This window comes from Enterococcus sp. BWB1-3 (assembly GCF_016745275.1).
Lineage (GTDB): Bacteria > Bacillota > Bacilli > Lactobacillales > Enterococcaceae > Enterococcus_L.
In genome coordinates, this window is record NZ_JADOEP010000010.1 from 1 (window position 1) to 115,343 (window position 115,343).

110 protein-coding genes, 2 pseudogenes and 1 other annotated feature (1 of these 113 running past the window's edge) are annotated in these 115,343 nt (G+C 37.8%); of the genes and pseudogenes, 66 read left to right on the plus strand and 46 right to left on the minus strand.

What is annotated here, in order from left to right:
• A pseudogene (locus IW492_RS08610) lies at positions 1-349 on the plus strand (transposase); the annotation flags it as partial.
• Between the two features lie 349 nt (positions 350-698).
• Here the strand turns inward: IW492_RS08610 and IW492_RS08615 are convergent.
• The 6 genes from IW492_RS08615 to IW492_RS08640 form a co-directional block, all read right to left on the minus strand.
• Complete coding sequence (locus IW492_RS08615) at positions 699-1,898, minus strand: ABC transporter permease (RefSeq protein WP_202067211.1); 1,200 nt, start codon at positions 1,896-1,898, stop codon at positions 699-701.
• Complete coding sequence (locus IW492_RS08620; RefSeq protein ID WP_202067212.1) at positions 1,895-2,578, minus strand: ABC transporter ATP-binding protein; 684 nt, start codon at positions 2,576-2,578, stop codon at positions 1,895-1,897. The genes IW492_RS08615 and IW492_RS08620 overlap by 4 nt, the downstream gene beginning before the upstream one ends.
• Complete coding sequence (locus IW492_RS08625; protein ID WP_202067213.1) at positions 2,575-3,762, minus strand: efflux RND transporter periplasmic adaptor subunit; 1,188 nt, start codon at positions 3,760-3,762, stop codon at positions 2,575-2,577. Before IW492_RS08625 ends, IW492_RS08620 begins: the two co-directional genes overlap by 4 nt.
• 17 nt (positions 3,763-3,779) lie before the next feature.
• On the minus strand, positions 3,780-4,289 hold the full coding sequence (locus IW492_RS08630) for a stage II sporulation protein M (RefSeq protein ID WP_202067214.1): 510 nt from the start codon (positions 4,287-4,289) through the stop codon (positions 3,780-3,782).
• Positions 4,279-4,956 carry an ABC transporter ATP-binding protein gene (locus tag IW492_RS08635; RefSeq protein WP_202067215.1) on the minus strand — a complete coding sequence of 226 codons (678 nt, stop codon included), beginning with the start codon at positions 4,954-4,956 and terminating at the stop codon, positions 4,279-4,281. Before IW492_RS08635 ends, IW492_RS08630 begins: the two co-directional genes overlap by 11 nt.
• Positions 4,957-6,928: 1,972 nt before the next feature.
• Positions 6,929-7,213, minus strand: a complete 285-nt coding sequence (locus IW492_RS08640; RefSeq protein WP_202067216.1) for a hypothetical protein — start codon at positions 7,211-7,213, stop codon at positions 6,929-6,931.
• Positions 7,214-7,501: 288 nt separating this feature from the next.
• Between IW492_RS08640 and IW492_RS08645 the strand changes: the two genes are divergently transcribed.
• The 5 genes from IW492_RS08645 to IW492_RS08665 all read left to right on the plus strand — a co-directional run bounded on the left by IW492_RS08645 (position 7,502) and on the right by IW492_RS08665 (position 10,253).
• Positions 7,502-7,768, plus strand: a complete 267-nt coding sequence (locus IW492_RS08645) for a hypothetical protein (protein WP_202067217.1) — start codon at positions 7,502-7,504, stop codon at positions 7,766-7,768.
• A 165-nt stretch (positions 7,769-7,933) separates the two neighbouring features.
• Positions 7,934-8,347, plus strand: a complete 414-nt coding sequence (locus tag IW492_RS08650; protein ID WP_202067218.1) for a sigma-70 family RNA polymerase sigma factor — start codon at positions 7,934-7,936, stop codon at positions 8,345-8,347.
• A 6-nt stretch (positions 8,348-8,353) separates the two neighbouring features.
• Complete coding sequence (locus tag IW492_RS08655; RefSeq protein ID WP_202067219.1) at positions 8,354-8,560, plus strand: helix-turn-helix domain-containing protein; 207 nt, start codon at positions 8,354-8,356, stop codon at positions 8,558-8,560.
• A 360-nt stretch (positions 8,561-8,920) separates the two neighbouring features.
• On the plus strand, positions 8,921-9,115 hold the full coding sequence (locus tag IW492_RS08660) for a helix-turn-helix domain-containing protein (RefSeq protein ID WP_202067220.1): 195 nt from the start codon (positions 8,921-8,923) through the stop codon (positions 9,113-9,115).
• 91 nt (positions 9,116-9,206) lie between these two features.
• Entirely contained in the window at positions 9,207-10,253 is a 1,047-nt protein-coding gene (locus IW492_RS08665) for a tyrosine-type recombinase/integrase (RefSeq protein WP_202067221.1), read from the plus strand.
• Positions 10,254-10,312: 59 nt separating this feature from the next.
• Here the strand turns inward: IW492_RS08665 and IW492_RS08670 are convergent, their stop codons facing one another.
• The 7 genes from IW492_RS08670 to IW492_RS08700 form a co-directional block, all read right to left on the minus strand.
• Positions 10,313-10,732: a YbaK/EbsC family protein gene (locus tag IW492_RS08670; RefSeq protein ID WP_202067222.1), complete on the minus strand. Its 420-nt coding sequence runs from the start codon at positions 10,730-10,732 to the stop codon at positions 10,313-10,315.
• 180 nt (positions 10,733-10,912) lie between these two features.
• Positions 10,913-11,287 carry a DUF956 family protein gene (locus IW492_RS08675; RefSeq protein WP_202067223.1) on the minus strand — a complete coding sequence of 125 codons (375 nt, stop codon included), beginning with the start codon at positions 11,285-11,287 and terminating at the stop codon, positions 10,913-10,915.
• Between the two features lie 289 nt (positions 11,288-11,576).
• Entirely contained in the window at positions 11,577-12,488 is a 912-nt protein-coding gene (locus IW492_RS08680; protein WP_202067224.1) for a PTS system mannose/fructose/sorbose family transporter subunit IID, read from the minus strand.
• 20 nt (positions 12,489-12,508) lie between these two features.
• Positions 12,509-13,312, minus strand: a complete 804-nt coding sequence (locus IW492_RS08685; protein ID WP_202067225.1) for a PTS mannose/fructose/sorbose transporter subunit IIC — start codon at positions 13,310-13,312, stop codon at positions 12,509-12,511.
• A gap of 40 nt (positions 13,313-13,352) precedes the next feature.
• Positions 13,353-14,342, minus strand: a complete 990-nt coding sequence (locus IW492_RS08690; protein ID WP_202067226.1) for a mannose/fructose/sorbose PTS transporter subunit IIA — start codon at positions 14,340-14,342, stop codon at positions 13,353-13,355.
• A 249-nt stretch (positions 14,343-14,591) separates the two neighbouring features.
• Positions 14,592-15,083: a mannose/fructose/sorbose PTS transporter subunit IIB gene (locus tag IW492_RS08695; protein ID WP_202067316.1), complete on the minus strand. Its 492-nt coding sequence runs from the start codon at positions 15,081-15,083 to the stop codon at positions 14,592-14,594.
• A 270-nt stretch (positions 15,084-15,353) separates the two neighbouring features.
• Positions 15,354-18,221 carry a sigma-54-dependent transcriptional regulator gene (locus IW492_RS08700; protein ID WP_202067227.1) on the minus strand — a complete coding sequence of 956 codons (2,868 nt, stop codon included), beginning with the start codon at positions 18,219-18,221 and terminating at the stop codon, positions 15,354-15,356.
• A 300-nt stretch (positions 18,222-18,521) separates the two neighbouring features.
• Between IW492_RS08700 and IW492_RS08705 the strand changes: the two genes are divergently transcribed.
• Both IW492_RS08705 and IW492_RS08710 read left to right on the plus strand, forming a co-directional pair.
• Positions 18,522-20,153 (plus strand): ABC-F family ATP-binding cassette domain-containing protein, encoded by a 1,632-nt coding sequence (locus IW492_RS08705; RefSeq protein WP_202067228.1) that lies wholly within the window; start codon positions 18,522-18,524, stop codon positions 20,151-20,153.
• Positions 20,154-20,836: 683 nt separating this feature from the next.
• Positions 20,837-21,073 (plus strand): annotated as a pseudogene (locus IW492_RS08710) (transposase); the annotation flags it as partial.
• Here the strand turns inward: IW492_RS08710 and IW492_RS08715 are convergent.
• The 14 genes from IW492_RS08715 to yaaA all read right to left on the minus strand — a co-directional run bounded on the left by IW492_RS08715 (position 21,073) and on the right by yaaA (position 38,100).
• On the minus strand, positions 21,073-21,942 hold the full coding sequence (locus tag IW492_RS08715; protein WP_202067229.1) for a DegV family protein: 870 nt from the start codon (positions 21,940-21,942) through the stop codon (positions 21,073-21,075). The pseudogene IW492_RS08710 and the gene IW492_RS08715 sit on opposite strands and share 1 nt — an antisense overlap.
• A gap of 604 nt (positions 21,943-22,546) precedes the next feature.
• Positions 22,547-23,839 (minus strand): adenylosuccinate synthase, encoded by a 1,293-nt coding sequence (locus IW492_RS08720; RefSeq protein WP_202067230.1) that lies wholly within the window; start codon positions 23,837-23,839, stop codon positions 22,547-22,549.
• Positions 23,840-24,585: 746 nt separating this feature from the next.
• A complete protein-coding gene (gene dnaB / locus IW492_RS08725; RefSeq protein ID WP_202067231.1) occupies positions 24,586-25,953 on the minus strand; it encodes a replicative DNA helicase in 1,368 nt (455 codons plus the stop codon).
• Between the two features lie 335 nt (positions 25,954-26,288).
• A complete protein-coding gene (gene rplI / locus IW492_RS08730; protein WP_202067232.1) occupies positions 26,289-26,744 on the minus strand; it encodes a 50S ribosomal protein L9 in 456 nt (151 codons plus the stop codon).
• A gap of 6 nt (positions 26,745-26,750) precedes the next feature.
• Positions 26,751-28,733, minus strand: a complete 1,983-nt coding sequence (locus IW492_RS08735) for a DHH family phosphoesterase (RefSeq protein ID WP_202067233.1) — start codon at positions 28,731-28,733, stop codon at positions 26,751-26,753.
• Positions 28,734-29,769: 1,036 nt separating this feature from the next.
• Complete coding sequence (locus IW492_RS08740) at positions 29,770-29,919, minus strand: hypothetical protein (RefSeq protein ID WP_202067234.1); 150 nt, start codon at positions 29,917-29,919, stop codon at positions 29,770-29,772.
• A 335-nt stretch (positions 29,920-30,254) separates the two neighbouring features.
• Positions 30,255-30,494: a 30S ribosomal protein S18 gene (gene rpsR, locus IW492_RS08745; protein ID WP_202067235.1), complete on the minus strand. Its 240-nt coding sequence runs from the start codon at positions 30,492-30,494 to the stop codon at positions 30,255-30,257.
• A 26-nt stretch (positions 30,495-30,520) separates the two neighbouring features.
• Complete coding sequence (gene ssb / locus IW492_RS08750) at positions 30,521-31,072, minus strand: single-stranded DNA-binding protein (protein WP_202067236.1); 552 nt, start codon at positions 31,070-31,072, stop codon at positions 30,521-30,523.
• Between the two features lie 45 nt (positions 31,073-31,117).
• Complete coding sequence (rpsF, locus tag IW492_RS08755) at positions 31,118-31,420, minus strand: 30S ribosomal protein S6 (RefSeq protein ID WP_202067237.1); 303 nt, start codon at positions 31,418-31,420, stop codon at positions 31,118-31,120.
• 588 nt (positions 31,421-32,008) lie between these two features.
• Complete coding sequence (locus tag IW492_RS18370) at positions 32,009-32,134, minus strand: hypothetical protein (protein WP_269160927.1); 126 nt, start codon at positions 32,132-32,134, stop codon at positions 32,009-32,011.
• A 75-nt stretch (positions 32,135-32,209) separates the two neighbouring features.
• Positions 32,210-34,723, minus strand: a complete 2,514-nt coding sequence (gene gyrA, locus IW492_RS08760) for a DNA gyrase subunit A (RefSeq protein ID WP_202067238.1) — start codon at positions 34,721-34,723, stop codon at positions 32,210-32,212.
• A 75-nt stretch (positions 34,724-34,798) separates the two neighbouring features.
• A complete protein-coding gene (gyrB, locus tag IW492_RS08765) occupies positions 34,799-36,748 on the minus strand; it encodes a DNA topoisomerase (ATP-hydrolyzing) subunit B (protein WP_202067239.1) in 1,950 nt (649 codons plus the stop codon).
• Positions 36,741-37,868, minus strand: a complete 1,128-nt coding sequence (gene recF / locus IW492_RS08770) for a DNA replication/repair protein RecF (RefSeq protein WP_202067240.1) — start codon at positions 37,866-37,868, stop codon at positions 36,741-36,743. Before recF ends, gyrB begins: the two co-directional genes overlap by 8 nt.
• Positions 37,855-38,100 carry a S4 domain-containing protein YaaA gene (yaaA, locus tag IW492_RS08775; protein ID WP_202067241.1) on the minus strand — a complete coding sequence of 82 codons (246 nt, stop codon included), beginning with the start codon at positions 38,098-38,100 and terminating at the stop codon, positions 37,855-37,857. Before yaaA ends, recF begins: the two co-directional genes overlap by 14 nt.
• Positions 38,101-39,456: 1,356 nt before the next feature.
• Here yaaA and IW492_RS08780 point away from each other — a divergent pair.
• Positions 39,457-39,921: an MFS transporter gene (locus IW492_RS08780; protein ID WP_202067242.1), complete on the plus strand. Its 465-nt coding sequence runs from the start codon at positions 39,457-39,459 to the stop codon at positions 39,919-39,921.
• A 33-nt stretch (positions 39,922-39,954) separates the two neighbouring features.
• Here the strand turns inward: IW492_RS08780 and dnaN are convergent, their stop codons facing one another.
• Together dnaN and dnaA are read right to left on the minus strand one after the other, a co-directional pair.
• Positions 39,955-41,085, minus strand: a complete 1,131-nt coding sequence (gene dnaN / locus IW492_RS08785; RefSeq protein ID WP_202067243.1) for a DNA polymerase III subunit beta — start codon at positions 41,083-41,085, stop codon at positions 39,955-39,957.
• 411 nt (positions 41,086-41,496) lie between these two features.
• A complete protein-coding gene (gene dnaA / locus IW492_RS08790; RefSeq protein ID WP_202067244.1) occupies positions 41,497-42,837 on the minus strand; it encodes a chromosomal replication initiator protein DnaA in 1,341 nt (446 codons plus the stop codon).
• Positions 42,838-43,345: 508 nt separating this feature from the next.
• On the opposite strand from dnaA, the gene rpmH reads away from it, so the two are divergent.
• The 6 genes from rpmH (at position 43,346) to IW492_RS18645 (ending at position 47,725) form a co-directional block, all read left to right on the plus strand.
• Complete coding sequence (rpmH, locus tag IW492_RS08795) at positions 43,346-43,480, plus strand: 50S ribosomal protein L34 (protein ID WP_002356012.1); 135 nt, start codon at positions 43,346-43,348, stop codon at positions 43,478-43,480.
• Positions 43,481-43,869: 389 nt separating this feature from the next.
• Positions 43,870-44,205, plus strand: a complete 336-nt coding sequence (rnpA, locus tag IW492_RS08800) for a ribonuclease P protein component (RefSeq protein ID WP_202067317.1) — start codon at positions 43,870-43,872, stop codon at positions 44,203-44,205.
• A 15-nt stretch (positions 44,206-44,220) separates the two neighbouring features.
• On the plus strand, positions 44,221-45,051 hold the full coding sequence (locus IW492_RS08805) for a YidC/Oxa1 family membrane protein insertase (protein WP_202067245.1): 831 nt from the start codon (positions 44,221-44,223) through the stop codon (positions 45,049-45,051).
• 16 nt (positions 45,052-45,067) lie between these two features.
• The gene (gene jag / locus IW492_RS08810; protein ID WP_202067246.1) at positions 45,068-45,838 is read left to right on the plus strand and encodes an RNA-binding cell elongation regulator Jag/EloR; all 771 of its coding nucleotides are present in this window, start codon (positions 45,068-45,070) and stop codon (positions 45,836-45,838) included.
• 593 nt (positions 45,839-46,431) lie between these two features.
• Positions 46,432-47,217 carry a winged helix-turn-helix domain-containing protein gene (locus IW492_RS08815; RefSeq protein WP_229441371.1) on the plus strand — a complete coding sequence of 262 codons (786 nt, stop codon included), beginning with the start codon at positions 46,432-46,434 and terminating at the stop codon, positions 47,215-47,217.
• A 460-nt stretch (positions 47,218-47,677) separates the two neighbouring features.
• Positions 47,678-47,725 carry a hypothetical protein gene (locus IW492_RS18645; RefSeq protein ID WP_420705913.1) on the plus strand — a complete coding sequence of 16 codons (48 nt, stop codon included), beginning with the start codon at positions 47,678-47,680 and terminating at the stop codon, positions 47,723-47,725.
• 291 nt (positions 47,726-48,016) lie between these two features.
• Here IW492_RS18645 and IW492_RS08820 read toward each other — a convergent pair whose 3' ends face one another.
• From IW492_RS08820 to IW492_RS08830, 3 genes are all read right to left on the minus strand, one after another.
• Entirely contained in the window at positions 48,017-48,997 is a 981-nt protein-coding gene (locus IW492_RS08820; protein WP_202067248.1) for a dipeptidase, read from the minus strand.
• Positions 48,998-49,447: 450 nt separating this feature from the next.
• The gene (locus IW492_RS08825; RefSeq protein WP_202067249.1) at positions 49,448-50,065 is read right to left on the minus strand and encodes a YitT family protein; all 618 of its coding nucleotides are present in this window, start codon (positions 50,063-50,065) and stop codon (positions 49,448-49,450) included.
• Between the two features lie 171 nt (positions 50,066-50,236).
• Positions 50,237-50,566, minus strand: a complete 330-nt coding sequence (locus IW492_RS08830; RefSeq protein ID WP_202067250.1) for a hypothetical protein — start codon at positions 50,564-50,566, stop codon at positions 50,237-50,239.
• Positions 50,567-50,848: 282 nt separating this feature from the next.
• On the opposite strand from IW492_RS08830, the gene mnmE reads away from it, so the two are divergent.
• Positions 50,849-52,246, plus strand: coding sequence for a tRNA uridine-5-carboxymethylaminomethyl(34) synthesis GTPase MnmE (gene mnmE / locus IW492_RS08835; protein WP_202067251.1), 1,398 nt, complete (start codon positions 50,849-50,851; stop codon positions 52,244-52,246).
• A 913-nt stretch (positions 52,247-53,159) separates the two neighbouring features.
• Complete coding sequence (gene mnmG / locus IW492_RS08840; RefSeq protein ID WP_202067252.1) at positions 53,160-55,058, plus strand: tRNA uridine-5-carboxymethylaminomethyl(34) synthesis enzyme MnmG; 1,899 nt, start codon at positions 53,160-53,162, stop codon at positions 55,056-55,058.
• A gap of 76 nt (positions 55,059-55,134) precedes the next feature.
• On the opposite strand, the gene IW492_RS08845 is transcribed toward mnmG, so the two are convergent.
• Positions 55,135-56,301, minus strand: a complete 1,167-nt coding sequence (locus tag IW492_RS08845; RefSeq protein WP_202067253.1) for a site-specific integrase — start codon at positions 56,299-56,301, stop codon at positions 55,135-55,137.
• Between the two features lie 180 nt (positions 56,302-56,481).
• On the minus strand, positions 56,482-57,210 hold the full coding sequence (locus IW492_RS08850; protein ID WP_202067254.1) for a helix-turn-helix transcriptional regulator: 729 nt from the start codon (positions 57,208-57,210) through the stop codon (positions 56,482-56,484).
• Between the two features lie 256 nt (positions 57,211-57,466).
• Here IW492_RS08850 and IW492_RS08855 point away from each other — a divergent pair, with 256 nt between their 5' ends.
• The 3 genes from IW492_RS08855 to IW492_RS08865 all read left to right on the plus strand — a co-directional run bounded on the left by IW492_RS08855 (position 57,467) and on the right by IW492_RS08865 (position 60,917).
• Positions 57,467-57,745, plus strand: a complete 279-nt coding sequence (locus IW492_RS08855) for a helix-turn-helix domain-containing protein (RefSeq protein ID WP_202067255.1) — start codon at positions 57,467-57,469, stop codon at positions 57,743-57,745.
• A gap of 99 nt (positions 57,746-57,844) precedes the next feature.
• Complete coding sequence (locus IW492_RS08860; protein WP_202067256.1) at positions 57,845-59,854, plus strand: hypothetical protein; 2,010 nt, start codon at positions 57,845-57,847, stop codon at positions 59,852-59,854.
• 34 nt (positions 59,855-59,888) lie between these two features.
• On the plus strand, positions 59,889-60,917 hold the full coding sequence (locus IW492_RS08865; protein WP_202067257.1) for a hypothetical protein: 1,029 nt from the start codon (positions 59,889-59,891) through the stop codon (positions 60,915-60,917).
• A 41-nt stretch (positions 60,918-60,958) separates the two neighbouring features.
• Here IW492_RS08865 and IW492_RS08870 read toward each other — a convergent pair whose 3' ends face one another.
• Positions 60,959-61,294, minus strand: a complete 336-nt coding sequence (locus tag IW492_RS08870) for a helix-turn-helix domain-containing protein (RefSeq protein ID WP_202067258.1) — start codon at positions 61,292-61,294, stop codon at positions 60,959-60,961.
• Positions 61,295-61,423: 129 nt separating this feature from the next.
• On the opposite strand from IW492_RS08870, the gene IW492_RS08875 reads away from it, so the two are divergent.
• The 5 genes from IW492_RS08875 (at position 61,424) to IW492_RS08895 (ending at position 63,873) form a co-directional block, all read left to right on the plus strand.
• On the plus strand, positions 61,424-61,633 hold the full coding sequence (locus IW492_RS08875; protein ID WP_202067259.1) for a helix-turn-helix transcriptional regulator: 210 nt from the start codon (positions 61,424-61,426) through the stop codon (positions 61,631-61,633).
• Between the two features lie 319 nt (positions 61,634-61,952).
• The gene (locus IW492_RS08880; protein WP_202067260.1) at positions 61,953-62,498 is read left to right on the plus strand and encodes a hypothetical protein; all 546 of its coding nucleotides are present in this window, start codon (positions 61,953-61,955) and stop codon (positions 62,496-62,498) included.
• Positions 62,476-62,847 carry a hypothetical protein gene (locus tag IW492_RS08885; RefSeq protein WP_202067261.1) on the plus strand — a complete coding sequence of 124 codons (372 nt, stop codon included), beginning with the start codon at positions 62,476-62,478 and terminating at the stop codon, positions 62,845-62,847. Before IW492_RS08880 ends, IW492_RS08885 begins: the two co-directional genes overlap by 23 nt.
• Positions 62,848-62,950: 103 nt before the next feature.
• Positions 62,951-63,178 (plus strand): hypothetical protein, encoded by a 228-nt coding sequence (locus IW492_RS08890; RefSeq protein ID WP_202067262.1) that lies wholly within the window; start codon positions 62,951-62,953, stop codon positions 63,176-63,178.
• 164 nt (positions 63,179-63,342) lie between these two features.
• Positions 63,343-63,873, plus strand: coding sequence for a GIY-YIG nuclease family protein (locus tag IW492_RS08895; RefSeq protein ID WP_202067263.1), 531 nt, complete (start codon positions 63,343-63,345; stop codon positions 63,871-63,873).
• Between the two features lie 348 nt (positions 63,874-64,221).
• On the opposite strand, the gene IW492_RS18060 is transcribed toward IW492_RS08895, so the two are convergent.
• Positions 64,222-64,569 carry a tyrosine-type recombinase/integrase gene (locus IW492_RS18060; RefSeq protein ID WP_330927740.1) on the minus strand — a complete coding sequence of 116 codons (348 nt, stop codon included), beginning with the start codon at positions 64,567-64,569 and terminating at the stop codon, positions 64,222-64,224.
• A 241-nt stretch (positions 64,570-64,810) separates the two neighbouring features.
• On the opposite strand from IW492_RS18060, the gene IW492_RS18650 reads away from it, so the two are divergent.
• Positions 64,811-65,008, plus strand: coding sequence for a hypothetical protein (locus IW492_RS18650; protein WP_202067321.1), 198 nt, complete (start codon positions 64,811-64,813; stop codon positions 65,006-65,008).
• 191 nt (positions 65,009-65,199) lie between these two features.
• Here IW492_RS18650 and IW492_RS08910 read toward each other — a convergent pair whose 3' ends face one another.
• A complete protein-coding gene (locus tag IW492_RS08910) occupies positions 65,200-66,375 on the minus strand; it encodes a C47 family peptidase (RefSeq protein WP_202067264.1) in 1,176 nt (391 codons plus the stop codon).
• Positions 66,376-66,413: 38 nt separating this feature from the next.
• Positions 66,414-66,857 carry a hypothetical protein gene (locus IW492_RS08915; RefSeq protein WP_202067265.1) on the minus strand — a complete coding sequence of 148 codons (444 nt, stop codon included), beginning with the start codon at positions 66,855-66,857 and terminating at the stop codon, positions 66,414-66,416.
• Between the two features lie 500 nt (positions 66,858-67,357).
• Here IW492_RS08915 and IW492_RS08920 point away from each other — a divergent pair, with 500 nt between their 5' ends.
• The gene (locus tag IW492_RS08920; protein ID WP_236671857.1) at positions 67,358-68,065 is read left to right on the plus strand and encodes a hypothetical protein; all 708 of its coding nucleotides are present in this window, start codon (positions 67,358-67,360) and stop codon (positions 68,063-68,065) included.
• 734 nt (positions 68,066-68,799) lie between these two features.
• Here the strand turns inward: IW492_RS08920 and srlE are convergent.
• From srlE to IW492_RS08935, 3 genes are read right to left on the minus strand one after another with little or no spacing between them, the layout of a single operon-like run.
• Positions 68,800-69,813, minus strand: a complete 1,014-nt coding sequence (gene srlE, locus IW492_RS08925) for a PTS glucitol/sorbitol transporter subunit IIB (RefSeq protein WP_202067267.1) — start codon at positions 69,811-69,813, stop codon at positions 68,800-68,802.
• Between the two features lie 21 nt (positions 69,814-69,834).
• Complete coding sequence (gene srlA / locus IW492_RS08930; protein WP_202067268.1) at positions 69,835-70,359, minus strand: PTS glucitol/sorbitol transporter subunit IIC; 525 nt, start codon at positions 70,357-70,359, stop codon at positions 69,835-69,837.
• Entirely contained in the window at positions 70,343-70,753 is a 411-nt protein-coding gene (locus IW492_RS08935) for a transcriptional regulator GutM (RefSeq protein ID WP_202067269.1), read from the minus strand. The genes srlA and IW492_RS08935 overlap by 17 nt, the downstream gene beginning before the upstream one ends.
• 277 nt (positions 70,754-71,030) lie before the next feature.
• Here IW492_RS08935 and IW492_RS08940 point away from each other — a divergent pair, with 277 nt between their 5' ends.
• From IW492_RS08940 to glmU, 27 genes are all read left to right on the plus strand, one after another.
• Positions 71,031-72,278, plus strand: coding sequence for an NAD(P)H-dependent oxidoreductase (locus IW492_RS08940; RefSeq protein ID WP_202067270.1), 1,248 nt, complete (start codon positions 71,031-71,033; stop codon positions 72,276-72,278).
• 28 nt (positions 72,279-72,306) lie between these two features.
• Positions 72,307-72,663 carry a PTS glucitol/sorbitol transporter subunit IIA gene (locus tag IW492_RS08945; protein WP_202067271.1) on the plus strand — a complete coding sequence of 119 codons (357 nt, stop codon included), beginning with the start codon at positions 72,307-72,309 and terminating at the stop codon, positions 72,661-72,663.
• A gap of 24 nt (positions 72,664-72,687) precedes the next feature.
• On the plus strand, positions 72,688-73,641 hold the full coding sequence (locus tag IW492_RS08950; RefSeq protein WP_202067272.1) for a sugar-binding transcriptional regulator: 954 nt from the start codon (positions 72,688-72,690) through the stop codon (positions 73,639-73,641).
• 100 nt (positions 73,642-73,741) lie between these two features.
• Positions 73,742-74,743: a thiamine pyrophosphate-dependent dehydrogenase E1 component subunit alpha gene (locus IW492_RS08955; protein ID WP_202067318.1), complete on the plus strand. Its 1,002-nt coding sequence runs from the start codon at positions 73,742-73,744 to the stop codon at positions 74,741-74,743.
• A 12-nt stretch (positions 74,744-74,755) separates the two neighbouring features.
• The gene (locus IW492_RS08960) at positions 74,756-75,739 is read left to right on the plus strand and encodes an alpha-ketoacid dehydrogenase subunit beta (protein ID WP_202067273.1); all 984 of its coding nucleotides are present in this window, start codon (positions 74,756-74,758) and stop codon (positions 75,737-75,739) included.
• Between the two features lie 16 nt (positions 75,740-75,755).
• Positions 75,756-77,009, plus strand: a complete 1,254-nt coding sequence (locus tag IW492_RS08965; RefSeq protein WP_202067274.1) for a dihydrolipoamide acetyltransferase family protein — start codon at positions 75,756-75,758, stop codon at positions 77,007-77,009.
• Between the two features lie 24 nt (positions 77,010-77,033).
• Positions 77,034-78,428 carry a dihydrolipoyl dehydrogenase gene (gene lpdA, locus IW492_RS08970; protein WP_202067275.1) on the plus strand — a complete coding sequence of 465 codons (1,395 nt, stop codon included), beginning with the start codon at positions 77,034-77,036 and terminating at the stop codon, positions 78,426-78,428.
• A 1,698-nt stretch (positions 78,429-80,126) separates the two neighbouring features.
• The gene (locus IW492_RS08975) at positions 80,127-81,506 is read left to right on the plus strand and encodes a hypothetical protein (protein ID WP_202067276.1); all 1,380 of its coding nucleotides are present in this window, start codon (positions 80,127-80,129) and stop codon (positions 81,504-81,506) included.
• A gap of 160 nt (positions 81,507-81,666) precedes the next feature.
• Positions 81,667-82,143: a dUTP diphosphatase gene (locus IW492_RS08980; protein ID WP_202067277.1), complete on the plus strand. Its 477-nt coding sequence runs from the start codon at positions 81,667-81,669 to the stop codon at positions 82,141-82,143.
• A gap of 127 nt (positions 82,144-82,270) precedes the next feature.
• Positions 82,271-83,641: a DNA repair protein RadA gene (radA, locus tag IW492_RS08985; protein ID WP_202067278.1), complete on the plus strand. Its 1,371-nt coding sequence runs from the start codon at positions 82,271-82,273 to the stop codon at positions 83,639-83,641.
• 273 nt (positions 83,642-83,914) lie between these two features.
• Complete coding sequence (locus IW492_RS08990; protein ID WP_202067279.1) at positions 83,915-85,057, plus strand: PIN/TRAM domain-containing protein; 1,143 nt, start codon at positions 83,915-83,917, stop codon at positions 85,055-85,057.
• 3 nt (positions 85,058-85,060) lie between these two features.
• Positions 85,061-85,756, plus strand: a complete 696-nt coding sequence (ispD, locus tag IW492_RS08995; RefSeq protein ID WP_202067280.1) for a 2-C-methyl-D-erythritol 4-phosphate cytidylyltransferase — start codon at positions 85,061-85,063, stop codon at positions 85,754-85,756.
• A 6-nt stretch (positions 85,757-85,762) separates the two neighbouring features.
• On the plus strand, positions 85,763-86,236 hold the full coding sequence (gene ispF / locus IW492_RS09000) for a 2-C-methyl-D-erythritol 2,4-cyclodiphosphate synthase (protein WP_202067281.1): 474 nt from the start codon (positions 85,763-85,765) through the stop codon (positions 86,234-86,236).
• Between the two features lie 16 nt (positions 86,237-86,252).
• Complete coding sequence (gene gltX, locus IW492_RS09005; protein ID WP_202067282.1) at positions 86,253-87,713, plus strand: glutamate--tRNA ligase; 1,461 nt, start codon at positions 86,253-86,255, stop codon at positions 87,711-87,713.
• 2 nt (positions 87,714-87,715) lie between these two features.
• Positions 87,716-87,929: a binding site (T-box leader), on the plus strand.
• A gap of 134 nt (positions 87,930-88,063) precedes the next feature.
• Positions 88,064-88,612, plus strand: a complete 549-nt coding sequence (gene epsC, locus IW492_RS09010; RefSeq protein WP_202067283.1) for a serine O-acetyltransferase EpsC — start codon at positions 88,064-88,066, stop codon at positions 88,610-88,612.
• Positions 88,596-90,008 (plus strand): cysteine--tRNA ligase, encoded by a 1,413-nt coding sequence (gene cysS, locus IW492_RS09015; protein ID WP_202067284.1) that lies wholly within the window; start codon positions 88,596-88,598, stop codon positions 90,006-90,008. The genes epsC and cysS overlap by 17 nt, the downstream gene beginning before the upstream one ends.
• Positions 90,005-90,412, plus strand: coding sequence for a Mini-ribonuclease 3 (locus IW492_RS09020; RefSeq protein WP_202067285.1), 408 nt, complete (start codon positions 90,005-90,007; stop codon positions 90,410-90,412). Before cysS ends, IW492_RS09020 begins: the two co-directional genes overlap by 4 nt.
• On the plus strand, positions 90,393-91,214 hold the full coding sequence (gene rlmB, locus IW492_RS09025) for a 23S rRNA (guanosine(2251)-2'-O)-methyltransferase RlmB (protein WP_202067286.1): 822 nt from the start codon (positions 90,393-90,395) through the stop codon (positions 91,212-91,214). Before IW492_RS09020 ends, rlmB begins: the two co-directional genes overlap by 20 nt.
• A gap of 13 nt (positions 91,215-91,227) precedes the next feature.
• A complete protein-coding gene (locus IW492_RS09030) occupies positions 91,228-91,758 on the plus strand; it encodes an NYN domain-containing protein (RefSeq protein WP_202067287.1) in 531 nt (176 codons plus the stop codon).
• A 197-nt stretch (positions 91,759-91,955) separates the two neighbouring features.
• A complete protein-coding gene (locus IW492_RS09035; RefSeq protein WP_202067288.1) occupies positions 91,956-92,516 on the plus strand; it encodes a sigma-70 family RNA polymerase sigma factor in 561 nt (186 codons plus the stop codon).
• A gap of 123 nt (positions 92,517-92,639) precedes the next feature.
• A complete protein-coding gene (locus tag IW492_RS09040; protein ID WP_202067289.1) occupies positions 92,640-92,885 on the plus strand; it encodes a Veg family protein in 246 nt (81 codons plus the stop codon).
• A gap of 164 nt (positions 92,886-93,049) precedes the next feature.
• Positions 93,050-93,901, plus strand: coding sequence for a 4-(cytidine 5'-diphospho)-2-C-methyl-D-erythritol kinase (gene ispE / locus IW492_RS09045; protein ID WP_202067290.1), 852 nt, complete (start codon positions 93,050-93,052; stop codon positions 93,899-93,901).
• Between the two features lie 274 nt (positions 93,902-94,175).
• Positions 94,176-95,129, plus strand: coding sequence for a metal ABC transporter substrate-binding protein (locus IW492_RS09050; protein WP_202067291.1), 954 nt, complete (start codon positions 94,176-94,178; stop codon positions 95,127-95,129).
• A 155-nt stretch (positions 95,130-95,284) separates the two neighbouring features.
• Complete coding sequence (locus IW492_RS09055) at positions 95,285-95,986, plus strand: metal ABC transporter ATP-binding protein (protein WP_202067292.1); 702 nt, start codon at positions 95,285-95,287, stop codon at positions 95,984-95,986.
• Positions 95,987-96,019: 33 nt separating this feature from the next.
• Positions 96,020-96,856 (plus strand): metal ABC transporter permease, encoded by an 837-nt coding sequence (locus tag IW492_RS09060; RefSeq protein WP_202067293.1) that lies wholly within the window; start codon positions 96,020-96,022, stop codon positions 96,854-96,856.
• Positions 96,857-96,998: 142 nt separating this feature from the next.
• The gene (purR, locus tag IW492_RS09065; RefSeq protein ID WP_202067294.1) at positions 96,999-97,814 is read left to right on the plus strand and encodes a pur operon repressor; all 816 of its coding nucleotides are present in this window, start codon (positions 96,999-97,001) and stop codon (positions 97,812-97,814) included.
• Positions 97,815-98,127: 313 nt separating this feature from the next.
• Positions 98,128-99,513, plus strand: a complete 1,386-nt coding sequence (gene glmU / locus IW492_RS09070; protein ID WP_269160928.1) for a bifunctional UDP-N-acetylglucosamine diphosphorylase/glucosamine-1-phosphate N-acetyltransferase GlmU — start codon at positions 98,128-98,130, stop codon at positions 99,511-99,513.
• A gap of 529 nt (positions 99,514-100,042) precedes the next feature.
• On the opposite strand, the gene IW492_RS09075 is transcribed toward glmU, so the two are convergent.
• Entirely contained in the window at positions 100,043-103,639 is a 3,597-nt protein-coding gene (locus IW492_RS09075) for a 5'-nucleotidase C-terminal domain-containing protein (protein ID WP_442896320.1), read from the minus strand.
• Positions 103,640-104,214: 575 nt separating this feature from the next.
• Between IW492_RS09075 and IW492_RS09080 the strand changes: the two genes are divergently transcribed.
• Positions 104,215-105,186, plus strand: coding sequence for a ribose-phosphate diphosphokinase (locus IW492_RS09080; RefSeq protein WP_202067296.1), 972 nt, complete (start codon positions 104,215-104,217; stop codon positions 105,184-105,186).
• A 62-nt stretch (positions 105,187-105,248) separates the two neighbouring features.
• Here IW492_RS09080 and IW492_RS09085 read toward each other — a convergent pair whose 3' ends face one another.
• Positions 105,249-105,812 carry a DUF1700 domain-containing protein gene (locus IW492_RS09085; protein ID WP_202067297.1) on the minus strand — a complete coding sequence of 188 codons (564 nt, stop codon included), beginning with the start codon at positions 105,810-105,812 and terminating at the stop codon, positions 105,249-105,251.
• Positions 105,812-106,153, minus strand: coding sequence for a PadR family transcriptional regulator (locus IW492_RS09090; RefSeq protein WP_202067298.1), 342 nt, complete (start codon positions 106,151-106,153; stop codon positions 105,812-105,814). The genes IW492_RS09085 and IW492_RS09090 overlap by 1 nt, the downstream gene beginning before the upstream one ends.
• Positions 106,154-106,311: 158 nt before the next feature.
• On the opposite strand from IW492_RS09090, the gene IW492_RS09095 reads away from it, so the two are divergent.
• Both IW492_RS09095 and IW492_RS09100 read left to right on the plus strand, forming a co-directional pair.
• Positions 106,312-106,881 carry a hypothetical protein gene (locus IW492_RS09095; RefSeq protein ID WP_202067299.1) on the plus strand — a complete coding sequence of 190 codons (570 nt, stop codon included), beginning with the start codon at positions 106,312-106,314 and terminating at the stop codon, positions 106,879-106,881.
• Between the two features lie 19 nt (positions 106,882-106,900).
• Positions 106,901-107,335 carry a GNAT family N-acetyltransferase gene (locus tag IW492_RS09100; protein ID WP_202067300.1) on the plus strand — a complete coding sequence of 145 codons (435 nt, stop codon included), beginning with the start codon at positions 106,901-106,903 and terminating at the stop codon, positions 107,333-107,335.
• Between the two features lie 76 nt (positions 107,336-107,411).
• On the opposite strand, the gene IW492_RS09105 is transcribed toward IW492_RS09100, so the two are convergent.
• Entirely contained in the window at positions 107,412-107,984 is a 573-nt protein-coding gene (locus IW492_RS09105; protein ID WP_202067301.1) for a DUF805 domain-containing protein, read from the minus strand.
• Positions 107,985-108,390: 406 nt separating this feature from the next.
• Here IW492_RS09105 and rsmG point away from each other — a divergent pair, with 406 nt between their 5' ends.
• Genes rsmG through IW492_RS09120 form a run of 3 tightly spaced genes read left to right on the plus strand, consistent with a single transcriptional unit; the run spans position 108,391 to position 110,776 of the window.
• Positions 108,391-109,107, plus strand: coding sequence for a 16S rRNA (guanine(527)-N(7))-methyltransferase RsmG (gene rsmG, locus IW492_RS09110; RefSeq protein ID WP_202067302.1), 717 nt, complete (start codon positions 108,391-108,393; stop codon positions 109,105-109,107).
• Positions 109,108-109,125: 18 nt separating this feature from the next.
• Positions 109,126-109,890: a ParA family protein gene (locus tag IW492_RS09115; RefSeq protein ID WP_202067303.1), complete on the plus strand. Its 765-nt coding sequence runs from the start codon at positions 109,126-109,128 to the stop codon at positions 109,888-109,890.
• The gene (locus IW492_RS09120; RefSeq protein WP_202067304.1) at positions 109,883-110,776 is read left to right on the plus strand and encodes a ParB/RepB/Spo0J family partition protein; all 894 of its coding nucleotides are present in this window, start codon (positions 109,883-109,885) and stop codon (positions 110,774-110,776) included. The genes IW492_RS09115 and IW492_RS09120 overlap by 8 nt, the downstream gene beginning before the upstream one ends.
• Before the next feature lie 433 nt (positions 110,777-111,209).
• Here the strand turns inward: IW492_RS09120 and IW492_RS09125 are convergent, their stop codons facing one another.
• Positions 111,210-111,440 carry a hypothetical protein gene (locus tag IW492_RS09125; RefSeq protein WP_202067305.1) on the minus strand — a complete coding sequence of 77 codons (231 nt, stop codon included), beginning with the start codon at positions 111,438-111,440 and terminating at the stop codon, positions 111,210-111,212.
• 357 nt (positions 111,441-111,797) lie between these two features.
• Here IW492_RS09125 and IW492_RS09130 point away from each other — a divergent pair, with 357 nt between their 5' ends.
• The 6 genes from IW492_RS09130 to IW492_RS09155 all read left to right on the plus strand — a co-directional run.
• Complete coding sequence (locus IW492_RS09130) at positions 111,798-112,193, plus strand: helix-turn-helix transcriptional regulator (protein WP_202067306.1); 396 nt, start codon at positions 111,798-111,800, stop codon at positions 112,191-112,193.
• 12 nt (positions 112,194-112,205) lie between these two features.
• Positions 112,206-112,514, plus strand: a complete 309-nt coding sequence (locus tag IW492_RS09135) for a hypothetical protein (protein ID WP_202067307.1) — start codon at positions 112,206-112,208, stop codon at positions 112,512-112,514.
• A gap of 257 nt (positions 112,515-112,771) precedes the next feature.
• Positions 112,772-113,311 (plus strand): hypothetical protein, encoded by a 540-nt coding sequence (locus IW492_RS18065; RefSeq protein ID WP_229444762.1) that lies wholly within the window; start codon positions 112,772-112,774, stop codon positions 113,309-113,311.
• A gap of 152 nt (positions 113,312-113,463) precedes the next feature.
• Complete coding sequence (locus IW492_RS09145) at positions 113,464-113,649, plus strand: DUF951 domain-containing protein (RefSeq protein WP_202067308.1); 186 nt, start codon at positions 113,464-113,466, stop codon at positions 113,647-113,649.
• A gap of 274 nt (positions 113,650-113,923) precedes the next feature.
• Entirely contained in the window at positions 113,924-115,024 is a 1,101-nt protein-coding gene (gene ychF / locus IW492_RS09150; RefSeq protein WP_202067309.1) for a redox-regulated ATPase YchF, read from the plus strand.
• 103 nt (positions 115,025-115,127) lie between these two features.
• Positions 115,128-115,343, plus strand: the start of a protein-coding gene (locus tag IW492_RS09155; protein ID WP_202067310.1) for a DUF1129 domain-containing protein. Its footprint extends 468 nt past the window's final position; the window shows 216 of its 684 coding nt (coding positions 1-216); it begins with the start codon at positions 115,128-115,130; its stop codon lies beyond the right edge, outside the window.

The following is a 115,343-nucleotide window of genomic DNA, read 5'->3' on the forward strand; positions in this document are numbered from 1 at the left end:
AGATTATCTGCCAAGAAAACAAAAATACGAAACCTATAACCGTCTCTTTCAAGAACGGAATAGCTTTTCTAAAACCGATACAGACGCTACCTTTATGCGGATGAAAGACGATTACATGCGTAATGGACAGTTGAAGCCAGGCTACAACTTACAAATCGCAACAGAAAATCAGTATGTACTGGCGTATGATCTTTTTCCAAATCCAACCGATACAAAAACCCTAAATCCATTTCTTGACAACTTTTTAGAGCAGCACAAAGAACTCCCTGAATATATTGTGGCAGATGCAGGTTATGGTAGTGAAGAAAATTATATGTATATCCATGATGTTTTACATAAAACGCCTTTGAATAAGATAACCAACTAGATTAGTATGTGATTTTGGCAATATTTTTAAAATCAAAGCAATCAAGAATAACACGATGGTCAATAAGATATAGTAATGATTCATAGTTTTTTCCTACCTTTACGTTATAAATCTTTTCTTGCAAATATAAAGTTTCCTATAAATAGAGATAATGCTGTGACCACCACAAAGAATATAATGTTAGTCCATAAATCTTCTGTTACTTTTCTTTGGGCAAATCAATTATTCCTGTTGGATCAAAGTGATAAGTAGGTAGCATAGATTCAAAAGTGAATTTATAATGTATTAGTAACCAACTTGAATTTTAACATCTTTCAGAATTTTTTGTATTTTAGCGTAAAATGTCTATCAATTCTTTTCGAGAAGCCTCAGATGCAGGAACCACAGAAAATATCAATCCAATACTACTTGATATCCCCACCGCTAATAGTATGATAGAAAAATCAATAGATACAGGTAATCCTAAGGTTATTCCTAACAAATTAGCTAGTACTATGCCAATAATGTAACCTATAAATCCCCCTATCATTGTTAAAGTTAATCCTTCCAATAAAAATTGAAGGCGTATCATATTTTTTGTAGCACCTAAACTACGTCGAATACCTATTTCTTTTGTTCGCTCTGATACAGAAATATACATCATATTCATTACACCAATCCCTGCAATAAATAAGGAAATTCCTGCTATTGCAGAAATAAAATATGTGATAGATGTAAGTACGTTACCTATTCCGTCTGTCAAAACACTAGAATCTAATGTTTTATATTCTCCTTTGCTATGCATTGTCCCATTGCTAGATAGTGATTTTATAACATCACTTACTACCGCATTAGGACTCATATTTTTTTCTACAGTTATGTCAACGGTTGATGTATCTTTATCAGAAAAAGCATAAGTTAGATATGTCTTTTGAGGAATTGCAATTTGGTAAGCATCTGTAGAGAAAAGTGATTCTGATTTTACAGCTTTAAAAATACCTACAATGGTAAAAATACAAGAATCAATTCTCAGACCTCTCCCGAGAGAATTATCAACGGACGAAAATAATTCTTTAGCTAGTTCAGAATCAATTACTGCAACTTTATTTAGTATCTCACCATCATTTTTTATCAATCCTCGTCCTTTGAGTATTTCTAAATCGAAATTTTCACCAAGAGAAATTTGTTTACTTTTTTCTTGCCCTCTAATATCTAAACTTACTGGAAACTGATCTAATTTATTATCTGTAAAATTACTGGAAACAATACCTTCAACTTTATTTATCAGCATTAAATCTTGTTCATGAAAAAAAGAAATATTTGTCTGATACATTTCTTCATTGCTAGGTTCAAAATAGATTGAAATAGTAGCATTACCAGACTTACTATTTGTAAGATCATTTAGTGTCTTTTTTTCAAAGCTTTTTCCTAGAGATAAAATCATAATAACTGATGATACACCGATAATTATTCCAACCATAGTTAAAAAACTTCTTCTTCCATTGTTTCTAATAGATCTCAAAGATGTTCTCCAAATAACATATATTTTCATGGCTTAATCTCTTTATCACTAGTTATTTTTCCATCTTCTATTTTAATTAATCTTGAACAATAAGAAACTACATCAGGATCATGAGTAACTAAAATACAAGTTATGTTATCTAAACGATTCAAGTTTTGGATTAATTTCAATATTTCTTTTGAAGTGTGTGTATCGAGTGCACCCGTAGGTTCATCTGCCATTAAGAATCTTGGCTTATTTACTAATGCACGTGCAATAGCTACACGTTGCTGTTGTCCACCTGATAAATGTTTAGGATATTTCTGTGCTTTATTATCAAGTCCAACACGTATCAACGCATTTTGAACAAGTTCTTTTGTTTTGTGTATTCCATAATCGTTATAGAGTAAAGGCAATTCGACGTTTTCAAAAACTGTGTTATTTTCAATCAATGAAAAGTTCTGGAACACAAAGCCTACTACGGTATTCCGTATTTTAGAAAGTGCTACATCTGAAAAGTTAATAAAATTAGATTCTTCAAATATATATTCCCCATCAAATGAAGTATCTAAAAAACCTAAAATATTAATTAATGTTGATTTACCTGAACCTGAAGGTCCCATAATTGCAACCATTTCTCCATCAGAAATATGAAGGTCAACATTTTTTAAAGCATGAAAGTGTTCTAAGTGAGATTTATAATATTTATTTACATTCGTTAAAGTTATCATTTTTTCACCTCAACAACTAATCCATCTTTTATGTGTTCATCCGGATTTGTTATAATATTGTCTCCGACAGATACTCCATCAAGAACAATATATACTCCATTTTCCTCTTTTAAAGATATACTTGTTTTTACTGCTTTACTATCTTTATATAAAAAAACAAATTTTTCTTTTTCAGATTCAATAACTGCTGTTTTTGATATTCTAATTTCTTCGATATTTACTAAAACATCAACACTTAATCCAAACTGTAACTGCTTATCAGGTTTGATAATAAAGTTATAATTAGAAATTTGGTTAGAAGATGTAGCATTACTTGATTCAAAATTATTTTTTGGTAATTTTTCAATGAGCTTTATATTTCCACTTATTTGTTCGTTTGAAGTGATGGGCTTAACGATTACTTTCTGCTCCTTGAATAATCTATGATAATCATACTCAGATACAGTAGCATCAATTACTGTTTGAGGACTAACTAATGTAATAAATGGTTGAGAGGGGTCTGTCTTTCCTTTCATATTTATGTATGCTATACCACTCATGTCACTTGTAACTGTAGTTGTAATTTTTTCTTTGGTTTTTGCTACTGTAGTGTTTGCATTTGATAATTCAAGATTGGCAGAATCTAAGTTTTGTTGATTCTGAATAATAACTCCTTTTTGAGTTTCTATAGAATCTTCAAGCTGATCTACTATAGATTTTAACTCGCTTTTTTTCGCTTCATCCTCAGGCGTATCAGTTTTTTGATTGTTGTACTTATTTATCGCTTCTGTCAACTCAGAATTCAATGAATCTTGTTTTTCAATAGCAAGACTTAGGTTTTGTTGTGCAATATCTACTGCCAAAACTAACTTACTAAGAGATTGCTCTTCTCCATCTGCCTGATCCTTAACGGTATCATTCTGATAAGTAAACAAGAGTGTTCCTTCTGAAATTTCCTGACCATCTGTAATAGAAATAGAGCATACATTACCAAGGGATTCATTAATGAAAATTTCTTTGATATTTTCTGCCTGTACAATTCCACTAAAAATTAGAGGATCAATGTATTCAATAGTAGCAATCTCATATATAGGTTTGATACTATTTTCTTTCTTAGTAAAAGCATAAAAGAGTAAGCTACCTATTACGGCAATAATTATCAGTGAGATAATTATAACGTGAAGTTTATTTTTTAGATATACCATTGGTCAACTCCTTTTAATCATATATGGACAAAAAGTGGGGCTACATAACACTCTAATAATGCTGCTAAAAATACTAATGAGAAATTTACAAATATTAGTATAGAGATAAATTTGAAAAATGTTGATAAGTTAGTTAGCTTTGATGGATGTTTGACAATCAGTAAAAAGAGATTTATATATACATATGGAATAATACTAGCTACTATAATTGCTGCTAACAATTCAATTACTCCATGTATCCAAAAAAAAGATAAAGCAGAGTATATTCCTACTGTTTGACTAGCTCCTCCTACTAAAATTCCTACTATAAAAAATTGATAACAAATAAATAGAATAGAGCCTATTCCTAAGCTAATAATAGAATTTATAAGCAAATCAATGTGTATTTTAGAATTTGTCAAAAAAATTTGAGAAAAATCTAGGTTCAAATCCGGGTTCGTATCTACTGGATTAGAAAGTAATAATCCTAGTATTAAAGACCCTATCCCTATGGCTAGTGACAGGCTAAAAACATAGCTAAATTTCATCTGATATACTCCAATCAAGTGATGCTCCAATAACATCATCAGAATAGCCCAATATGGCTTTATGGGTAGCCAAGTTTTCTATCATTTTTTCTTTTGAGTGAGTAGTGTAGATAACAATAGAATTATATTCCTTTACAAAAGACTGTAATGCTTTAGTTAATGCTGTTTTAGATAAATCATCTAAATTTACAAATGGCTCATCTAGTAGTAAAATATGTGGCTTACAAATCATAGCTAAAACAATACTCAATTTTTGCTTAGTGCCTAAAGACATATCCTTGGTTAATGTTGAAATATATTTGTATAATCCAGATTCTTGTATAAATATTTCGACAATCTGATTGCTTTCGAAATCAGAAATAAGCTTTCTTACAAAGCTAATCATTTCTTGCCCTGTCAGAAAATCGTAAAGAAATAACTCATTTCCTATCAGATATACTAATTCTAAGTATTTTTTATAATTTAATTTACATGAAATACTTTTATTTATAACATCTCCTTCAAAAGAAGTAACTCCTGCAAGTATATTTAATAGTGTAGTTTTTCCTATACCATTCTCTCCACATATTTTAACTAGAGAAGTGTTTGGAATACTGAAATTTGAAATATTAATGATTACTCTATCTGAATCGTCATACGTTTTTTGTACATTTTCTATCTTTAGCATATATAAAGCAACTCCTTAGAATAGTGTAGATGATTAAAAATAGTCCATATCCAATGAGAAATATGTTTAAATATACGAATGTAGAATATTTTATATATAAAGCTATAACAATATTCCCAATATAAATTCCTGATCCTATGACAAAAAAATCTTCTATGGATTCATAAAATCCTGAATATCCAGAACTAATTATTTCAATAGGAATGTCCAAATTACCTGTTTTTTGCCAAATATTAAGAATATTAATACATAGTAGCGATACCGTATATACTATAATAATTACCAAAGGATTAAATGAACCTCTAATAAAAATAACAGGTAATGTAAGGATCACAATTAAAATGGATATTTCTTTATTTAGCATCTGTACAAATTTAATTGCTAATAAGAATCTAGCAGAAAATTTTTTCATAAAATAATAATTGACCAGCTCAGACTGTTCGAAAAAGTGCGATTTAAATAAAAGATGTTTTAAGAAAATATTATAAGTAGTAGGCAGCAAAGCATAATAGTATACCAATATGATGTTAGGAGAGATAGAGAATTTATTTGTCACAATTCTTGATATAAATAGTGCTGTAATACATAAACCTGACATGAAAATTATTTTTAGTCTAATTCTGTAGAAATCAAAAAAGGTACGAAAAGGTGCCGATAAAATTGTCAAGACAGTGTGTTCATGATAAATTTTTCTGCTTTTTATAAAACTGAATAGCAATAATTTGTTTTTATTTAATAACAGAATATTATGTTTATAGCAATAAAAAATAATCTGGATAAAGAAATTGAATAGTAAGACAATTAGACCTATCCAACCTATTTGTAAATCTCTTATGATAATACAGCTAGCAAAAAAAATTAGATATATTATATAGTGTAACGACATTGAACTCATGATTATTGGAAAAACGAGCTTCCAAATTCTTTCTTTAAAACTTAATCTAGAAGAGATAGTAGGGAGAAGAAAGCTAACTTCATATAACTTTGTTTCGTAACTTATAGTTTCAATATTAGTAGTCACTAAAATGATAAAGTATATAGAAGCCGTAATAAGTATAGGTAAATTTGTTTTTATGGCAACAAAAATTAATAGGCAAATAAAAGTTGGTGATAAAACTCTTAAATATTTATTGACCCATAATATTATACGAATCACAAAACTTATGTCTTCATCCTTCAAAACTTTCTTTAAAAAAGAGAATCTTGTTCGAAGATTATATGCCAGTTCCCTATTATTCTGAATTTTTTTAACATTCCAATAATTCATATCAATTTAACCACTTGCAAAATTGCGGAGACTATTCCAAATAATAGAATAAGTATACAAAAGACAAAAATCAACCACAAACCCCATTTTCTTTTTTTATAGTTTTTCATTTTTACTTTCCTCCTATAGTTAAAATATTACTAATAGTCATTAACGATCCTAGGCAAATTATCAAAAATAATCCTAAAATAAGACGCCGAGTATTTACAACTATTTTTTTAGTTTTCAAATAGTAAAAATAGTAAAGGCATAAAACAATCCAAGTGGATGGGAAAAGACTTAGTTTAATAAAGTCATATATATTATTAAAATCAATAAAAATTAAGAAAAGAAGATTGAGTACTACTCCTATAATATTCGCGAATACTACTATAGTGAATGATTGTCTAAACCCCATTCTAATTTTTACGACCCAGCCACTTATTATTGAAAGTATGAGAGTCCCAATAATTGTCGAAATATACGCAAATAAAAGTTGAATCGCATAGATTACAAATGGGACAGTTTTAACGTTAATTACATTAACAAACTCTTCGATCTCTTTAAACTTATTAATAATCTCAAATTTTTGCATTGCTATATATGTACTAGAATATAAAACAATGGCTAAAAGAAAAAATAATCCAATATTTTTGATTCGTGACATCTTACACACCCTTTTAAAAAGAGCCTAAACGCTTTGTTTAAGCTCTTAACTAAATTTGTTTATAAAGCCATTGCTGCATATCTCCCTGCTCTTCTTGCAGTAGCAGCTATTGTAGCACGATAAGCCCAAACTGCTGCACTAGCAGATGCACCAATACCGCAAAGAGTAAGTAGTAGAGATGCCCATGCAATCCAATCTAATGCAGCCAGGATCGAACCTGCTGCTGATAGAGAACATCCAATAAGACCTCTGATAAGTAAAGCATTTTTACCATTAAACATGATTTCACCTCTTTTCTTCTTCAAAATCATCAGAAAAATCCAGTTACTAATTAAATGATTCACAAAAAATCATCCTAAAAGATGTTTTTTTAGGTGAGGGTATAGCTTCATCTATACCCTATTCTTACTATAAAAATAGCTTTTCGGATTTCTTAAAGCAAATCGAATAAAAAGAATTTTTTGATAACTTATTATATCAAATTGTGATTTTTATAACAAGCATCCTTTGTGAGTCGTGGTTTATTTAGTTTGCAATTTACATCAATGAAAATAACAAATTTTTAAAAATTTTGTTTCAGGAGTTTCATATCAGTAATTTTTACTCATTCTTTATTACGAGGAGGTGAAAATATGTCTGAAAACTTTAAGGAAAAAGAAACTATATACAAACTTATGCGGGAAATCATTCAAGAAAGAAGGGAATTAAGTAAGCAATATTATGAATTAAAAGAGCGATTAGAGAAATTAGATCAATCATCAGTGCATCCTATTGCCTATGACCATCAACCTACAGAAAACGGAACTGGTTTATCAATTTTAGACAAAGAAAGAATCAAGCAACAAGATTACTACATCAAAAACAACAAAAGCTCACACTATGTTTCCTATGAGCAATAAGCAACTCTTCAAGAAATTGCAAGATGAATTTAAACTAAGGATTACTTACTCCAATTTTATATGTAATGTATTGCCTAGAATAAATGGTGATAAGAAGATTCCTGTAGAGAGAGCCTATCGTGGCTACTGGCAGTACCGTTTGAAAAGCTAAAGGGGGGTGGGTTTATGTCACAAACAGAGGAAGAAATTACTGGTATGTTCATTACGTATATACACAAATCACTTGTATGGAGAAAAATTGATTTTTATTCAAAAGAGCAGAACCGTATCAACACCCACATTTTCGAATCTTTTGATGATTTTGAAGAAGACAGGCTGTACATTCAGAAAAATAAGTTTGTTTCGATTGATAAACTATTTGACCAAAGTCTAGAAATTCAGCTTGCTCTAAATCAATTGACAGACAAAGAACACTACATCCTCCAAAGAAAATATTATGGAGATCTAACTAATCTGGAAATAGCAAATAAACTTGGTATCAGCAGTCAACGAGTGTCAAAACTAAAAAGACGGGCTTTAGTAAAATTACGGATTTTTCTATCTTCTAAAGACTCAAAAGAATCGTTCTATAGAAAGTGAGGATGCATGAAAAAGAAGAAAGAGAATCTCGTTCCTTTAATTTTATTAGCACAAAAAGGAGATAAAGAAGCGTTATTTACGCTGTTTTTAAGATTTGAATCCATGATCGAGGCAATATCGGAACCTCGTCGTGAGCATATTAGTGAGGATTGCCAACAAGAATTAGCCCTCGAATTCTTAAAACTAATACACAAGTTCAAAATAGCTCCCTGATTAAATTTTTTTTGCATCTAGGGGTTTCAAAATGTGTATGAAGATACGTTATTACTAGTGTAGGGACTTGTTTAAAGATTCCCAAAGAAAATAAATGAATTGACCTTTGAAAACTAAATATTATTCTGTTAAGTACAAAAACCTTGATTGGAGCATCAGCATCTATCGCCAAGACTCATTTTAACTGACGAGCGAAAAAATAGAAAAACTGAGACTTATTTTAAGCCAAAAATAAGTGCAAAGATAATTAAGGGGATAATGATACTTCTGTATAGCTCGGCGTAACTGGCAGAGAGGTGAAATTCCTATGTGCTTTAGCAAGCAGCTTAACAGATATACTAAATTAATAGGGAGATTGAAATGATTCTAGAACAACAGTATCCTTTTTTATTAACACGTGAGCAAGCATCTGAATTTCTTGGCGTTGATCCTAAATCCTTTGATAAATATATTCGAAAACATCCCAATCTAAAACGTTTTATGATTGGCAGGCAAGAACGTTTTCTAAAAGATGAGCTGATTTTATTCATACAAGATCATCTGTCAGATAATTAAAGTTGATAGATGAATAGAAACTCTGTATGATATAAAGGTATTCATTCTGTCAACCTATCAGTCTTTATTTTATAGTAAAGGATGAGGGTCAATGGCAACTATAACAAAACGAGGAACTTCTTGGAGAGCCGTTATTTCTCTATATAAACATGGAGAATATAAACGCCTATCAAGAACATTTAAAACAAAAAAAGATGCAAAGCGATGGGCACTTGAAAATGAATTGTTAAAAGGAAATGGTACAGACTTAGCACAACATGAAACAACTTTTGCCGATTTCTTTGAACAATGGGTGCATATCGTCAAGAAAAAGGATGTGAGAGAAACTACTTTTCAAAATCATCTCATTACAACTGGTATTGTAAAACAGCTTTTTGGAGATATTCAAATTAAGCATTTGAATGATCTTGTAGTCCAATTGAAAATCGATAGATATGGAGAAACTCACTCTAGAAAAACTACCACTGAGGTATTGTTAAAAATCCGAACCTCTTTACGCTACGCTTATGCACGAGGACTCCTTGATAATGACTTTGCGAATCTTGTAAAAACACATGGAAAAGAACTTCCTAAAAGAAATAAAGCACTCTTAATTACGGAGCTGAAACTCCTTAGAAAATACCTCCTTGAACATTCAGAAAACGAATTTCATGTTTTGATTCTACTTGCAATAGAGACTGGTGCACGTCGTGGGGAACTTCTTGGGTTAAAAAAGGAAGATATTTTTGAATATGGTGTAAAGATACAACGTTCAGTTAGTCCTACCTCTGATGATGTCGGACTAAAAACAAAAAACTCCTTGCGAGATATCTCTATCAACAAAGATGTATTTCATCTATTACAACAGATTTCTCCCAAAGGAAACGGCTACCTGTTTGATCGGGATGGTTTCCGTCAATCAGCCAGATTACAAAAACTATTATCGAAATTGGGAATCAGCAAAACTACCTTTCACGGTCTACGTGATACACATGCTTCTTTCCTTTTCTCTGAAAATATTAGCTTAGATTATGTATCAAGAAGATTAGGACACAATAGTATCCTAACAACTCAAAATTACTATCTTGAATTAATGCCAGAAAAAAAGCACCAGCACGATGCTGATGCTTTAAATCTCTTAAATTCGTTGTCAGATTAAGGATTAACACCAACTGACACAAAAAAACCGCTCGAAACATTGATATAACAAGGATATTCTTAACGTTTTGAGAACTGTGAAACTTTACAGGCTTTTTTAATACCTGGTTTTCCCAGAAAGACTTCATCAATAAAAAATTGTACTTTACGTTCTCTATCATTTAACATACCAAAAGGCGTTACCATCCCCGGAACTGTCCCCATGACCTCCATTAAATCACGTTCTGATGCAAAAGATAATGGGCGAGTGCTATTATCCTTCCTAAACTTTTTTAGGTCAACTCTTTTATCCCCCTTTACTGTGATCAGATAATAATTTCTTTTTTTATCGTCACGTACAAAAAGGTTTTTAGCATCTGCTTCTGGATGTGGAAGATTAACATCACTAACTTCAGCCATGTTGTATACAGCTTTGTGTTCTGTAATTTCATACCAAATTTTACGATCACTTAAATAATCAAGAATCGCCTCTTTATTCACAGTAGTCCTCCTTTGACAGCTATTGTTGAATTGACTAAATTATATATCATACAAAAATAAAAAAACAGGCTTGAATATTTATAAAAACATATTCAAGCCTGCTGAAATCCAGAAAATTTACATTTACAGTAAATTAGTTAAATCACTGAGCAAACCAATTCAATTTTGTTTATAGCTTTACTATCCTTTTTTGCCAATTGACTGAATCGCACGCTTCATAACATCAAAAAAGCTTAGTGACTGAACCATCTGGTCAGATGGAATGTATTTTTGTATCTCTCGCAATACCTTTTTAGGATCTTTGGAGGCAAAAGTAAATGTCCCGTTTTTCTTTGTCTCAATTGCATATCGAGGAATCCATTTTCCTTTAAAGATTACGGAAGCAATTACATAGTTCACTTCTTCCCACGGTATCTGAACATACTTACGAGAATCACGTGAGTTGTAAAATTCAAATCCCTTATTCCCAACCATGATCTGCCCATAATCTGTAAGTCCTGTATAAGCAGTGCCATCCACTACTAAATCTACTTTTGTATTCAATGATTGAACCATCCTATCCATTCCTTCCCCACTATTTTGGATTCATCAATTAGACAATTAGCTGTGTAAGCAGGCTATTCAAAATGAACTACCCACGAGATCAATAAACTGCATTTTATAAAACAATAAGAGGCTGGGACAAAACAATTGTCCAGCCCCTAAAAACCTAAATAAACGGTATTCCAGTCTTTGCATACTCCTACGATTACTCATCACATAGAGGAGCTTTGGCACAACCGCTTTACAATAATGACGCTTGTTAAAAGCTTACCCATTTGATACGGTTTCTCAGCTAAATGATTTATAAAAGTCCTACTACATGACCAAGTACACCGACCACAAACAGACCAAGAATAATAACAATTGGTGAAACTTTTTTCTTAAGCAGCCACATACACAATAGTGTAAGCAATAACGCAGCAAGCCCAGGGATCAGCTGATCCAAGTTATTTTGCAATGTTGTCACTTTGTCTGAAGAAAGAGCCAAACCGGAATTGACTTGCTCAAACGCCTGTCTTATCCCTTCTCCACCAGATGGAAGCTTATCCCATTCAATATAAGCACCTTCATCCAGTTTAACTGTAGAAACAACCGGCAGGAATCTGATGGATACCCAACGCTGAACCAACGCTGCTAATACGAACATCCCTAGAATAGAAGCTCCTTTTGTTACATCCTGCAATAAACCACCTGATAGGTCTTCTGTGATTTTAGAACCAGCTTTATAACCAAATTCCTGTGTATACCACATAAATGACCAACGAATAATATTCCATGCAACAAAGAAAATGATTGGTCCAAGAATATTTCCGCCCATAGCCAGTGATGCACCTAATGCACCTAGCATAGGTCGTACTGTAAACCAGAATACCGGATCACCAACACCGGCCAAAGGACCCATCATACCAACTTTTACCCCTTGAATTGCTACATCATCAACAGGTGCACCATTGGCACGTTCTTCTTCCAGTGCCAGTGTTACCCCAAGAATCGGTGAAGCAATATATGGATGCGTATTGAAGAATTCCAAGTGACGCTGTAAGGCCGCTATGCGGTCCTCTTTTGATTTGTATAATTTCTTGATTGCAGGAATCATTGAGAATGCCCAGCCGCCATTTTGCATACGTTCATAGTTCCATGAACCTTGAATGAAGGTAGAACGCCACGCAACAGCTAAACGATCTCTTTTCGTTAATTCAATTTTTTCTGCCATTTTTTTCTCCTCCTTCAAGATTAATAGTCATTTAGGATATCGTCCAGCGGGTCACCGTGACCTCCGCTATTACCGCCGTTTGAAGAACCGCCCATTTTAGAAAGGTTCAAGTAAATCAGTGCCAGTGCTACACCTAACGCACCAAGTGCGATCAGTGTCAATTGAGAAATCGCCGCTACAACAAAACCAATCACAAAGAACGGCCATACTTCTTTTGTTGCCATCATATTGATTACCAGTGCATAACCAACAGCTACGACCATACCACCACCGATAGCCATACCGTCAGTCAACCATGCTGGCATAGATTCCAGAACAGATTGAACTGTTTGAGCCGGAATAAATAGCAATGCACCTGCTGGAATTGCAATACGAAGACCTTGCATGACCACAGCGACAATATGCCAAATTTCCACCCCTCGGATATTTCCTTCAGATGCAGCTTTATCCATTAAATGTACAATCGGTACAGCTAATGTACGAACAACCATTGTCAAAAACAAACCTGCTACTGCCAACGGTACAGCGATTGCAATCGCTGATGCCACACCTCTGTCACCTTGTCCACCTAAAACTAAAATAATTGCTGATGCGACTGATGCCAAAGCTGCATCTGGTGCCACGGCTGCTCCAATGTTTGCCCATCCAAGAGCGATCATTTGCAAGGTACCACCAAGGATAATACATGCTTCTAAATTACCGGTTACTAAACCGATCAATGTACAAGCTACCAGTGGTTGGTGGAATTGGAATTCATCCAAGATCCCTTCCATACCAGCTAGAAAGGCAACTAATACTACTAAAATTATTGAAATAATAGACATGATAGACCTCCTATTAATTTATGAATTTTGTTCTTTTTGATTACGTATTTGCCAATTCTGTCTTCGCTTTTTTCAGGATTTCATCCATGTTTGCTTTAGAGTCATTTGGTACTTTACGTACATCAAACTTAATGCCTTTACTTTCCAATGTCTCAAATGCTTTAACATCTTCAGGTCCCATAGATAATACTTTGCTTACTACTACTTTACCTACAGAGTGTGCCATTGAGCCGACATTTACTTCTTTGATATCCACGCCGCCTTCAACTGCTGTCAAAACATCTTCCGGATTTTCAAATAGCAACAAAGCCTTAGTATTGCCAAAACGTGGATCTTTTGCGATTTCGATCATTTTTTTAATCGGAATAACATTGGCCTTAACTCCTGGAGGAGCAGCTTGTTCGATCAATTTTTTACGAAGATCATCTTTTGATACTGCGTCTGAAACAACGATAATCCGATTTGGCTGTACTGACTTCGCCCAAGCTGTAGCCACCTGACCATGAAGTAGACGAGAGTCCACACGAGCAAGTACATACTCGATTTTTCCATCTCCAACTACTGTTCCTTCCGGTAAAGCCCCTTTCGGTTGACCACCCTTAACAGCTGCTTTTGGCGTTTCTACCACATCTAGTTCTTCTGGTTTGATTTTTACGCCTTCTCTAGCAATACCTAAAATATGTGCTGCAATCTCCTGTGCGGAATTCATTGAGAAACGAGAAGAATATGCTTCAATCAACATTGGCAAGTTCAATCCGCTGACGATCGCCCACTTGTCTTTGTGTTCTTCAAAAAGGCTACTTGCCTGATTAAACGGCGTACCGCCCCACAAATCAACTAAAAACAATACTTCTTCATCATTATCAAATGTAGTGATTGCCTCAGTTAATTTTGCTTTTAAATCGTCTGGTCCTTCACTGGGCATTAATGTCACAGCTTGTACATTTTCCTGTTCACCAAAAATCATTGAACCAGATTGTAGAATTCCTTCAGCAAATTTTCCGTGACTTGCAAGAATAATTCCTACCATAATTTGTATACCTCCTATGCTTATTTACTTTCTTTTTATTATCTGATGCGTTCCAAAATGCCTCATTCCCGATACATAAAAAATAAAAAATTCAGTTTAGCTAATGGAAAATCAAAACCTTTGGAAACCATGCAATAATAAACAGAGCTCATCAATTTTTCTCTAAAGAACCACATCCTTTCAATTTTCAGAAAGACCAAAACAAACATCACTTTTTTCATCTGCTGTTTTGCAGCAACATGAGTGCATCTATAGCTGCTCTTTCTTCAACAAATCCATTAAGTATACCTTACTGTCAGCAACAACTTTACGAATCTCAAGTATGATACCAAGTGAAGCCAGATATCTAAATGCTTCAATATCCTCTATATCAACTGCAACTGCATTCGTAATCATTTTTTTCCCTTGAGAGAAGCTCATACCGCCTATATTGACAGAATCCAGCTGAACACCTCTTTTAACAACGCGTACAACATCTTCAGGATTTGTAAACAACAACATTACTCTAAAACTATCATCGAAACGTTCATCCGGAAAAATCTGGATCATTTTCTCTACCGTAATGACGTTTACCTTGACACCTGGAGGAGCCGCCTGGATCAATAATTTTTTTCTTAATATATCCTGTGCTACTACATCACTAACCACCAAAATACGATTAATATTCATACTCTTGGTCCATACTGTAGCAACTTGACCATGGATCAGTCGATCATCAATTCTAGCCAGCCGAATATCCATCCAACTTTGCACTCCTTTTCTTCCAATCATCTATTTTCTTGGGGAAGAAGGCATTATTTAGCAGGTTGACTTTCATTCTATACTTAAAATACTATGTTCTGAAAGATAATACCAAAATAAAGCCTTTTGACTCTTGGAATCTTGATCTATTTTATTATTAGCAATTACCATGCCAACTTAGTGTATTGTTATAAACCTCAATAAAATCACTAATTTAATTATAAAAAAAGATACACTGTATTGTTTAAACAGTGTATCTTTTTTGTGTATTCAATCGAATACATCATCTGTATTTGTTATTATATCTTTTTGTGCATTATGAACGATATGAACAATATAGTAGATTTCCGATTCAACAATTTTCAGTTTAAACGATTCATTCAAAAATAGCGTTGCCTTCAAAATCTCTGAATAGATTAGGTCACTTTTCAGCTCTTCCAACAATTCGTCTTCAACATTAAGGGGCTCCTGCCTCAACGCCCTTTCCACTACACCTGCCATGTGCATGATCATATTGATGTAAAAGGTGTAGGACTCATCCAGATTTAATTTTGTCTGAATCGTATCGACAAACTGCCACAACAGCGGCAAAACCTTCTGTGCATTAATAAAGGTGTAGCTCTGCTCCATATACTCTATACAAACTCTTCTAGCTGTCTCTTCATCAAGAGTCATACCATGGACTTCCAACTCATCATCATAAATCAGATGTTCGATCACTTCAGCTGCTTCACCGGAAAAAAAAGTTTCCATTGGTATAAACGGAACATTGATTCTTGGATCTGTAATGCCTGTCGCTGCTATGATATGATACTGCTGATAAAGCTCATTCAGCTGTTTCTTCACATCCAGTATCGAACAAGGAACGACGAATAGATGCTGCTCAGTCTGTGGTGTCAGATAGCCTTCGATCAGTTCTTTCATACGTTGTGCAGTTCCTTCCCCTGATGCACAGATAGCCAAGATCACCTTTTTCTTAATCGATGGCAGCCTCAATTCTTCCCTGCTTTTCAAAACATTCATCCCTGCATATCCGCGAAAACGCTTCAAAGTATCATATAAATCATTTAAATGTGTATCCAGCAAAGTTGTTTTTCTCGCTGCCTCCAACACAACCGGAGTTGTTACCATATCAACTGTTCGGACATCAATCCCTGTCTGTCGGATAATCTCATCTGAAAATGTCCCCAGAGAACCCATATCTACCAGCAGGATTACACCACTGCCTTCATTGACTGCTTCTACTGCCTGGACGATTTCAATCAGCGCTTCTTGCGGCTTCATCTCCAAGGGCATATCTACAGCCTTCAAATTATCAACATTCAATAATTTTTCCACGACTTCAACCATACTGGTAGCTGTGCTCTTTCCATGCGCCGCCACAACAATACCAATCCTGCCGGCATTTTTATTTTCACGCAATGAAATCAATAAAACAGCAATATAATAAACTTCTGATTCTGGAATGGACAGTTGATACGCACCCTCAATAATTTTCTTGATTTCGTGTGCTGCTTCAAATTCCTTAGGATAATCTAAAACCATAGCTCTCAGATTTTCATTCAATTCATGCTGCCTTTTATCGCCAAGCTGAATTCGCTTTAGAAAAGAACTGATATGCAGGCTCATTGCATAAATAAAATTTGATTGAAAATCATGACCCAGCTTAGCTTTAGACAAATTGAAAATTTTTCTGGTAATATCAATAATCTGCTGATCCATAATTTCTGCCAGCTTTTTTTCTGTATCAAAAGTAAACCCATGGTTTTTATAGAAAGATTTTAAATGAACATTGATATCTGTTGTAATAAAATTATTAATCACTTCCTGATCCAATCCATCCGCTTTGAGCAAAGCAGCTTTGTCACCAATAATTTCATATAAATTATAAGGAAGCTCATAAGAATCTGACTGAACAGTAACTAATGATTCGTTAGGTAAAACAATCATCTGGGGTTCTAAGCATTGAGACAACTCTGCTAAAACAGCACGATTATTTGCAAGCTGCATCAAGCCGTCTTTAATACTGTCGGTCAGCTCATCCATTGTAATAATCAGTTCCGGCTTATCCATGTGACTGAGGAATCCTCTGGCCGCCACCAGTTGAACATTCGACTTTAATTGTCCAACATTCCCATAAGTTACGCTTCCTATCAGCGCTTTAACTACATCTTCCGAAAGGGAAATTTTTCGTTGAATTCGATTGGCTTCAATTGCAACCATGATTTTGACTAAATCCACTTTTTCCTTCGCCGGACGGTCATTAAAATTAGGCAGTTGAATGATAATCGGTATTCTCCGCACAAAGGTATTTAATAGAGAGGATGCCGGATTCTCTGTCGTTGCACAAATAATACGTACATCTGCCTGATTATTTTTTGTTGTTTCGCCTAATCGGGAATATGTGCCATGATCCATGAAATAAAAAATCATTTCCTGACCTTCCGGAGGCAGCCGATGTACCTCATCAAGAAACAGAATCCCTCCATCGGCTTCATGGATGATCCCTTCCTTGGTATTCTTCGCACCAGTAAATGCTCCTTCAACATATCCAAACAGATGAGACATCAACAATTCCGGATTATGAGCATAATCCGCACAATTGAAAACAATCAGCTCTTTTTTTCCATCTACGACATCATTTCCCTTGGCAAACTGAAACATGGTATGGGCGAAATGGGTCTTCCCCGATCCTGTAGGTCCGATAATCAGGCAGTTCAACCCTTTAGGAGGATATAAAATAGCTGCTTTCGCCTGTTCTACAGGTGTTTTCATACTACCGGCAACACCAATCATCTGCTGAAAGATATTGTCCATCGCAAAAGCGGACTGCTCTGAACGTTCCTCCGACCAAACGGTATTATTCGACACGTTCTCTTCCCGATAGCTTTTCACATGTTTTCTTAGCGGTTGATAAACAGCACTCTTGTCAACATATTTTACGGGACGCCCATCAAGCTTTTCCAGCAAGCCTTTTCGTACAAGCTGATTCAGATCTTTACTGGCATTCGTCCGCTGAATAGCCAATGCCTCAGAGATTTCCGATGTCGTAACTCCCAACTTCATCGGCAAATCTGAAGAAGCACTTTCAGCAGATTTCTCTTTCACATAAAGATAGATCTTTTCAATCCTTTTCATAGGTCTTCTCCTCAAATAGATACACTATATTTTAAATGTATCATACAGTGTATTCCTCAAAAAGTACACAAAAACCTTTATATACCGCACCATTAACAGAAATTTGAAAGAAAATTATTAAGATACACTACATACTAAATAAAACGGACAAAGGAATCTCTTTAATACAGGCTTTCCATTAAATTCCGAACATTTTCCAATTGTTTATTCATTCGTTCGCTTGAAACTGCTTGAAAATTAAAGGGTTCCCCGCTATAATTCAGAGAGGTTCAAGTAATAATAGAAAAGTGAGGAAAAAGATTGATTACTGTAAATGACGTAAGTTTGGTATTTCCCGACCGTAAACTTTTTGATGATGTAAATATTAAATTCACACCCGGAAACTGTTATGGATTAATTGGAGCCAATGGTGCGGGAAAATCAACATTTTTAAAAATTTTATCTGGAGATATTCAGCCAACAACAGGAACTATTTCATTAGGACCTGATGAACGTTTGGCCACATTGAAGCAGAACCATTTTGATTATGAAGAATACACTGTTTTGGAAACAGTTATTATGGGACACAAAAGATTGTATGAAGTAATGAAGGAAAAAGATGCTATTTATATGAAAGAAAATTTTTCAGAGGAAGACGGCATTCGAGCTGCTGAGTTAGAAGGAGAGTTTGCTGAACTGGATGGTTGGGAAGCTGAACCTGAAGCTGCTGTGCTTCTGCAGGGACTGAATATTCCGGAAACTCTTCATGATCAAAAGATGAGTGAGCTGACAGCCGGACAAAAAATTAAAGTGTTGCTTGCCCAATCTCTATTCGGCAAACCAGATGTTTTACTTCTGGACGAACCTACCAACGGACTGGATACCCGTTCCATTAATTGGTTGGAAGAATTCCTGATTAATTTTGAAAATACCGTAATTGTTGTTTCCCATGACCGTCACTTTTTAAATAAAGTGTGTACACACATGGCTGATCTGGATTTTGGAAAGATCAAATTATATGTAGGAAACTACGATTTCTGGTTAGAATCCAGTCAGCTGGCTGCGAAACTTCAATCAGATTCAAATGCAAAAAAAGAGGAGCAAATTAAAGAGCTTCAAGACTTTATCGCTCGATTCAGTGCGAATGCTTCCAAATCAAAACAGGCAACTTCCCGGAAAAAAATGCTGGATAAAATCACATTGGATGACATTCGGCCATCTTCCCGCCGTTATCCTTTCGTTGGCTTCAAGCCTGAAAGAGAGATCGGAAATGATTTGCTGCAACTGGACAATGTCTCGGTAACCATCGATGGGAAAAAGATACTTGACAAGATTTCCTTTACCTTAAACAAAGACGATAAAGTTGCTTTTATTGCTGACAATGATATTGTTACGACCACCTTGTTCAAAGTGATTATGGGTGAAATCACTCCAGATTCCGGAACTATTCGCTGGGGAGTAACAACGTCTCAGGCATATCTGCCAAAAGACAACAGTAAAGATTTTGATACTGATATCACAATTCTGGACTGGCTTCGCCAGTTTGCAAGTAAAGAAGAAGATGATAATACATTTTTACGCAGCTTCTTGGGAAGAATGCTGTTTTCCGGTGAAGAAGTACTGAAACCTGTAAACGTTCTTTCCGGAGGCGAAAAAGTCCGTGTTATGCTTTCAAAACTAATGCTTTCAAAATCAAATGTGCTGGTTTTAGATGATCCTACAAACCACCTGGACTTGGAATCTATTACTGCATTGAATGATGGATTGATTGCTTTTATGGGTGCCATCCTGTTCGCTTCACATGACCATCAATTTATTCAAACACTGGCAAATCGAATTATCGCAGTCTCTGATAAAGGGGTTGTTGATCGCGCAGATACTACCTATGATGAATTTCTGGAAAATAAAGATGTCCAGAAACAGTTGGATGAATTATTCACCGGCATCTATTAAAAAAATGAATAAGTTACTAATTTTCAAGAGAGTGGGATACACTCATGAGGGTTATCGCCCTCACCAAACAGAATGAAAATAAAAAACGATCGACCTGCACGCTATTTCCTGTCATACTAAAGAGGACAGAAAAGCGTGCAGGTCGATCACTTATTGAGGTTCTTTTCCAAGTTGACCTTGAGGGACAAACTAGATCGTTCTACTTATTTTGTACCAATCATCAGGTCACAGAACCTGCGTATAAAAATAAATTGTTTCTATAAGTAGAAAAACTCCTTCTGTATATTTTTTCAAAGGAAAACTAATCGAATACAGGCATTTTTATTTCGGATAAGAAGGAATACTGGACACAAAAAGGCGGTTATTGCGACCGTTCATTTATTACTCCGAATAATCTATCGGATGTTTTCTAATCAGTCCCGTTACCAAGAACTTGGAGGAAATTATTTACAAAATAGAAAGAACACCTTAACAAACAACTGCTAAAGTGTTCTAGATCAAATTTGACTAACCACACATTAAGCAGCAGGTAGTCTTTTTTTTCATTTTTTGAGTTTTAGTTTTCGTATAAAATAGTCAAAAAAACTGATTGTTGTCCTATTTTTTTGATTTAAGGGTACATAAAAAGCACACTGCCTTGTAAGATTAAAGTGACGAAACTCAACTCAAAAGGAGTGTGCCTTATGTTTAAAAATTATACTACCAATCAAACCACTTTACCATTAGATGTAGAACAATATATTCCAGAAACAGATGTTGCTTTTGCGGTGAATACTTTAGTTAAAGCTATTCCTCAAGCGCTCTTCAATCAACTGGAGCAACCGCTTGGTCGTCCTGCCTATCATCCTAAAATAATGTTGAAAGTTATTCTTTATGCCTATACTCAACGTGTTTTTTCTGGTAAAAAAATAGAGATGATTTATTTTCTTTCTGCTCCTAGAGAGAACATTGCAATACAGCCATAACCTGTATGACTGGCAATGGTTGGTCCCAACGGATAAAGCAGAATCTCCTTTGTCTGAATTTCATCATTCAAAAGTTCTTTGGCTTTTTCTGCACCCTCTTTATCTCCAGCATAAGCAATAAACAGCGTTTGATCAACAGGATTTTTAATCTGCTGAACTGTTTCTTCGACAATTTTTTTGATGGACTTGCTGCGGCCGCGAACCTTCCCAACATTTTGAAGCTTTCCATCTGCATCGACAGTAATAATTGGCTTGATGTTCATTAAGCCTCCGATAGCTGCTGTTGTTTTGGAAATTCGTCCGCCTCGTTCAAGATGCTTCAAGTCATCAACTGTGACCCAAGACTGGACATTCATTTTATTGTCTTCCAGCCAAAACAAAACTTCTTCCAATGAATGCCCGGCTTTTTTCAATTCAATTGCTTTATAAACCAGCAAACCTTGACCCAAACTGGCTGCTTTTGTATCTACAATATAGATATCAACCTCGTTATACTCTTCCTTCAGCATTTCCACCGCTTGAACTGCACTTTGATAAGATCCGCTTAAACCGGACGAGAAAGCCAAATAGAGGACTGGTTCTTTTTTTTCTACAAAAGTTCTAAAAAATTCTAAATATCTTCCGGAATTTACCTGAGATGTCGTAGGCAGAGCCCCTTCTCTGACACTTTGTAAAAAGACATCATAATCAAACGTTTCTCCAAGATCATCTATTAATTCATTGTCATTAATGGTTATCGTCATACTGATAAAATCAACATTGTTTTCTTCCAATAATTTATAAGGTAAATCACAACATGAATCTGTTACTATTTTAAACGTCATTTTACTTTCCCTCCCAACTCATTACATTCTATCATAAAAATACTTTTCAGCCCTCTTTATTAGTATATTGTAAGAAATAAAAAGAAAGCTGATAGTCTTCATCTGTTATTCGTGTCACTATTAAAATTCATTATGAGGTTGTGCCAAAGCTTCTCCATGCGACAAGTAAGTTCTAAACTGTGACGAGTGCTTGCACGAGAAAACAAAACATTACGCAGTATCCGTTTTTCTGTGTCTACGATTCTACTACACTACACTTTATTTCGATCTCATCAATTTCTAAACGGCAGAGCCGCTAAGAATTGAAGGACTTCGTTTCGATCCTCGAAGCAGGGAGGTGCTTTGTTCCTACGCTTCTACGAATGCTCGTCACATGTCTGAAGGGCAAGTAAGAATGTGCTCCTACACTTCTTACAAATGCTCGGATCATACAAAGACTGGAACACCGTTTATTCGGCTTTAGGGGTATCGGACATACTTATGTCACAGTCCTCCTTATTTTGCCCGTTGTTAGAGTGCCAACGAAAAAGAGAACCAGAACAGGCTTACCTGTCTCAGCTCCTCTTTCCAGTTCTATTCAACTGATTATAATTTTCTCATATTTTTAAATCTGTGCCCAAACACTTTCCAGCACATTAGTTTGATTGCGATCCGGTCCCACTGAAAAAGTAGAGATACGCACACCGACAAGCTCAGATATACGATGTACATAGTTGCGTGCATTTACCGGCAACTCAGATAATGTTTTGCAGGCTGTGATATCTTCATCCCAACCCGGCAGTTCTTCATATACAGGCTTACAGCGACTTAGCTCTTTCAAGCTTGCAGGATAGTGATAAATTAACTTTCCATCCAGTTCATAAGCCGTACAGATCTTCACTGTTTTAAGTCCGCTCAAAACGTCAATTGAGTTCAGTGAAAGATTTGTAATACCTGAAACTCTTCTGGAATGTCTCATTACAACGGTATCAAACCAGCCCACACGTCTTGGTCTGCCAGTTGTCGTTCCATACTCTTTACCAACCTCTCTGATTCTGTCGCCTGTTTCATCGAATAATTCAGTTGGAAATGGTCCATCACCTACACGGGAAGTATACGCTTTACAGACGCCTACAACTTTATTGATTTTTGAAGGTCCTACACCGCTTCCGATTGTTACACCACCGGCAACTGGATTTGAAGAAGTAACAAAAGGATACGTTCCCTGATCAATATCCAGCATAACCCCTTGGGCTCCTTCAAACAGGACACGTCTTCCTTCATCCAGTGCATCATTTAGAATAACTGATGTATCCGTCACATATTTTTTAATTTCCTGTCCATACGCATAGTATTCTTCAAAAATATCTTCAAATGCAATTGGTTCACTGTCAAACATTTTTACAAATGAACGATTTTTTTCTTCCAGATTAACTTTCAAGCGTTCTTCGAAAATTTCTCTATCCAACAAATCCGCAATACGAATTCCTACACGTGCTGCCTTGTCCATATAAGCAGGACCAATCCCTTTAATTGTCGTACCGATTTTATTTTCGCCTTTTGCATCCTCCTGAAGCTGATCCAATTTAATATGATACGGCAATATCACATGTGCCCGATCAGAAATTCTCAGGTTATCTGTTACAACATTATTTTCTTTTAAATAGTTCAATTCTTTTACAAGTGATTTTGGATTGACCACAACGCCGTTTCCAATCACACTGATCTTATCTTTATAGAAAATGCCTGATGGGATAAGGTGCAGCTTATACGTTGTTCCATCAAATTTAATGGTATGACCAGCATTGTCTCCGCCTTGATAACGTGCAATTACTTCTGCATTCTCACTTAAAAAGTCAGTAATTTTTCCTTTTCCTTCGTCGCCCCATTGTGTTCCAACAACTACTACAGATGACATTAAAGCACCTCATTCTATATTATTTAGTCCGTGTCCATTGTATCAACAATAGCCAAGCATTTCAACGAAAAATCGAATGTTATTAATTAAAAAAAAGATTTTATAGTTAAAACACGAACATTATTTTTTATGCTGATACGAATCTATGAAGAATACGAAATTTCCTATTCACCTATCCATTCATTAAATCCTACAGTTTTATTAAGTGTAACGACTGATAAAATTTTTTAAAAAGACTGCTGGCTCTATTCCCAAGAGAGTGTCTATACTCTAATTACAGTTAGTGAAGAAATCATTTTTAAATGAGAAAAAAAGTATTAGGCAGAGCTGTATAATGAGCTGCAAAAACAACAGATTAAAATGTGTACTCCTCCATTAGACATTTCGATCTATCATGACCCAGAATATAAGGAAACCAATCAGATGTTGAAATACAAAATAAAATCATCGGTGACTATCAGGATACTGAACAGATACCTTCTATGAAGCACAGGGAATACAGATTGCTTCTGCCATTTTTCAGAGCAGCTTTGAACAGACACTGCAAGTAGCAAAGGTCTTATGACAACAGATTAAAATGACCGGCTATCATGTTGCTGATTCTATGATTAATATTTCCCATGTATCACCGGTTTAAAATCCTAATCCGGAAAATTAAATAACAAAAGATTCCTTCATTGCAGCCAAATGAAAAGATGAGTGTTTGTCCCGATCTCATTTTCTATTTTTATAATTATGATAAGGAATTAAAACTCTTCTCGTGGCGATAATGAAGAGAATTTATTGTATTCCTTAATAAACAGCAGTTCTACAGTTCCCCGTGCACCACTCCGATTTTTTTCTATAATGACTTCAATCACATTATCTACTTCCGGTGCTTCCCGATCATCATCTTCTTCTCCGCCCCGTTCATAATAATCGTCACGATAAAGAAATGCCACAATATCCGCATCCTGCTCAATCGAACCAGATTCACGAATATCACTCAAAACAGGTCGTTTATCCTGCCTTTGTTCCACTCCACGCGACAGCTGGGATAATGCGATAACCGGTACTTTCAATTCTTTCGCCAGCTTTTTCAGCTGACGGGAAATATCGGATACTTCCTGCTGACGGTTCTCTTTTCCTGAACCTTCAATCAACTGAAGATAGTCAATCAGTATAAGTCCCAGATTTTCTTTTTCCTGAGCCAGCTTCCGGCATTTAGCTCGAATTTCCGATATCTTAATCCCAGGAGTATCATCAACGTATATATTTGCCCTTGAGAGGCTTCCCATGGCAATAATCAGGTTCTGCCACTCTTCTTCCGATAATTGTCCTGTACGCAAGTGACCAGCCTCTATGGAGCCCTCAGCACACAGCATTCTGTTTACTAAAGATTCGGCACCCATTTCCAGACTAAAAATCGCTACAGCCTTATCTGTTTTTGTTCCGACATTCTGAGCGATATTCAAAGCAAAAGCTGTTTTACCAACCGCAGGACGAGCAGCTAAAATAATCAGCTCTTCCGGTTGCAGCCCCGCTGTCATTTTATCCAGTGCCTGATAGCCTGTGGGCAAGCCTGTAATATCTTCATTCTGCTGGTAAAGCTGATCGATGTTGGCAATCGTTGAATTTAAGATATCTGAAATGGACAGAAAGCCGCTTCGATTTCTTTTTTCTGATACTTCCAGAATACTTCGTTCCGCATCATCTAAAATGGTTTCAACATCTTCTCCCTGCTCAAACCCTTTGGTAACAATTTCTGTTGCTGTATGAATTAGATTTCTCAATAAGGACTTCTGCTCAACTATTTTGGCATAATGAGCAATATTTGCTGCTGTCGGTACTGACAACGCAAGCTCTGATAGATAACTCAGCCCACCAACATCTTCAAGAACATTGTCTTCTTCAAGCTTATTCTTAACTGTGACAACATCGACTGCTTCATTTCGTTCATTCAGCGTAATCATTGCCTGAAAGATCAACTGATGATTACGGCGATAAAAGTCTTTTGGTTCTATGTATTCCATTGCATCAATAACTACCTCAGCATCTAAAAAGACAGAGCCTAAAACTGCTTGTTCTGCTTCTATATTTTGAGGAGGTACTCGATCCTGCCATGCTTCGTTCATCTATTTCTCTCTCCTACAGCTTAATTTGTCTAAGTCTTTCTATTTTAACAAGAAACGGGGGAAATGTATATGTTAACCTCCTTTACTGTCGGGATAAGCCTATGAAAAAATGTGGATTTTTAGAAGAGCAGCAGCTTGTGACAACCCATTTTTCCTTTATACTGTTTCGCTGTATAAATAGAACTTCTGCACGTTCCCTGAAACTCCCCTCTTGCTATAAAAGCTATCTATTTTTTTCCATTAAATAAAAAACGCTTTCTTTATTTGTTGTAATCAAAAAAATAAGCCCGGAATGATCCTGGCTCATTTCTTTTTTCTGATTTACATTAAAAAACCTATTTTTCATCCACTACATGAACCTTTAAGACTGCGGTTACCTCATGATGAAGCTTTACCGGAACCTTTGTATATCCCAGTGAACGAATCGGCTGTGCCAATTCCAGTTTTCTTTTATCCAACTTCACCTTATACTGCTTGTTTAAGGCTTCCGTAATTTGCTTGGAAGGAATTGAACCAAATAGTCGGTTGTCCTCTCCCGCTTTTGCCTTGATTTCAATCACTGTTTCTTCTTTTTCCAAAAATCCTTTCATCTTTTCAGCTTCCGCCAAGACTTCTGCATCATGCTTCTGCTGCGCCTTCTTCTGACCAGCCAATGCACTGATACTGCTTTTATTTGCTTCCTGCGCCAAACCATTCTTAATCAAAAAGTTTTGTGCATAACCTGTAGGGACTTCCTTAACATCCCCTTTTTTTCCTTTACCTTTTACATCTTGTAAAAAGATTACTTTCATTTACATTCACTCCTTATCATACATTTCTTTTGTATTCTTATTAATTACTTCCAGCAGTTTTTCCTTCGCTTCAGTGATGGTCCTGTCAGACAACTGAGTTGCAGCATTGGTAAAATGACCGCCGCCACCCATACTTTCCATGATCAACTGTACATTGATTGAGCCATTACTTCTGGCACTGATTCCAATCTTTTTATCCATTCGCCTTGTAATGACAAATGCTGCATTGATTCCTGCCATAGACAACAATGTATCCGCAGTTTTAGCTGCTATAACACTGTCATATTCTTTATCTTCTTCTCCTACAGCAATAACAGTATCTTCAGTAATATATTCATTCTTGGCAATCAGCTGACTCATTTCCAGATAACTGGTCAAATCAGAACTTAATAAATATTGTACTAGAGATGAATCTGCTCCACAAGTTCTTAAATAACTGGCCACATCAAAAGTCCTGGCAGTTGTTCGAACACTAAAACTTTTTGTATCTACAACAATCCCTGCAAGCAGCAACGTTGCATCAAATTTATCCAGTCTCTTATTAAACGTATTGCTTTGATATTCCAACAGCTCTGTAACCAATTCAGAAGCAGAGGATGCTGATGATTCAATGTAGGACAGTAACGTTTTATCTGGAAATTCATCCCCTCTTCTGTGGTGATCGATAATAACAACCTTGCTGAACTGATCATAAAGTTCCTTGGAAATTGACATAGACGGTTTATGATAATCAACCATAATCAGAAGACTATTATTTTGCATTTTTTTCATTGCCTCTGCCGGAGATAATATTTGATTGTATAGCTCTGAATCCTTTTTTAGTTCTTCCATTACCCGATAGACATCAGGGATATTTTCATCGGTATTTAAAATGACCCATGCGTCTTTTTCATAAATTTTAGCCAGTCTGGCAACACCAAAAGCAGATCCTATTGCATCCATATCCGGTAATCGATGACCCATAATATAAATATCCGAAGATTCTTTCATCAACCCTTGTATAGCGGTACTCATTGCCCTTGATCGAACGCGCGTTCTTTTTGCAACTGAAGCTGATTTCCCACCGAAGAAGATGGGTTTGCTATTCCCATTGGCTTCTTTTACAACTACCTGGTCTCCTCCTCTTACCAGAGCCATATCTAAATTCGTCTGGGCGACCGTTCCTGTCTCATTTAAACTGGTCCCGCCATAGGCAATCCCCATACTTAGTGTAATTGCAATATCTCTTTCATCTGTCCCTTTTCTGACATTATCCAAGATTTGAAATTTACTGTCCATCATCTTTTCAATTACGTCCAGTTGACCTACAAAGACATATCTTTCTGCATTTAACTGTTTATAGAAAACTTTATATTCTTCCAGCCAATCTGAAATCATTGTTGTCAAAAAACTATTTAGATAAGAAATCTGCTTAACATCCATATTGTCTGTCACATCGTCATAGTTATCAATCGATACAATGCCTATAGCTGTTTGCATTGCTTTCTTTTCCTGATACAAAGTATTTTCCTGTGTAATATTCTCAAAAGTAATCGTCTTTTGCTCAATATTAATTTTAAAACGAAATACTTCATCTTCCACTACAAATATATCTTTCCCTTTTTCGAATAAAGAAATGTAACTTAATACATCTTCTGAGGTAAGTAATAGCCTTTTCTGCTCATTCGAATAAAAAACTTCTTCTGCATATGGATTTAACCAGATTGGCTGTTTCGTTTTTTCATCATATGTAATGATCCCCACAGGCACTTCATTAATAGCAAAGTCTATTGAATCTTCAGCCTTAATTGTTGCTTCTCTAATTTTCTCAATATTTGACAGTTCCAAGCGTTTAATCAATTTCAACATTCTATTGATTAAGTACAGATTTATTACTGCTAAAATAGAAGTAATAATGACTTTATTTGATATAAAGTAGACAGCTCCCATTTCAAATACAAAGAGAAATACAAAGAATAAAAAGACTTTTTTTAGCCTCATCTGTTTCATTTCATTATTAGCCCCCCTATGAACAAAAAGCTTGCGGCACATATATTATTTTATCATATCTGTGAAAATTCAGCGAATACCACCAAAACTTTCAAAATGTTTCACGTGAAACATTCTGAAATCCAAAATTATCTTCAACTTAATTTTAAATTTCATCGAATTAAAGTTTAGAACCAACAGAAAGTATCTATCTCTAACTAATTCCATTTCACTTAATGATAACACTGCTCCTTCTGAAGATATAGAATCAATAATTCTAAATAAATATTCTCTGAAAGAAACAACTTTCAACTATTTTAATTAAGTTAAACTTTAGAGTGATAATGGAAGGTAGTTTCCATGCAGCATGCACGGGTAATTAGCATATCTATCATTCTATTTTTTAGTAATCATCTAAGAGATAAGACCAAGAAGTTAACATGTACTCTCCCATTCATTTCCCTATTAATGCTTACTTATCTATTTCAAATTAGTCAAAACTTATTCATAAAATACAAACCATGCTGCAGTTCATATTTTATCTGACAGCAGTCAGTATAGGAAATCTGCAGATTACCTGATTTATAAAAATAAAATTAGACGATAAAACATATTTTAAGTGAATCTAGTGGTATTGACCGAATTATAACTTGTATTAGAAGATTATCTATAAATGATGTTCAATGATAGAAAATTTTCAACTCATATGCTTCAATGATAAGAACAAGCAGCTTCAAAAACAGCTGAAATGAAACCATGTATTCCATAATTTTAGTATCTATTAATTTATATCAGCGCATGTCTAATGTATTTTGCATAACTTACTCCTACGAATGCTCAGTGCCTATCCAGTGATCTCATATGTAATACTACTGGATAGGCTTCACGTTTCTTAGATTAAAGCTATGGATAATTTTTAATATTATCAACCTATTAAAAAAGTAGTCATATTACTCTATTGCTATTAAATAAGAGAAAGCTTTTCTATCAAGAAATGATAGAAGTTATATTTGAGTTAGTGAACAACAAAAAGATCAGACGAGACGGTCAAGAATTTTTATTGTGTCAAAGCCAACTCAAGAATCAGCAGCTGGTTTACAAAGATAGTTACGGTTGATTTGACTCGATTCAGCAATGGAATTGGGCAGCCGCTTCTCACTGACAAATCGCTTGCGACCCCATTTACTGCCTGAATAGACTTGCCCATGACATGATTCTTGCATCTGCATTTTATGGAAGAATAATCTCCAGATATAAGCTGCTCTTATTTATGATGATACTTATTAATATCAGCTCTATTTACACAAACTATTCTACATATTCAATTTCTCCTATAACCCCAAAATATTCAGATTTAAAGAGAGCAGTCACAATCTTCCATATATCATTAAAAGATGTTGAATATTTTATTTTAAAATTTCAAGAAGCATTCTTAAGCTATTTTATCTATGTGTAGCTATATCCTAATAAAAAACAAAAAAATGACCGAAAACAGAAGATATTTCACTTCATTTCCAGTCATTTTAATAGTTACGTTATATTTTATTGCTCTTCGCTTACGAATGGAAGTAATCCCATAATACGAGCGCGTTTGATAGCAATTGTTAATTTACGTTGATTTTTAGCACCAGTACCTGTCACACGACGTGGCAAGATTTTTCCGCGTTCAGAAATGAATTTTTTAAGTAATTCAACATCTTTATAGTCAATGTGTTCAATATGGTTTGCTGCAAAATAATCTACTTTACGACGTTTACGTCCGCCTCTTCTTTGTTGTGCCATTCTTTTTCCCTCCCTATCAAAAATTGTTAGAATGGTAAATCATCATCTGAAATGTCAATAGTTGAACCAGAACCACTAAACGGATCTGAGTCTCTATTAAAATCAGGCATACCACTACTATTATCGTTGCTAGACTGAGATGGTTGATTAAAGTTGCTTTGGCCTCCGAAATTACTGTTCTGTGATTGAGTGGGTTGATTAAATCCTCCCCCTGAATTATAAGAAGAACTATCCTGAGTTTGTCTTTGTTCAGAAGTTGAACGAGATTCCAATAATTGAAAATTCTCACACACAACTTCAGTCACATATACTCTTTGACCTTGCTGATTGTCATAAGATCTTGTTTGAATACGACCTGTAACACCTAACAAAGTGCCTTTACGAGCATAGTTTGCTAAAGTTTCAGCTGGTTTACGCCAAATCACACAATTTATGAAGTCTGCTTCACGATTTCCACTCGCATTCGTAAAATTACGATTGACAGCCAGTGTAAAACTAGCCACTGCAGAACCACTTGAAGTATATCGTAAATCGGGATCTTTGGTAAGTCTTCCAACTAATACAACATTGTTAATCATCTTGACATCTCCTTTCGTCCATTAAATGTTTCACGTGAAACATTCTTAAGCTTCTTCTTTGATGATCATGTGACGGATAATCCCATCATTGATCTTAGCAAGACGATCAAATTCATTGATTGCGCCTGCATCTGATGGAGAAGATACTTTAACGATATGGTAGATGCCTTCTAGGAATCCATCCATTTCATATGCTAAGCGGCGTTTTTCCCAATCTTTTGATTCGATAACTTCTGCTCCGTTATCTTTCAAAATTGTGTCGAAACGTTCTACTAAAGCAGTTTTTGCTTCTTCATCAATGTTCGGACGAATAATGTACATGATTTCATAATTCGTAACTTGACTCATTGATTTTCACCTCCCTGTGGACTTTAGGCTCTTAGTTTGCTAAGAGCAAGGAGAGCTGCCTAAAAAATTAGACTACTCACAATTTTCCATTATACATGGAAACCCTTATAAAATCAAGTATTAGCTTAGGATTTTCAATGTTTCTTCTGGAGCAATTCTGTACTGGACTATCTGATTTTCAGAGCTGAAATCATACAGTCATTTCTAAAAATTTTCTCCTTTGAATTTAATTCCCTCAATATATTTACTTCTATCATCCTCTATCTTCTTCCAGATAAAAAAGAAAAAGGGTCTGGGACAAAATAAAATCCCAGACCTTTTCCTCATCTTAAATCCGAATAAACGGTGGGAGCAGAAGCAACTCCTTCGGAAATAAGCTGGCATTCCCCGAAATTTGAAGAGCAATTTCCGTGAATCTCTTCTTATTTCTCGGAGTTAGACACTTCTGTCCCATCCTCCCCCTAAAGCCGAATAAACAGTGTTCCAGTCTTTGTATGATTCGAGCCTTCGTAAAAAGCGTAGGAGCAAAAGTCCCTCTCTCTTATTGTCATAAATCACTACGATTGACTTGTCAGAGTAGATGATGCGTCATATACCTACTTGGTTCTTGAGGAGGAACACCTCTGCTCCTGCGATTACTCGTCGCATGAAGTACTTTGCTCCTGCGATTACTCGTCGCATGAAGTACTTTGCTCCTGCGATTACTCGTCGCATAAAGTACTTTGCTCCTGCGGTTACTCATCGTATAGAGAAGCTTTGGCACAACCTCTATTTCTTTATAGTTTCAACTTATTCTTCTGTTTGGTTTTCAGCATTTTCAGTTACTTCAGTTTCAACTATTTCTACTTCTGCTTCTGTATCTACTGTTTCAGGTTCGGGTTCAATGACTGCCATCGTCACTACCTTTGCTTCATCTTCCATTCTCATCAGTCGAACACCTAATGTTGCTCTCCCTGTTTGAGAAACAGTTGAAACATTAAATCGAATAATGACCCCTTTATCAGTAATCAGCAGAATATCTTCTTCACCGGTTACAGTTGTTAAACCAGCCAAAGGACCATTTTTTGGAGTAATATTCGCTGTTTTTATTCCTTTACCGCCTCGTCCTTTGACAGGATACTCAGAAGCTTTTGTTCGCTTGCCATAACCCTGTTCTGTGATAACAAGGACTTCATCATCTTCTCCCAAAACAGCTGAGCCGACAACATAATCTTCCTCTCTCAATCGAATACCACGAACACCAGAAGCACTTCGACCCATATCACGAACCGTCGTTTCATCAAACGTAACAGAATACCCATTATGAGTACCAATAATCATATTTTGCTTGCCGTCAGTCAGAGAAACATTTACCAGTTCATCCTCTTCTTTCAAACCAATGGCAATCAAACCATTACTTCTAATATTTGAGAAAGCAGTAACACTGGTTCTCTTCACTGTTCCCTTTCGGGTTGTAAAGAACAGGTAATGACCCTCTTCTGCCTGTCCTGTAACTGAAATAATTGCCTGTATATTTTCACTTGAATCAATCCCAAGCAGATTGATGACTGGGATTCCCTTAGCCGTTCTTCCATATTCAGGAATTTCATAGCCTTTTGCACGATATACTTTTCCTGTATTGGTAAATATCAGCAATGTATCATGTGTTGAACAGGAAACTAATGTTTTCACGAAATCATCATCATGAACCCCCATTCCCTGAACACCTCGACCGCCTCGACGCTGCGCACGAAACTCACTGTTTGCCACACGCTTGATATAGCCGTTATTTGTCAATGTAATTACGATTTCTTCCTCTTCGATTAAATCTTCATCTTCAAGACTCAATACTTCTCCGACCAAAAGCTCAGTTCGGCGGTTATCACTAAATTTATCACAGAGCTCATTCAGCTCTTCCTTGATAATAGTATCAATTCTTTCAGGTTTAGATAAAATATCTGTTAAATCAGCAATTAATTTCAACAATTCCTGGTATTCATTCTCAATCTTTTCACGTTCCAAACCAGTCAGTTTACGAAGTCGCATGTCAAGAATTGCCTGAGCCTGACGATCAGAAAATTCAAAGCGTTCAATCAATGCTGTTTTTGCTTCATCATCTGAACTGGACCCGCGAATAATGGAGATAATTTCATCAATGTGGTCCAAAGCAATACGCAGACCTTCCAAAATGTGTGCGCGTGCTTCTGCTTTGCTCTTTTCAAATTCTGTCCGGCGACGAATAACTTCCTGTTGATGCTCTATATAATTTTCAAGGATTCGTTTGAGGCTGAGAATCTTGGGAACGCCTTTTTCAATTGCCAGCATATTAAAGCCAAATGAACTTTGCAAGGCTGTCATCTTATATAAGTTGTTTAATACAACAGACGCACTAACATCCCGGCGTATATCAATAACAATACGCATTCCTTCACGAGAAGATTCATCACGCAAATCTGTAATTCCCTCAATACGTTTATCTCTGTGAAGTTCAGAAATACGCTCAATCAAACGTGCTTTGTTAACCATATAAGGCAGCTCGGTTACCAGAATACGTTCTTTTCCGTTCGGCATATCAACCAATTCAACCCTTGCCCGAACAGTAATTGACCCTTTCCCAGTTTCATAAGCCCGACGAATACCTGATTTCCCCATTACCAGTCCGCCGGTAGGAAAGTCCGGTCCGGGAAGTACCTCCATTAATTCATTAGTAGTCACCTCAGGATTTTCCATCAGTAAGTCAATAGCTGAAACAACTTCTCTTAAATTATGCGGTGGAATGTTCGTTGCCATCCCAACTGCGATACCAGTTGTTCCGTTTACTAGCAAGTTAGGAAAGCGTGCCGGCAAAACATCCGGTTCCTGCTCTGAATCATCGTAGTTTCCATGATAGTTAACAGTATTTTTGTTGATGTCACGCAGCATTTCCAAAGCCAGTTTACTCATTCTTGCTTCGGTATAACGCATTGCCGCTGCCCCATCTCCATCGACAGAACCAAAGTTTCCATGACCGTCAACAAGCATATAACGATAACTGAAAGGCTGTGCCATACGGACCATTGATTCATAAATCGCACTATCTCCATGGGGGTGATACTTACCCATAACATCTCCGACAATACGTGCGGATTTCTTATGCGGCTTATCCGGTGTGACCCCTAACTCATTCATTCCGTATAAAATACGGCGGTGCACAGGTTTCAATCCATCCCGTACATCAGGTAATGCCCGAGCAACAATAACACTCATCGCATAGTCAATGAAGGATTCTTTCATTTCACTGGCCAGATTGACGTCGTGAATATTTTCTTTCAACTCTTCATCCATGAAATTTTCTCCTTACTTTTATTATGTTCCATCTCTCTTTATTTAGTGAATAATTAAAAATGAATATTTATTCATTTAGATATCGAGATTTTTTACATAATGTGCGTTTTCTTCTATGAATGCTCTTCTAGGTTCTACTTTATCCCCCATCAGCATTTCGAAAATTTGGTCTGCTTCGATTGCATCATCCACACTTACCCGGGCCATTAAACGGTTTTCCGGATCCATTGTTGTTTCCCACAGCTGATGATCATCCATCTCGCCCAACCCTTTGTAACGCTGCACTGTTGGTTTTGGAGAAGCAGGCAACGAAGCAATCACATTTGCCAGCTCTTCCTCTGCATGTTTGCCAGGCTGAACATACGTAATTTTCTTCCCTTGTTTTACTCCATATAAAGGTGGTTGTGCGATATAAACATATCCTGCTTCAACAACCGGACGCATAAAGCGATAGAACAATGTAAGAAGCAATGTTCGAATGTGCGCTCCATCAACATCGGCATCAGTCATGATAACCAGTTTATGATAACGTGCTTTTCCTACATCAAAATCCTCTCCAAAACCAGTACCCATTGCAGTAAATAATGAACGGATTTCTTCATTGGCCAAAATTTTATCCATACTGGCTTTTTCAACATTCAGAATCTTTCCTCGAATTGGCAAAATAGCCTGAAACTCACGGCTTCGTCCCTGTTTCGCTGAACCGCCGGCAGAGTCTCCTTCGACAATGAACAATTCGCATTTTTTAGGATCCTTACTGGAACAGTCCGCCAATTTTCCAGGCAGATTGCTGATTTCCAGGGCTCCTTTTCGTCGTGTTACTTCTCGGGCTCTTTTAGCTGCCAAACGTGCTCTTGATGCTAAAATTCCTTTTTCGACAATTTGTTTTCCTACTGTCGGATTTTCCATCAAAAATTTATTAAAATATTCAGAGAAAAGCCGGTCTGTAACTGTCCGAACTTCTGAATTCCCCAGCTTTGTTTTTGTCTGTCCTTCAAACTGCGGTTCCGGATGTTTAATGGAAATAACGGCTGTCAATCCTTCACGGACATCTTCTCCAGTCAGATTTTCATCATTATCCTTCATTACTTTTTGTTTACGGGCATAATCATTAATTACTCTGGTCAACGCTGTTTTAAAACCAGATTCATGAGTTCCGCCCTCATATGTGTGAATGTTATTGGCAAAACTTAGAATATTTGAGTGGTAACCGTCTGTATACTGCATAGATACTTCAACAGTAATTCCCTGTTGTTCTCCTTCAATAAAGATAGGTTCCGGGAACAGCACTTCCTTGTTGCCGTTTAAATGCTCTACGTAGCTCTTAATACCGCCTTCATAATAGTATTCCTTTAATGTTGGCTTTTCTTCTCTTTTATCCTCTATAGAAATCTTCAGACCGCGATTTAAAAAGGCAAGCTCACGAACACGAGTCGCCAGCTTATCAAAATTGAATACGACTGTTTCAGTAAATATCTCTGCATCCGGAATAAAATGGACAGTAGTACCATGGCGATCTGTCTCATCAATAACTTTAAGATCAGCGACAACTGCGCCTCGCTGAAACTCCTGGAAATAGACTTTTCCATCTTTATAGACTTTTACATCCAATGATTCTGAAAGAGCATTAACAACTGATGAACCTACACCGTGGAGTCCACCGGAAACTTTATATCCGCCGCCGCCAAACTTACCGCCGGCATGAAGAATCGTGAAAACTGTTTCCACTGCCGGACGTCCTGTCTTTTTCTGAATATCAACAGGTATCCCCCGTCCGTCATCGATAACAGTGATACTATTATCCTCTTCAATAATTACCTGGATCGTTGTGGCAAAACCAGCTAAAGCCTCGTCAATAGAATTATCTACAATCTCCCATACTAAATGGTGCAGTCCTTCCGAACTGGTAGAACCAATGTACATCCCAGGACGTTTTCTTACAGCCTCAAGCCCTTCAAGCACCTGAATCTGGCTGGCATCATATTCCTTGGCACGCTCATTCATGCTTTTTTCTTCTTCAGTCATTTGATTCCCTCGCTATCTCTCCCTGTTGAACATAGAATATATCCGGCTCAACAGTAATTTTATTGGTTAAATGGTTTAAGGTTGTAGTCGTTATAAAGGTTTGAACTTTCCCCTCAATCGTTTCCAGCAAATGAAGCTGGCGTTCATCATCCAGTTCACTCATTACATCATCCAGAAGCAACACCGGATATTCTCCGGTTTCCGCATACATTAAGTCAACTTCTGCCAATTTGACACTTAATGCAGTTGTCCTTTGCTGACCTTGAGAGCCGTACGTTTGAACATTCTGCTGATTGACCTTAAAGATCAGGTCATCCCTGTGAGGTCCGATAAATGCAGCTGCTTTATACAGCTCTCTTTTCCTGCCAGCCATCAGCTGCTGAAGCATCAGTTGCTGAAGTTCCCGCAATGAATGCTGCCCTTCACCTAAGACAACACTCGAAGCATACTCAATTGCTAATTCTTCTCGTCCATGACTGATTCGCTGATGGAGTTTATTCGCCCATTTTTCAAGTTTCCTAATGAATTCTAAACGAGCAAATAAAACCTTTCCACCAAATTCCGCCAGCTGTTCAGTCAATATATCCAAGTAAACAGTGTCTGTCTGACTCTTTTCTGCTAGTTGCTTTAAATACTGATTCCTTTGTTTCAGCACAGACTGATACTGAACCAGATCATACAAATAAATAGGATTGACCTGGCCTAATTCCATATCAATGAACTTCCGTCTGATTTGAGGGGAACCCTTGACCAGGGAAAGATCTTCGGGTGCAAATAAAATGACATTAAGCTGTCCGATATAGGAGCTCAGACGTTTTTGCTCAATGTGATTTACTTTTGTTTTGCGACCTTTATTTGAAATGAAAATCTCAAGAGGAACTGTTCCAGTTTTTTTTTCCACTGATCCTTCGATCTTTGCAGAATTTTGACCAAATGTAATCAACTCTTTTTCATTACTGGTTCGATGACTTCGCGTCATTGCCAAAACATAAATACTTTCAAGCATATTTGTTTTGCCTTGCGCATTTTCTCCTAAAAAAATCGTCAACGGTTTAGGAAATTCCAAAGCGATATCATCATAATTTCGATAGTGCTTCAGTGTGATATTATTCAGCCTCATCAGATGTGCCTGTTTCTTTTTTTTCCATAAAAAAAGTGCCTTCATCAGGGATTTCGATCATCATACCAGGATATAATTTTCTTCCCCGACGATTCTCCAGCTCCCCGTCTACAAAAACACTGGTTTCAGCCAGATACCATTTTGCCTGACCACCGCTGCTGATCACATTAATTTCTTTTAAAAACTGACCAAGTGTCATGTAATCAGTTTCTAAAGTGAGTGTCTTTTTCAAATTTCATCCCTCGTTTAAAATTCACTTTTACTTCTAATATTATACTCTTTTTTTAGTAATAAAACAAATTTATCCGTCTAATTTTCGCTCTAAGCAATTTTAATTAAAAATGATAGAATCTATTCTTTCAGAAAAAAATCTCTTAAAAAGCATTTTATACTGTTTTTTCAAAAAAAATAGTTTTGAACTATTTTCACAGATTTTCAATAATATTGAAAACCTGTGTTCTGATACGCAAACTTTTGTCATTTATTTTGATAGAATGATTCATTATATTCAATTTTTTTCGAAAATGACCTATAGATTCTGGAACCAGTCAAATACTGAAATATAATCAATAAATCTTTTGGTCTATTAGGGTGTGTCTGAAAACTCGAGCGGCGAATAGTTTGATGATTTTTATCGAACTCCTCGTCATAAATACTCGCTTATAAACCACATAAGCTGTATTTTCTTCCTTGATTTCAACAAAAATCACTGGCCACTAACTTTTCAAACACGCCCTAGTTTCTTCACCCCAGCATATCTTAATTAAAATAGTTTTTCAGTGCATTAACAGTACTGCTGTCTCTACGAGTCTAACGATTCTTGGGACAAAACATTACGCTGTATGCGTTTTTCTGCGTCTATAGTTCTTATGAATATTCGAATCATACAAAGACTGGAACACCGTTTATTCAGTTTTAGGGATCTCAGACATACTTATGTTACAGTCCCCTATTATTGTCTCTTCGGAAATGTTCATATTTTTCAAAATCCTTCATTGCCCGATTATACAAAAATACAGCTTCTTCTATTGAAAAAATCCTCAGAAAATTATTTAACCGTCTGAAATCAGTAAACAATCAGTTTTCTATATTAAAAATAACCGGTCTTATGTAGATAGAAATATCTTCAATTGTCTCTTCCACTGCAAGATCATTTTTGATCTTCGTCAGCTGAGAAAGAAAATACAATTCTTTAAAATGCCTGCTGCTTTTTTTATGAGACGCAATCTCTTCGCCAGTTTTAACTAATTCCGTCTTGTTGCGCCTGTTTTCTGCATAAATCAACTGCTTATAGAGAATATCATAGACAGATATCTGATAATTATTATTTATGTATAAAAATTCATCTAATTCGACTATACAAAATCGTAAAATTATTTTTAATTTGAGATATGTCTGTATTTCCGATGGAGCATTATTGGACCTTTGCTTTAGCTTATTTTCGGAAATCTTTCTTTTACTACTGCATATATTTTTTTGTTACAAAAAAATTGTCAGAACCTCAGAGAATCAAGAAAGAAAAGAGGAAAAACTCAGAATACTTAATTTCAATCGACAAGTTTCCTTATTTTTTACTTCAAGCAATTTGATGAGCTTAGGAAAAGATCGCTATAGTTTAATGCTCTCAGTAAATTTTCTTTTAATTCTGCTATTTCAGTTTCCTGCTCTTTACTTTCTGAAAAAACAATCTGCCTTGAAACTTATTGCACTGAGCAATTGTCTGTTTGCGGTCAGTCCTCTATTTGTTGCTCAAAGTGCAGATTGGTTCTTCTGTAGCTTAATGGTTATAAGCTACAGTCTCGCAGAAGTCCTGCTGGGAAGTAATTTTGATTATCTGATTGATTCTTTTGCTGACGAAAAAAACAAAGGATTCTTTTTTGGCTTGTTGGAAATTGTCAAAGCAGGAACTACTATAGGGCCTGTTATAGGAGGGGTACTGATAGAAAAATTTTCAAAAAACTCCTTTTCTGCTGTTTTTTTGTTTCTCAGTATTATCACCTTAACCGAGCAGATTTTTCTATGGATTTATTCAAAAAAAGAAGCCATTCAATAATGTTTATTGAGCAGCTTCTTTCAATTATTCAAATTAATTTGTACGAACTGGTGTTATCAGCTGGATAAAATTCATATCTGCTTCTGTCGGCTCCAAAGTAAACGGACGGATTGGCGAAATGAATTTCATAGTGATTGTTGTATCACCAAAAGCTCTTAAAGCAGCCTTCATGTAGTCTGGATTGAAGGAAATTTCCAATGGATCTCCAGATACCTTCTCGTAATTTAATGATTCTTCAACTTTCCCTACTTCAGGGGAATTGCCATAAAGGAAAACAGATTCAGAGGTTATAGCCAACCGAACAATGTTGTTACGACCTTCATGTGAAAGCAGGGATGCACGTTCGATCGCTGATAAAAACTCAGGAACCTCAATCTCCACTTCTGTATTGAAACTTGTCGGAATCAGGCGGTTGGTGTCAGGATAATTTCCTTCCAGTAACCTGGAGTAGAAATACATTGTTTTAGTTTTGAAAAGGACTTGGTTTTCCATAATACTGATCTCAACCATTTCTTCTTCATTTGTGAAGGAGCGAGAAAGTTCCAGTAAACTTTTCCCGGGAATAACAATATTGAAATTTTCCGCTGTCTGTTCAATTGGAATAATCCGCTGACTCAGACGGTGTGAATCTGTTGCTACTGCTAAAAGCTTTTGATTTTCCAAGACAAAGTGAACCCCTGTTAAAATAGGACGGCTTTCATGAAGAGAAACCGCAAAGCTTGTTTCATTAATAATTTTTGTCAGCAAGTGTACTGGAAGCTTGATTTGATTTTTTGCATCGATTACCGGTAAATGAGGATAATTGTCTGCGTCTAAACCATTTACTGTAAAATCAGCTTTTCCTGAAGTTATGGCTACCTGATTATTTTCCAATACTTCCAAAGTAACTGTTTCTTCCGGGAGCTTTCTGATGATTTCACCGAAGAAACGAGCTTGTAAAACGATGCTGCCTGTTTTTTCAATCGTCATTTGTGCTTTTTCATCTTCAACACTTAAAAAGCTTTCTATAGAAATATCTGCGTTGCTCCCAGTTAAAGACAGTCCTTCATCAGTTAGAACAATTTTGACCCCTGTTAAAATTGGGATGGTTGTTTTTGACGAAATTGCTCTTTGAACAGTTTGCAGCTCCTGCAGAAAAATACTGCGCTTAATTGTTAGTTTCATCATTCGACGCTCCTTTTAGTTTTGCATGACAATTTTTTCTACAAAAGAATTATTGTCTGCTGTTTATATGGTGTTCCAGAATCATTTTCAGACTTTTGATACTGTCTATTTATTTTCTAAAATATCAAACTCTTTTTTTATCATACCATATTCATTGTAATTCTTCAGATACTTTCTGTGTTACCTGTTCTCTTTTTTCTATGTTTGAGATCGTCAGTCTTGATATTTATCTGACTCAAAAACAGATTGAAAATCTGTGGATTGCTTAGTTTTATTTATATATAAAAGAATAATAAAAGTAGTAGGTCCTGTTAATTCTGTGGAAAAGTTAAATTTTGTAAGAAAAGACTATGGTTTTGCCTGTGGATAACCTGTGGATAACTTTTGTGCTTTTTGAAAACTTATCCACAATTACGGATTCAGCAGATTTTTAATTTCACTTATTTCTTTCTGAATAATCGGATCATTTTCGATCAGCTGCTGAATTTTTTCATGTGCATGAATAACAGTAGTATGATCTTTTCCGCCAAATTCAGCCCCGATCTTTGGTAGAGAGCTGTCCGTCATTTCTCTTGAAAGATACATAGAAATTTGTCGGGGAACGACGATTGATTTTACTCGCTTTTTCCCTTTTAAATCTTTTAAATGAATATGATAGTATTTGGCTACTTCTTCCTGAATCTGCAGGATGGAAAGATCATTTCGGCTGCCAATTGATTTTAGGGATTTTAAAGCATCCGCTGCCAGACTGGTATTGATGTCTTGCCCGTTGATGGTTGCGTATGCCTGTACACGAACCAATGCTCCTTCGAGTTCCCGGATATTAGAATCAATTTGACCAGCAATGTAACTGAGTGTATCATCAGGAATTTCAAGACGTTCTGCATCGGCCTTTTTCCTTAAAATCGCAATTCTGGTTTCCAGATCAGGAGGTGTGATGTCAACAGAAAGTCCCCATGCAAAGCGAGAAACCAGTCGTTCCGGCAGCTTTGGAATATCATTTGGCGGTCGGTCACTGGTAAGAACGATCTGTTTATTTTCATTGTAAAGATCATTAAAGGTATGGAAGAATTCTTCCAGGGTTGCTTCTTTTTCTGCTAAAAACTGAATATCATCAACTAGCAGAAGATCCACATTTCGATATTCATTCCTGAATTCTTCTGACTTTTTTGTTTGAATGGAGTTAATGAATTCATTAGTGAATGTTTCACTGCTGACATATTTTACTTTAGCATTTGGTTGATTTTGCAGCATTTGATGACCAATGGCATGCATTAAATGGGTTTTTCCAAGTCCAACTCCCCCATAGAAAAATAAAGGGTTGTAGATAGAGCCGGGATCTTCTGCAACAACTAAAGCCGCAGCATGGGCCATTTGGTTTCCTTTTCCTATTACAAATGTATCGAAAGAGTATTTGGGATTAAGCATAGCTTTTTTCCCATACTCATCAATTTCTTTTGTTTCCGTCGATGTCTCCTTTAATTCTGGAGCCATCATTGCCTGATCTCCGCTGACGACAAAATGCGGAATGATTTCGCTGCCGGTTAATTGAAAACCAACCTCTACAATTTTGGCTGCCAGATTTTTTTCCCAGTAATCTCTGTGAACAGCAGAGGGGACTTCCAGCCATAACTGGCTGTTCTCCAGTTTCAGCGGATGAGTGGTTTTTATCCATGCATCAAAGCTGGGGGCAGATAAAACAGATTGGTAAGCTGCTTCTAAATTTCTCCAGACACTTTCCACGTCGGGCATTATGGAACCTCCTTATAATTAAGTATAATTCTCTCTTGTCGATTATTGATTCGCAAATAAGATTTTAGCATTTTTCCTGAACTTTTTCCACAGGCAAATGAATATTGTGGAAAATAAATCAACAAAACGGGAAAAAGTTATCCACACATGCAAAATAGGATGTGGGTAACTCTCCTTTTTTCTAGTTATCCACATATAAAAGTGGAAAATTTCCATTGATAATAAAGTGTTTTTAAGACTTATCCACAACCCTGTCGATGGATGTGCATATCTTTTGCACAGGCTGTTTTTTTGTGTAAAAGTAGCTGGAAAACCGGTGGGTAAAAGAAAGACAAAAATAAGATATCCACAAATTATCCACTTAAAATAAAAAGATGTGGATAACTTTTAGCTTGAAAAGAAAGTTATTTATTGGATTTCTTATTGACAAATCAGGCAATCATTCGTTATACTGTCAAAGTATGTCTATATATTTGATGAATAGATAGCAGTTCAGGAGGTGGAATTAATGAAAAGAACATATCAACCAAATAAACGTAAGCGTCAGAAAGTTCACGGATTTCGTAAACGTATGAGCACTAAAAACGGCCGCCGTGTATTAGCAAGCAGACGTCGTAAAGGTAGAAAAGTAATTTCAGCGTAAACAATGCAAATCAACTTTTATATCACTTATAAATAAAGAGCCCTTTATTATCTATACAACACAGTTGATGTAAAGATAATAAAGGGTTCTTTTTTCAGAATTAAGTGTCTGACAGAGTCGGAGCAATCTGAACGCTTCTGTTTTATTGTTAACGAATTGCGGATAAAAAGCGTATCAAAATAACCTTGCTGCTTTTGAGAATTTGTTTGATTAGGTACTCAGAAATACCCAAATAATAGTTACGCTGTAAAAACATGATTAAATGAGGCTGAATAAAATTAAAATATTAGAATTCTTTGACTAATTTTTAACAGGAATAAGATGAAAATAATACCAGTAATATGCTATCATTGTATGGTAAGTAAAAAGAATGGAAACAAGGGATGACAATGAAAAAATCCTACAGAGTGAAGAAAGAAAAAGAATTTCAGCGAGTATTTTTAAGTAAGGACTCCTATGCGAATCGGAGATTTGTTGTGTATATCTTGAAAAGGGAACAAAAACATTTTCGTGTGGGGATTTCTGTTGGGAAAAAAATTGGGAACGCAGTGACCAGAAACGCTGTGAAACGAAAAATACGTGCATCGATCTACACATTGAAAGATCAGATTGATGAATCGTATGATTTTATTATTATAGCCAGACAAGGGGTTCAGGATCTGACTTCAGAAGAAGTTATGACAAATTTGAAGCACGTGTTAAACCTTGCAAAAATTTTAAAATGAGAGAGGAAAAGATTTGTGAAAAAGTATAAGCGCCTATTGTTAATGGCTGGTTTAGTCATGTTAGTATTTGTATTATCAGCCTGCGGAACGGAACCAATCAGTCAGGACAGTACAGGGATCTGGGATCGTTATATCGTTTATTATTTTGCTGAAGCTATTAAGTTCCTGTCACTTGCAGGAAACTCAGGAGTCGGGATTATCCTGTTTACATTAGTTATTCGTGTTATTTTACTTCCATTAATGCATTTCCAGACAAAGAGTATGCGGAAGACACAGGAAATACAGCCTCAGATGAAAGCACTGCAGGAAAAATATGCGTCCAAAGATCCGGAAACACAACGACTATTCCGTGAAGAACAGCAGAGGTTATATTCGGAAAATGGTGTAAATCCATATGCCGGCTGTTTGCCTTTAGTGGTTCAAATGCCGATCATGATGGCCTTATATCAGTCAATTTCTCGTGTCCCTGAATTAAAAGAAGGAAGCTTTCTGTGGTTGAATCTGGCTTCCCCTGATCCTTACCTGATTTTACCGATCCTGGCGGCAGCCTTTACTTTTGCCAGCAGTTATTTGACAAGCATGAGTCAGCTGGAATCAAATACATCAATGAAAATCATGAATTATGTAATGCCGGTAATGATCTTTATGATGGGTCTGAATCTGGCCAGCGGACTATCGCTTTACTGGGTAATCTCCAATGCCTTTTCAGTAGTGCAGACACTGATGATTAACAATCCGTTTAAAATCAAAGCAGAACGCGAAGAAAAAGTTCGTCAGCAGAAAGAGCTTGAAAGAGCCCTTCAAAAAGCTAAAAATCCTAAGAAAAAAAGAAATAAAAAACGCTAATTAAGGGGGTTTTGACATGCCGATTTATGAAGGCAATACGGTTGAAGAAGCAATTTTAAAAGGGCTGAGTGCCCTGCAGCTAACGAAAGAGGCTGTAGAAATTACTGTTTTATCTGAAGGAAAGAAAGGTTTTCTGGGAATTGGAAAAAAGGCAGCACAAGTTTCCGTTGAACCTACAGTTAGTGAAGACATCTCTGAAGCAGTAGAAGATGTCGTGGAGGATATCGTTGCAATTCATGAAGCATCAGGGATGGAACAGGCAGTAAAAGAAATGGAAAGTACAGAAGTTTCTTCTGTATCGGCAGAATCATTGGAAAATTTGGAAGATGAAGCGGCTATTACTGAGTTGGCTTTATATCTGACCAATATTTCCAAGGAGTTAAATGCTCCGGCGATGGTTCGTGTGGAACGCGAAACAGATCATGTGATTTTCCATTTAGATTCCAATAAGCAGGGGATTCTGATTGGGAAACATGGAAAAGTTCTCAATGCTATGCAGTATTTGGCACAGGTCTTTATCCATAGAGCAGCGGCGAATAAATTGTCAGTAGTTGTTAATGCAGGTGACTATCGTGAGAAGCGTCAGGCGGTGTTGAAACGTTTGGCAGATCGGACAGCTGAAAAAGTGAAACGTACCGGTCAACCGGTCTTTCTGGAGCCTATGCCAGCCTTTGAACGAAAACAGATTCACTTTGCTTTAAGTAAAGATGAGCATATTAAAACACATTCTGAAGGTGATGAACCTTACCGCTATTTGGTTGTAGAACCGTCGAAAAAATACTACTAAATAGTTGGAATAAATGAGGGATACTGTCTAATAATAGTTTGTTAAAATTAAAGCGAGTCATTATTTAGGATTAAGATCAGGTAAAAATGAACTAGAAGCAAAATAGGGATCAATCTTTTTTAGAAGAGATTGATTCCTATTTTTTATATACTTCTATTTCAACAGGTATTAGAGTCACATAAAAGGATAGTTTTGCCGGCTTGTAGTTTGGATTTTAAGCTCTTAGAGTTATGCAGTCTAAAATAAGATACAAGACATATTTAAAAAGAGCGAGTAAGCATCTCTTTTTTTAAAAATAATTTTAGTTCGTTATCCACAAATATATTGAATTTATTTGTTTTTGATGAACGATATAAATCATTTTTATTTTAGATAAAATAAAAATCTATCTGTTGGTTTTCGAAACAAATAGTTAAATGTGTTATATATAATTAATTTAATCATGTTTTTATTTTAAAAAAATATAAGAAATAGTATGGACTTATAAAATAGATTGTTCTAAAATGAAGTGTGTAAAAATACTAATTTTATTAAAAATTATTTCATTATTATGTTTGGAAAAGAAATTATTTTTTAATTAAATTGGATAGAAATTGAAATTTAGAAAAAAAGAAAAGGAGACTCCTGTCATGAACATAGGTGTTATTAATCTATCAATTAAATTTGAAGAATCCTATTCAGAAATTCTGGAAAAAAATGATATTAATGTAGTTCAGTTAACTGCAGATAATTTTGAAGAAAGAGAGTCTGAATGTGATGGAATGATTATTTGTGAAGATGCTGTACAGGATACAGCTTGTACATGTAGTATCCTGTTGAAACTTAAAGAGAAGCCAAATGTATATGTATGGGTTATGTCCTCCAACCTACAAAAAATTATGAGAAGTGTTTATCTGCAATTAGGTGCATTAGGTATTATACCGGAGGATTTGGAACCCAATGAACTTCAATTATTTATTTCAAATAATTTAAACAAATGTAAAAAAGCATTTTTTTATGAAGGAAAGCACTTAAAAAAGTTAGAACCGGAAGAAGAAGTAATGTCAGGTACAAAATCACTGGAACTTATTCCTAGAAATCATAGTGTGAAGATTAATGGGAAAAAAGAAATTCCTTTGACTCGTCTAGAATACAAAACTATGGAAATTCTCTATAAGAATAAAAACAATACTGTCATATACAAAGAATTATTTGAATTAATATGGGATAAAGAATTTAATAATCAAAACTATCGAGTGGCAAATTTAATTTTTCATTTGCGGGAAAAAATTGAATCTGATGCGGTAGATCCGATGATTATACGTACTGTTCGCTCCAAAGGCTACATGCTGTGTTTAAAAGAATATGATAGGGAGATAGGACGGGAAATACATAATTGACTTTTAGCAAGTAGGCAAGGTAAATGAAATCAATAGAATCAAAAAAATGAAACCGCTTTGGATCAACCTACTGATGGCTGCTGTTCTCTGTGGGGCAGTATTTGTACGGCTATATAGTAACATATGAAACATACAAGCAGACATTTTCTATCATTGAACACCATTTATAGACTATCTTTTAATGTAATCTATAGTTTGGTCAAGAGCACTAGTCATCATTTTTAATTACAAAAGTTGATAAAGCTGAGATCAAAGAAAATTAAGAGTTTATCTTGGGATTATCAGATGAATAAGAAATTAAGCAACTTGGGAAGGTGTTAGGAAACCGCTCACAGGAAATTGTAACCGTAGATAGTTCTTCAGCAGCAGATATAGTGCTGAACTTCCTACTTTTAACTGAAATGAAGAAGAACGAATACTGTAAAATCGGCTGCAGTTGCGGCTAAGGATAAACTATTGAATCGAGAAAATCAACCAGCTATTACGAGGCTGGTTGAACTATTTTTGAAAAGGTTATTGGCAATCAAATGATTCTGAAGCTTTTATTTTTTGTTATTTTGATGTCGTTTGGAACTGCGAGTGAGCAAAATCAAAAGTAGATTTTTTATGTTGAAGTATTTGTTAGACAGTCTGACATACGGTGGTGTGAGAGGTCGGCTAGTCAACTAATAATTAACCTCTTGCCCGATTCATTTGTAGCATAGATTATGAGGACCTAGTCGGGAAAGTTTTTTTCGCTCCATAGTTATAGAATTGGATCGTCTAAAAGCATTATTTTTATTATAAATAAGATCGGCTGCTATAAACACTCTTTATAAAGACGAAGAACATTTCCGGTGAAAATCTTTTCTACTTCCCCGGAAGAGTAGCCGGCTTGGTCCAGTGCCTGATACAGTTTAGTGACAGAAGAAGCATCAGGCAGTTCAGATGAGACAGGAATGCCGTCAAAATCTGATCCTAGACCAATACAATCAATCCCTCCGATAGTGTGAAAATGATTCACGTGAGCAATAAATGCATCAGTTAGCGACACAAACCTATTTTCCTCTTTTAGAAACAGGTCAAAGTAGTTTATACCGATTACACCGCCTCTTTCGGCAATTTTTTTAATCAGAGGATCGGGCAGATTTCGAAAATGAGAGCAAACAGCACGGGCATTTGAATGACTGGCAACAAATGGTTTTTTAGTGTGAGTCAGAACATCTTCAACCAGCTGATCTGAGCCGTGAGAGACATCAATGATCATTCCCAGCTGCTCCATACGCTGGACGATGGCTGTTCCCTGTTCTGTTAAGCCTTGCTGAGCAGTCGTCAAAGTCTGTGTTTCTTCATTAAAAAATGCTGCGTTTGGAAACCCGATTTCATTCAGATAATTCCAGGTAAGAGTCATCATCCGAACTCCCTCCTGATAAAACTCCTCCAGCTTTTTCAAATCTCCGCAAACAGGTGCTCCCTCTTCCATCGTCAGCAGCGCACTCATGAGGTTGTCATTTTGATTGGCTTGTATGTCTGCATAACTTTTAACAGGTTTAATCCAATCCTGATTTTTTTCCATTTCCTCATAGAAGCAAGCAATCATTTCTTTGCAGGTTTTGTAGGGATCAGCAGTTTCTTTTTTATCCATGAATAGGGCAAAATTTTGAAGCAGATATTCTCCCTTCTTCAGTTTTTTCCGGTCAATTTGAAACGTGTTGCTTCTTAGGTATTCTGCTGATCCATTTTGCTTGCTTTGATAAATTTTCATTATTGTATCACAATGCATATCTATTGTATTTAGCATAATTATTCTCCTCGTTTTTATTTATCGTACCTCTTTGAAAGACTTTCGTCCATTGTTTTCAGAAAGGCCTTGGTAGAACTGTCAAAATAAAAATAGTCCTATGTATTTTTCAAAAAACTTTTCAGAAATATGAATGTAAAATGATTATTTAATAGGAATCTTTCAAAATTCATTGACAAAAGAGTGCAAACAAAGTATATTTACTACGAAATCATTCTTATCAACGTAGGCAATACGGAGATAAAGTAGTTGAAGCGAATACGCTTCTCCCAGGCCTGATTCCCATAATCAGGTTTTTTTATTTGTCATAAATAAATGGTCTTATAAACTTAGTATTAAAACAATCCTTATAATCAATACAAGCGTTTCAGTTGTAATAGACTCTATAGCGTTCTTGTTTAATAGTTGTTAATAGTGAGTATGTTACTGTTATTTTTAATGTTTACTTAATTAGTTAGATAAATCTCTTATCGCATCTTTTTTTCTTTCGGCGGCTGTTTCTTTTATCTGCATCATTTTTTTCATAAAAATGGCAATGAGATAGATCGAAATAGCTGAGACAACAGCTTCTCGAACACCAAAAACAATAAAATTTAATAAAATGATCACGAGATTCGTTAAAAAAACACCAGTTGCACGATCCATGCCAAAATGACGATTAAAAATCAGCGGCGGAACAGTCACTCCGCCATTAGAAGCCCCAATCTGATAGAGGATGAATATACCCAGGCTGAACATGAAGCTGCCGATAATCAAAGCAACTGGGAAAAATCTGGTTACAGAAACAACTGGAACATAGCTCAAAATGACTGGAAACATCAGGCTGCCTAGAAGTGTTTTTAGAAATACATCTCGATTCAGAAATAAAAAAGCCAGACAAAGCATCAGCAGATTTACACTCCAAACGATAACTGTGCGGTCAATGAGCAAGAGTATTTCAAGAAGATAGCCAATGGAGCCTACACCAGCGGAAGCTATGCCATGAGGAAGCAGGAAAAAATTCAATCCTATGGAAATAATAATAATCCCTGCAAGAATACCGGGGATTTTTTTCAGTTCATCTTTCATTTGAACCCTTCTTTCTCAAAGTAATCATTCCTTTCCATACTTTATCAAAAGAGTCTCCCTAATTGCAGGCAATTATTTCATAGGTCTGCGAAAAAAATGACCCGCTTTACAGGTCATTTATCTTGAAAAAGCAAAAGACCGAGGATTTTGTTTCCCGGTCTTCTGTTTCAATTATCCTATTGTGGTCGGTGTATACTGAACAACGGTTCCATACGCAAAGATTTCGATAAATTTCTCATCCTCTTTTACAACTAGTTTTTCTTCAAAATGGCAGTTGATTACTGCATCTGCATGATATTCAAACGCCATTTGCTTCAGCTTCAGGCAGACATTTGCAAAGATAGCGTTCGGATCTGCTTCTGGAGCAAACAAGTCCTCCTCTACTCGGTCAGCTGCAAAAATAATATCCCGCAAAATATATTTCTTATTAATATTTCCTGTAGACAGGGTAATGCTGCTGATCTGATCTTCCAAACTTTGAATATTATTATTTCGACTCATAATGTTTACCTCCTAAAGTTATGTCCTTTTTATTGTAATGATTAATAGAAGGAAAAGCAAAGCTAATATCTGTTAAAGTTTAAGCAATTTGAAAGAGTCTGTATTGCGTAATCATTAAATTTGTGCTATTCTATTTCCAGTAAAAAACAGACGGAATAAAGCAGTCAAAGTGCTAAATCCAACCTTTTAAGGACAAAGGGTGGAGTGGGCGCTTTTTTTGTAGCTTAAATATAGAATATTGTTTTTATTTATACATAGGTATACAGAGAAAGGAAGAGAATGATGCAGCAAGTGACTTTGGAGTTTGATACAATTGCCGCTATTTCCACACCTCCTGGAGAGGGAGCAATCAGCATTGTTCGTTTGAGCGGAGATGAGGCTGTTGCGATTGCAGACAGCGTTTATCGTTTCGGCAGCAAGAAGTTAGAAGAGGTACCATCCCATACCATTCATTATGGTCATATTTTTGACCCGAAAACAAATGAACTGCTTGATGAGGTGATGATTTCAGTAATGAGAGCACCAAAAACATTTACCCGAGAAGATGTCGTGGAAATCAATTGTCATGGTGGTATTGTGGTTGTTAATCAGCTGCTGCAGCTGCTATTGAGGGAAGGTGCACGTCTGGCAGAACCGGGAGAATTCACTAAACGAGCTTTTTTAAATGGACGAATGGATTTATCTCAGGCAGAAGCAGTAATGGATTTGATTCGGGCAAAAACAGACAAAGCCATGCAAGTAGCGCTGCATCAGCTGGATGGAAATTTATCTGTATTAATCCGGTCATTGCGACAGGAAATTTTAGAAACATTGGCTCAGGTTGAAGTGAATATTGATTATCCTGAATATGACGATGTGGAAGAGCTGACAACTAGACTTCTGTTGGAAAAAGCTGTTTTTGTTAAAGCTCAAATTAAGGGGTTGCTGACAACAGCCAAGCAGGGGAAAATCCTAAGAGAGGGACTGAGTACAGCAATTATTGGTCGTCCAAATGTTGGGAAGTCAAGCTTGCTGAATCATCTGCTGCAGGAAGAAAAAGCGATTGTCACAGATATTGCCGGAACAACCAGAGATGTAATTGAAGAATATGTCAATGTTCGCGGAGTGCCTCTGAAGCTGATCGATACAGCAGGGATTCGTGAAACGGAAGACCTTGTGGAGCAGATTGGTGTGGAACGCAGCCGTAAAGCACTGGCAGAGTCTGATCTGATTTTACTGGTATTAAATCAGAATGAAGAATTGACACTTGAAGACAGGCAGCTTTTGGAAGCAACAAAAGGACTGAAGCGAATTATTTTACTAAATAAAATGGATTTACCCTCTGTGTTAGATAAAGAAGAGCTGACTCAGCTGGCAGAAGTAGAAGAAATTCTTCCGGTTTCTGTTTTATCCAATACAGGAATGAAACAGTTGGAATTAAAAATTGCTGAGTTGTTTTTTGGTGGTAAAACAGGTGAGAAAGATGCGACCTATGTTTCCAATACTCGTCATATCGCTTTACTGGATCAGGCAGTGTTATCATTGGAAGAAGTAATTCGAGGGATTGAAGTAGGCATGCCTGTAGATCTGGTTCAAATAGATATGACCCGCTGTTGGGATTATCTGGGAGAGATTGTCGGAGACAGTGTGCAGGATGAGTTGATTACACAGTTGTTCAGCCAGTTTTGTTTAGGAAAATAAGTGGTATAGCAATAGAAAAATTCAGTTGTATAAATATAAAGAAAAAGGGTTGTGCCAAAGCTTCTCCATGCAACGAGTAATAGCAGGAGCACGTACACGAACGTAACTGCGAGGAGTAATAGCAGGAGCACATGCACGAATATAACTGCAAGGAGTAACCGCAGGAGCACATGCACGAATAAACTGCGAGGAGTAATAGCAGGAGCATGTACACGAACGTAACTGCGAGGAGTAATAGCAGGAGCACGTATACGAACGTAACTGCGAGGAGTAATAGCAGGAGCACGTATACGAACGTAACTGCGAGGAGTAACCGCAGGAGCACGTATACGAACGTAACTGCGACGAGTAACCGCAGGAGCAGAAGTGTTCCCCCTCAAGAACCAAATAGGTAACATGCATCATCTACTCTGACAAGTCAATCGTAGTGATTTATGTCAATAAGTCGGAATATCCGAAAATTGTCAAGGAACACTAGTCATAAAATGAATAGCTGTGAATGGATACCTTCCTGGAGCTGCTTATATTTCAGTATCGTTCGACTTATTTCCGAGATGTTGCCTGCGATTACTCGGCGCAGTTTAGGACCGACCAGTGCTAGTTCTACTTTGCCATTTCTGCTTATATTCGTACTTTAGCAGAATGGTATGTGTAGTTTCGATAAGTATTCCTTGAATGAAACTAGCTCACTTGATGTAGTAGAACTGTATGCGTAGCGTAGAAGAACTGCTGTCTCTACGAGTCTAATGATTCTTGAGACAAAACATTACACTGTATCCATTTTTCTGCGTCTATAGTTCTTACGAATGTTCGAATCATACAAAGACTGGAACGCCGTTTATTCGGTTTTAGGGGACTCAGACATACTTATGTCACAGTCCCTATTAGTAAAAATTAAAGGAGCCTAACATTAATGAATCAATTTAGTGCAGAAACATATGATGTTATTGTTGTCGGAGCCGGACATGCAGGGTCAGAAGCAGCATTGGCTGCAGCTCGTATGGGAAGTAAAACGCTGCTGTTGACAATTAACTTGGATATGGTCGCATTTATGCCTTGTAATCCATCTGTTGGCGGACCGGCTAAAGGTGTTGTTGTCCGTGAAATCGATGCATTGGGTGGAGAAATGGGCAAAAATATCGATAAAACATATATTCAAATGCGGATGCTGAATACAGGAAAAGGTCCTGCTGTTCGTGCGTTGCGGGCACAGGCAGACAAGCATGCTTATGCATCAGAGATGAAGCATACGATCGAACAAACGGAGAATCTAACGCTGCGTCAAGGAATTGTAGAAAACCTGATTGTTGAAGATGGTACCTGTAAAGGAGTCGTTACGACAACAGGAGCTGCCTATCAAAGTAAAGCAGTGATTATCACTGCAGGAACTGCCTTGCGTGGAGAAATCATTATCGGAGAATTAAAGTATTCTTCCGGTCCCAATAACTCACTGCCGTCTATTGGTCTGGCAGACCATTTAAAAGAGCTGGGTCTTGAAATGGATCGTTTTAAAACAGGGACACCGCCACGGGTGAAATCCAGCAGCATTGATTACTCGGTTACCGAAGAACAGCCAGGGGATGAGCGGCCAAATCACTTCAGCTTTAGTACGCCGGATAGTGCTTATAATCTTGATCAGCGTTCCTGCTGGCTGACTTATACAAACGAAGGAACACACGAAATTATTCAAGCGAATCTGCATCGAGCGCCAATGTTTACAGGAATTGTCGAAGGAGTGGGTGCTCGCTACTGCCCGTCTATAGAGGATAAAATTGTCCGTTTTTCAGACAAACCGAGACATCAGCTGTTCCTGGAACCGGAAGGTCTGAATACAGAAGAAGTATATGTACAAGGGCTCTCCACATCTCTTCCAGAAGATGTACAGACCGATGTTCTTCACTCCATTGCCGGGTTGGAGAAAGCGGAAATGATGCGTACAGGCTATGCAATTGAATACGATGTCGTTGTTCCTCATCAGCTGCGTCCAACGCTGGAAACAAAGATCATTGAAAATCTGTTTACTGCCGGACAGACAAATGGTACGAGCGGCTATGAAGAAGCAGCTGGACAAGGATTGATCGCTGGAATTAATGCGGCGCTGAAAGTTCAGGAGAAAGATCCGTTTGTAATGAAGCGCAGTGATGGCTATATTGGCGTGATGATTGATGATTTAGTGACGAAAGGAACCAATGAGCCATATCGTCTGTTGACTTCAAGAGCAGAATATCGACTAATTCTGCGACATGACAATGCTGATTTACGTTTAACTGAAAAAGGACATGAGATTGGTCTTGTACAGGAAGAACAATATGAGAGCTATCTGGTGAAAAAAGAGGCAGTTGAAAAGGAAATTGTACGTTTAAATTCGGTTAGAATAAAGCCGACAGCGGGTGTACAGGCATTTTTAGAAGAAAAAGGCTCAGTACCATTAAAAGATGGAGTCCTTGCTGCTGATTTCCTGAAACGACCTGAAATGACCTATCATGAAGTTCTTCAGTTTATTCCGGCAGAGGAAGAAGCGTTAGACGATAAAGTTATTGAACAGGTAGAAATCCAAATCAAATACGAAGGCTACATCAAAAAAGCACTGGAAAAAGTTGATAAGCTGAAACGCATGGAAGCTAAACGTATCCCTGAAAATATCGATTACGAAGCGATCAATGGACTGGCAACAGAAGCAAAACAAAAGCTGCAGAAAATCCAGCCTGAAACCATTGCGCAGGCAAGCAGAATCAGCGGAGTGAACCCGGCTGATTTGAGTATACTGATGGTGTATATTGAACAGGGTAAGATTGCGAAGGTACAGCGGTAATTCCTTGATACCAAAGGATTTATAGTGATGACTGAACACTCATACTATCAATTGACCTCGGTTTTGACTCCGTCGGTCACCCGTTCATGAAGGAAGAGAACATTTCTACAGTCTCCTCTTGTCGATTTTGAGATACTTGAATGTAGATATCCATTGTCGTTTTAGAAGAAGAGTGACCTAAACGATCTTGAACGTCTTTTATCTGTGCTCCGGCTTCAAATAGCAAACTAGCGTGAGTCTTTCTAAAGCCGTGTACTTTAATAATTTTCATATCAGGGAACTTCCTAGCCACCTTATCCATTACATGATTCGGATAGGCTTTATATAGGAAGTCCCTTTTTTTATTAGCTTTAATGGTACTAATTACCGGAACATCTTCCATATTATCTATTCGGATACCACGAGATAGATTTTTTTTAATTACAGACCGTTTCCATTTCTTTAAAATAACTATTGTGCCGTCATCAATAGTTATTACTCGATTAGATTTATCAGTTTTAGTGGGATTCAAATGCAAAGAGCCATCTGATAGTTCAATAAGTGTTTTATTAAAGGAAATAGTCTTTGCTTCGAAATCTATATCCTTCCATGTTAAACCAAGTATTTCACCTTTTCTAGCACCGGTGTAGGAAGCTAGTCTAAAAAATGCAATTGCACGTTCGTCTCTTAGTTCTTCGAGATAATTGAAAAATTGTTGAAGCTCTTTTTTAGTGTAAACTTCATCTATTGATTTAGAAGACTTTGTTTTTGATTTAGGTGTAACCGTGCGTTCCATCGGATTATCTTTAATGACACCAATTAATATACCGTACTTGAATACTTGGGAAGTATAGCTTTTCACTTTTTGAAAAGCATTGTATTTCTTTGCCCACTCAGAAAGTATCTTTTGGCACATTGTCGGTGTAATCGCATCTAATTTAAGCTTACCGAAGTATGGAAGAATTTGATTTTTAAAGTAATTTCTAATACGTTGTTCTGTCGTATTTCGAATGTTTTCTTTATGCTGACCCATCCATAGTTCATAAAGGTCTTGATAAGTTTTTATAGTATTCTGAGTGCCAAGACCGTTGGTTTCAATTTCTAACTGTAACCGTGCATAATCCAATGATGCTTCTTTTTTTGTTTTGAAGTCTCTGCGTGTAGTTCGCTTTTCTTTACCGGTTATAGGGTCTTTACCTAAATAGGCTTTATAGAGCCATCTAGTTGTTCCATCTTTCTTTTCGTATTGTTTATATGTTGCCATTGTTTTTCCTCCTCGGAGAAGCCTAAAATACCCGCTGAGAGCATTTATAGGCTATCCTTCATCGCATTCCACCTTTCGAAGTGCTTCTAAATTTTCAGGGCTTGTCTTCAATATGCTTCATTACAGCACATGTTAGTGTTTGGGATATCTCCTTGTTTTTTATTTATAAAGGAGAGTCTATTATTCTGTAACTCCTCCTTTATTTTTTTTGTATTTTTGACCAATTGTTGATATAGACTGTCTAAAACCACTGATACTTTCAAATATTTCATCTAGAGCTTCTTTAGGATAAGCAGTATCTTCCAATTGACTCGGTAACCACTCACTCAGCATTACATCAAGATTCTCTTCAATTTTATTGGTAAGAAGAAGAATATCATCATTAAACTCTTGTACAATACTTTGGATAAAGGCTTTTTTTATTTCAGTAATATTTGAAATAGAAATATCATTACTTTTAATAAAATCGAAAGTGTTCCTTGCTATGTTTTCCTGTGAGATTAAATCTAACTTAAAATATCTGTTTAGCCAATCGGTGTAATCCGGTCTTGGGGGCGGAAACTTAGTATTAAGATGTTGAGCTAAATCTATGTCAGAAAAATTTAGTTCTTCTTGAATAACACTATCTCTGTAAAGGATAATTCCGTAAATATATTCTTTCGAATCCCCATAAACTAATTCTTGAATAGTTATATTTCCTAAATTTGCAATCTCTGACAGACGTTCTAATTTGGGAAGATGTATTCCTTTCTCCCATTCGTAGACAGTCTTCTTATCTATTGGCTTGTTGTCGTTAACTAGAAGACCAAATTCAGGTTGCGTCAACTTTAACTGTTTTCTTATTGATTTTATTTTTGCTCCGACCCTTTTTTTACGTTCTATGCTATTTACCGGTGGACGTTGTTTCATACATATACACCCCCTAAGAATAGTATACACTTTAAAAGGGGGGTTGTAAACATTTTAATAAAACATTGACACACCCCTTTTTATGAAGTATTATAAGCGTGTAACATTAATAACGAACCTAACAGCATGATTTTAGTAGTTGGACTACTCGGTTCGTGGTAACCAGATATTTTTTCAAAGCGGAAGGAGAGGTTCTTTTCTCACCTCTTATTTCTGATGTAGAAATATTTAAGTTATCACGAAAGGAGGAGGGACTATGACTGTACAAAGTATTGATAAGTTTATTTCTGATCAAGTCGAAGGACAAGTGAAAGAAATAATTGGTACTGAGTTAAAATCTGCTATTGAAGGGTTCGTTTTTTGTGTTTATCCGGAGTATATGACATATAAGCAAGCCAGTGAATATCTTGGCATCTCAATAGGAACACTTAGAAAGTATGTTTCTCAGTATGGACTACCAGTCATAAAAATTGAGAATGTAACTAGACTAAAAAAGTCTGATATTGATGAATTCATGGAAATGAATCGGGTGTAAATATTGAAACTAAGACTAAAACATATAGTGATAAAGAGTTTTTTACTACCTTTCTATATGTTTTAGTCGCAGTTTAGAATTAAAAGGAGGAAATAAGTGATGATAAATATTCCGGTGCAGTTAGATACGGAAAAATTGATAAAAAAACCAGAAACAAAAAGAGAAACAATGGATATACGTAAAAGATGTCTATTAATTGATAATTACAAAGAAGTTACTCGTGATGGTTTAATAGAGGTTCTTGCTTCATCGCGGTCTTTTATCCCATGCAAAACAGATAACCAAGGTAACAGTGAGAGTGATTTCATCGAGACCGGACTAATTATTCTGGATGTTGATAACACATATAAAGATGAGAATGGCAATATAGTAGGTTTAAATAAAGAAGACCCCGGATATTTAAGTATAGAAAAGGCTTTGACTGTTCAGTTAGTTCGTAATTATGCTTTTGCTATTCAAAAGAGTATTCGGTATTCTGATGAATTGGAAAAATTCAAAATAGTTTTTGTTCTCAAGGAAGCTATTACTGATTATAAAAAAATGCAATCTGTATACTTGTATTTAAAAGAGCAGATACCCTATTGTGATGATGCTGTAAGTTCTTCAACGAGGCTATTTTATGGTGGGTATAGAGAAGGTGCAGTAATTGAAATCAACAAAGACAATACCCTGGATATTACTAAGTTACCAATAAATTATGAGGTAGCAAAAAAGACAGGTAGTTCTAATGATCTTTTATCAAGAAGCTCCGGAGTTGCCAATGAATCTGATTTCTCTGCTATGATTTTACGTGGAAATAAATTAGAGATGCAGCAATGGTTTGAAGGTTGCTTATTCAATCCAGATGGAATGTCTTTTAATGAAATATATGAAAATTTACTGAAACTAGACATGGCTAGTTTACTGAAAACTGACAGTAGTTTAAAATGTATTTTTCATGATGATGATAATCCCTCCGCTAATATTTTTTTAAGTAAAGATGGGCATTCTATATTTAAATGTCACTCTAGTAATTGTGGTGTATGCACTGATTTTATTGGAGTTGTCCGACTGATATTAAGGAAAAATAGCCGGGTAGAGACGTTTAATTGGTTATTAGAAAAATTAGAGTTGTATCCCAGTCATTTTCAAAAGCTACGAAGAAAGTATATACGTCTTTTTGATACATTAGATTCAAAAGGAGATGAGCTTTTTAAGACAATTAATGACAAATTAGAAGAAATGAGATATATCTACGAAGTTCTACTGTCCAATGTGCATTTTCTAGATGATAGAAAGGGCGGTGTAATTTGTATTCTATCTGGTGCGTTACTAGCTAAAAAAATGGAGTTTTACTATGGAAAAACGGGTACTTATGCAACGGATAAATGGAATAAATTGCTGTCGTTTATGACATTTTTAGGGATAATTACAAAACTGGATGATGACGAAATTCCTGAACAAATGTTAGATTACTTAAATGAGCAAAAGAAAGAAAAACAGTTTGGAGAAAGAGTTGGTAATTTTGATTATAAAAGAAGTAATGTTTATCAGCTAGAAATATCTGATTACGAGACAGTATTCGACAAGTTAACCGGTGAAATTATTCCAAATTTAGAAAGGTTTTATTTTACCTATGAATACTTTTCTTATGCATGGGTTGAACTATGTTTTAATGAGGATGTAGCGAAAAGTGTATTTCCACAAAATTCACGGCTACAGCTTAGCCCTGAAAAACAACTGATTATAAAAGAAGCAATGGAAGTTTTGAACGAGTTATCACTACAACACAATTATATTATTACTGAAAGCCTTCTTATTAATAAGGTCTTGAAGCGTTTGCCGGATTTTAAGTACAATAGTGTAAAAAACACTCTTAAAGAGAATAGGGGCTACTTTGTTAAAGAAGGTTTTTATCTTTTTAAGGCAACTAAGAATGCCAAAAAAGTGTATAATTTGGAAGCAAATCACAGTTGTCTAGTTTATGGGCTAGCTTTACCAAAAGTTGACGAAACAATTGCTGAATTAATTCAAAATGGGTGTAATCTGATACCCTTACATGAAGTACGAATTGTACAAGTAAATGGGCAGAGAATGAGTGCACGAAAAGCGCCTATAAAATTAAACTGATTAATAAATTATTTACTTGAAAGGAAGTGTTATTTTGGCATATTCAGAATTTAAAAGTAAGTTTATCAACGACTTATCCCGATTTGAAAATGTACGGGGGAAAATCCCGGTATTAAAGAGAGCTTTGGACGAAGCGGTTATTAATGAGCTTCCTAAGAGGGACAAGCAGCTATCTTTTCAAGTTAGAGATTATACAAACACTGATTCATTGAGAATAAGTCATAATTCTCCATATTTGATGTGTAAATATTCAAATGAAGAAAATTGCCTTTTGGTTGGAACGCTAGCACCTTCATGGGCATCTGGCTGGAGGAACATATCAAAAGATGTTTTTGTTTCGGAACAAATAGATAGTTTTTTTCATTTGGCAAATCAGTATGTGTACCGTGGGTATCAAATCAATCTTATTGGAGCTATTGCGTTAACGTATGGACGGCATTGTGATTTCAGAGGTCATATGTTAAAACAGTTTAAATTACCATACTGCATTTCTGAATATACTTCGTTTATTGAAGATATTCCAACCACCAGAACTAAAAAAAATCATATATTGGAAAGATATTTGGAAATAATTAATTCATTTGATCCCGGTGTAAATAAAGTATTGTATTATTATATTCGAGCGCTGTCACTTCTTGAATCTGGATACGGAGAAGAAGCAATAACAAATGCTGATAACGCCATAGATGCTATATTTCAAGCTGTTAAGAAACATAAAAGTCTTCCAACAATGTCTAGAAAACAAATGTATCCTATTGTACATGAGGAAATACGGTTTTCCCAAGGTATTGTTAACCAACTTGAAAATTTATACCAATTGCGGTGTAGTTTTTCTGCACATCCTGCGCATTCAAAATGGTGGGACTTCTCTGAGATATATGAAGAAGAGATTGAGATGATAATGGATGCAGTAAAATCAACAATAATTAAATTTTTGATGTTCGAATCAAATAACCGGAAAATAGAAAAAGTACCATCCAGTTGGTCTGAATGGTTTTTAGATAATTGTGAAATTATTTATGATGCTGTCTGGTTCAATAAGTTACCATATTTAAATAGATAAGTCTGCCCACCGTACATGAAACGGTGGGTATTTTAAAATAGTTAATTATTTCGTAGTTGCTTTCTTTCCATTTCTTGTTTTTTGAGTAGCTTCATATAGTCAATTGTCCGTTGGGTGTCTTCCACAGTAAGAGACCGGTAAAGAGTGAGAAACTCTTCTTCTGATTCAACTGTATCCACGTCCAGAAAATGGCTTACAGGGGTTCCTAAAGCCTTTGAGAGCGCTGTGAGACTTTCCAAGCTGGGTTCAGTTACAGAGGTCTCCCACCTTGTAACAGCTTGCTGAGTTGAATGAATTCTCTTAGCTAGTTGTTTTTGTGTCCAGCCTAGAGCACGTCTTCTTTCTTTGATAGTTTTAGCATACTGTTTTTGTTTCATTCGATACACCTCTCTTTTGTTATATTACAACAACTTGTTGTATTTGTATTGATAATAAACAATAAAAAACTATATAACGAGTTGAAATACATCAAGTTGTTGTTTATAATGATGCTGAGGAGTGAGCGGATGAAGAAGACTAGCGGGCTTAGTCAGTATAGAGAAGCAAAAGGAATTTCTCAAATTGAATTAGCTGAAAAGATGGGTGTAACACAACAGTGTATCAGTTCATGGCAGACAGGACGTACATTTCCAAAGCCATACCAGATGAAACAATTGTCAGAGATTTTGGAAGTTTCAATAGAAGAACTTTTTTACGAAGAGTTTAACAAAGTATAGTAATTGGATGTGAAAATGCAACCTTACCCCGTTGTTTTTTGACCGTACTTGTACACCTGTGGCAATAGCAGACAAGTTACTTGGGGTGTATTTTTTTCGGCTTTTGGAATCCGACTATATTTTTTCGTATCTGAAATTAATTAGAAATACCCCCTGTAAGTGCTGATATAACAATGTTTTGACTGTTTCAGATAGTAACAGCCAATAAAGGAGTTTTCTGGCATTTTTGACCGTTTTATATCACTAAATAGTACTGTTTTTTTAAGAAATAGCTATATGCAATGTTTCATTTATAGTTGAAATCAGGAGGAAAAGAAGAATGAAATTTGTTTTGAAGAATAAAAAGAAAATAGGGGTAATTGCCATTATCATTTTTGCGGTTCTTGCTATCTTTGGCAGTTGTAATAAAAAGGGTTTTGCAGGTTATTACAATGGAACAGATGAAAAAGGGAACAATTATTCTATTGAAATTACCAAAGACAAACTAAAACTATTACAAGGGAATCAGCTAACCGAACATGATTATAAAGTAGAAGATATTAGAACAGATGAAGGAAAGTATATAAATACTGCTTTATATGTTACCGAGCAAGACACTACAGGCACCTTTATAAGCTTTGGGGAAGCCAAAGAAGAGAAAGGCGTTTACGCTATGGTGATATCACGTGACGGGGCTAACACTTTAAACCTTGCTACTATGCACAAGGTAGACAAGAAATCTAGTCCGATAGTTGAACAAGAAAAAGGTGTTTTAAGCTTCTTAAAAGTATGTATATTCGCTTTAATCGGTGTAGGTGTAATAGCCTATGTACAACATAAGAAACAGCTAAGGGGGACGTACAATGACAAAGAAGGAAGTGCATAAAAGAATACCACTTTTTGGAATAGTCATCATCTTTATAATGCTATTAAGCGGGTGTAGTAAAAGTGAATTTGATGGATTTTATAGAGAGTTTGGCGTAAGTGCTACAGATAATCCCATTGAGTTACGTATTAAGGGAACAAAAGTAACTTATTTCTATGAAGGGACACCAACAACAAAGGACGGAGCTATCATAGACTATAAGGGAGTAAAAGCGATCAGCACAACCTCAGCACATGCTAACGGCGAGGTTATTATTACCAAAGATAAAAATAATGATAAATTATTGTATGTATCCTTTTTAGATACAGGTTTCTATACTAAGTTCATTGTAAGTAAAGATACGAGATGAAAAGTTATATGGAAGACTATAAGTTAAGGTGCTATCACACGGGGGAGAGGGAACACTTTACAGCTTGTTGCTGACAGGAAATACATGAAAGAGGTCAAGACTAATGAATGAAGACAATAGAATTACTGAAGGACAACTTGCCTATCATATGAAACGCTATAGAACTATAAGCATTCAAGCGGTTGCCGGATTTTCTGTTATGCTTGTTTTCTTTATGGGACTATGGACAACTATACCTTTTATCATATTTATGCTAGTAGGAAGAGCATGGTTCTTGAAGCAGTATGAAAGGAATATCAGAGATACCCGTGAGATTGTAAAAGATGAATGAGACTATAAGAAGTAATAGAGATAAGTGATAAATACGTGTAAAGGCTTTGTGATAACAGCTAATAATTACTATTAGATCAGTTGAAGGTGAGTGCTTTCAACTGATTTTTGCTATAATTAGAGTTAAGTAAAACTATGCATATAATAAGAAAATGAGGTAGTAGAATGGGTCAAAATCTATTTAATAAATTTAATGAATTAGCAAAAAATATTAATGTTTCTACTTTTTCAAAAGCAAAAAAATATTTGAACAAACAAGGGTTTGAATACAAGAAGATTTCCGGTACAGATGCTGATGAACTAAAGGAACTAAAAGGAATAGGAATATATATTTTTGTTTTTACCTCTATACCAAAAAACTTTAGTGAACTATGGAATCAACATAAATTAGTAGCAAATAAAATGGATGCAAGCGTTTCTCCAATAAATCCCAATAGAAAATCAAAAATAATGTATATAGGGAAAACCACAAAACAAAGTCTATCAGTCCGGGTAAAGAAACATTTTTTGGACATACATAACAACAAGAGAACTGGTTCCATGAAATTAGGAGCAGATATAATAATTAATAGTGGACTTAAGTATGAGTGTCACGTTTTTGAGATAGAAAAAGGAACAGCTATGAGTGAACCTATTGTTACTTTTCTAGAACAGATACTTCATGAACAACTCCAACCTAGAATAGGAAGAGCATAGCTATATGGGTTCGTTGTAATATGAGAATCTAAGACACAGAAAACAAGAGTTGACAGACTGATTTCTATCAACTCTTATTCTATTCCTCAGCGGGTATTTTTTGACTCCGTTTCTGACTCCGTCTTATTGGTTTTAGTTGAACTCGGGTGAGTATCTAAACTAGTTATTTCTTAATTTCTGTTCCCATATGACTTGCGTTGAACCCTATTGATATTGACTTTTCAGACTATATTGAACAAGGGAAGATAGCGAAAGTGAATACGGAAAAGGCTTAACATAAGCATTCTTCCCTTGTTAATGAAATATCAAATCAGTAATGACTACATTTTGACTACACAAAGTTGTAAATTAAAATGCCATGTATTTGGCAAAGTTTTCAGCAGTCTCATTTTGTTTGGCTTTAGTTACCTTAATGTAGATATCAGTTGTAACTTTTGTAGACTTATGACCGAATCTTTGTGAAACATCTTTAATACTTGCACCACTTTCAAAAAGCAATGAAGCATTTGTTTTTCTAAAGTCATGAACTTTTATTATTTTCATATCTGGAAAGTGTTTCTGTACTTTTGCCATTACATGATTGGGGTAAGATTTTCCAAGATATTGTTTTTCTCTATAAAGTACCGATTGGCTAAAGACTACATTGTCTTCAAAATTATTATTTCTAATACCCAGAGAGAGTTTACGTTGGAGGATGTTGTTTTTCTATTCTTTTAAGATAGATGCTGTATGATTGTCTATTCTAATTGTTCGATTAGATGAATCAGTCTTTGTAGACTGTACAAGTAGTTTGCCGTTCTGTAACTCCATAAGCGTTTTATCAATAGAGATTATTTGATTTTTGAAATCAATGTCTTTCTATTGTAAAGTCATAGCTTCAACTTTTTTTTAGCCTAAGAATGCTAATACTCTAACGATCAAATGACCCACTGTAATTATGGATATAATGGTAAATGACCACGATACAATTTGGGCAAATAACGGGAAGCCGGCTGTGACAATTTATAGGTATTCAGGATCTGGCAATGCTTCAGTTATTCCGGATGGCTCAACTAATACTTTATCAAACACGAGTAACAGCAATAAAAATAAAGTTTATCAAGTTGATGAATTGGTGTTTGTCAATGGCATTTGATAGGTTCGTTGTGACTATCTATGTCCGGTCGAATTTGATTGGACCCAGAACGGCAGTGGGAACTATTACTGGGTATCTGTTCAATTCCGGAACGGCGGTCAAGTTTGACTGAGCACTTGGGATAAGAAACATTTGATTAAAGGGTAAAGAGGAACCCCTATCTCGATTCATAGTTGAGATGGGGGTTGGAATTACCAATTATAGATTGTGCTATCCCATACGTAACTACCCCCAGGAACAGGTATAACAAACGGATAGGTATCTCCTAAAACAGTCATAGGATAATTCCACCATGGATTCCAGAGATAATAAACTCTATGTGCTCCTATACCATGATCTACCCAACCAAAGAGCGCAAATGCATGTCTTGACTTATTAATTGAAGTTGAGCCGCTATATCCTTGCGTGCCTAAATATATTGCATTGCCTTTTCTCAAGTCGGTTAAGATTTGATCGTGATAAATAACACTGCCAACTCTTATGGGAGCTGTGGATCTTGAACGACCATATTGTACTAATTGATCTTGATTAACTCCTTTAGTTTGCCGTTCAGCGGGCGTTAAGGAAGGAAAAGTATAGTTTAGTATATCTATTGCACGCGTTGGACGAGCATCTTGCTTATTGCTCAAAATACCTGCTACAGCATAAGCAGCGCACCATGGTAAGTCAGTTTGAATTTCGTTTATGGCAAAGCTGATCATTGTATGGGTAGGACTAACAGATAGGCTGGATCTTGCTTTTGATGGATCAGAATTTGATTGCACATCTACTTGCGTTTCAACTGAAACATCTTTCACTTCAACATCTTCAGTAGGAACTGCGATATTTACCGCAGGATCGGGTTGTGCTACCCATGGAATTTGATTTTCTTTCGGAGCTTCATAAATTTTTTCTAGCCCATCATTGACTTTAAAATAAATATCATTGTTTGATACAAAAAATGATACAATTTGTCCTTCATTTGTTGATAAGATGCTATTGATTTCATCGACTAAGAACCGGGTAAGAGATGAGGTAAATCCATATTCACCGTTGTCTCTAACTAAGTATAGATACTCTACTTTATCATTAAAAAAAACAGGATAATAAATTGTGCTTTTTTCAGCATCTTCGCCATCAAACATAGAAAATGACGATCCTAACACAAAATCGTTTATAGATTTTGTGTTTTCTTCAAGTATTAATATAGAGGAGAGGGAGAGACTGAAATCTTTTTTAGCAAATTCCTCAATATCATTTGACACAACAGTAGTTTCAACTTTCAGACCCTCACCGGCAACTTGAGTCTCTGCATTTACCTTATCAACATTTACCCATAGTGAACCAAATAGTACCAATAAATAGATTACCCAAAACTTCTTTTTCATACACAACCCCCTAAATTTTTATAAACAAACATTTATTATTAAATGTCTAGTTTCTTAAATTGAATAGGTCTTCCTGTTCCTTCTGTGGACTCAGCATAAATACCATTAAGGAAAGTTAACTCATTGTTATCTAGTAGTAAATTAATGAAGTGATCCTCTTGCTCATTTACTAAATTTAAGGAACTATCTTTGATTTCCAAAATTTTATATTCAAAGAAGTCCCTTTTACTTTCACCTTCAGAAAGAGTAATATTAAATAGTCTACTTTCACTTGTTTGTATGACTAAAGAGTAATCTTTATCTGTATTAATACCTTTCCAAGTACCTATGAATTGTTTTAATGTTGGTTCAGAATTATTGCTACTATCAAAAGATGGCTCAATGTTTTGCTTATTAAAAACTTCACTAGTATTGTTAGGAGAATAACAAGATGTGACAATTAGACCTGAAATTATTAAAATAAATAAAGTTATATATTTCATAAATTGAATTCACCTTCTTTTTTTAACAATAATAGCATTCTTTTAGTTGTTTTTAAAGATCTTTTTTCTGAAAAAATAAACAAAAAGACAATTATTTTTGCAACATCATAGGGCTTGTGAAGTATTTGTAATTAATAGGATAAGATTTTAGCGATTTCAAACCAGCAAAATCTAATATCAATATTTTCTATTTAGAGATGATGTCGGATTTAGCGACTCCATTTTATTTATGAAAACGCAGATTTGCGTTCTGATGATTTAACAGACTCGAAATTTTCTACTCTGTCATTCTCGTAAGTGAAGAAAGGACCTGTCCAAATCTGGACAGACTTCAAAGAACTAACTGACTATTTGTCGGATGATAGGCTGCTAGTTTTTGATTTGCAAGTGGATATGAATTTTCTGAAAATCGTTTATTCAGATTCTAATTCTTGAATTATTGTATTTTATTTGCATCTATTTAATTATTATAATAATCTTTAAGGTTGATGAATGGAGAGATGTTTATTATACGAAAAACAATTAGATTTGTTCTAAAGATTAGGAATGTTTTTCTGGAAGTGAAAGAAAAGTTAGGAGAGAGCTTACCTCTCTATAAACTGGCACTTCAAATATTATTAGCTCAAATAGCAGTTGTGCTGATTAAGCGTTTGAGCCCACAAATATATAAACAATATTTTATATTATTCCAGTGGTGTGGGATAGCCATTGCATTATATGCATTAGTTCAGATGATTATATTCACTTGTAAATTGTACACAAAAGATTGGAGAGAGTTAGATGATCTGTTACAAGAATACGAGGGGGATACTTCAAAATTTGATTTTTCTTTCCCAAATGAGTTTATTAGAGGTATTTATCATGCTGAAGGGTTGAAAGGAGGGAATACGGATTTTATCAAGAAATTAGATAAGGGTGTAGAAGGATTGGATTCTAACCAACGCCGAATTGCCTTGATACAAATCAAGAATTACAATAGCCATTCTTTTAACTTTTTTTCAGGATATTATATTTTGGGTATATTGACCATATTCGCAACCATGATTCCAGTTTTTAATTTTGAAACTCTAAAATCTAGTATACCGTTCTTTGCGCTCGTTACGATATATGCAATTTTTGTGGGTGGATACATATATAGAATTAATAAGAAAAAAATATATATCTGTAAGATAGTAGAGGATATTTTGAGCTATTCAATTAATCAATAGTATGTTATATTTAGCGCCCCACACTAATGAAAATTTTAGTGAATGCCAATAAGAAAATAGTTTATGAAATCGTATGAGATAATACTTATATTTTGTTACTAACTAAACGAGGAATAGTGCCTGCTGAAAAGCTATGAAACTTAAATATTAGACTATGTCGAACAAGGCAAGATAGCGAAGGTGCAGATAAAATAATTAAATAGTTGAGAACCTCCAGGCCATTTCATCAGGTACATACATGAAGGACCCTGGAGGTTCTTTTTTTGAGTTCATAATCACTTGGATTTGCACCACTAGATTGACCTAGTCAGCTACTTGAATGACTGGACAAAAACATATAACAAAACAAATGCTCAACGTGTTTCATGATACTCGTCTGGCGCTGTCTCTAAGCAGAGAAGTGCTGTTTCTTAAAAGCGGGAAAATCGTTCAAAAAGGAGATTTTTTATAGATAGCCTCAAAAATACTGCTGGAAGAGGTTTTTGAAATTGATATGGTTGCTTATTTTCAAGAGCAGGATACTATCTGGTCCAGCATTGTAGAAAATTAAAGGTATGAAATTGATAATGGGGTAATTAAAAATAGCTTATTTAAAAAAATATAAAATGCCCCCTCTGAGTATTGTCTGTTTAAACAAATATCAGAGAGGGCACTATTTTTTATAGAATTCAGATGTGACTGATACTTTTAAATGTTTGGATTCTCAGCGGCAGCTTAGTCACAGTAACTGCTTTTTAATACATTCCAAAGCTGGCAAGCCATGCTAGAAGTACTGCGAGCGGTCCTGTCAGCAGCCGAGAGAACAGAACGGCAGGAACTCCGACTTCAACTGTATAAGGCTCTGCTTCTGCAAGGGTCAGCCCTACTGGAACAAAGTCTGCACCTGCCTGAGAGTTAATTGCAAACAACGCCGGCAAAGTCATTGCAGGAGAAATGGTTCCTTTACCTACCTCAACCCCTAACAGCACACCAACAACCTGGGCAATAACAGCTCCCGGTCCAAGAACCGGTGACAGTACTGGAATTGAACAGATCAGAGATAGAATAAGCAATCCCGGAAGGTTTCCAGATAACGGCTTAACTGCTGTGGCAATCACATTTCCGATACCGGTATAGTTGATTAAACCTACCAGCATACTTACAAACGCCATGAACGGTAAGATATTTTTAATCACCATATCAATGGTGTCGCGTCCGGCCTGATAAAAAACGCCGACGACATTTCCGACAACCCGTCCCATTTTATTAATAAGAGCCATAATGCCGGTTTGCTGCTTGGCATTTTCTTCTTTGGCAGTTCTCACTTTCTCTTTTGCTTCCTGATACGCAGATTTATCAGCAGTTGCCGATTGTTTCTTGACTTTTTCCTGAACAGGACCTTCAGCTGCTGCTGTGATAGTATCAAGTGTAACACCTGAAACAAAATTTTGTTCATTGATAAATTTCATCAGTGGTCCTGAAGGCGTTGTAGAATGAAGATTTACAGTTAGTACATTTAATTTTGGATAAACGCCGCATCGGGCAGTTCCACCGCAATCAACAACTGCACAGACCATTTCCTCCGGTGCCACTTTTTCTTTAAAGCCATCTCGTGCTTCTGCGCCGATCATATCTGCAATTTTCTGAGCCACTGGGTGAATACCTCCGCCAGTGATAGAAGCTACAATTGTTTTTCCTTCACTTACCTGCAGCGTCAGAGGTCCTCCCCATCCGCTTGGTCCTTTATGAGCGATTACTGCTTTTACCATTTATATTCATCTGCCTTTCTTTTAAGCGTCTGTTGTTTCTTTCCACATAATTTTAGTCAACATTTCTGTAATGATTCCCCGAATTAATATTACTACCAGTCCCACCAGAAAATAGCGGACAGCTAACGGCATAACGGACAAGCCCAGTGTTGTTAGACCAGAAGAAATTCCTGTCCAGACAAAAAGCTCTCCTGCATTGGCATGTGGAAACAGACCGGTGATTGGATGGACAAAAGAAACGGCTGCATCATAGAATGCCGGCTTTTGTTTCTCTGTCAAAAAGCGTCCAAACGAATAACACATTGGATTCGTTAAGAAAAAGACGGCTAACAGCGGGAATACACTGTAACGTAGAATAATATTTTTGGTACAGAACTGGGCAAATGCTGTTACACGTTCTTCGCCAATCAATGCAATTAGGGCGTTAACAAAGGTCAGAAGAACGATCAGTGTTGGGAGGATACCGGTAATTAAGCCAACCAGATTTTCTCCCCCTGCATTAAAAATACCGATAAAATTTTCTGCCAAACTAACTAACATATCCATGTACTTGTTCCTCCATTTTCATTATTTCTTTTTTAATTAATCCCAATGCCTGTTCATAAGCTCTAAGACGCTGCTTATTTGTTATTTCATTTAGAAGTCCTTCAGCATTTTTACCGATATAGGTTTCTTTCTTTTTAAATCGGGAAAATACTGTAAAACCGGACATTTCCTGGAAATCTAAAATGGTTCCTGCATCGTCAGTTACCAAAATCAGAATAGAACCTTTCCCCAAGTTGAACTTCGTTTTCGCGATACCGACCCCTAAATAGCCAGACTGCCTATACTTGTTTTCATTGATGACCTTCTGATAATTCTTGTGCTGTATATAGGAAAAAAATAACTGCAGCAGCCAACATGATACTAGCAGAACAATCAGGTTCAGATACTCTCCCAAAATAATCATCCTCCAATTCTTTTTTATTTGAAAGCGCTTCATGATATAAGACCATGGTAATTATATTTATTTTGTTTGTCAATCTGATTTACAAGAATTTCTGCATTGGAACATATGTCACGTTTGTGAAAGAACGGTGTCGAATTATAAACATTGCAATATTTTCGATGATTTTCAAAAAACTAACTTAATCCCGTTGACAAAGAAAAAATTTAAATATACTATTTGTTTGTATCGTATGTTACTACAAAGAACATTTGTTAAAGGAGTGGTAAAATTGACAATCTATCAACAACTTTTAGAACGTGAGCATGAAGGAAATCCAATCAAAGTAGGTGTCATCGGTGCTGGTCAAATGGGTTTCGGGATGGTCGCTCAAATTGCTACAATTCCTGGAATGACAGTCACAGGGATCAGTGATATTCGAATTGAATTTGCTGAAAAAGCAGCTGAAGCTTATCACGCTTCTTCGAAACAAAAGAACAAAACTTTGGTAACGACAGATTTTAAAGAGGTCATTTATTCAGAAGATGTGGAAGTCGTTGTCGATGCAACAGGTGTTCCCGAGGTGGGAGCAAAAATTGCTCTTGAGACATTAATTGCGAAGAAACAGCTTGTACTTTTAAATGTAGAAATCGACATCACAGTCGGCCCATTAATGCACAAACTTTACAGGTCAGCAGGATTGATCTACACAGGATCAGATGGAGATGAGCCGGCAGCAACGACTGAACTGTTTGAATTTGCGAAATCAATGGGAATGGAAGTGTTGGTTGCAGGGAAAGGGAAAAATAATAAGCTGAAAATCGGTGCGAATCCGGATACCTGTCAGGAAGAGGCAGACAGCAAAGCGATGGCTTCTCACATGCTGGCAGCGTTCCAGGATGGCACTAAAACAATGGCGGAAATGAATTTGCTGTCTAATGCAATCGGCTTCATTCCAGATAAAGTGGGGATGCATGGAATTTCCGGAGATGTCGATTCAGTTGTTAAAGATCTTGATCTGAAAGAAAATGGTGGTGTCCTTTCTCAGTATGGAGTCGTTGAATATGTGGACGGACTGGCACCAGGTGTATTCGTTATCGTAAAAGGACAGAATGAAGGAGTTCGACATGAGTTAAGCTACCTGATGAAAAAAGGAGACAGAGACCATCATATCTTGTTCCGCCCGTTCCATTTGGCCAGTCTGGAAACACCGATTACCATTGCTAAAGCCGTGTTAAGAAATGATCATGCCATTGTTCCAATGGGTGCACCTGTTTCTGAAACCGTTGCCGTGACCAAAAAAGATATTGCTGAGGGCGAACGGCTGGATGGCATTGGCGGATACTGTGTACGCGGGGTTCTTGAAACACATGCAGATATGAAGAAAGAAGGGCATATTCCAATTGGGTTAATCTCAGGAAAGGTGGTAGCACGCCGTCCGATCAAGGCAGGAACATTTATCACTGAAGAAGATGTTGTTCTAGATGAAACAACGACTGTCTGGCAGTTGAGAAAACTTCAGGACAGTACATTTGATTAGTCACAGTCGTATTAAAGGAGCCTAAAACATGGTAAAATCAACTGTAAAAGAAATTGGAGAATTTGCTTTTTTTGAGGATATCCCTGTTCTGATTTTATTCAATTCAACTGCACCGGAAGGTCTTCGTGAAGTCTGTGTAATTCATGATTTCGAAGATGACCCAAATGAAAATATGTTAAAAATCGGAAGTCAGATTGTTTTTGGCAGTCAGGTATATGCTGTTGAAGATATTGGACATTTGGCAAATGGGTCCCTATTTGAACTTGGGCACATCTCTCTCTATTTTGACTTGGGAGAGGAAGAGCTGCTGCCGGGTTCCGTACTGCTGTCACCGAATAAGGTGCCGGAAGTGGAGGCTGGGGATATAATACAATTCAATTATTGATAATTATGTTTGGAGGAGAAGAGAATGAGTTATTCAGATGATACAAGATTATTGGTGGAGATTGCTTCCATGTACTACGATGAAGGAGCAAAACAAGCAGACATAGCCCAAAAATTCAGTATCAGCCGTTCTCTTGTCTCCAAATATTTAGCAAAAGCAAGAGATTTGGGATTGGTGGAAATTATTATTCATGATGACCTGCTGCATCCGTATCGCTATCTTGAAGATAAATTAAAGCGTAAATATAATCTGGAAGAAGTCATCTGTACGTCTACTTCCGGAGAAGAAACGCTGATTAAAAGACTGGGTGTAACTGCAGCGAAGTATCTGGCAAGAGTTATTCAGCCTCATCATACCGTAAGTGTCTCAGCAGGTACAGCTGTACAAGAGGTTGCTCTGAATTTTTCTTCTAAAAATCAGCTGCCGGATGTAAAGTTTGTTCCAATGGTCGGCGGCTTAGGTCAGCAGCATATGAACCTACAGGCGAATGTTGTGTGTGAAATTTTTGCCAAGCACAGTGGTGCAACCGCAATTGAAATGCATGCACCGATTACAGTGGATTCAGCAGAGGCCAAGAAGGTTTTTATGGAGCAGTCCTTTATAAAGAGCGTTTTTAATCAGGCAAAACAGGCAGATATTGCTTTGGTGGGGATTGGCGGCAAGCCCGTCTACTCAACAATGACAAAAGCGTATCTGCTGGCGAATACGGAGGAAATTACAACAGAATTATCCAACGGCGTCGTTGTCGGTGATATTTGCTACAACTTTATCAACAGCGAAGGAGAGCTTTCAGACTGTACGTGGAATAAACGTGTGATGGCACTGAACCTTGAGGATCTGAAACAAATCCCAAGAGTTGTCGGAGTAGCTGGAGGTAAAGATAAAATTGACGGAATTCATGCAGCGTTGACCGGTCATCTGGTCAATGTCCTGATAACAGATGAAATCACTGCAAAAGCATTATTGGATATAGTTTAAGCAAGTCCCTTACTCTTGTTAAAAATACAGCCTATATGGAGAAAGTATCAGTTGATTGTCAAGATTGACTGATGTGAATAAACAAGAGGAGATCAAAAAAATGACAGAAGCAAGCACAATATCGTTGCCCAATCGTGCCGGTTTGTCAGACGGTGAGCTGAAAGCGATTTATGAAACCATGTGGGAGATCCGTTTCTTTGATGAAAAAGTCGATCAGCTCTTTGCCAAAGGACTGATTCACGGCACGACCCACTTGGCTGTCGGGCAGGAAGCCACTGCAGCCGGCAGCGGTGCAGTACTTAGAAAAACTGACTGGATTACCGCAACACATAGAGGGCATGGTCAGACCATTGCCAAAGGAACCAATATCAATGAAATGATGGCCGAACTGTTTGGTCGAACCACCGGAACCAATAATGGCAAAGGCGGCTCCATGCACATTGCCGATCTGGATACCGGAAATCTGGGAGCCAATGGAATTGTCGGCGGGGGCTTCCCCATCGCAACCGGGGCTGCCCTGACTGCAAAAATGAAGAAGCTGGATCGGGTGGCGCTGGCCTATGCCGGAGACGGTTCTACCAATGAAGGCAGCTTCCATGAAGCTGTGAATCTGGCAGCAATCTGGGATCTGCCGGTGGTCTTCTTCATTGAGAACAACCAGTATGGCATGAGCGGTTCGGTGAAAAAAATGACCCGGGTGGCCCACTTGTCTGAACGGGCACAGGCTTATGGGATTGAGGGCATCACCATTGACGGCAATGATTTGCTGGAGGTCATCAACACCACCCATGATGCCGTGGAAAAAGCCCGCAGAGGTGAAGGTCCTACCTTGATTGAGGCCCTAACCTATCGCTGGAAAGGGCATTCGAAATCAGACGCAAAAAAATATCGTACAAAAGAAGAGGAGGAAGACTGGCGGAAAAATCGTGATCCAATCAAACGAGCCAAAGAAGTCTTTATGGAAGCTGGAATCTTCACAGAAGAAGAGGCAGAAGCCATTCGATTGGCTGCCAAGCAAACGATTGAAGATGCAGTTTCTTTCGCGGAAGAGAGCCCGATGCCGGTGCTGGCTTCTATGTACGAAGATGTGTATGCAGAGTAGGAGGGGTATGAGATGAGAGAAATAACCTATTCCGAAGCAATAAGGGAAGCGCTTACGGAGTCAATGAGAGAAAATGAAGATGTATTTATGCTTGGCGAAGATATTGGTGTCTATGGGGGTGCCTTTGGGGTCAGTCGAGGGATGGTGGAAGAATTTGGTGAAGAACGGGTTCGTTCCACACCCATTGCGGAATCAGTGATTGCCGGTGCTTCGGTGGGGGCAGCCATGACTGGGATGCGCCCGGTCTTTGAAATCCAGTTTTCTGACTTTGTCACGATTGCACTGGATCAGATCGTCAATCAGGCGGCGAAGATCCGCTACATGTATGGCGGGAAAGCCAAAATTCCACTGGTAATGCGCACACCGGGCGGCTCCGGGACCGGGGCCGCAGCCCAGCACTCCCAGAGTTTGGAAAACTGGACAGCCCATGTACCGGGATTGAAGGTCATTCAGCCGGCTACTGCCTATGATGCCAAAGGGCTGCTGCATGCGGCGATTGAAGATGACAATCCGGTAATGTTTTATGAACATAAACTATGCTACCGAACCACTAGTGATGTCCCGGAAGGAAAATATACGATTCCTATTGGTGCGGCAGATATTAAACGGGCAGGCACGGATATTTCGGTGGTTGCTACCGGCATCATGGTGCATAAAGCATTGGAAGCCGCCGAGCTGCTGGCAGAGGAAGGGATTCAGATTGAAGTGGTGGACCCGCGTACGCTGGTGCCGCTGGACAAGCAGACGATTGTGGAGTCCGTGATGAAGACCGGCAAGGCAGTCGTGGTGACTGAAGCAGTGAAGCGCAGCGGCTTCAGTGCCGAGCTGGCCAGTGTGATTGCGGAAAATGACTCCTTTGATTTTTTGGATGCACCGATTATTCGTCTGGCCGGAGAAGAAATTCCCATGCCTTATCATCCGGAGCTGGAGAAAAAGGCCGTTCCCCAGATGGAGGACATTGTCGAAGCCTGCCGGAATCTGATGGCGGACCGATAGGGGGAGGAGAAAAGAAATGGCTTATGAAGTCTTAATGCCGAAGCTGAGCTCCACCATGACTGATGGAACAATTACTGTCTGGCTGAAAAATGAAGGAGACACTGTAGAAGTCGGCGAAGCAATCTTTGAAGTAATGACGGATAAAATAGCGATTGAAGTGGAGGCCTATGAAGAAGGCATCCTGTTAAAACGATACATTGGTGACGGAGAAAGTGCACCGGTTAATTCGGTGATTGCCTATATTGGCGAAGCCGGAGAAAGCGTACCGGAGGAGATGCCGAGAGTGAGCGGAGGCGAAAGATCGGCTGAAGAGGAAGAACCTTCTGCAGAGACACCAAAAATTGATAGTGAAGCAATGAAATCAGAAACGAGCCAGCCAACTGAAGGCAAAATCCGTGCCACTCCGGCAGCCCGCAGAGCGGCCAGAGAAAAAGGGGTGGATCTTAAAAATGTGATAGGCTCCGGACCGAAAGGACGAATTCAGGCAGCAGATATCTCAGCGTATACGAAATTATCTTGTGAAACGAGTGCAAAAGTTGTTGGCGGACAACCAGTCTCAAGCACAGAAACCAGCCGCCTGATTCCATGGTGCGGCATGCGCAAGGTGATTGCGGAAAATATGCACCAAAGCACCTCCACGATTCCTCATGTCACCATGAGCGCTGAAGTCAATATGTCTGCCATGGTCAAGCTGAGAGAACAGCTGCTGCCGATGATTGAGGAACAGATAGACCAACGATTGTCCTATCTGGAGCTGATTATCAAAGCAACAACGATTGCCTTAAAGGCGTATCCGATGTTCAATGCCCATGGCACAGAAGAAGGCATTCGCCAGTTTGACGACGTGAATATGGGGGTGGCTGTGGCTCTTCCGGAGGGGCTGATTGTACCTGTGGTGAAGCAGGTAAACAGAATGGGGCTCAGCGAGCTGACCGCTTCTGTCAAAGATCTGACCGGTAAAGCCAGAGCCAGCCGACTGGCACCGGATGAACTGATCGGCGGTACATTTACCATCAGTTCACTGGGACGAAGCAGAGTCAAAGAATTTACTCCGATTATCAATGCGCCGGAAGCAGCGATTTTAGGCGTTGGCGGACTGTTTGAGAAGCTGTCCATAGATATGTACAATGACATGGAAAAAATTGAGCATGTCCCTACCTTGAACCTGTGTCTGTCCTTTGACCACCGGGTGGCCGACGGTGCTCCGGCAGCTGCGTTTCTCAGCATGATTGCGGAGATTCTGGAGAACCCAATGCGCCTGTTGTTGTAGGCGGAACGGAAGGAGGAGCAGAAGATGGCAAACAAGTTTGATACAGTGGTGATTGGAGCAGGACCGGGCGGCTATGTGGCCGCGATTCGTGCGGCACAGCTGGGTCAGTCAGTAACCATTATTGAAGCGGAACAGATCGGCGGTGTCTGTCTCAATGTCGGATGTATTCCGTCAAAGGCGCTGATTACAGCCGGTCACCGTTATCAGGAAGCACAGCAGTCTGATTTTTTAGGGGTTAGAACCAAAGAGGTCGAACTGGATTTTGCAAAGATGCAGCAGTGGAAAGACCAAAAAGTGGTTAAACCTCTGACTTCCGGTATCGCCATGTTATTGAAAAAGAACAGAGTAAAAATTATTGAAGGACGGGCACAGTTTACATCCCCGACAACGCTGGATATCCAAACAGCAAAAGGCTCAGAAACCATGACTTTTACACAGGCCATTATCGCCACTGGAAGCTCGCCGATTGAAATTAATGGATTTCCGTTTAGGAATCGGGTAGTTGACTCTACCGGCGGTTTGAACCTGAAGGAGCTGCCGAAGAAGCTGATTGTGGTGGGCGGCGGCTATATCGGCTGTGAACTGGCTGGTGCCTATGCCAATTTGGGAACAGAAGTCACCATAGTGGAAGGCAGCAGCAGTATCCTGCCGAATTTTGAAGCGGACATTCAGGAGCTGGTCTTGAAGCAGTTCAAGAAGAAAGGGGTGAAAGTCTACGTCAATGCCAAGGCGAAACAGGCAACGGCAGGCAAGGACCGGGTGACGGCTGAAATTGAGCTGTCTGACAACAAAATCAGGAAGCTGGCTGCCGATTACATCATGGTCACTGTCGGACGCAGACCGAACACTTCAGCACTTGGACTGGAAAAAGCCGGTATAAAAACGGATCAGAGGGGCTTAATCCCAGTGGATGCTCAATACCGTACCGTTCAGAAACAGATTTTTGCGATTGGGGATGTGGTGGAAGGTCCGGCATTGGCACATAAAGCCAGTTATGAAGGGAAAGTGGCGGCAGAAGTAATTGCCGGCAAGAATGTGGTGAAGGATTATCAAGTGATTCCGGCTATCTGTTTTACCGATCCGGAAGTGGCAGCGGTAGGCTATACTGTAAAAGAGGCAGAGGCAGCCGGGAAACAGGCGAAGACCGCCATGTTCCCGATGCAGGCCAATGGTCGGGCGCTTTCGCTGAATGCCACAGGAGGGTTTGTCCGTATTGTGTATGAAGAAGGCAGCGAGCTGATTCTGGGTGCCCAGATTGTAGGGGTGAATGCCAGTGATCTGATTGCAGAGCTTACCCTGGCGATTGAATCCTACCTGACACTGGAGGATATCGCATTGACCATTCATGGTCATCCAACCTTATCAGAAACGATCATGGATGCCTGTGAAGTTGGGCTGGGGTTGCCGATCCATATGTAGCAGGAGATAATAGAAGAAACAGATTATTCATTGAATCATTAAGTAGTGGAGACAAAAGGCAGACTGTCGTTGACTATTTCACAAAATAAGAACGAATAAGCAGTTTACTGTTGCTTTGATGATGTTATGGATAAACTCTGTGCAAAAACTGAACAATATAAATATATGACGATAATTTTGCTTGAAACGGCAAGATTATCGTTTTTTATAGTGAATACAAGCAGCTGAGTTGTAACTGAGCTTTTTCAGCATAAATACTCTTGAAAAATATGAAAAGTATTTTCCAATACTTTATATCAGAATCTGTCTATCAAAAATATTTTTATTGTATGACAGTTATAATCGGGCAATCATACATATACATAGGGTGAGTAAATAGAGATAATTCAGTAATATTCTGACCAAATTATAAATTACATTTCTTTCTGATATTTTTCTTTCCGAGTTTCCATACTCCTTATTAAAGGAATAAACTCAGATCAAGATCACTCAGACGATAGTCTGTTTTAGGCGGAACCGCAGTATAAATGGTACGAGTACTCTGTTGATCTTCCTGCAGCTGTTCATGTTGTGCAGTCAGCTAGCGATATAAATAGGAATAGCTGAATGATTGCGCTTTTGGCTGCCGGTGAGCTGTCCACTTTTAAATTTTCTGAGCAGCCTGTAAGTACTGCTGAGAAAATGATTAATGCAAACTTTTTTAATTAGATTCCATCTCTTCTGTTAAAATAAGGTTCTTTTGACAGCGTAACAAAAGGAATTTCAAATTACCATAAAGCTTTTTTTGAATTAATTTTCGTTTTTAAGGTTAGTTTAAGCTAGAAGGATTATTCTATAGTCAACCCAATAACCAAGCTTTTTCATTTAATACTTTCCTATCCCTGTCTTATTAATGAGGCAGGGTGTTTTTTTGTCCAGGAACAAAGAGCAGCGATACTCTATCCAGTTTTACAGATTAAATAAAATTGGTGAAAGGTCAAAATATACAAGTATTTCCCGCCTGCTGATTAACTGTTTTTAAATCAATAGAAAGTAATGGATTTCATTTTTTTAAATAAATTTCCCTTCTGTATATCCCGTAAAAAAGCAAGATTATAAATGAAGTCGATCAGGAAGTTACTCAGAAACCGTATTGACCCAATCAACGAACGTACGAACAGCTAAGGTAATCTGATAATACTTTGACTTTGAAAAGAAAACATTGCTGATACATGATTCTGTTAAACACTTCCAAAGCACCTCATTTTTGGTTAATTGCAGGGTGTAAGACGACAGAAACAGCAGCCGAATTGAGAATTAGCCAGAAGAAAGGGGGGGATAATTGTCATGGTGTACTCGGGTATTATCCAGTACCTTGACAATTTTTTCTTCTGGCTGGATAGTTAGGACTATTTCCAAAAAAGTCAGAAAAACAGTGATACTACCTCATTTTTCTTCAAGTGTATCATGAATAGCAAATCGATAAATTTTTAACTAATACTTCACTTAATATATATAATTGGTTCTCTGCTGATTTTTCCATAAAAATATCTCTAACAGTTCCAATTCATTTTCATTTGTTTTTCTTGAATAATTACAAACTTATCTATTTGTTGAAAAATTCAGGGAAATGGCTGAAAAAACGAGGTTTATCTTCGATTTTGTTTTGTGACAATGATAGACTGTAAGTATATGAAATTGTTTGAAGGAGTTGAAATGATGGGCGCTGTCAAATCAGTATTTACAAAACTTTATCCGGGGATTCCTTTTGTTCTTGTTAATACGGTTTCCTTTATTCCCTATTTGGTGTTTTTAAATATGCACACTGGAGCAGGGTGGGAAGGTATTCTCCCCTTTGTACTGTTTTACACTGTTAGAATAGCGGGTATTTTTTTATTAAAAAGCTTTCGATTAGCTCTGACAACACTCCACATTTTTATTCTTTCTTTGATTGTCGGTGCTCTGGGAGGCATCTTTGGTATTTTGGGAGAGTGGTGGTATCCTTGCTATCTTCTTTCTGCAGTACTGATTGGTTTGAGTGCAGCCTGGCTTCCTCCAACCAATACCACTATTAAATATCAGCGGAAAGAACTGAAGGTAAAAAAGGAAAAGACCAGCTTGATGACGCTTGTTTTTATGATTGTGCTTATCGGTATCTTTATCGGTTCTCTGACTGCGAATTTTCCTGCCAGGAATCTGGTTATTTTTACAGAGTACACGCTGCTGTATCTTGCAGCTTTATTTAAAATGAACAGCTATCCGGTTCAAGACAGACGCATGGATAAAATGGATGAGCAGACTTTTTTTATGAAGGAATTTCTATTGTTTCTGGTTTATTTTATTCTGCTGATTATTGTCCGTTTGGCACGTGCTCTATTTGATTCGCATTATCTGTCTATTGCAGTCATTGGCTTTTCTGCCTGTCTGATTGTTGCATCCTGGTATATCAGTACAGTTCACCGAAACTGGAAGCTGCCTATATGGCTCAACCTGCTGGTTTTTATTAATGGAATGAGCGTTAATTTTATTTTACTTTTCGGAACATTTTATACAGCATTTTATTTTGGAAACAATAAAATTGCCTTGTATTTGTATACGCCATATATTCTGGGAATTTTAGCATCTAAATTACTGATGAAATATATTTATCATTTATTTTTAAAATTAGACAGAGAGCTTATTCATATTTTTGGACTGATTTTTTCTTTAATATTACTGATGTTCCGTGCAATTTTTCCGATAGGTGTCTTTATTTTCAGTATGTTTATAAGCGCTGCCAGCACGTATTTAAATCAGGTATATGCTGAAAGCAGCGAACTCCCTAAGGACCAGCGGATTATTATCCGTTATGCTGCTCAGTCAAAAGGAAGTATTGTTCACCAGTTTCTAATTATGGGTGGACTGTGGATCATGGCAAAAGGATCAGGTATTTCAATTAATACGATACTGCAGATTACCGGATATAGGGAAGGTAATCCTCAGATATTACACATTATTGATGCAATTCATTATCTCAGTATCGGCATTTTGCTGTATCTCCTGTTTTTTATCCTATATGAACGTTTGTTTAAAAATAGAAAGCTGACTATTGAAAAATAATTATCAGGTATTTTTATGTAAGTATTTGACAACACCGCACTGAAATTTTTCTCTAAGAGGAAAGAATGAATTAACATACACAAATCATCCAAAAAATAACGTATTATAAAGCAAGTATGTTAAAATAAACATAGGTTATAAAAAACAGAGGAGAGCTTAGATGAAACAACGAGGTTTTGAAATTATTTCAGATTATGAAGATCAGCAAATTACTCTTCCCCAAAGGGCAACAAGCGGTGCAGCAGGCTATGATTTTGAAGCGGCTGAAACTATCGTAATACCCAGTATTTGGGCGCAAAAAGAAAAAGGGGAGACTCCAAAGCCAACTTTGATAAAGACAGGGATCAAGGTGTATATGGCGAAGAATGAATATCTGGAGTTAGTCAGCCGCTCCTCAAATCCGCTGAAGCGATTTCTGATGCTTGCAAACGGTGTGGGTGTGATTGACAGTGATTATTATAACAACGAAGGAAATGAAGGACATATTATGTTCCAGTTCCTGAATTTTGGCTATGAAGAAGTAACGATAGAAAAAGGGGAAAGAATCGGTCAGGGAATTTTTAAAGCGTTTCTTTTATCAGATACAGATGATGTGGAGGCGGAAAGAACCGGAGGATTTGGTTCTTCAGGCCAATGATTGCTTAAAATCTGATTAAACTTCTTTATTGATAATAAGAAGTCTTAGTGTAAACAGACCAGAGTGTGATAAAATACTAACAGTTAATACAACAACAAATTATAAGATTTGAGTAGGGAGCTGCAGCATGGCAAAAAAAGCAAAAGTTCAATTTGAATGTCAGACTTGCGGCTACATTTCTCCCAAATATCTAGGACGCTGTCCAAATTGCGGGCAATGGAATTCAATGGTGGAAGTGACTCTTCAGGATACAACAGACCGGCGTGTCAGAGTCAGTTTGACTGGAAAGAAAACTCAGCCTCAACTGCTGACAGAAGTCATTCCCAGAAAAGAACCCAGAGTAGCAACAAAGCTGGCAGAATTGAACCGGGTGCTGGGCGGCGGTGTCGTTCCGGGATCGCTGGTACTGATCGGTGGAGATCCGGGCATCGGAAAATCCACATTGCTTCTTCAAGTTTCTCAGCAGCTGACAGAAGTCGGCGGAAAAGTGCTGTATGTTTCCGGAGAAGAGAGTGCAGAACAGATCAAGCTGCGCGCGGAGCGTCTGGGTACGTCCAATCTTGATTTCTATTTATATGCTGAAACAGATATGCAGGAAATTTCCCGTGCGATCGAAAAACTTGAACCGGATTATGTCATTATTGATTCTATTCAGACGATGACTCAGCCGGATGTTACAAGTGTTGCAGGCAGCGTCAGTCAGGTGCGCGAAACAACAGCTGAACTGCTGAAACTCGCAAAGACTAACGGAATTGCTATTTTTATTGTCGGTCATGTGACGAAGGAGGGTTCGATTGCAGGACCTCGTATGCTGGAGCACATGGTTGATACTGTATTGTATTTTGAAGGAGATAAGCATCATACCTTCAGAATTTTACGTGCAGTCAAAAACCGGTTTGGTTCAACCAATGAAATCGGTATTTTTGAAATGCGGGAACATGGACTGGAAGAGGTGGCAAATCCTTCACAGGTATTTTTAGAAGAACGACTTGATGGCGCAACAGGATCTGCCATAGTCGTAGCCATGGAAGGCAGCCGTCCGATTCTGGTAGAGGTTCAGGCACTGGTTACTCCGACAGTTTTTGGGAATGCCAAGCGAACGACAACCGGTCTTGATTTTAACCGTGTATCGCTGATTATGGCGGTACTTGAGAAAAGAGCTGGTCTGCTGCTTCAGAATCAAGATGCTTATCTGAAAGCAGCCGGAGGTGTGAAGCTGAATGAACCAGCCATTGATTTGGCAGTAGCTGTCAGTATTTCCTCCAGCTATAAAGAAAAGGGAACGAAGCCGACAGAGTGCTTTATCGGAGAAATTGGTTTGACAGGTGAAGTTCGGCGGGTGAACAGCATTGAACAACGAGTAAGAGAAGCAGCCAAGCTTGGCTTCACGCGAATCTATCTCCCCAAGAATAATCTGGGGGGCTGGGAACCACCTAAAGAAATTGAAGTAATCGGTGTTTCAACGCTTGGAGAAACACTGAAAAAAGTTTTTCAGTAAACTAAAAAGTATGGCAGGACTGATTTATTGTAAGTTCACAATAGCTGCTCAGATGTCTTATCAAAATGAAAACTGACAGTCCGCCGCCATACTTTTTAATAGATAGTAACAGCGGCAGGATGTCGAATCTTTTTAATCTATTTTTATGTTTAAGAAAAAATAACGAGACAAGGTGTTCGGCTGTCAGTGATGGTATATTATTTTGACTGGACCATTGTATCCAGTCGTTTTTAACAAATAATCAAAAATAAAATTTGAGAATAGGAGAGTACTATGCAAAAACGTGTAATCTCTGTCTTGATGGTTGTTGTTGGAGCCAGCTTGGGAATATCATTATTTCCTATAGCTTGGAAGATGACAAATCAAGCGGATAATAAATGGCTGAACAATAATTTTACTAACAGTCTGATCGGTGCAATTATTTTCTTTATTTTATCTTTACTGTTAACAAAATACATTATTTCAGCAGTTAAAAGAATTGAAAAATCTTTAAATGAGGTAAGTCTGACCTTTCTTCTATTTGGAAGTGTCGGAGCGATTTTAGGCTTAACGCTCGGTGTGATTATTTCCATCCCAATGTACAACTTGGATATTCCTGTAGTGAACAGTCTGGTCCCTATTTTAGTTATGATTATGCTGGGTTATCTGGGCTTTCGAATGGGAACTACCAGAATTGAGGAGTGGAAAAAAATCTTTACCAGCAGACAAAAGAAACCGTTGCCGGAAAATGAAGGACAGATGCTGGAGCGTAAGGTGGAGGATCATTTTCACAAATATAAAATTTTGGATACAAGCGTAATTATTGATGGTCGAATTTATGATATCACCAAAACCGGATTCCTGGAAGGCGTTATTTTAATTCCTAACTTTGTTTTATATGAGCTTCAATATATTGCTGATTCTGGCGACAGCTTGAAGCGGGTACGCGGACGACGCGGGCTGGATATTCTGAATGCCCTTCAAAAAGAAGAAGGAATTTCTGTGGAAATGTACGATGGAGATTTTGAGGATATTGCAGAAGTAGACAGTAAACTGATTAAGCTGGCAAAGCTTTTAGATGGTGTCGTTGTAACTAATGACTATAATTTAAATAAAGTCTCTGAATTTCAAAATGTTCCGGTTCTGAATATCAATGAGCTGGCAAATGCTGTGAAGCCGGTAGTGATTCCAGGAGAAACAATGAACGTAATGGTTGTCAAAGCCGGAACAGAGCGGCAGCAGGGGGTGGCTTATCTTGACGATGGCACCATGGTTGTTGTTGAGGACGGGCAGCATTATATGAATGAGCATATTCAGGTCGTTGTGACCAGCGCTCTTCAGACAGCTGCTGGACGGATGATTTTTGCCAAACCTGCACATTCAGGCAGAGGAATTGATGAAAATAAGGGTTCCTATCAGGCAAATGAAAAGAAGTAGATTATGAAAGAATATGAAGTTATTTTACTGGCAGCAGGTCAGGGAAAAAGAATGGGTGCTTCCCGAAATAAAATTTTGCTGCATCTTATGGGGAAACCGGTTATCCTGTATTCGCTGAAAACGTTTCTGAAAGATCCGCTGTGCAGGCATATTATTTTAGTAACTCAATCAGATGAACAGGATTTGCTTAAAGAAACGATTCGAAAAGTTCGAAGCAAAAACTGTACGATTACTATTGTTCCCGGCGGCTGTGAACGCCAGTACAGTGTGTATAATGGTTTGCAGAAGCTGAAACATCCAGAAAATATTGTGATGGTTCATGATGGTGCTCGGCCATTTGTTACTCGTTTGCAGTTAAAGGAGCTTCATGCGGCAGCACTTGAAACACGTACCGCTATTTTGGGTGTACCGGTTAAAGATACGATTAAACGAGTAATCAATGGAACAGTTCAGGAAACCATTCCCAGAGATACATTGTGGCAGATTCAGACACCACAGGTTTTTTACGGAAATGACCTGATAAATGCACATGAAAAAGCCCGTGAAGAGGATTTTCTGGGAACGGACGAATCTTCGTTGATGGAAAAATATAGTAATCTTCCTGTGACAATGGTTCTTGGAAGCTACGAAAACATTAAATTGACAACACCGGATGATATGTTGATAGGTGAAGCAATTGTTAAACGAAAAAGGAGCTAGACAAATATGTTTAGAATTGGTCAGGGATTTGATGTTCACCAGCTGGCAGAAGACCGCAAGCTGATTGTCGGCGGTGTGGAAATTCCCTTTTCTAAGGGATTGTTGGGACATTCGGATGCTGATATTCTGCTTCATGCCATTACCGATGCAATTCTGGGCGGTGCGGGCTTAGGTGATATCGGTCATCTGTTTCCAGATACAGATCCTGCATTTAAAAACGCAGATTCGATGGAACTGCTGTATCAGGCAAATAAAAAAGTCATGGATGCAGGCTTTACTATTAACAATATTGATTGTACAATTTTAGCAGAGCAGCCGAAAATGAAGCCGTATTTGGAAAAGATGAAAGAAAATATTGCCGAGACCTGTAAAATAACCGCAGAACAGGTGAATATAAAGGCGACAACGATGGAAAAAATGGGTTTTATCGGTCGTGAAGAAGGAATGGGAGCGATGGCGGTCGCTTTACTCGAAAATTAAGAAAGAGGAAAAGATAATGACAAAAGTTCGTGTACGTTACGCACCAAGTCCAACAGGACACCTGCATATTGGAAATGCAAGAACAGCTTTATTTAATTACTTGTTCGCCCGTCATAATGATGGTGAATTCATTATCCGTATAGAAGATACAGATCAAAAGAGAAATATTGAAGACGGTGAAAAAAGTCAGCTTGAAAATCTGGCGTGGCTTGGAATTAATTGGGATGAATCTCCAGAAAATCCGGGTGAGTATGGTCCGTATCGCCAGTCTGAACGAAAAGAGATTTATCAGCCGCTGATTGATCAGCTGCTAAGCAGCAATCGTGCGTATAAATGTTATTGTACAGAAGAAGAGCTGGAAACAGAAAGAGAAGCACAGAGAGCGAGAGGTGAAATGCCTCATTACTCTGGAAAGTGTGCAGATCTGTCGCCTTCAGAACAGGCAGAAAAAGAAGCACAGGGATTGAAACCGGTCATCCGTTTCCGCGTTCCAAGAAATACTACCTATACATTTGATGATATGGTTAAAGGGGAAATCGTATTTGAATCTGATAATACCGGCGGCGATTTTGTTATTCAAAAACGTGACGGTATGCCTACCTATAACTTTGCGGTGGCTGTAGATGACCACATGATGAAAATTACTCACGTGCTCCGCGGTGATGATCATATTGCCAATACACCAAAACAGCTGATGATTTATGAAGCATTTGGCTGGACACCGCCAAGCTTTGGGCATATGACTCTAATTATTAATTCAGAAACAGGGAAAAAATTAAGTAAACGTGATGAAACTATCCTGCAGTTTATTGAACAATATCGTGAGCTGGGCTATTTGCCTGAAGCAATGTTCAACTTTATCGCATTACTGGGCTGGTCTCCAGTTGGGGAAGAAGAAATCTTTTCTCAGGAAGAGCTGATCAATATTTTTGATCCTGAACGCTTAAGCAAATCACCAGCTGCTTTCGACAGCAAAAAGCTTGAGTGGGTAAACAACCAGTACATGAAGCAGATTGATTTGGATGTATTGGCAGATATGTGTATCCCTTACTTGATTGCTGACAGTCGCGTAGAAAAAGATCCAACACCGGAACGAATTGAATGGTTGAAGAAACTTGTCAGTCTTTATCAGGCGCAAATGAGTTACGCTGCTGAAATAGTGGGACTTTCTGACCTGTTCTTTAATGAACATCCGGTTCTGGATAATGCAGCAAAAGAAGTTCTGGCAGGAGAAACAGTTCCTGAAGTGCTGAATGTGTTTAAAGCACAGCTGGAAGAAGCCGCTGTAGTGGATGTTCCAACAATTAAAGCGGCAATCAAAGCTGTTCAAAAGGAAACAGGAGTAAAAGGGAAGAACCTGTTCATGCCGATTCGTGTAGCTGTTTCCGGATTGACACATGGACCTGAGCTGGCAGAAACTATTGAGCTTTTAGGAAAAGAAAAAGCACTAGCTCATTTAACGAATGTTTTAAAATAGAAAGAAACACACAGAAAAGAAGAAGTAAAAGGCTGTTTATTTTCAGAGAGACTGCGGCAGGTGTAAGCAGTCAGTAAATACCCTTTGAAATGCCCCTTTGAGTGGTCTTGGTGAAAAGCAAGTAGCTGAGAACGGCTGACAGACGTTACCTGTTTTGAGGCAAAGCAGCAGTCTGTTTTGTGAAAAAAAGTGGAACCACGTGAAAGCGTCTTTTAAGCGGAATTATTTCGTTTGAAAGGCGTTTTTTATCATTAATTAAGGAAAATAAAGGGGAAAAAGAGTCTGTCTGCTGATGGTAAAATGAACTGAAGGAGTTGTTTTGAAAGAAGATAATGAAAGGAAGGAAGCTTATGAGTTGGTTGAAGAGGAGCATTGCTGCGGTTAGAAAAAATGATCCGGCAGCCCGTTCCACTGCAGAAATTCTGTTTACCTACCCAGGGGTATATGCGCTGTTCTGGCATCGGCTGTCGCATTTTTTATACAATCATCATCTCTATCTGCTGGCAAAAATTCATGCTCAATTTTGGCGATTTTTGACAGGTATTGAAATTCATCCGGGAGCAACAATCGCACCTGGCGTTTTTATTGATCATGGGATGGGTGTGGTTATTGGTCAGACAGCTGAGATCGAGGAAGATGTGGTGCTATTTCATGGTGTGACGTTAGGCGGTACAGGTAAAGACAGCGGGAAACGACATCCTACTGTTAAAAAAGGTGCAATCATTTCTGCACATGCACAAATTTTAGGACCGGTTACCATAGGAGAACAGGCAAAAGTAGGTGCTTCAGCAGTTGTGCTGATCGATGTACCGGATCGAGCGACAGCAGTGGGAATTCCGGCAAAAATAGTCCGAATCAACGGGGAAAAGGTAGGAGAAAAAGATGATACAGATTTATAATACATTAACCAGACAGAAGGAAGTCTTTACACCTTTGGAAAAAGGAAAGATTAAGATGTATGTCTGCGGACCAACAGTCTATAATTATATTCATATAGGAAATGGGCGCAGTTCAATTGCCTTTGATACGATTCGCCGCTATTTTGAATATAGAGGTTATGAAGTAAATTATGTTTCCAACTTCACAGATGTGGATGATAAAATTATCCGGGCAGCCAATGAGCTGGGGATTACAGCACCGGAAGTTGCAGATAAATTTATTCAGGCATTTAAAGAGGATACTGCGGCGCTGAATGTAAAGCCTGCTACTGAAAATCCAAGGGTAATGGATCATATGCCGGATATTCAGGCATTTATTGAGGCACTGATTGATAAAGGGTATGCGTATCAGTCTCAGGGAGACGTATACTATCGCACTAGAAAATTTAAAGAGTATGGGAAATTAAGCCACCAATCCATTGATGAGCTTGAAATGGGCGCCAGTCAGCGTACTGGAGAAGAGCTGAAGCTAAAGGAAGATCCTCTTGATTTTGCTTTGTGGAAAGCGGCAAAAGAAGGAGAGATTTTCTGGGATTCTCCTTGGGGTGCCGGTCGTCCGGGCTGGCATATTGAGTGCTCGGTGATGGCAGGCAAGCATTTGGGCGATACCATTGATATTCATGGCGGCGGTCAGGATCTGGAGTTTCCGCATCATGAAAATGAAATAGCACAAAGTGAGGCAAAAACCGGGAAAACATTTGCGAATTACTGGATGCACAACGGCTACGTAACGATTGGCGAAGACGATGAAAAAATGAGCAAGTCTTTAGGAAATTTTATTACTGTACATGAAATGGTTAAGCAGGTAGATCCTCAGATTTTGCGGTTCTTTATGGCAACGACTCAGTATCGGCGCCCGATCCGCTATAGTGAGACAACTCTGAAAGAAGCGGCAGTAAATTATCAGAAACTGAAAATCGCTTTTGAAAATCTTTCTTTCAGAAAAGATTCAGCAGAGGAGGCGTTGCTGGAGGATGCTGAAAAGATTGCGGAACTGGATCAGATTGAAGCAGCTTTCATTAAAGAAATGGATGATGACTTTAATGCGGCCAATGGAATTACGGTTGTTTACGAATTGGCAAAATGGCTGAATCAGTACAGTGAGCAGAATTCTGTTTCCAAAAAAGTTACAGAATATGCCTTGGGATTATATACGGTACTTTTGGAAATATTTGGCATTCTCTTTTCTTCGGCTGAACTGTTGGATGATGCTGTTGATCAGCTGATTGAAGAAAGAAATCAGGCAAGAAAAGATCGAAATTTCGCTCGCAGCGATGAAATTAGAGATCTGTTAAAAGAACAGGGAATCATTCTTGAGGATACTGCTCAGGGAACCAGATGGAGACGTGGCGAATGAGAGATTACACACAGCTGAACGGTCTGGCACTGGCTTATGTAGGGGATGCAATTTATGAAATATACATTCGGGATTACCTGGTCTCAGAAGGACAGACGAAGCCAAATGTTCTTCACCGAACTGCAACCAATTATGTCTCAGCAAAGGCGCAGGCTTCTCTAATGCAGGGAATGCTGTCGGAAGGCAAGCTGTCGGAAGAGGAAGAGCTGATTTACAAGCGTGGAAGAAATGCCAAAAGTCATACCTCGGCTAAAAATGCGGATATCACAACTTACCGTGTTGCGACCGGCTTCGAAGCGTTGATGGGCTATCTTCATTTAATGAAGAGGACCGAACGTTTGGAAGAATTGATTGAATGGTGTATAAAGAAAGCAGGTGAGCAGAATGAAGCCAGGAAGAAATAGAAACAGGCAAAATGATAAGAAAGACAGAAGACCTGTGAAAGTGAAAAAACAGGAAGGCCCTGTCGCAGAAAAAAATGATGATTTTGTTTTTGGTCATTATGCGGCACTCGAAGCACTGGGAAATGACCGCGGCAACAAATTGTTTTTGCAGGAGGACCTTTCTGGAGAAAAGATAGAGAGACTGAAAGAAGCTGCAAAGGAACATGCAGTTCCGGTAAAGTGGGTACCGAAGCAGAAGCTGGATACTTTGAGTGACCGAGGCGTCCATCAGGGGGTGGTTCTGGCTACAACTGCATATGAATATTTGACGCTGGATCAGCTGCTTGAAAAAACAGAATCGGAGACTCCTTTTTTTCTGATACTAGACAGTATAGAAGATCCGCATAACTTGGGCTCTATCTTGAGGACTGCTGATGCAACGGGAGTGGATGGAGTGATTATTCCAAAGCATCGGGCAGTGGGTGTTACCTCAGTTGTTGTAAAAGCTTCCACAGGGGCTGTAGAGTACGTTCCCATTGCCAGAGTAACGAATCTGACCAATGCAATTACGGAGCTTAAAAAGGCCGACTTTTGGATATTTGGGACAGATATGCAGGGAACCGACTATCGGCAATGGAATACCACAGGAGCTGTTGCACTGATTATCGGAAATGAAGGTCGGGGAATGAGTAAAGGTCTGCATAAAGAGGTAGACGAACTGCTGACTATTCCCATGACAGGGCATGTTCAAAGTTTAAATGCCGGCGTGGCTGCCGGATTATTAATGTATGAAGTTTATCGGGGAAGAAATCCCAAGGTATGAGGAGGTGAAATCGGTGAAAAAGCAGCTGCTGATTGTAGATGGCTATAATATGATTGGTGCATGGCCGGAATTAGTTCGTCTGAAAAATCAAAACAAGCTGGAAGATGCAAGGGAAGCGCTGCTTCACCGATTATCCAACTATGCGAAATATGAAGGTCTTGAAGTAATGGTTGTTTTCGATGCCCAGCTGGTACCTGGAATCCAGCAAAGCTATAAAAAATATCAGCTGACAGTTGTTTTTACAAAAGAAGAAGAGACGGCTGACAGCTATATTGAACGTGTAACAGGGGAAAAAAACAATCTGCTGACACAGGTCTCTGTGGCTACGAGTGATCTGGCTGAACAATGGCTGATTTTTTCAAAAGGGGCACTCAGAATTTCTGCCAGAGAATTATATGACCAGATTCGTAAAACAGAGCGGACGATTGCCATTCATGCGACGGATATTCAATATCAGAGCTTTAGACGGAACTCACCCTGGGATATGGAACAACTGTCAAAGCTGTCTGATATTTTAGAAGAGCTTTCGAATGAGAAGGACTGATTTGAAAATATACGCAAGAATGTATGAGTACAGAGAAGAGCCATCAGAAAAAAACTCTATATAATAAAATAATATGCTAAAAAGAAGAAAATATTTATCGTAATATATTTTCTTCTTTTTTTATCTTCATTTTAGATGCGGAGAGATGGTACTCTTTTTTCATCAATTTGTTTAATTGGATGGAAAGGGAGTTAAGTATGAATCAGTTTGAAACAATTTTACACGGGGACTTTGAAGCATTTGATCAGCTATATCGAAAGTATTATCCAGTTGTTTTTAAAATGCAGACGAAGTATTATTTGAGAGGATTTGATCAGGATGACTGGCTGCAGGAAGGACGAATTGTCTTTTTTCGTTCTTTGGAAAAGTTTCAGGAAGGACACAAAGTAACAATCGGAAATTTTTTTAAGCTTAATTTCGAGAATCATATTCGAAGTTTAGTCCGCAGACAATGCGCCTATAAGCGTCAGGGGGACATAACTGCTGTATCACTTGAACAAAAAATGGATACACAAGGGGAAACATTTTTGGATTATATGCAGATAGAAGAATCTCAAGCGCTGGACTACATGATTATTCGTGAAAAACTGGAAGATGCTCATAATGTCCTGTCTTCTTTTGAGCGGGTTACATTTGAAGAATATATGGATGGCAAAGAGCTCAGCGATATTGCAGAAGAATATGATGTGCAGCCGATCAGAGTCAGAAGTGCCTATGATCGGGCAAAAAAGAAGATCAAATCATTGATATATGATTAAAAAAAAGAGAGAAAAATAAAAGAATTAAATAATTGTAGTATAAGTAGTTGCAATTATTTTTGTGCTATGGTAAACTTGAAATTTTCCTGTACATGTGATACAATCGTTTTTGAGGTGAATGCAATGCCAACAACTTTAGCTTCAATCAAGAAAGACTTGGAATGCCGTATTGGCAGTAAAATCACATTGACTGCGCAGACGGGAAGAAAACGGCAGACAGAACGTTCAGGTGTTTTAACAGAAACCTATCCTTCTGTTTTTGTTGTAGACTTAGATCCAGACGAAAACTCGTTTGAACGGGTTTCTTATAGTTATTCAGATGTGTTGACACGTACTGTAGAAATTGAGTTCATCGGTGAAGCTGTCTAAAGAATGACGAATCAAGTTGGGTAAAACGGAAATTTCGTTTTGTCCAACTTTTTTTATATGTTGTATTATACAAACATTCTATGTACTTCACTAAAAACATATGTTAGAATTTTAAAGGATTCTGTCGTATAAGATTGCTGATATATCATAGAATAGGTGGAGACATGGAGATAATTGAGAAGGCACCGGCAAAGATTAATCTGGGTCTGGATGCATTATACAAGAGGAAAGATGGATATCATGAATTGGAGATGGTGATGGCTAGTGTAGATTTGGCAGATCGTCTTTCGTTTGAGCCTCTTCCGGATAATCAAATTATCCTTGAAACAAATAATTCTTTTATTCCTTTAGATCAAAAAAATCATGTGTATATCGCTGCAGAGCTGATAAAAAGCAGGATGCAGATCGATCAAGGAATAAAAATCTTTATAGAAAAACGAATACCTGTTGCTGCCGGCCTTGCGGGAGGCAGCAGCGACTGCGCAGCCACACTGAGAGGATTGAATCGGCTTTGGCAGTTGGGTCTGACAAATACCGAACTGGCTGAACTGGGCAGTGAGATTGGCTCGGACGTTCCTTACTGTATTGAGGGAGGAACAGCTTTTGTGACAGGCAGAGGCGAGCGGATAGAAAAGCTTCAGCCTATGCCGCAATGCTGGGTAGTCCTTGTGAAGCCGAAAATGAGTGTTTCAACAGGCTCTGTATTTGGTAGTTTGTCGTTTAACAGCATCCATCATCCGGATATTACTGGTCTGAAAGAAGCAGTGCAGGCAAACGATTATCTGCGAATGACACAAACAGTTGGTAATGCATTGGAAAGTGTGACAATTCAGCGGTATCCAATTATTCAGCAGATTAAAGATCGAATGTTGAAATTTGGCGCTGATACAGCTTTAATGAGCGGCAGCGGACCTACTGTTTTTGCATTGTGCGATAAAAAGAGCAGAGCCCAAAGAATTTATAATGGGCTAAAAGGCTTTTGTGATGAGGTTTATCTGGTAAGAACACTGAAATAATTGCTTATCAGTGTGTATCTGATTTAGATATGCAGCATGTGCCTGGAATTATAAAAGATTCCGGGCTTTTTGCTTTTTTCTGAATCTGGAAATAATTTCGTGCTTCAAGTCTGTAAATGAGGTCTATTTCTTACTGCAAATCACCTGAATGAAAAAGGTTTTCAGATTCTTTTGATTTTTTTCTTGACGGAATTTTTAACTTCTGATAAAGTAGGTTTTGCTCTTAAATCGTAAAAATTACGATTTGCAAAAGTAAATCGGAATGGAGAAAAAAATGAAGCGAAAATTTTTGAAATATAGTATGTGTATCGGTATGCTCTTACTAGGTATTTTTATTTTAGCTGCCTGCGGGGAAACAACGAAGCCGGCAACTGACAAACAAGATCAGATTACTGTGATGACTACTTTCTATCCTATGTATAATTTTACAAAAGAAATTGTAGGAGATGAGGGAACTGTTGAACTGTTAATCCCTTCTGGTACAGATGCCCATGACTTTGAACCAAGTGCAAAAGATATCGCAAAAGTTTCCGATGCAGACTTGTTTGTATATAATAGTAATGAATTCGAAACCTGGGCAGAAGATGTCATTTCAAATATCAATCAGAATAGTGTAAAAATTGTAGAAGCAAGTAAAGGTATTGATTTGATGGAAAGCGATGACCATGATCATGAAGAGGAAGAAGAAGAGCATGATCACAGTCACGAAGTAGACCCGCATGTCTGGCTGAACCCTGTGCTGGCCCAAAAAGAAGTGGAGACAATTCGTGATGCGCTGGTAAGCAAATATCCTGATAAAAAAGAGGTATTTGAAGCAAATGCAGCTGCTTACCTTGAAAAATTACAGACATTGGATGCTGAGTACAGAACAGCTTTTGCAGCTGTTGAAAATAGGACCTTTGTGACACAGCATGCTGCTTTTGGCTATCTGGCAAAAGAATATGGACTGATACAGGAGTCTATTTCAGGTATTTCTCCCGATCAGGAGCCTTCACCAAGTCGTTTGGCTGAATTGAAGAAATATATTGATGAGCATCAGGTAAAGGTCATTTATTTTGAAGCAACAGCTTCCTCAAAAGTAGCTGAAACGCTGGCTAAAGAAACAGGTGTTGAGCTTTCAGTACTGCAAACACTGGAAAGTCTGACAGAAGAGGAGCAGCAGTCAGGTCAAGATTATATTTCTGTGATGCAGGAAAATCTTGAAGCCTTGAAAAAGAGTATTAAGTAAAGAACAAGACTGATATATTTTGGCTGTATTCTAGAGCATGTGCAGGTTTTGATTGCTCTGAATGAAGCAGTTTTGGATGAAAAATAAAGTAAAGAATAAGATATCATCAGACTGGGAACTGAATATGTTATTTTATTAAAAAAGGGAGAGCGTATATGCATTACATTGATGTACAGGGACTAACATTTTATTATGATGATGAGCCTGTTTTGGAAAATGTTTCCTATTATGTTGATCCGGGTGAATTTGTTATTTTAACGGGAGAAAACGGAGCTGCAAAATCAACCCTGATAAAAAGCACGCTTGGGCTGCTTAAACCTGCAAGCGGAACAGTAACGGTATCTGATAAAAATGCTGAAGGGAAAAAAATCAGTATCGGCTATATTCCTCAGCAGATTGCCTCATTTAATGCTGGTTTTCCCAGTACGGTGCTGGAATTAGTCCGCTCCGGTCGATTTCCCAGACAGCGCTGGTTTCAGCGACTGACAACAAAAGATCATCAGCACGTGGAAAAGGCATTGAAAGCAGTTGGTATGTGGGATATGCGGCATAAACGCATTGGTGAGCTTTCCGGCGGGCAAAAACAGCGGATCAGTCTGGCCAGAATTTTTGCAACAGATCCTGACCTGTTTATTCTTGATGAACCCACAACAGGGATGGATGAAGAATCCAGAAACGAGTTTTATCGTTTGTTAAGACACAATGCTCATGCTCATGGCAAATCGATTTTGATGATTACTCATGATCATGAGGACATTAAGAAATATGCAGATCGGCAAATTCGCTTAGTGCGGAAAGAAGACTCTCAGTGGCGTTGTTTTCACATGAGTTCTGAGACAGACATGGATGAAGTATAAAATTGAAAAAGATAGATTAGGGAGTTGAATATTTTGGAGATGTTTTCATATGAATTTATGAGGCGGGCATTTCTGGCTGCAGGATTTATTTCTGTTATCGCCCCAATGCTGGGAGTGTTTCTGGTTATCCGGAGGCAGTCGCTGATGGCAGATACGTTGTCCCATGTCTCTTTGGCAGGAGTTGCTTTGGGGCTGTTCTTTAATTTGAGTCCCAATTTAATGACCTTGGTTGTAGTCATCATAGCAGCTGTTGTTCTGGAGTATTTGCGGCATATTTATAGTACATATTCAGAAATTTCAATCGCTATTTTAATGTCCGGCGGTCTGGCACTCGCACTGGTTCTGATGAATATGAACAGCGGGAATTCTGCAACAAGTATCCAGTCATATTTGTTTGGTTCCATCGTTACTATTACATGGGAACAAGTAGTAATTTTGGCAGTTTTGTTCGTTGTGCTGGTCATTCTGTTTTTCCTGTTCAAGCGCCCGATGTATGTGTTGACGTTTGATGAGGACACAGCGCATGTTGATGGACTTCCTGTACGCTGGATGTCCATGCTGTTTAATGTAATAACAGGAGTTGCCATTGCTGTGATGATTCCAATCGCAGGAGCCTTGCTGATTTCTGCTATTATGGTGCTTCCTGCAGCGACAGGATTGAGAATCGGAAAAGGGTTTAATATGGTAATTCTAATTAGTACAGTTGTAGGGTTGGTGGGGATGATGGCAGGATTGACTGGTTCTTATTATCTGGAAACACCACCGAGTGCGACCATTACACTGGCATTTATTAGTATTTTTTTAGTAATCAATGTTATTCGTTATATTACAACCATCTCTTTAAGAAATAGAAAAATTAAAGGAAGTTAGGGAAAAACGAAGATTCTTTTCCCTGACTTCTTCTTTTTTATAGAATATGCGAACTATTTCAGATTTTTTCTTTAAAATGCTCGAATTTTTTCTTCTAAACCCTTATAATAAGGAACGATAGAGAAAAAAGGAAGTGACTAATTTGAAAACCCGTAGAAGTGAACGCCTAATTGATATGACACAATATCTGTTAAGTCACCCACATACATTAATCTCTCTGACATTTTTTGCTGAGAGATATCAGTCTGCCAAGTCTTCTATTAGCGAAGATCTGGCGATTGTAAAAAAGACGTTTCAGCAGAGAGGAACAGGTCTTCTGGAAACCGTACCGGGAGCTGCAGGAGGCGTTCAGTTTATTCCCAAGATTCCATACGAGGAAGCAAAGCAGTTTATTATGGAGCTGGGTGACCGTTTGTCCGAACAGGATCGTCTGTTGCCGGGCGGCTATGTCTATCTTTCTGATTTACTGGGACAGCCGGAGCTGCTGCGTCAGATTGGTCGGGTGATTGCTTCAATTTATTTAGATCAAAAAGTTGATGCAGTGATGACTGTGGCAACAAAAGGTGTGCCGATTGCACAGGCAGTTTCTTATTATCTGAATATTCCCTTTGTGATTGTCCGCAGAGATTCAAAAATTACAGAAGGTTCTACAGTCAGCGTGAATTATGTATCCGGTTCATCTGAACGGATAGAAAAAATGGAGCTTTCCAAACGCAGTCTGGAACGGGGATCGAGGGTTCTTGTCGTAGACGATTTCATGAAGGGCGGCGGAACGGTTAACGGTATGAAGAGTCTGATTGAGGAATTTGAAGCTGAATTGGTGGGCATTACTGTATTTGCAGAGTCCAAATTCAATGGACAGCGTGCAATCAATGATTATACATCTCTGCTCTATGTGAAAGATGTGGATACCCAGACGAAAACGATTAATGTTGTTCCGGGAAATTATTTTAGTTAAGAATAAATCAAAATAATTGCTAGACAAGGAAGCTTTGCTGTTCAAAAAATAGCGAAGTTTTTTTGCTATACTGAATAGGATCATCCATCCATAAACTAATAGTTATAGAATGGACCAAATTGATCTGCATTATTTAAAATTGGTTTGGTTGAAAAAGTGCATTTGGTAAGATAAACTAAGAGAAGGTTATGATGAAGAAGTTTATCTTTATCAAAAAAACTTCATTTGTTTGGGATTTAAAGAGCGGGGATTTTAGAATTACGCCGTTCTCTTGTTATAAAAAAGAATGAGACAGAATTGAGGAGTGACAAATTTGGAAGAGAACAGATACGTCATCATTTTAGCTGCAGGTAAAGGTACACGTATGAAATCAAAGCTTTATAAAGTCCTTCATCCCGTGGCAGGGAAGCCTATGGTAGAGCATATTGTCGATCAGGTAGAGCAGACTAAGCCAACGGAAATTGTGACAATTGTCGGCCATGGTGCAGAAGCAATCAAAGAGTATTTGGAAGAACGGACAAAGTATGCGTTACAGCAGGAACAGCAGGGAACCGGACACGCGGTCATGCAGGCAGAAAGCTTGCTGAAAGGGAAAAAGGGAACCACACTGGTGATTACAGGAGATACGCCTTTGTTAACGGCAGAAACACTGACCAATCTTTTTGATTATCATCAAGGGAAAAATGCTAGTGCAACAATTCTGACAGCTCAAGCTGATGATCCTACAGGTTATGGACGAATCATTCGTGATCATTTGGGAATTGTTGAGAAAATCGTTGAACAGAAAGATGCGTCTGAAGAAGAGACACGTGTAAGAGAAATCAATACAGGAACATTCTGTTTTGACAATGAAGCCTTGTTTTCTTCCCTTTCAAAAATAGAGAAAAATAATTCGCAGGGTGAGTATTATTTAACAGATATTATTGAAATTTTGAAAAACGGCGGAGCGACAATTGCGGCTTACCGGATGGCTGATTTTGATGAAGCAATGGGGATTAATGATCGAATGGCACTGGCCACCGCAAATAAAATTATGTATAAACGTCTGAATGCGATGCACATGATGAATGGTGTTACGTTTGTCGATCCTGCTAGTACGTACATTGATGAAGGCGTAGTGATTGGCTCAGACACTGTGATTGAAGCAGGAGTCTGTATCAAAGGAAAAACTGTAATCGGTGAGGACTGCTTTATCAGCTCCGGTTCGGAAATTGTGGACAGTGTGATTGAAGACAATGTCAAGATTGTTCATTCCGTAATTGAAAAAAGTACCATTCGAAGTCATGCGGATGTCGGTCCATTTGCCCATTTAAGACCCAATACAGAAATTGGTTCACGTGCACATATTGGGAACTTTGTTGAAATAAAAAATTCTTCAGTAGGTGAAGAGACTAAAATTGGTCATCTCAGCTATGTAGGGGATGCAGATTTAGGGAAAGATATCAATGTCGGCTGCGGTGTTATTTTTGTGAATTATGACGGGAAAGATAAGCAGCATATCTCAGTAGGAGATCATACGTTTATCGGTTCAGGTTCTAATTTGATCGCACCGCTGACAATCGAAAACAATGTAATGATTGCTGCTGGATCAACCATTACGGATGATGTATATACACATGATCTCGCAATCGCCAGAGCAAGACAGGTCAATAAAAAGGGATACGCAGAGAATTTTTCTTATTTTGAAGGTAAGGAATAAACGGTGTTCCAGTCTTTGTATGATCCGAGCATTTGTAAGAAGCGTAGGAACAAAGCCCCTCCATGCTTCGAGGATCGGAACGAAGTCCTTCAATTCTTAATGGCTCTGCCGTACAGATAAGTAGAACGATCTAGTTTGTCCCTCAAGGTCAACTTGGAAAAGAACCTCAATAAGTGATCGACCTACAAGCCCTTCTGTCCTCTTTAGTATGACAGGAAATAGCGTGTAGGTCGATCGTTTTTTTCTTTTCATTCTGTTTGGTGTGGGTGACAGCCCTCATGAGGTTTGTCACAACCCCTTTTTTCAGTTATTAAATGATGTTGTTATTTACCGTAAAGTTTAAAACCAGTGTCTTGACCGAATTAAAAACAAGTTATTCTTCTAATCCAAGAAACGTGCCTTACCAAGTAGTATTACATATGAGACTGCTGCTTTTGAAGCTGTCCCATTTGTTATTGAAGCATATAAGTTAAGACTTTCAATCATTTATTGATTATCTTTTATTGTAATTTACAATCTGGTCAAGCTGCTAGGATATTTTTCGCTTGTTATAGTAGTAGGTTCCTGTTACAGCAGCGCCTGCAGTCAGTAAGCCAATACCCAGATAAGAAGCAATTTCTTCACCTGTTTTCGGATAATTTCCGCCATTTTTATCTCTGCCCCCTTCACCTGCTGCTTTTTCGCCGTCTGCTTCACCGTTTCCGCCTTCTTTATTGAACTCAGCTTCAGCAATAGAGATGAGGCGTTTTCCAGGGAATTGTTCTTCATATTGAGCCAAATCGATATTGGTTGCTGTATCTAACAGACGCAGTGCTGCGCCTTGTTTCAGATAGTCAATCAGAACGGTATCAAGAGAAGGGCCTTCTTCTCTTTCACCGCCGAGCATGTCGTAACCATCGCCTCCGGCAGCCAGAAAATCGTTAGTTGCCATATTGTAGGCAGCAGTATCTTCGATTGGTGCAAATTCACCGGTTTCACGGTTTTGGACTTCAATTTGCAAGACACGCTGACCAATGACTGTCTGTCCTGATTCGTTGCCTTCATCGTTTGCTAGCAGTGTTCCTTGTTTAGTTGAATCATAATAAACACGAATTGTGCTTGATACGTGAAGAAATCCACCATTTGCACCCAATTTCGGTTGTCCATAATCGTCTAAAATGACTGAGCCGTTTTCATCCTTTTGTGCAGTTGAGCGAAGAGACATCTCAAACATTTCTTTCACCTGTGCGCCTGTCACCTTAATTTGTGAGATGCTGTTGCCAAATGGCAGAACAGCAATAATGTCTCCAAGAGTTACGGAGCCTGGTTCGATAGTTGCACGAATACCTCCACCATTTGTTACAGCGAAATCAGTCGGTGAACTGAACCCGGTTTGTCCATAAGAAAGCATAGAGTCACCAATTAAATTTCCCAGATTTGTTTCTCTGGTACGCACATTATCTCGTTCTCCGTTGAACAAATAAGGGTTATTTTCAATCACAACTTCAGAGCCCCAAGCTTCAAAGGTTTCTTTTGCCTGATCAACCAAGGCCTTAACTGCTGTATTTTCTTCCAGCTCTGCCAGAGTCTCAGCTGAAACCAGTTCTGCAGATTTAGCAGATACATTATTTACATCCAGTTTTACCATACCCACATTGTTCAGATAGTTGCCTGTTTGAGTATACAGGACATTTCCGTACATCATACCGCCATTTACAGCAGTATGAGAATGACCATCCAGAACAACCAAATTCAAATCAGGGAAGCTGGCGTTTAATTCTTTGGCCAGTGTGTCTCCCCGCCACTCAGCTGGAGTTGTTTCATCAATTCCCAAATGTCCGGCAATAACAAAAGCATCAATTGCTGTTTCGGAATTTTTCAAGGTGTTGATGATTTTCTTTGTTTCTTCAATCGGATCAGCGAATGTTACTCCGATAATGTTGTTTGGGTGGGTTTTGGTTGCTGTTTCCGGTGTTGTTACACCGATTACGGCATAATTTCTACCATCTTTTTCAATAAGGGTATAGGGTTCAAAGACAAGCTGTCCGTCTTTATACGTATTATTCGAAAGAAGCGGGAAATTCAAATTTTCTTTATATTGAAGGGCTCGTTCAAAACCGAAATCAAATTCATGATTTCCCACAGCCATTGCATCATAGCCAACTTCGTTCATAATGCTGACCATATCCATTCCTTCAGAGAAATTAGAGATAGGCAACCCCTGGAATGCATCCCCTGCATCGATTAACAGTCCGGGATTCTTTTGATCCTTATAGGTTTTAAGACGGGCCATTCCCAGAACATCCTGTCCGTTTCCTTCCAGTCGTCCATGAATGTCATTTGTATGCATGATTGTTAAAGTGCTTGGCTGGAAGCCTGCCTCAATGACATCCTGTTTGGTAATTGCCTTGACATTTGGTGTCCGGCCGTCTGCAGCGGAAACAACTTGAAGCGTTCCATTATTTACCAGCTCAACAGCCAGTGCCCGCCAGTCTTCATCAAAGTTGTAGCCGATGATTTCCCAGTTGTGCTCAATCTCTTTTTCCGGATCAATCGTTCCTTTTTCTTTGATATATTGAGCAATATATCCTCGAAGTGTTTCCGGATCTGTAGAGACTAACGGTTCTTCTGTAATAATTCCCTGAGCCAGCAAACCTTCATAACGGTAGTTGTTCATGGCAATTGTATAATTGGCAGTTGGCTCTACAGCCGCTCCATCAATGGTTGGGTTGATAATCCGCTGTCCGACTTCTTTTGAAATATCAATTTTATAGTCAATTCCTGAAAAAATATCGTAATTGTAAACACGTATTGCTTCATTGAAGCTGATGGTCAGGTCATCCGGTTGAGGGGTATTGTAATAAGCCGCCTGATTTTCCATGTATTTTAACAGATTTTCTCCGGTAATATTCACGCTGACCAAGGTATTCGGGTACTTGTAAATATCAAAAATATTAGAGTAGGAAAGAGTGCCTTTATTTAATTTGCTGTCTGCTTTAAATAAGGCAGAAGCAGCAAGCTGAGCGCCTGTGTATTTTCTTTGGACATTGTTAATTAATGAGATCATGGCAGTTGGCTGAAGCTGAGCCTCAGGAATGCCTGTCACTTCTTCTGCCGGAAGGAAATCAGCAGATGCTGTTCCAATTGGATCTGAAATGAACTGACGTGCTGTATCATGATAAGTTTGTGTAGCGGCTTTTAATTCTGTATCGGCAGCTGCCTGTGTGGTGTCAATAATGGAAACATGGTCATTTTTTACCTCCCATTTTCCGTTGATTTTTTCAATATCCAAATCAATCCGAACCATTTCGATACCCGTATCTTTTGGTGCGCCGACAGGAGCTGTTCCGCTGGGACTGTCAATCTGCTCTGCGAAAGAGCGATGATCATGTCCTAAAATAAATGCATCAATACCTGCTACATTGTTTATTACCTGATCGGCACTTGCAGCAGGATCGTTGTCTGTCCGTCCGGCGTGGATGGAAGCCACGATGATATCCGCAGAGCCTTTGAGTTCTGCTACAGCTTTTTCGGCTTCATCTTTTAAAGCATTGAAATACAGTGTTTCAACTTTTGCCCCATCCCAATTTGGAATATGCGGAGTGGTCAGACCAATAATTCCCACAGTCAGATCCTTTGTCCCGTCGTTATCCAGATCAATATCTTTTAACGTGGTGCCTCCTACGTAACGGTTATTTGTTGCTTTGACATATGTGTTTGCAGAAAGAATTGGGAAAGATGCTTCGCTGCTGATTTTGTCAATCAGATCAAGGCCAAAATTGAATTCATGGTTTCCAAGGACCATAGCATCATATTTGATTTCATTCATGGCTTTAATCATTGGATGCTCTTCGTTAATCAGTGGTTCTTTGTTGTACAAATCATCGGTAAGAATGGTTCCCTGTACGATATCCCCATTATCAATTAAAATCGTTCCATTGGGATTTTCTGTACGAACATTTTTGACAACCGTACTTACTTGTGAAAGTCCGACAGCAGCTTCTTTGTCATCCTCATACGACCAGTTCCACAGCTGACCATGAACATCAGAGGTTCCCAGAACAGTCAGCCGGTGGGTTTCCTCCGCTTCAGTTTCTGCTGTTGCGGGAACTGTTGTGCTTCCACTTACCAGCAAACCTGTGACAATCAGCCATTGAAAGATGTTTTTGATTTTGTTACGCCCTAGCTTCTTCAAAAAACAAACACTCCTTCTTCCTATTTTTTAGTGCACAAGATTATTTTAACAAATATAGAGCGCTTTCTAAATGTTTTTCTGGCTTTTAATGAAAAATAAATAGAAAAAAGAGATATTCGTATAATCTTGGTAGAAAAATCAGAAGTAAAAAGGTGTAAAAACGATTTTAATTCCTAATTTTTCGTAAAACAACTACATGTCGAGCTGAAGTATATTTAGTGAAGATATGCAAGTGTTTCATTTGGACATATCCGGAGAACTGTCTAAAAAATTTTTTTAAAGGAAATATCTGTTATGAATGAACAAAAACTAAGAATAAGAATGCCTGAAAAGGAATTAAGCAGAAAAAAAGAAGGAGATATAGAAATGAAAATCTGTGAAGCTGCAAACAAAAATAGTAAAATGGTTTAAATGCGTATAATTGATGATAATTTGGTATTACTATAGGAAAATCACTTGATTTATTTGTAAAAAGTGACTACTATTTATAAGGAAGCTATTGTTCAAAATAGAAAGTGGAGGTCCCAATGTCAAAACATTATTTTGATCCAAGATTGAAAATTTTTTCTCTTAATTCCAACCGCCCTCTGGCAGAAAAAATTGCAAAAGCAGTTGGTGTGGAATTAGGTAAATCATCTGTCAGCCAATTCAGTGATGGTGAAATTCAAATCAACATTGAAGAAAGTATTCGAGGGTCGCATGTTTATTTGATTCAATCAACAAGCAGCCCGGTGAATGACAATTTGATGGAACTATTGATCATGATTGATGCGTTGAAGCGTGCAAGTGCCAAAACAATTAATGTTGTTATGCCGTACTATGGTTATGCGCGTCAAGATCGAAAGGCTCGTGCCCGTGAACCGATCACAGCCAAATTAGTAGCGAATATGCTGGAAAAAGCCGGAGCTACAAGAATGTTGACATTAGACTTGCATGCGGTACAGATTCAGGGATTCTTCGATATTCCTGTGGATCATTTGATGGGTGCGCCGCTGATTGCTGATTACTTTATGGAACATGGGATTAAGGGCGATGATGTGGTGGTAGTTTCACCGGATCATGGCGGAGTGACTCGTGCCCGAAAACTGGCGGAGTACTTGAAATCTCCAATTGCAATTATTGATAAACGCCGTCCCAAAGCAAATGTGGCAGAGGTAATGAATATCATTGGACAAGTGGAAGGGAAAATTTGTGTGTTGATTGATGACATGATTGACACTGCCGGAACCATTTCATTGGCCGCCAATGCACTGAAAGAAGCCGGTGCCAAAGAAGTGTATGCTTCATGTACACATCCGGTATTATCAGGTCCTGCGCTGGAACGGATTCAGGATTCAGCGATTAAACGTCTGGTTGTAACAGACTCCATTTATCTGTCGGATGACCGCAAGATCGACAAGATTGATGAAATCAGTGTTGGCGAACTAATCGGGGATGCTATCAAACGGATTCACGAAAATAAACCAGTCAGCCCTCTATTTGAAACGAAAAATCGTTAAAAGAATACAAACAAGCGTTGGAATTGCTGTGAAAGCACAGAAAATCCGACGCTTGTTTTTTGTTAATTGGAATTTTTCAGTTTACGATGCGCAACAGAAATAGATAGCAGATAACCTTTCAGCCAATTCCACATTTTTTTGCTGCTGATATAAAGCAGCAAACCAACCAGAAGACAAACTGGCAAAGCCATGAAATCAGGAGCCTGCCAAAAACCAAAATTCATAACAACAATCGGCAGTGAATAGCCGAAAAACAGACCAATCATTTTGATAACACCTGCTGCAACTACTATAAAGGAACAAAAATAGAATGTAATTGAAATGATTCCTACACAGGAAACAATGAACATACCTGAAAAACCAGTTACAAAATAGAATTTTATCAGTTTCATCAAATTACTCAAGTTGAAAGAGCCTTCTTTAAGAAATGCCTCGTCAATATAAGAATCTGCCAAAGCTTTGGGACTTCCTAATGTTTTCAAGACTATATCGATCTCTGCGCCGTTGCTTACAGCTTCAAAGATGTGGCTTTCTACTTCTTCAAGGATATCCATCCGTTCCTGCTGATCCATCTTCTTTAAATAATTGTTTAACTGCTGTAAATAGACTGAAGCCTGTTCATTCATCATAATTCCTCCCTGTTTTCCTGAATATCATCGACTGCTCTGGTTAATGTTTTCCACAGAACGGTCATTTCCATAAGATATCGAATACCTAGATCGGTAATCCGATAATATTTTCTTCGAGGCAGATCATTATTTTCCTGCCAGTAGCCTTCCAAATAGCTTTCTTTTGTCAGACGTCTAAGTAACGGATACATTGTATTTTCGTTTGTGGCGATGATACTCCAGTTGCTCAATACCTCTATCAGCTCATAGCCGTAATAATCTCTTTTTGATAAAAGAGAAAGGATACAAAGCTCCAAGGTACCGCGTTTAACCTGTGATTTCCAATCATCTATATTCATATTAGCACCTCACACAGTACAGTGTATAACACAGTATAAGATAATACAAGTCTTAACAAAGAATTTAATACAGATATACTATTTTGAAAAGGAATTCTCTTTAGAAACGTTGCCAATGTAGTATAATTAGATAAATCAATATATGAAGGGGAAATAAAATGGAACGTCCGGACGAACGGAAAGCACTTGAAATACTGCAGACAATTTTTCCTGAAAAATATAAACAAGCCAAACTTCTGGACAAACCTGATATTCAAAGCCTTGAAAACAATGTTGGCGTAGAAGTCACTCAATCGCTGAAAGAAGGAGTTCTGCATACGTTGGGAGAAAGCAGTGTGCCATTTCAGGACGAGCAAAAATTGTTAAAAAGACTTAAGCAGGAATACGGTACAGATGTGATAAAGATGACGTTGAGATTACCAGACGGTACAGTAAAAAAAGTAGGAATTTCTTTGGCAAACTGGGACAGCTTATTTAATTTGATTGAAGCCTATGATAATAAACTGAAAAAACTGCAAAATGGAAGCTACACACTTTATCAGGAAAATAATCTTTTTATCTTTGTTTTTTGGGAAGATGAATCTTATATCAGAGGGTTGTTGAAACACTTAACGACAATTGCTTCTCCGCTTTATTATAATATTGTTTATGTGTACAGCAGTCCATTTTTGTATGTGATTGACTGTGATCGGAAAAAAATGGAAAAGTATAAATACAAGATAAATTAAGAAGCAGGAGTTGAATAAAATGGATGTTCAGATTAAAAAATTGGAAGAGTTATCTTCGGCAGAATTACTGAAAATTATGGCAGCACGTATTGCAGTGTTTGTCGTTGAACAGCAGTGTCCGTATCAGGAGATTGATTCCGATGATGAAACAGCATGGCATGTTTGGCTGCAGGAAGGAACTGATATTGCCGGTTATTCCCGAATTATTGACAAAGGAGACTGCATCAGTATCGGGCGTGTATTGACGACTAAAAACTATCGTGGTCAAGGATATGGTAATCTTCTAATGGAAAAGACACTGACTGAGATAAAAAAACGCTATACAAATCTATCGGTAGTATTAAGTGCTCAGGAATATGCAGTGGCATTTTATCAAAGCTTTGGTTTTGAAGTTGTCTCAGAGGTTTATCTGGAAGATGATATTCCCCATGTGAATATGAAAATGGAAAAATAAAATACCTGATAAAAAATATGCTGTAACAGTTGGTACTAAAAACTGTTGCAGCATATTCCAGATAAGTTAAAATGGCTTAATATTCTACCCATTCGCTGTCTTTTTCCTGTTTCTTTCTGAAAAAGAACTGCATGGCATCACTGTTGCTTGTTGTTACCAGTGAATCAGTTGGTAAAATAGACAGTATGAAGAAAAAGATGCTGATTGCGGAGACAATCAACGTTAAGAACGCAGAACTTCCATTTAAATTAATAATGTTTCCGACAAAATTAATAATGTAAAAGGTCAAAACTCCCCGACCGGTAACCCCGGCGTCTCTGTATCTTCTGACTGAAAGTGCCAGTGTTGGCAGTATTAATGCTAAACTAATAACGCCGAAAAGAATGAACACTCCGATAGAGTCAGTTAAAGCTGCAGCAATTTCACTTTCAGAATAATAGCCGTAATCATCAATTAAACTAAATACCAATGAAAAAATTTTTCCCAACATAGCAAAAGCCATAACAAACCCGCCTAATGATAAAATCAATGTTACCCACCAGTAGCCGGCCCTTGTTGTCCGGCCCTTAAAGTCTACATATCCCAGAAAGAAATCTTTAATTGCCTGAATAAAAGACACTTCACCTGGCTTTTGATTAATTTTTCCCATAACTACCCCTCTTTTTAAAATATATTGGTCTCCATTTTATCACTCTTTTCATGTAACTTACAAGCGAATTTACTGAAATGATACACTAGCAGGCAGGGGAAGTTCTTGTTTCATCTACAGAAGGTTGTTAAAAAGCTGATTAGAAGTTAAAAAGGATAGTAATATTAGGAGAGGTCTTCATTTTTTGACGTCATCTATTTGCTTTTTCATTTCCGTTGCCCCATCTATTCTACCTATTTCTGTTATACTGGAATCATTCTGTATTACCGGAGTTTCGAAGAAAAAACAGATCATTTTAAGAAAGCTGATAAAAGTTATCAAAACCATTGCATGAAACAGCTATTTGCGATAAAGTAAAGTAAGAAACTGTGAAACATTTTAGTGTTTCACGCTAGGAAGGAATAATATGACGCCAGAAGAATTTAGACGCTTGTTAGAGGAAAAAGGAAGGATTTTATCTGATCAGCAAATGATGCAGTTTGCCAAGTACCATCAGCTGTTGATTGAATGGAATGAAAAGATGAACCTTACGGCTATTACAGAAGAAAAAGAAGTATACTTAAAACATTTCTATGACTCTGTGTCGCTGGCTTTTTTTGAGGATTTTTCATCTGATAAGAAAATCTGCGATGTGGGTTCCGGAGCCGGGTTTCCAAGCATCCCTTTAAAGATAGTTTTTCCAGATTTAGAGGTTACGATTGTTGATTCTCTGAACAAACGTATCAAATTTTTAACTCATCTCACTGAAGAATTAGGCTTATCTGATGTTTCTCTCTATCATGACCGGGCAGAGACTTTTGGACAGACTGAAGAATTTAGAGGGGCATTTGACTATGTAACAGCAAGAGCTGTTGCCCGTCTGAATGTATTGGCGGAGCTTTGTCTGCCTCTGGTAAAAAGAGATGGCTTCTTTCTGGCATTAAAAGCATCAAAGAGCGAAGAAGAAATAACAGAAGCAAAAAAAGCAATTGCTGTATTGGGGGGGAAATTCGAACAGGAACGTTCGTTTGAATTGCCTATTACTCATGATGAGCGGCATATTGTTGTAATTCAGAAGAAAAAGGAAACACCGAAAAAATATCCAAGAAAACCAGGGTTGCCAAATAAACAGCCGATCAAATAAGATGGAGGAACAAAACACATGGTACGAATCATTTCTGTAGCGAACCAAAAAGGCGGAGTAGGCAAAACAACGACTACTGTAAATTTAGGTGCTTGTCTTGCTTATTATGGAAAAAAGGTATTGCTGGTTGATATCGATGCTCAGGGAAATGCGACGAGCGGTGTAGGAATTAGAAAACCGGATGTTGCTCATGACATTTATGATGTACTGGTGAATGAAGAGCCCCTGAATAAAGTGACTTTACAGACAACAAGAAAAGATCTGGATATTATTCCTGCCACTATCCAGCTGGCCGGAGCTGAAATAGAACTGACTTCCATGATTGCCCGGGAGTCCAGACTTAAATCAGCGCTGAAAGAAGTGAAAAACGATTACGATTATATTCTGATTGACTGTCCGCCGTCACTGGGACACTTGACCATTAATGCGTTTACTTCCAGCGACTCTATTTTAATCCCGGTTCAATGTGAATATTATGCATTGGAAGGACTTAGTCAGTTACTGAACACGATACGTCTGGTTCAAAAACACTTTAATCCGGAGTTGAAGATTGAGGGAGTTCTTTTGACCATGTATGATGCCCGGACGAATCTCGGAGCCGAAGTCGTGGAAGAGGTTCGTAAGTATTTCCGTGAAAAAGTGTATGACACGATTATTCCTCGAAATGTTCGTTTATCGGAAGCGCCAAGTCATGGGCTGTCAATTATTGATTATGACCCGAGATCTCGCGGAGCCGAAGTCTACTTATCTCTAGCAAAGGAAGTGTTGAATAATAATGAGTAAAGGAAAAGGTTTAGGCCGCGGTATTGATGCATTGTTTCAAGATTTTGCTAGTTTGGAAGAAGTGGATGTAAAAAAAGAAGAGGTCATTGAAATTCCTCTTAAGGAGCTTCGTCCAAATCCCTATCAGCCCAGAAAAACATTTGATGAAAGTTCATTGAACGAATTGGCAGAATCCATTAAGCAGTCAGGTGTTTTCCAGCCGATTATTGTCCGAAAATCATCTGTAAAAGGCTATGAAATTATTGCTGGTGAGCGACGTTTCCGGGCATCCAAATTGGCTGAAAAAGAGACTATTCCAGCAATTGTCCGTGAATTCGATGAAGAAGCAATGATGCAGATTGCTGTACTGGAAAACTTGCAGAGAGAAGATTTGAACCCGCTGGAAGAAGCAGAAGCTTATGATATGCTGATGAAAAATCTGAAGCTGACACAGGTGGAAGTGGCAGAACGCTTGGGTAAGAGTCGTCCCTATATTGCAAACTATCTGAGATTGCTGACTTTACCGGAACTGGTGAAAGATTTAGTGCAGCAGGAAATACTGTCTATGGGGCAGGCAAGAACATTGCTGGGTCTGAAGGATAAGAAATTGATCTCTACATTGGCTGATAGAGCAGCCAAAGAAGGGTTGACTGTTCGTCAGCTGGAGCAGATAGTTAATGACTATAATGAAGATGAAGGTAAAAAAACCGCTAAAACGGTTAAGAAGCCGGTAAAAGAGAAGCCGTATTATATACGTGAAAGCGAAGATCGCTTAATGGACAAGTTCGGTACGACAGTCATGATTCAGGAAAAAGAGGGAAAAGGGAAAATAGAAATTGAATACCTTTCTCAATCTGATCTGGCTAGAATATTGGATATCCTGAATATTCAATTTGATTCAGAATAAATTAAATAAAGTTGAAAAAGGCAGGAATCTGAAATTTTCTGTCTTTTTTTATTGGATTTAAAAACAAGGGTAAACGGGACTGTGACATAAGGATGTCTGATACCCTTAAAGCCGAATAAACGGTGTTCCAGTCTTTGTATGATTCGAGCATTCGAAGAAGCGTAGAAGTAAGTTCCTACATGCCCCCAGACATGCTTCGAGGATCGGAACGAAGTCCTTCAATTCTTAGTGGCTTTGCCATTTAGGAATTGATGAGATCGAAACGAAATGTAGTGTAGTGAGAACCGTAGACGCAGAAAAACGGCTACAGCGTAATGGTTTGTCTCGAGAATCGTTAGACTCGTAGAGACAGCAGTTCTGGAAATAAGTCGAACGATACTGAAAATATGAGCAGCTCCAGGAAGGTATCCATTCACAGCTAGTCATTTTATGACTAGTGTTTCTTGACAATTTTCGTATATTCCGCCTTATTGACATAAATCACTACGATTGACTTGTCAGAGTAGATGATACCTACTTGGTTCTTGAGCCAGAACACTTCTGCTCCTGCGGTTACTCGTCGCATGAAGTGCTTTGCTCCTGCGGTTACTCGTCGCATGAAGTGCTTTGCTCCTGCGGTTACTCGTCGCATGAAGTGCTTTGCTCCTGCGGTTACTCGTCGCATGAAGTGCTCTGCTCCTGTGGTTACTCGTCGCAGTTAAGGACGTGCAAGTGCTCCTGCGGGTATTCATCGCATGGAGATTGTCACAACCTCCTCAAGTAAGGGGCTTCTAATTACTGGAGTGAATTTTCCTGATATTCTGGAAATTGCTTCTGTATAAGGGCTGTCAAGCAGATTTGACGAGGGAAACAGGAGATGTCAAAGGTATTTGATAGAAAAAAAGAGATTATTGCAGGATGATTATCTTATACGAAGAAGCATTTTTGTTAAACACAGAAGTACGAAAGAAATCTTTAATATGAAAGCAGTTTAAGCAGTATAATGGAGGAGGAGAGACAAAAAACAAAGTCGGAGGCAGTCATGGAGATTGGAGTTAAGTTAAGAGAGATAAGAAATGAACTGAGATTAACGCAGGAACAGGTAGCAGCATCTGTTCATGTATCTAGACAGACCATCTCGAGTTGGGAAAATGGTCATAGTTATCCAGATATTATAAGTGTGCTGCTTTTAAGTGAATTATATAATGTATCTGTTGATACACTGTTGAAAGGAGATCCTAAAATGACCTCATTTTTAAAGGAAAGTACAGATACTGTAAAGAGTAATAGAAGAATACTTTATGGTATGGGGTTGAATTTGCTGCTTATTATATTAATGTTTTTCTTTGAAGCTGTTAAAGGTTTGGCATTTCTGCTGTTTATACTGATTGCTGTAAACGGCGCTATTCTGTTTTATAACTTTGTCAGGAAGATTTAGGAGGAGACTATGATGCAGACATCATGGAAGGTTTTCGTTGGAGTTGGTATCATCATACTTTGTTCGCTTGCCATAGCAATAAATATTTATCGTTTGCTATTAATTGATGCCAAAGACAGAGGACTGGAAAAACCAAAAATTTGGGCTTTGATCGGAGCAGGCGGACAGCATGGGGAAGGTCTGTTACTCTATTTTTTTCACCGTAGAAATCATCCCAAAATGATGGAAAGCCAACCAGAACAGACAGCTTTTATCAGAAAGAAGATTCAATACCTGCTTGTTTTAGATATTATAGGATTTATTTTGTTTGTAGCCGGATAGTCAGCTTTTGTTGAAATGAACTCTGGACTGGTACTGGTTGCTTACTCAAAAGAAGGGATTTTCTTAAAACATCAAAGGGATGATGTGGTGAATTTTTAAGCGCTTTGTCTTGTTTTAATTTATAGAGCTGTTGGAAAGATAGAGTACAGTTAGAAAATGTTTCTGACTTGTAGTCTATCTTCTATTTATTAGGATAGTAAAACAAGTTTTACGTAATCTGCATTTTACGATATAATAAAAAAGAATGGAGGGAAGATATGGAACTGGACACCACACTTATTGAAGCATTGTTAGCTTCACCCGTCAGCAGTTACCAAATTTCCATGGGTACCGGGATTTCCCGCCAAATGATCGGTAAGCTGAGAAATGGTCAGGCTGATTTTCATAAAGGATCTTTGGAAAATGCACTTTCTTTATACAGCTTTGCACTTGAACAGAAAAAAATAGGGAATTTACTAATGAATAAAAATGAGACGCTGAAAGAAGTAGCAACGAAAGACGACCTATTGGATGCATTAAAAAGAAAAACGGATGAAATTTTGGTTATAGGAGAGCTGGCTGCCGAAATAAACGAGCTGAAAAAAAATCAGTTAACCGATACTGAAATCATGGGAGTGGAGCTTGGTGGTGGAGGTATGTTGACCATTTTGGAGTATCTGATTAGTCTGTTAATTGATGCAGGTGAAAAAATTGATAAAAATGAAAAGGCGATTCGAAAGAAAATCATCCGTCTGTATTATATAAAGAGAGTAGGTCCGGCTTCAGTTTTGTTGCGATTAAAACAGTTGGATTATTAACAAAACGAACAATGTTAACTTTCATCAAAACAGTAAATTGCTTTTGCTACTTGGAGAAAAAAATGGTATTGTAGAAATATCTGCTTTTTTTATTTTATCTGAGCGCAAAGATCTATATTTGGCGCAGAGAAAACTGAGGAGGAAACGACGAAATGTATGATTTAGGTGATGTTGTAGAAATGAAGAAGCCTCATGCCTGTCAAACCAATCGATGGGAAATTATTCGAATGGGTGCTGATATAAAAATCAGATGTTTGAATTGTCAGCATATCGTTATGATGACTCGCCGGGATTTTGAGAAAAAAATGAAAAAAGTACTGGAAAAGAAAGTATCCTAGTGCTCTGACCAAATTATAAATTACACTAAAAGATCGTCTATAAATGATGTTCAATGATAGAAAATGTTAACTTGTATGCTTCAATGACAAGAATAAACAGCTACAAATATAGGGGTTGCTCTTGTGCTGGCTGCGTGTTTTTTGGATTAGAAGCATAACTTAGTTTTAAATTGGTCGATACACTAGCAGCAAAGGAAGAACCCATACAGTTAACAAGAGGAAAAAGTGAAAACTTTGTTGTACAGTATAAATTGATAAAGGAAGAGTGAAAAAAATGGCATTGACAGCTGGAATCGTAGGTTTGCCCAATGTAGGGAAATCTACTCTTTTTAACGCAATCACAAAAGCAGGGGCTGAAGCGGCAAATTATCCGTTTGCAACAATTGATCCTAATGTGGGAATGGTTGAGGTACCTGATGACAGACTACAGCGCTTAACAGAGCTGGTTAAACCCAAGAAGACTGTTCCAACCACCTTTGAGTTTACGGATATTGCCGGAATTGTGAAAGGTGCGAGCAAAGGAGAAGGACTGGGCAATCAGTTTTTAAGCCATATTCGTCAGGTGGATGCGATTTGTCATGTAGTCCGCTGTTTCGATGACGAAAATATTACCCATGTGGAAGGCAGAGTTGATCCGCTGGCAGACATTGATACGATTAATCTGGAGCTGGTTCTGGCTGATCTGGATTCAATTAACAAACGCTATGCGCGCGTGGCAAAGATTGCCAAGACGAAAGATAAAGAGGCAGTTGCTGAACTGGCAGTCTTAGATAAAATCAAGCCTGCTTTAGAGGAAGGACTTTCAGCAAGAACAATTGATTTTGATGATGAAGAAAAGAAACTGGTGAAAAGTTTGTTCCTGTTGACAGCTAAGCCAATTTTATATGTAGCGAATGTTTCGGAAGATGAAGTAGCTGATTCTGAAAACAACAAATATGTTCAGCAGGTCCGTAATTTTGCGGCAGAAGAAAATGCTGAGGTAATTGTTGTCTGCGCTCGGGCAGAAGAAGAAATAGCCGAGTTGGATGAAGAGGATAAAGCAGAGTTTTTAGAAGCATTGGGAATAGAGGAATCAGGCTTGGATCAGCTGATTCGTGCGGCATATGATCTGTTGGGATTGGCAACCTATTTCACAGCGGGTGAACAGGAAGTTCGTGCTTGGACATTCCGAAAAGGAATTAAAGCACCACAGGCAGCAGGTATTATTCATACCGATTTTGAACGCGGCTTTATTCGTGCGGAAACAGTTTCTTTTGAGGATCTCAGCACTTATGGAAATATGCAGGCGGCTAAAGAAGCAGGGAAAGTTCGTCTGGAAGGGAAAGATTACATCGTTAAGGATGGAGATGTTATGCTCTTCCGTTTCAATGTCTAATGTTTTTTGAAGAAAACGGTTTTTCTTCGATAAATTTATGATAAAATACCACATAGATAAGGTTTGTTTTGCGATAGCGGATTGATTAGGGGGATACAGTAAAATGGAACCAGAAAAACTGCAGGAAATTGTTGCTGAAAATCGTGAGTTGGAAAAAAAATTAACAAAAAGAAACGAGCAATATATTTTTGATTTGAAAAAGTCAATTAAAGCGGCCAATCTTTCGGAACAGGAACAAACTTTAGCCTTACATGAAATTCTACCATTAATGGTGGAAGAACAGAAGAGCGGTAGAACAGCACGTCAGCTTTTTGGCACT

Bases quoted from the DNA above. Each gene is read 5' to 3' on its own strand.
- IW492_RS08875 (WP_202067259.1), top strand. From the start codon at position 61,424: ATGAAGAAGACTAGCGGGCTTAGTCAGTATAGAGAAGCAAAAGGAATT.
- IW492_RS09020 (WP_202067285.1), top strand. From the start codon at position 90,005: ATGAGAGATTACACACAGCTGAACGGTCTGGCACTGGCTTATGTAGGG.
- IW492_RS08820 (WP_202067248.1), bottom strand. From the start codon at position 48,997: ATGCTAAATACAATAGATATGCATTGTGATACAATAATGAAAATTTAT.
- IW492_RS08895 (WP_202067263.1), top strand. From the start codon at position 63,343: ATGGGTCAAAATCTATTTAATAAATTTAATGAATTAGCAAAAAATATT.
- ychF (WP_202067309.1), top strand. From the start codon at position 113,924: ATGGCATTGACAGCTGGAATCGTAGGTTTGCCCAATGTAGGGAAATCT.
- srlE (WP_202067267.1), bottom strand. From the start codon at position 69,813: ATGGTAAAAGCAGTAATCGCTCATAAAGGACCAAGCGGATGGGGAGGA.
- IW492_RS08830 (WP_202067250.1), bottom strand. From the start codon at position 50,566: ATGAGTCGAAATAATAATATTCAAAGTTTGGAAGATCAGATCAGCAGC.
- IW492_RS18065 (WP_229444762.1), top strand. From the start codon at position 112,772: ATGGAACTGGACACCACACTTATTGAAGCATTGTTAGCTTCACCCGTC.
- IW492_RS08915 (WP_202067265.1), bottom strand. From the start codon at position 66,857: ATGAAATATATAACTTTATTTATTTTAATAATTTCAGGTCTAATTGTC.
- IW492_RS09080 (WP_202067296.1), top strand. From the start codon at position 104,215: ATGTCAAAACATTATTTTGATCCAAGATTGAAAATTTTTTCTCTTAAT.
- IW492_RS08920 (WP_236671857.1), top strand. From the start codon at position 67,358: ATGTTTATTATACGAAAAACAATTAGATTTGTTCTAAAGATTAGGAAT.
- IW492_RS08635 (WP_202067215.1), bottom strand. From the start codon at position 4,956: ATGCTAAAGATAGAAAATGTACAAAAAACGTATGACGATTCAGATAGA.
- IW492_RS08860 (WP_202067256.1), top strand. From the start codon at position 57,845: ATGATAAATATTCCGGTGCAGTTAGATACGGAAAAATTGATAAAAAAA.
- IW492_RS08660 (WP_202067220.1), top strand. From the start codon at position 8,921: ATGATTCTAGAACAACAGTATCCTTTTTTATTAACACGTGAGCAAGCA.
- IW492_RS08735 (WP_202067233.1), bottom strand. From the start codon at position 28,733: ATGAAACAGATGAGGCTAAAAAAAGTCTTTTTATTCTTTGTATTTCTC.
- IW492_RS08685 (WP_202067225.1), bottom strand. From the start codon at position 13,312: ATGTCTATTATTTCAATAATTTTAGTAGTATTAGTTGCCTTTCTAGCT.
- IW492_RS08850 (WP_202067254.1), bottom strand. From the start codon at position 57,210: ATGAAACAACGTCCACCGGTAAATAGCATAGAACGTAAAAAAAGGGTC.
- IW492_RS08980 (WP_202067277.1), top strand. From the start codon at position 81,667: ATGAAACAACGAGGTTTTGAAATTATTTCAGATTATGAAGATCAGCAA.
- IW492_RS18370 (WP_269160927.1), bottom strand. From the start codon at position 32,134: ATGCGACGAGTAATCGCAGGAGCAAAGTACTTCATGCGACGAGTAATC.
- ispD (WP_202067280.1), top strand. From the start codon at position 85,061: ATGAAAGAATATGAAGTTATTTTACTGGCAGCAGGTCAGGGAAAAAGA.
- radA (WP_202067278.1), top strand. From the start codon at position 82,271: ATGGCAAAAAAAGCAAAAGTTCAATTTGAATGTCAGACTTGCGGCTAC.
- ssb (WP_202067236.1), bottom strand. From the start codon at position 31,072: ATGATTAACAATGTTGTATTAGTTGGAAGACTTACCAAAGATCCCGAT.
- IW492_RS08675 (WP_202067223.1), bottom strand. From the start codon at position 11,287: ATGGTTCAATCATTGAATACAAAAGTAGATTTAGTAGTGGATGGCACT.
- IW492_RS08620 (WP_202067212.1), bottom strand. From the start codon at position 2,578: ATGATAACTTTAACGAATGTAAATAAATATTATAAATCTCACTTAGAA.
- mnmG (WP_202067252.1), top strand. From the start codon at position 53,160: ATGAATCAATTTAGTGCAGAAACATATGATGTTATTGTTGTCGGAGCC.
- IW492_RS09050 (WP_202067291.1), top strand. From the start codon at position 94,176: ATGAAGCGAAAATTTTTGAAATATAGTATGTGTATCGGTATGCTCTTA.
- IW492_RS09120 (WP_202067304.1), top strand. From the start codon at position 109,883: ATGAGTAAAGGAAAAGGTTTAGGCCGCGGTATTGATGCATTGTTTCAA.
- IW492_RS08945 (WP_202067271.1), top strand. From the start codon at position 72,307: ATGGTAAAATCAACTGTAAAAGAAATTGGAGAATTTGCTTTTTTTGAG.
- IW492_RS09145 (WP_202067308.1), top strand. From the start codon at position 113,464: ATGTATGATTTAGGTGATGTTGTAGAAATGAAGAAGCCTCATGCCTGT.
- ispF (WP_202067281.1), top strand. From the start codon at position 85,763: ATGTTTAGAATTGGTCAGGGATTTGATGTTCACCAGCTGGCAGAAGAC.
- IW492_RS09135 (WP_202067307.1), top strand. From the start codon at position 112,206: ATGCAGACATCATGGAAGGTTTTCGTTGGAGTTGGTATCATCATACTT.
- IW492_RS08625 (WP_202067213.1), bottom strand. From the start codon at position 3,762: ATGGTATATCTAAAAAATAAACTTCACGTTATAATTATCTCACTGATA.
- IW492_RS09125 (WP_202067305.1), bottom strand. From the start codon at position 111,440: ATGCGACGAGTAACCGCAGGAGCAAAGCACTTCATGCGACGAGTAACC.
- IW492_RS08700 (WP_202067227.1), bottom strand. From the start codon at position 18,221: ATGAAAAGGATTGAAAAGATCTATCTTTATGTGAAAGAGAAATCTGCT.
- IW492_RS08950 (WP_202067272.1), top strand. From the start codon at position 72,688: ATGAGTTATTCAGATGATACAAGATTATTGGTGGAGATTGCTTCCATG.
- dnaA (WP_202067244.1), bottom strand. From the start codon at position 42,837: ATGCCCGACGTGGAAAGTGTCTGGAGAAATTTAGAAGCAGCTTACCAA.
- IW492_RS08645 (WP_202067217.1), top strand. From the start codon at position 7,502: ATGTCTGAAAACTTTAAGGAAAAAGAAACTATATACAAACTTATGCGG.
- jag (WP_202067246.1), top strand. From the start codon at position 45,068: ATGCCGATTTATGAAGGCAATACGGTTGAAGAAGCAATTTTAAAAGGG.
- IW492_RS08990 (WP_202067279.1), top strand. From the start codon at position 83,915: ATGCAAAAACGTGTAATCTCTGTCTTGATGGTTGTTGTTGGAGCCAGC.
- IW492_RS08655 (WP_202067219.1), top strand. From the start codon at position 8,354: ATGAAAAAGAAGAAAGAGAATCTCGTTCCTTTAATTTTATTAGCACAA.
- IW492_RS08845 (WP_202067253.1), bottom strand. From the start codon at position 56,301: ATGGCAACATATAAACAATACGAAAAGAAAGATGGAACAACTAGATGG.
- IW492_RS09115 (WP_202067303.1), top strand. From the start codon at position 109,126: ATGGTACGAATCATTTCTGTAGCGAACCAAAAAGGCGGAGTAGGCAAA.
- gltX (WP_202067282.1), top strand. From the start codon at position 86,253: ATGACAAAAGTTCGTGTACGTTACGCACCAAGTCCAACAGGACACCTG.
- IW492_RS08885 (WP_202067261.1), top strand. From the start codon at position 62,476: ATGACAAAGAAGGAAGTGCATAAAAGAATACCACTTTTTGGAATAGTC.
- gyrA (WP_202067238.1), bottom strand. From the start codon at position 34,723: ATGGATGAAGAGTTGAAAGAAAATATTCACGACGTCAATCTGGCCAGT.
- IW492_RS08825 (WP_202067249.1), bottom strand. From the start codon at position 50,065: ATGAAAGATGAACTGAAAAAAATCCCCGGTATTCTTGCAGGGATTATT.
- rnpA (WP_202067317.1), top strand. From the start codon at position 43,870: ATGAAAAAATCCTACAGAGTGAAGAAAGAAAAAGAATTTCAGCGAGTA.
- IW492_RS08665 (WP_202067221.1), top strand. From the start codon at position 9,207: ATGGCAACTATAACAAAACGAGGAACTTCTTGGAGAGCCGTTATTTCT.
- cysS (WP_202067284.1), top strand. From the start codon at position 88,596: ATGATACAGATTTATAATACATTAACCAGACAGAAGGAAGTCTTTACA.
- srlA (WP_202067268.1), bottom strand. From the start codon at position 70,359: ATGGATATGTTAGTTAGTTTGGCAGAAAATTTTATCGGTATTTTTAAT.
- IW492_RS18650 (WP_202067321.1), top strand. From the start codon at position 64,811: ATGGATATAATGGTAAATGACCACGATACAATTTGGGCAAATAACGGG.
- IW492_RS08960 (WP_202067273.1), top strand. From the start codon at position 74,756: ATGAGAGAAATAACCTATTCCGAAGCAATAAGGGAAGCGCTTACGGAG.
- gyrB (WP_202067239.1), bottom strand. From the start codon at position 36,748: ATGACTGAAGAAGAAAAAAGCATGAATGAGCGTGCCAAGGAATATGAT.
- IW492_RS08975 (WP_202067276.1), top strand. From the start codon at position 80,127: ATGGGCGCTGTCAAATCAGTATTTACAAAACTTTATCCGGGGATTCCT.
- dnaN (WP_202067243.1), bottom strand. From the start codon at position 41,085: ATGAAACTAACAATTAAGCGCAGTATTTTTCTGCAGGAGCTGCAAACT.
- IW492_RS08690 (WP_202067226.1), bottom strand. From the start codon at position 14,342: ATGGTAGGAATTATTCTTGCAAGTCACGGAAAATTTGCTGAAGGAATT.
- IW492_RS08680 (WP_202067224.1), bottom strand. From the start codon at position 12,488: ATGGCAGAAAAAATTGAATTAACGAAAAGAGATCGTTTAGCTGTTGCG.
- recF (WP_202067240.1), bottom strand. From the start codon at position 37,868: ATGAGGCTGAATAATATCACACTGAAGCACTATCGAAATTATGATGAT.
- rpmH (WP_002356012.1), top strand. From the start codon at position 43,346: ATGAAAAGAACATATCAACCAAATAAACGTAAGCGTCAGAAAGTTCAC.
- IW492_RS08650 (WP_202067218.1), top strand. From the start codon at position 7,934: ATGTCACAAACAGAGGAAGAAATTACTGGTATGTTCATTACGTATATA.
- IW492_RS09095 (WP_202067299.1), top strand. From the start codon at position 106,312: ATGGAACGTCCGGACGAACGGAAAGCACTTGAAATACTGCAGACAATT.
- IW492_RS08615 (WP_202067211.1), bottom strand. From the start codon at position 1,898: ATGAAAATATATGTTATTTGGAGAACATCTTTGAGATCTATTAGAAAC.
- IW492_RS08955 (WP_202067318.1), top strand. From the start codon at position 73,742: ATGACAGAAGCAAGCACAATATCGTTGCCCAATCGTGCCGGTTTGTCA.
- mnmE (WP_202067251.1), top strand. From the start codon at position 50,849: ATGCAGCAAGTGACTTTGGAGTTTGATACAATTGCCGCTATTTCCACA.
- IW492_RS09130 (WP_202067306.1), top strand. From the start codon at position 111,798: ATGGAGATTGGAGTTAAGTTAAGAGAGATAAGAAATGAACTGAGATTA.
- IW492_RS09035 (WP_202067288.1), top strand. From the start codon at position 91,956: ATGAATCAGTTTGAAACAATTTTACACGGGGACTTTGAAGCATTTGAT.
- IW492_RS09105 (WP_202067301.1), bottom strand. From the start codon at position 107,984: ATGGGAAAAATTAATCAAAAGCCAGGTGAAGTGTCTTTTATTCAGGCA.
- rlmB (WP_202067286.1), top strand. From the start codon at position 90,393: ATGAAGCCAGGAAGAAATAGAAACAGGCAAAATGATAAGAAAGACAGA.
- IW492_RS08740 (WP_202067234.1), bottom strand. From the start codon at position 29,919: ATGGGCAAGTCTATTCAGGCAGTAAATGGGGTCGCAAGCGATTTGTCA.
- lpdA (WP_202067275.1), top strand. From the start codon at position 77,034: ATGGCAAACAAGTTTGATACAGTGGTGATTGGAGCAGGACCGGGCGGC.
- IW492_RS09055 (WP_202067292.1), top strand. From the start codon at position 95,285: ATGCATTACATTGATGTACAGGGACTAACATTTTATTATGATGATGAG.
- dnaB (WP_202067231.1), bottom strand. From the start codon at position 25,953: ATGAACGAAGCATGGCAGGATCGAGTACCTCCTCAAAATATAGAAGCA.
- IW492_RS08630 (WP_202067214.1), bottom strand. From the start codon at position 4,289: ATGAAATTTAGCTATGTTTTTAGCCTGTCACTAGCCATAGGGATAGGG.
- IW492_RS08720 (WP_202067230.1), bottom strand. From the start codon at position 23,839: ATGTCATCTGTAGTAGTTGTTGGAACACAATGGGGCGACGAAGGAAAA.
- IW492_RS09040 (WP_202067289.1), top strand. From the start codon at position 92,640: ATGCCAACAACTTTAGCTTCAATCAAGAAAGACTTGGAATGCCGTATT.
- IW492_RS09085 (WP_202067297.1), bottom strand. From the start codon at position 105,812: ATGAATGAACAGGCTTCAGTCTATTTACAGCAGTTAAACAATTATTTA.
- ispE (WP_202067290.1), top strand. From the start codon at position 93,050: ATGGAGATAATTGAGAAGGCACCGGCAAAGATTAATCTGGGTCTGGAT.
- rsmG (WP_202067302.1), top strand. From the start codon at position 108,391: ATGACGCCAGAAGAATTTAGACGCTTGTTAGAGGAAAAAGGAAGGATT.
- IW492_RS08715 (WP_202067229.1), bottom strand. From the start codon at position 21,942: ATGACGTTTAAAATAGTAACAGATTCATGTTGTGATTTACCTTATAAA.
- IW492_RS08855 (WP_202067255.1), top strand. From the start codon at position 57,467: ATGACTGTACAAAGTATTGATAAGTTTATTTCTGATCAAGTCGAAGGA.
- IW492_RS08910 (WP_202067264.1), bottom strand. From the start codon at position 66,375: ATGAAAAAGAAGTTTTGGGTAATCTATTTATTGGTACTATTTGGTTCA.
- IW492_RS08880 (WP_202067260.1), top strand. From the start codon at position 61,953: ATGAAATTTGTTTTGAAGAATAAAAAGAAAATAGGGGTAATTGCCATT.
- IW492_RS08890 (WP_202067262.1), top strand. From the start codon at position 62,951: ATGAATGAAGACAATAGAATTACTGAAGGACAACTTGCCTATCATATG.
- IW492_RS08870 (WP_202067258.1), bottom strand. From the start codon at position 61,294: ATGAAACAAAAACAGTATGCTAAAACTATCAAAGAAAGAAGACGTGCT.
- IW492_RS09090 (WP_202067298.1), bottom strand. From the start codon at position 106,153: ATGAATATAGATGATTGGAAATCACAGGTTAAACGCGGTACCTTGGAG.
- IW492_RS09100 (WP_202067300.1), top strand. From the start codon at position 106,901: ATGGATGTTCAGATTAAAAAATTGGAAGAGTTATCTTCGGCAGAATTA.
- IW492_RS08695 (WP_202067316.1), bottom strand. From the start codon at position 15,083: ATGGATATTCGGCTGGCTAGAATTGATGATCGACTGATCCATGGTCAA.
- rpsF (WP_202067237.1), bottom strand. From the start codon at position 31,420: ATGAGTCAAGTTACGAATTATGAAATCATGTACATTATTCGTCCGAAC.
- rpsR (WP_202067235.1), bottom strand. From the start codon at position 30,494: ATGGCACAACAAAGAAGAGGCGGACGTAAACGTCGTAAAGTAGATTAT.
- IW492_RS08780 (WP_202067242.1), top strand. From the start codon at position 39,457: ATGAGCTTAGGAAAAGATCGCTATAGTTTAATGCTCTCAGTAAATTTT.
- IW492_RS08965 (WP_202067274.1), top strand. From the start codon at position 75,756: ATGGCTTATGAAGTCTTAATGCCGAAGCTGAGCTCCACCATGACTGAT.
- epsC (WP_202067283.1), top strand. From the start codon at position 88,064: ATGAGTTGGTTGAAGAGGAGCATTGCTGCGGTTAGAAAAAATGATCCG.
- rplI (WP_202067232.1), bottom strand. From the start codon at position 26,744: ATGAAAGTAATCTTTTTACAAGATGTAAAAGGTAAAGGAAAAAAAGGG.